This is a genomic window from Methylobacter sp. BBA5.1 (genome assembly GCF_000746145.1).
Taxonomy (GTDB): Bacteria; Pseudomonadota; Gammaproteobacteria; order Methylococcales; family Methylomonadaceae; genus Methylobacter; species Methylobacter marinus.
This window is the reverse complement of record NZ_JQKS01000006.1, coordinates 1-115,068: the sequence shown is the minus strand read 5'-3', so window position 1 is coordinate 115,068 and position 115,068 is coordinate 1. Positions and strand designations below refer to the sequence as shown.

Genomic DNA, 115,068 nt, shown 5'->3' with positions numbered 1-115,068 from the left:
CTAAGAATAAATCCAGTTGATTAGTCCCGGCTTCCGCCTGCTGCTCGATATAAGCATTGTTTTCCAGATGCTCTAATTTGGCTTTGGCCTTGTCGATCACGGAGCGCGGTACGCCGGCCAGCGAGGCCACTTGCAGTCCGTAACTCTGATTGGCCGGCCCTTCCTTGACGGCGTGCAGGAAAATAATCCGGTCTCCATGCTCCATGGCATCCAGATGCACGTTATGAATGGAGGCCTGCTCATCGGCCAGGGTCGTTAGCTCGAAATAATGCGTGGCGAACAAGGTAAACGCCTGGGTCTCCTTGGCCAGATAATCGGCGCAGGCCCAGGCCAGCGACAGGCCGTCGAAGGTGCTCGTGCCCCGGCCGATCTCATCCATTAAAATCAGGCTTTGCGAAGTCGCGTTGTGCAAAATATTAGCGGTTTCGGACATTTCCACCATAAACGTCGACCGTCCGCTGGCCAGGTCGTCGGATGCGCCTATGCGCGTGAAAATCTTGTCCACGGGGCCGCAGGTCAGCGCTTTGGCCGGCACATAACAGCCGATATGCGCGATCAGCACAATCAACGCCGCCTGGCGCATGTACGTGGATTTGCCGCCCATATTCGGGCCGGTGATGATCAGCATGCGGCGCTGGCTGGAAAAGGACAGGTCATTGGGCACGAACGGAATATCGGACACCTGCTCAACCACCAGATGCCGGCCCGCCTCGATGTCGATGCCGGGCTCGTCAACCAGCGCCGGAGCCGACAGATTCAGCGTATCGGCGCGTTCGGCGAAATTGACCAGGACATCGAGCTCAGCCAGCGCGGCGGCGCATTCCTGCAGCGGGATCAGGGACGCGGCGATGATCGTCAGCAGTTCCTCATACAGGGATTTTTCGAACGCCAGCGATTTCTCGCGCGCGCTGAGGACTTTATCCTCAAACGATTTCAGCTCTTCGGTAATATAACGCTCGACGCCTTTCAGAGTCTGTTTGCGGATGTAATGGTCGGGCACTTTCTCGGCCTGCAGGCGCGATATCTCGATATAGTAGCCCTGCACGCGGTTGTAATTGACCTTGAGATTAGTAATGCCGGTCGCGGCTTTTTCCCGGTTTTCCATGTCGATCAGAAACTGGTCGGCATTCTGGCTCAGGTTGCGCAACTCATCGAGCGTCTGACTGTAGCCCGGCGCAATGATACCGCCGTCGCGGATCAGCACGGGCGGATTATCGATGATGGCTTTCTCAAGCAATGCCAGCATCACCGGCTGCTCGCCGATTCTGGTGCTTAACTGCGTCAGCTGCGCATTGTCACTGGCTCCGAGCACCTGCTGCAAGGCCGGCAGAACCGCCAGCGTATTGCGCAGCACCAGCAAGTCCCGAGGCCGCGCCGATTTTAACGCAATACGCGAGCTGATCCGTTCAATGTCGCCGACCTGCCGCAGTTGGGTCTGCACCTCGCGGTACAGCTGGCCGTTCAGTAAGGTATCGACACAGGCATAGCGATCGTTCAGCACGGCACGATCCCGCAACGGCCGGTTGATCCAGCGCCGCAGGCAGCGGCTGCCCATGGCCGTGGCGGTTTTGTCCAGCACGCCGAACAAGGTGTACTGCAGTTGCCCGGACGGATGCGTGTCCAGCTCAAGATTACGGCGGCTGGCCGCATCGAGCACGATGCTGTCGTCGCTGTTTTCAATGCGTATGCCCTGAATGTGCGGCAGTGCGCTTTGCTGCGTATCTTTTACGTATTGCAGCAGGGCGCCGGCGGCAGCGACGGCGGCCGGCATATGTTCACAGCCGAAGCCCTTCAGGTCATGCGTATTGAATTGCTTTAACACCAGTTGCCTGGCGCTTTCGGTCTCGAAATGCCAGGGCGGACGGCGGCACAGGCCGCTGCGTTGCTTGATGGCGGCCGGCATCGCCCAGTCTTCGCTGAACAGCAGTTCGGCGGGGTTGAGGCGGCCGATTTCGCTGAGCAACTGGTCTTCGGATTCGACCTGTTGCAGGATAAAACGGCCGCTGGTCAAGTCTAAGGTTGCGATGCCGTGCTGCTGGTTCAGGACGCAGACAGCGATCAGCAGATTATCCTTCCGGTCTTCAAGCAGGGCCTCGTCCGTGACCGTGCCAGGTGTTACGATGCGCACCACCTTGCGTTCGACAGGGCCTTTTGAAGTCGCCGGATCGCCGATTTGCTCGCAAATCGCGACGGACTCGCCCTGTCTTAACAGTCTGGCAATATAACCTTCGGCCGCATGATAAGGAATGCCGGCCATGGCAATCGGCATGCCGGCCGAGTGGCCGCGGCTGGTCAAGGTAATATCCAGCAGTTGCGCCGCTTTCTTGGCATCGTCAAAGAACAGTTCGTAAAAATCCCCCATGCGGTAAAAGACCAGTGTATCGGGGTGGTTGGACTTGATGCGCAAATATTGCCGCATCATCGGTGTGTGTGGGGTAGTGGAATTTTGTTTTATACTCATACGCCTATTTTATCCGAAGTCGCGGGAGTCACCATCATGGATAATGAAATATTTGAACGAGCCGAACAGTTGGGAGGCTTGCTAAAAGCCAGAGGCAAGAAAATAGCCACAGCCGAATCGTGTACCGGCGGCTGGATCGCGCAAGCCATTACCGAAGTACCGGGCAGCTCGGCATGGTTTGATCGGGGCTTTGTGACTTACAGCAATGCCGCCAAAGTACAAATGCTGGGCGTCAGGCAGGACACGCTGGAACAATACGGCGCCGTCAGCGCCGAGACGGCAATGGAAATGGCGGCTGGAGCCCTGGCAAACAGCGATGCGGATTGCGCCTGCGCCGTAACCGGCATAGCCGGGCCCGATGGCGGCACGCCGGACAAGCCGGTAGGTACGGTTTTTATCGCCTGGCAATGCAAAAACGGCGGCTCCGAAGTGATAAGAAAACAATTTGCCGGAAACCGGCGGCAAATCAGGAAACAAACCGTAAAAATGGCCCTGGAAGGGGTTGTTTTATAGCGGCCGGGTTTTACAGCTTGGGCTGGCGCGGCTAATCCGACAATCAGTCGATAACCCGGCTCACCTGAAAGCGCATAAAGTGCGCCGTTGATTCAATGAATCTATCCAGTCGAAAGGTCCCGCTTATTAACCCCTTATCGATAAAAAACTCGGTTCCTGTCGCATGGTTATCCGGGGTCAGAATCACTTCGGTTGTTCCGGCCGGATACTTAATGATGAATCCTTCTTTTTCATTGCGCTCTATCGGATAAACATCGCCGTCCAGAATCTCCAGCAGTATGTTTTTCATGTTGACTACGGGCTCGATGCGCAGGTGCCGGATAATAGCCAGTAACGGCCTTTTATTCTCGCGTATGAAAACCAGCGGTTCCCCGATGGCGCAATCCTGGCTGATTTTTGCCATGTAAAAGTAAGGGGTATGGGTTTTAAAGGCTCGGGTATTGATGATAAATGCCGGTTTTTCATCCTTCAAAAGCTTGGCTGTAAGCAAACTGAAGGTGTTTTTTTCATGTTCCATGGGCTCTAGTTCCAGTTTTGCAGGCTGTGCTTGCTCTTCCATAGCCCCGCTCAGCTCAAGAATGCGATATTTGTTGATCAGCATTGTCAGGAATTGGGCCGTCTTGGCGATTCCTATCGCTATATTGCATTCGACAGGATTCAAGGGATCAGTCGATTTCCTGATTGTTTCAAAAGCGTTCAGTCGGTTCAATGTCGACAGGAAGGTTTTGTAATTTTGCTGATGCGCTGTATTGGATTTCAAGTAATGAATGAGACCGGATGTATTAATATACAAGGTATCTTCTTCCGATCTATAGGGATCGGTATAGCGCGGGGCTGCCAGCGATTCAGGATGCCAACAGAAAAATGATGATTCCGACGGGTTCGGGTCAAGTTCCAGCAAATGGCAGAGCCTGCCCGTCGCGGAAAAAATATCGCCAATTTCCAATGCGGAATATCGATAGGCGTTACAAATGGAAAACAACAGTGTTTGCTTCAGAACCGCTTCAATAGTCGGATGCCGGGCCAGACCGGGAACAACGTCCTGGATAGCGAGGTTTAGAACATCAAGCGACTGGGCATGCAAATAAAGCTTGCTGATTCTTGCCCAGAGCGTAGAGTCAGGGGCCTGATAAAAAACAGCGCCGCGCCTTGTCAATAAACTGGCCAATTGCATCGCTTTATAAATAATCGAGGCTTGCTGTGATTTAGTCAGCGCCTTGTCATTGCTGATACCGGCATAAGCGAAACAGAGCATTTGGGTAAGCTGGATGGAAAAATAGACCAATTTCCTTGTTTTATCCGCGGAGTGAGAGGGCTTGTTACTGGACATCATCTGCTCAAGGCTGTGGGACGCCTTCAAAATAGCCGGCGCTAATTGATCCAGAACAGAACAGAGCACAGGCGCTTCAATAGCTGAGCTGCCGAGTTTGGTAATAACCGTATAGAGCCGGTTGATTCTGTCATTGGCCGATAGGGGCTCCAAAGTGGCCAGCCAGGCGTATACAGACTCGGCATCCAGCTTAAAGGGGAGAATATCAGTCATAAGTAGGTCAACAGGGATTGTTGTTAAAGAATGACTAAATTATAGTCATTTTTATAAAACCTGAAGATTCGTAATATATATGGATTCCCAAAGCGATGAGCGGCACGAGCGCGGCTTTATCAGCCAAAAATATTTCAAGAGGACAAAAAAACCGCTCAGACTTCCCTGAGCGGTTCTAAACTATTGTTTAAATAATTATTAGGCTTAACGGCAAGCGGCTGGCATCCATTTTTTGTCTACAGTTCCAGTGTTGCAGGTCCAGGTAGCGCCGCCATCAGCAGTAGCCATTATTACTGTTTTTGTGTTTGCTTGGCCGGATGTCATCGTAGCAGTGATGCTGCCGACAGGATATGCACCCGTAACAGTGGCAGTCACAGTTGCGTACTTGCCAGTTATAGTGCCTGGAATTTCCGTGGCTGTCGCAGCTGCAGTTGGTGCAACGATTGCTGATGGCCAAGCGCCTGCATCTGCACTGTATTCAGCTAATGGGGTTTTTAATCCGCCAAGAAGCTCAACTGCTTCTGATACCTGAGCGCGAGTTACATAATCCTGATAAGCAGGGATCGCAATCGCCGCCAAAATACCGATGATCGCAACGACGATCATTAATTCGATCAAGGTAAAACCTTGTTGTGCTTTTCTTATTTGAGTTTTCATGGTGCTTTTCCTTTTTTATTATGGAAAGTTAGAGTTACGTCAGTAATATTGCAAAGGCCGTGCCAAAATGTGCGAAGCGTGATTTTGCAGGGTTTCAGGGATGGGGGGAAGGTCGAAATGCTATTTGGCAATACCGTCAAAAACGTCAGTCTGTGTCAGATAATGACAAAAAAGGTCAGTTTGTGCCGGTCTGCATGAATTCTACGAGCCGAAAATCCGATGCCTGGCCAATTTAACGAGAGCCATCAAGACACAATCAAAAGCCTTTTATAAAGTACTGTATAGGATATTGTCATTGGTAGGAATTATTATTACCATAAGAGAAAGGAGGTGCTAATTATGGCTCATGTTGAAAAATTAAGTATTGCTTTAACTCCTGAAATGGCGGCTGTTGTTCGCCAGTGCGTCGAAAGCGGCGAATATGCCAGTAGCAGTGAGGTCATCCGGGAGGCTTTGCGCGATTGGAAGCTGAAACGTGCTTTGCAACAAAATGAACTCGCGGAGTTACGTAGCCTTTGGCGGACTGGCCTCGAAAGCGGCCCCGGCCGTCTGGCCGATATAAACGCGATCAAAGCGGAAGCGCGGCAGCGGCTTTTGTCTCAAGACGCGGATCAGCACTAACCCGGATATTTCATGAAACCCAGAGAACACGAAGAACACGAAGAAAATCATGGCATTATCATTTCTCACCGATAACTTCATGAGCTCATTATGAAATATTTGCAAGTAATTGAATTGAAAAGCCTTCGTGTACTTCGTGTCCTTCGTGGTGAAATATTCAGGTTAACCCAATCCTTAGCGGAGTAGGTTGGGTCGCCTCCACAATATAAAACACTTGTGAACCTGCCCTAATCCTTCTATTCCGACACCTCAAGCTTGTCCACAGGCTTATGACTGACGGCGGTCGGAAATGTCACCTCGCCGTTCGGCAATTTGGCGCCTACGGGCCATAGATGGAAGATGATGCCGTCGGTTTTGGCGGCCGCATCGGCAATTTCCTTGGCTTTCTCGGGCGGCACATCGTGTACTTGCACGCGGCCGGAGGCGATTTCCACCTTGTGGTCGTGGAAATGCTTATTCCATTGTTCCAGCGTCACGCTGGAGCGAGCGAGTTTCTGGTCGACGAAGTATTCGATCTCAATGAGCTCGGCATTGGGATCGTCCGATAAAAAGATCATGCATTGCAGGATCTCGGGTTTGATCGGCTTGCAGTAATGGTGATAGGGGCCGTGCACGGAGCCATCTTCATGGCGATGCGGCGCGGTGACATGGATATTGTAGCCTTGGGCCGGAGTTTTGGGTTGTTCCTCGGCATTCAGATGGTTGGATGCGAAGAGGGTTGCTATCGATGTCATCATGAGAAAAAACCACGTTTTCATGGGTGATCTCCTTAACTGACTGATTTCAGTAAAATATGATGGAAACAGGGCATAAAAATCCATACTCCGGGATTAATCGCTTGCATTCATTAATAAAAAATAGGACTGACGGGAACTATTTTCGTTCAAGGTTACGGCATCGGGACTGGCGTGCCGCGAAGGGCGGATAATAGACGGCGGGATTGAATAACCCGGCCTTTCAAAGTCCTTATGCCGGATCACGCACAGTCCAATCCGATCTGTCGGAGACACTGCTTTGGATTTTTTTATCCTGATATTTGTCATATTTTAGTGCGGTTCACAGATATAGCATGATCATTCTGGATGTATGACTTTATGGCTGAAGTGGAATAGACGATGAGAAATTACAGCATAGCGTTATTGAATCTTATGATGGGCTTCTGCCTTTTTTTATATGGATATGCAGCCGTTGCCGATACCGACGTGGAAAAAACCAGCGTATCCGTTAGCGCGGAACAGGATCAGGCCGAAAACAAAACACTAGCCGGGCGAAAGAATCTCCCCGTTGCGAAAGACGCGCCCGCACTGGACGCGGACAATGCCGACCAGGCAACTCAACTTCCAAAACCGCTCGATCTCTCCATTCCATTTGAAGTGGGTGAAAACGCCGGGCAGAAGAGCAAGTCAAATGCCGCCTCGCAGGATCTGTTTTCGACTAAAAAGCAACGAACGCTGGAATTAAGCGGTAGCGCGGTCATGACGCAAGAGGTGGAGGGAGAAAAACAGCCGTCGGTCGATGGTGCCGGCATTGTTTTGAATCTGAAAGCGCCATAGAGCCTGTCTTCAGGCAGGGATATAACGCCAGTGCTTGATGACTCTGTAAATCAACAAGAGAATAGGCGCTGTATTATGAAAAATTTGTATAATTTCCTACTGGTTATCGGGGGCGTAGTACTTCTTTACGCTATTTTGGTGCTTATGCCCATGCTCTTTACTTATATGTCTTCAGGGGATCTTAGGCCCTGAGCCAATCATTGACCTTCCGTGGGAGCGATGCCCACATCGCGACTTAAAATTGACCAGTCCGTCGCGATGTATACCCAAAGGGCATAAAGACATCGCGCTCACCGCTGGACCTGCATTGACAACCCGGCCGACATACCCATCGGTCTGTACATAACGTCAGTTAAAAAACAGAGATAAAAATTGTTCAACTTCGGTAATTTTATTCCATAGGTTGGGTTGACGGAAAAACCAACCCAACCATCTCTAATTTTTGATGTTCAATTCGATATAGGGACAGCAGCGGTATTTCGGGTCATAGGACATCAGCAGGAAAGCCCGGTCTATAACCGAGTAATAGCGGAACGGATAGTCCGACAGGATCGGAAACGTGTAATCAAAGTTGAGGATAGGCTCGTCCGTATGGATGATCACCATATAGATATCGTACGGGCCGCCCTTGATGTTCTTGGCGATATCCTTGGCTTTGAGGCGTTGCGTGATCGAGTTTATCAGCTTGTCTTCATCCCATTCGGCCCATTGCGTGAGGGCGCCGTTTTTGTGGGCCATGATGGCCTCGGGGTCGACCAGTTCCGTCACTTCAACGCCCAGTCTCCTGCCATCCAGCAGCAGGGCTTCGCAATCGGGCGGATCATTGCCGCGACCACGGGTGTTGGCCTGGTCAAAAAATGCGACATTGGTAATTTCCAGCGATTCCTTCAGCGAATGAACGATTCTTAATTCCTCGAGTTCCCGATCTTCAGGGTAAGCAAAGAAATCGCTGTATCGGCGTGATTTTTTGATAACTTCCGGCATTAGGCCTGCTATTTCTTTTTCCTTGTTCATACCTGTTTCGACTTGTCAAGGTTTTTCTAAGTTCATGATTCTAACGCCATAAGTTTGTATTAATCAAAATAATCTTGAATTCTTTGATTAAAATCAGTTCTATAAAATGGCTTGAAGAGGCTTTTAAAGGGGAATTTCATGGAAATTTTCGATACATTAAATGTTTATCTACACAGTCATCCGACGCTACTCGCGCAGATGGTATTTCTGTTTCGCATTAAAGCCTGGATTCTTTTCGGGCTTGCGCTTTATTTCGTAGTTCTGATGCATCGGACCGATAAGAAAGAAAAAGCCGAACTCGCCAAAAGAGACGATAATTTTCTTGCCTAGATGTCAAAAGAAGCGGCTATTGCAATACACCAACTGGGCAAAAGCTATGAGGAGTCGGGCAGGCGGCATCGGATTTTCAGCGGTCTGAACCTGCATGTAAACCGTGGCGAGTTTCTCGTGCTGCTCGGCCGCAGCGGTTCCGGCAAATCGACATTGCTGAATCTGATCAGCGGCATCGACCTTCCGGACAGCGGCAGCGTCATCATCAACGGCACCGAGATCACGGCGCTTTCCGAGCATAACCGCACGTTGTTCCGCCGCCATAACCTGGGCTTTATCTTCCAGTCCTACAATCTTATCCCTACCTTGTCCGTGGGCGAAAACCTGCTGTTGCCGCTGGAACTGGTCAAACCCCTGACACGAGCGGATCGCGATGCAGTCGCGGCATTACTGGACAAGCTCGGTCTGGCGGATCGTTACGATACCTATCCCGACCGCCTGTCGGGTGGCGAACAGCAGCGCGTCGCCATCGCCCGGGCTTTGATTCATGAGCCTGACCTGATCCTTGCCGATGAGCCGACCGGCAATCTGGATCTGGAGACCGGCCGGCAGGTGCTGGAAATGCTCGATACGCTGGTCAAGAAAGCCGGCAAGACCTTAATCATGGCGACCCACAGTCGGGAGGTCATAGGCCAGGCCGACCGCATTGTTTCCATCCGCGACAGATCATTGGTTTCGGCTGATGCGTTCGGTTCTTAGCCGCGCCAGCCGCAATTTTCTGTGGCGGCATCCCTGGCAACTGGCCCTGGCGCTGCTGGGTATTGCCCTGGGCGTCGCGGTCGTGATCGCTATCGAGCTGGCCATGGAAAGCGCGCTGACCGCCTTCGACCAGACGCGCAAGGCCTTTTCGGGAACGGCAACGCACAGAATTCTTGCCGGCAACGGCGGGCTCGACGAAAAACTCTACACCCGGCTGCGCGTGGAGCAGGGCATACAGCAGTTATCGCCGATCGTGAGCGGTTATGTAGGCTTGCCCAATGACGACAGGTTCAGGCTGGTCGGCGTCGACCCGTTCGTGGAGAAATCCTTTCGATCGGCCTGGCAACAACAAAACAGCGACACGGATTATTTTGCGCGCCTGATCACCGAGCCCGGTACCGTGCTGATCAGCGAGCAGACAGCCGCGCGACTGAATCTGAAAGTCGATGACGAAATCATGGTCGCGACCGGTAACGGCGAACAGCGGTTAAAAATCATCGCCCTGCTATCGCCGTCACATGCCATTTCGGAGCAGGCGTTATCGGGCTTGATCGTTACTGATATCGCCACGGCTCAGGAGACGCTGGGCCTGTTCGGCAGGCTCAGTTCCATCGACGCGCTAATCGATGACGAGGCGTCCGAAACGCTGGCTCAGATACGCCGGGTATTGCCGTCCGATGCCCTGCTGCTGTCGGCCGGCGAACAGTCGGAGGCCATGCGCGAGATGACGCGCGCGTTTTCGATCAATTTAAAAGCCCTGGGGCTGCTTTCGTTAATGGTTGGCCTGTTTCTGATCTACAACACGATGACGTTTTTGGTCGTGCAGCGCCGGCAACTGATCGGCAGCTTGCGCGCCATGGGCGTCACGCGCCGGCAGGTTTTTCAGTTGATTATCGGCGAGGCTTTCTGGCTGGCCGTGGCCGGCACGACCATCGGTGTCGTGCTCGGCATGGCGCTGGCTCAGGGCCTGCTGCATCTGATCTCGGGCACTATCGACGCGTTTTATTTCCGGATCGATGCGGCCGCATTGAGGGTGACGCCCGTACAACTCGGTAAGGGCATTTTGCTGGGCCTGGGCGCGACGTTGCTGGCCGTGTTGCCGCCGGCCCTGGAGGCGACGCGTCTGCCGCCCATGACGGTGCTGGTCAGATCGCGGCTGGAATCGGGCGTGCGGCGCCTGGTCAGGATAACGGGGCTGACGGGCGGGCTGTTGATACCGGCGGGACTGGCTCTGGCATTGTTATCCGGTAAAAGCGTCATGCCGGGGCTGCTCGGCATTTTCCTGTTGTTGTTCGGCTTCGCCTTGTTGACGCCGGTTTTCACGCTGCTGGCCATGACCCTGATCGAACGCGTGTTCGGGCGCTTTTTAGGGGTCTTGGGGCGTCTGCCGGCGCGGATGGTGTCGGCCGAGATCAGCCGCACCGGTATCGCCATTGCGGCGCTGATGATGGCCGTCGCGGCGACCATCGGCATGGATCTGATGATCGGCAGTTTTCGCCAGACCGTGCAGGAATGGCTGCAAGGTACGTTGCGCGCCGACCTGTATGTGTCATTGCCGGGCGAGAAGAAATCGATTGCCGGAGCGGCCGGGGATCGGCAGTTAAAAGCGAGGCTGGCCGCTCATGCCGGCGTGCAAATGCTGAGCAGTGTGCTGACCACGCACATCATCGCCGATGAGGCGCTTACCAAAGTCTCGGTGTTTGATCTGAATGCGCGGGCCCGGCGCGGTTTTACTTTCAAGCAGGCGGCGCCCGGCGGGGTCTGGGACCGGTTCGAGCGCGAACAGACGGTCATCGTCACGGAGCCTTATGCGTATCATCATGACGTTAAAGTCGGCCAGACGATCATGATGCGCACGGAACAGGGCCAACAGCCTTTTGAAGTGCTGGCGGTTTATGCCGATTACAGCGACCCGGGGCATCTGGCCATGAGCCAGCGGAATTATCAGCGCTACTGGCCCGACCTGGGCTATTCGGGCATCGGTATTTACGCCCAGCCCGGCGTGGACTTAAAGCAGCTGGAAGACCAGCTTGGACAGAGCCTGAAGGCGCCGCAGTCGATACGATCCAGTCAGGCGATTTATCAGGCTTCGATGGACCTGTTCGAGCAGACGTTCACGGTTACGGAAACCTTGCGCTGGCTGTCGGCGATTATCGCGTTTGTCGGCGTTTTCAGCGCCCTGATGGCCTTGCAGTTCGAGCGGACGCGCCAGCTGGGCGTATTGCGGGCCATAGGCATCACGCCGATACAGTTGACGGCGCTGATTACCGGCGAGACCGGACTGATGGGACTGGCGGCAGGCCTGTTTGCCGTGCCGGTCGGCTATATCGTCGCGTATGTGCTGATTTTTGTCATCTACCTGCGTTCGTTCGGCTGGACCATGGCGTTTCATGTTAATGTAGCCATTATTTGTCAGGGGCTGGCGCTGGCGTTTGGCGCGGCTTTATTCGCCGGTGTCCTGCCTGCGTTGAAAATGGCGCGGACCCGACCTGTTGAAGCACTACGGAATGAATAATGGCGAAGTGGATTTTTGTTGCCGCACTCATACTGATGATTGTTTTATTGGCGATTTTCTGGTGGCCGCCGGTCAAGCTTCCGTTCGATGTCAAGCCTGATGCGGAGCGGTCTTTCAGCAAGACCGCGTCGGAAAAAGACACCGCCTTCAGCGAACTGTTATCGAAAGACGACGGAGGGTTTGCTCGGGCCCTGAAACCGCGCAGGTTCTCATTCCCTCAAGATCATGGCCCGCACAATCAATACCGGGCCGAGTGGTGGTATTTCACCGGCAACCTGCGCAATGCCCAGGGCCGCCGGTTCGGTTATGAATTGACGTTTTTCCGTTTCGCATTGAATCCCGACGCGCCGGAATCGAAGTCGGCCTGGCGGACCAATCAGATGTATATGGCTCATTTGACCCTGACCGATGTCGAGAACAAGCGCTTTTATACCGATGAGCGATTCAGTCGGGCCGGCAATGGACTGGCCGGCGCTTCCGGTCTGCGGTATCAGGTCTGGCTGTATGACTGGTCGGCATCAGCCCAGGGCAGTGCCGATTTTCCGCTGCGCCTGTCGGCAAAAAGCGGCGAATTTGCCGTCGATCTCGTGCTGCAAACACAGAAGGGGCCGGTTTTTCAAGGCGAGGACGGCTTGAGCCGGAAAAGCGATGAGCCGGGCAACGCGTCGTACTATTATTCCTATACGCGCTTGATGACCGAGGGCAATGTCCGCATCGGCGGTGCGGCGTTTCCGGTAACGGGCCATAGCTGGATGGATCGGGAATGGAGCACCAGCTCCCTGTCTGAGGAACAGGTCGGTTGGGACTGGTTTGCACTGCAGCTCTCCGATAACAGTGAGCTGATGTTTTATCAGCTCAGGCGCAAGGACGGCAGGATAGACAGCAACAGCTCCGGTTCCATCGTTCAGGCCGACAATGCTAAAGTGCCGCTTAAGGCGCGGGATGCCAAGGTCAGGGTTGTGGACAGCTGGACCAGTCCGCATTCCAGCATCCGTTATCCGTCGTCGTGGCGTTTGAGCGTACCCGATCAGAAGCTTGAGCTTGATATTGTGCCGCTGATCAACGATCAGGAGCTCAATGTCAGTTACCGGTATTGGGAAGGCGCGGTCAGCGTCAAGGGAACAAAAAACGGCAGGCCGATTTCAGGCCAGGGCTATGTCGAGCTGACCGGGTATCAATGAGGAATGAAATGACACACAGGGCGGCATCGAATGCTGGGCGTACCAGTCTAACTGTCCGCTAATGAGTAAAAAACATAAAAACAGCGAGTACGGCTATGGAAAAGATTTTAGTGACGGGGGCAACGGGCCAGATAGGCTCCGAATTGACAATGGCTCTGCGCAACCGGTTCGGCGCGGCCAATGTTGTGGCGGCCGGGCACAGCCGGCCGCCACTCAGTCACTTGCGGCAGTCGGGGCCTTATTGCCGTCTCGATGTGCGGGATGCCGAGGCCGTGCGCCAACTGGTCGAAGATTATCAAATCGATACGATTTTTCATTTGGCGTCGCTGTTGTCCGCCGTCGCGGAAGAAAAGCCACGGCAGGCCTGGGATATCAATATGAACGGCTTGCTCAATGTGCTGGAGGTCGCGCGCGTGCATGACTGTGCCGTGTTTTTTCCCAGCTCCATCGGCGCTTTCGGTCCCGGCACGCCGGCGATGGACACGCCGCAGGACACGATTCAGCGGCCGTCCACGTTGTACGGCATTACCAAGGTCTCAGGGGAGCTGTTGTGTGATTATTATTACCATCATTTCGGCGTCGATACGCGCGGTGTGCGCTATCCGGGGCTGATCTCGAACATCGCGCTGCCGGGCGGCGGAACGACGGATTATGCCGTGGATATTTTCTACGAGGCCGTCAAAAACGGGCATTACGACTGTTTTCTGGACGCCGACACGCAGTTGGACATGATGTATATGCCCGATGCCATCGGGGCCGCGATTCAATTGATGACGGCGGACAGCCAAAAGCTGCGCCATCGCAATGCCTTCAATATCACGGCCATGAGTTTTACCCCCGGGCAATTGGCCAGGGAAATTCAAAAGCATCTGCCCGGTTTCACAATCAGTTATCGCGTCGATCCGGTGCGCCAGGTGATCGCCGATTCCTGGCCCCGGCACATGGACGACAGTGCCGCACGCGCGGAATGGGGCTGGCGGCCGTGTTTCGGTCTGCCGGAGATGGTCAAGGATATGCTGGAGAAGATAGCGGTCAAACTGGACAAAAGCTGAGGAGACGTTTATGTCGCTGACAAAAATAGAGCCGTTATTCAAGGCCCGATTAACCGAGCTGCAACAGCAGGGTATGCGCAAAGGCCATGAGAAAATCGTCACCGGCAGGCTGGCGCCGGCGGACGGTTTCGGCCCGCGCTATTTTCTGGAGGGCCATGGCGATCAGGCGTTCTTGCGCATGAACTCGAATTCTTATCTGGGATTAAGCGGGCATCCTCGGGTGATCAAGGCCGAAGCCGAAGCCGCTGAGCAATTCGGCACGGGGCCGGGAGCGGTGCGCTTTATTAGCGGGACCTACCGGCCGCACGTAGCGCTGGAGCAAAGACTGGCCGCCTTTCACGGGCGCGAAGCGGCGATGACCATGAGCGCGGCTTACGCGACCATGATGGGTGTTCTGCCGCAGTTGATCTCGGACCAGACGCTGGTTGTCAGCGACGCGCTGAACCATAACTGCATCATCAATGCGATCCGCCTGTCGCATCCGGTCAGGAAGGAAGTCTATGCGCATGCCGATATCGATGCGCTGGAGCGCCTTCTTGATGCCAATAAGGGCCAGGCCAGGCGCGTCTGCGTGGTGACGGACGGCATTTTCAGTATGCGCGGCGATCATGCGCCGCTCGATAGGCTCAACGCGTGCTGCCGGCGCCATGAAGCCGGCTATGAAGAGGGCATTATCACGGTGGTCGATGATTCGCACGGGGTCGGCGTCTTCGGCCGGAGCGGACGCGGTACCGAGGAATATACCGGCAGTCAGGCCGACATCCTGATCGGCACGCTCGGCAAGGCTTTCGGCGTCAACGGCGGCTATGTGGCGGCGAGTTCGGCCGTCATTGCTTATTTGCGCGAGACGGCGCCATTATATATTTATTCGAATCCAATCACGCCCGCCGAAGCGGCCGCGGCTATGGCGGCGGTCGATATTGTCGACAGCCGGGAGGGCTTGGAAATGCTGGAGCGATTGCGCGGACTGAGTGCCCGGCTCAGATCCGGGCTGGAGCGGCTGGATTTTGAAATCTTGCCGGGCGAGCATCCTATCGTGCCAGTTCTGATCAGGGACACGGAAAAAACCTCGGCTTTGGTGGCGCATTTATTCGCGCACCGGATTTTGGCCACGGGGCTTAATTATCCGGTCGTGCCGAAAGGCGAGCAGGAAATCAGATTCCAGGTTGCGGCCGATCATACCGAAAAAGATCTGGACTATTTACTGGCCGTGCTGGCCGATTTCAATCAGTAGCTCTTCGGTATGGGGTGCAGGCCGGGTTGGCCAGGCCGGCAATTTTAAAGCCGGCCGTGCCGACTATCCGCAAAGTTCCGGCCCCAGTCTGCGCGTTGTAAAAGTGGTATCCTCTCGCGGTTATTTAATCGGCCGGCGTCAATTCGAAAATGATCAGTTCGGCCGGCCCTTTTCCAACATTTTCCACCGACATCAATTCGCCGGATTCCCAGAATACATCGCCAGCGGAATAAATATGGGTTCTACCTTTCTCGATCACTTTCAATTTGCCCTTGACGATATAGCGAGGCCCGGGGCCTTCATGCGTATGTTCGGGGGTTTTAAAGGCGGGCGGGAAGGTTATACGTATCACTTGGGTATTGATATGTTTACCGGGCGATGCTACTTGGTTTTCCAACAGAACGGTCCTGCCTAACGCCGGTTTTTCTTCCGCCGAGGCGGTGTTTATATGGCCGGCGAGTATCGTTGCAACTATTGCCGGCAGCAATAGCGCGGATTTTATAACTTGGGTTTTAATCATGAGCTTGCCTCGTTTTTATGGCTTAAGGGATCGGTTATGTTGATGCGAATCTGGACGGGTTGGTTTATATGAATTCCACGCCTACGCCGGTCCCCGGTTCAATGTGCTTGACGATAACCGGCTTAGGCAGGGCATCTTCAATATCCAGCGCCAGAACTTCCAATATGTCGCCGATAGCAAGGGGGGTGCTGAAGGTTGCAAATACAAACAATCCGCTGTCGGACAGATTTTTGGTATAGCCAATAACAGATTCGCCAGCGCTGCTTAACTGGATTTTTGCGCGATGTATCAAGCGCGTATGGCGACGGTTATTTTCTGTATTTGACATGCTTTAATATCCTGAGTCAGGAAGATAATATTCAAGAGTATAAGCTTTATTTATGAATTTTTTAAGCACTCGCCGCCATTATGAGTGAGGGATTTTCTTGATATGATCGTCTATACTAATAAGGGGATTTATTTGTTGATGATCAGGTGACTGCAATTGTGTCATTAACACCCTGTTCTTCTGCTTTTTATATTAAAAATGAGCTTGATCAATTTAATATGGCTTAAACAGTTTACTATTTTGAAAAGTAACTGAAAAAAGCCCTTGTTTGCAGGTATGATGATAAAAACATGAATGGCAAATGCCTATGAGAGCAGGCGATATATGGTTTTTGTCAAGCAAGTGGTATTTTTCATCATTTTGTAATAATGCTGCTTTACAGTCATACGATGATTGATTTGTAAGAAACTGGGAATAAATTGAGTAAGAGATATATTATCCGGATCTAGGTAAAGTTACGTATGTATATTGCCTGTTTACTATCCTATAATATTTCATTATTTAAAGTAGGGCATTTTTATTGTTCAAGTGCTTGGTTTGTAACTAATTGAAAAACAAGAAAAAGTATGATTAGTGTTTTGCTTGTTGATGATCATGAGCTTGTCCGGACCGGTATCGAAGCATTGTTGAATGCAGCGGATGATATTAAAGTTGTCGGTGTAGCCAAATCCGGTGAAGAGGCTGTCGATGCGGTCGTTGGTTTGTCTCCGGATGTCGTGTTGATGGACGTGAATATGCCGGGGATAGGTGGCGTGGAAGCCTGTCGTAGAATTTTGCAGCATGATGCTAAAGTCAAAATCATTGCGTTATCGGTTCATAATGACGGGCCCATTCCGCGCCAGTTACTCAAGCTGGGCGTTCTGGGATTTATTTCCAAGGGGTCTTCGGCTGAGGAGATGGTGAGCGCAATTCGCAAAGTCATGGAAGGCAAGCGCTATCTGTGCGCGGAAGTTGCCAATAATCTGGCTTTTCAGGGGTTGTCCGGCAATAGTGAATCGCCATTTTCAAAATTGTCTCAGCGAGAGGCGGAGGTGGTGACTTTAATTCTTCAGGGAAAAACCATCAAGGAGATGGCGGATATGCTGATATTGAGCGACAAGACCGTCAATACTTACCGCTATCGTCTTTACGACAAACTTCACATAAAAAATGACGTTGAATTGACGCGCCTGGCGGTTAAATTCGGCCACATTGATTCCGCGTTGATTTAAACGCAAACAAAACAGTTGGTAGGGAAAAAGGGCTCCACCATGCCAGGCATGGGGAACCCCGGGCTGATTACAAAAGCTCTCTGGCCTTGTTAAACGCATCCCTGAAATCAAGATACAAGGGCTTATCGGTTTCCAGCATCGATTTTAATAATTCATGCTGTAGCTGATATTTAATATCGCCGACAGCCAGTGCCCCGACGCCTACCGCCCCCGGTGCATTGACGGCATGGACCAGCGGTGCTCCCATGTCCTTCAGCTTGATGCCTTCTATGCCTAAAGGCGGAACAGCATTCACATCCCCCGCCACTTTTAATCGTTTCGCTTCATTCAAAACGTCAGCACTTAAGACCTGAATGCCGGCTTTTGCGGTACAAAAGATGATATCGGCATTGGCCACCAACCGGGCCTTGTCGGCTTCTGAACTGGCGCAGGTGCCTCTAAGGTTGCAGCCAAAACGGCGGTTGTATTCCTTTGGTATATCGAGGGCCGTATCGATCGACAGGTGATCGATCAAGGCCGTATCGGCGCCGGCCAAAGATGCGATAACGCCTGTGGCAACGCCAACCGGACCGGTTCCGCCAAAGACGATGGCATTGCAGTCTTTCAATTCCTTGCCATGTTTTGCCTTCAGTTCTTTTTCCACGCAAGCCACCAATGCGGCCGCTGTCGTAAAAGCGCCGCTGGGGTCGGCGAGAACGGACACTTCAAAAGGCGGGACCATGGCCTGTTTGCAGGTGTCCAGCATGTCCATGGCCAGGCCCAAATCGCGGCCACCGATAAAAATGCCCGTGCGTCTAACCCCTGACGGACTGCGCGAGAATATGGCGTCTTGAGTCAGGCCATAAACTCTGTCCAGTTTGACGTTACTATAGGGCACAAGCACATCAAATCCGGCATCCAGTGCCATGTTAACATCGAAGGGACTGTTATTTGGCATGGGGTCCAGCATGTGAATGATGCTGCGTTTCTCCATTAGAGATCCTCTTTCATTAGGGCGGGTCAAGTTAAGGTTTAACCGGCTTATTAGGTTTAAGTTTTAGATTTAATGTACTCTCTGGCAACTTCAAAGGCGTGCTCGAAATGCAGATACACAGGTTTTTCGGTGCTGATCATTTTTTTCAGCAAGCGGTTTTGAGCCTGGTATTTAATATTGCCGATGGCCAGCGCGCCAATGCCGACAGCACCGCTGCTTGATCCCTGGATGGGCGCGCCGTCATGGAACGCATCAACGCCGGCGATGCCTGAGGGCGGCACGGCATTGACATCGGCGGCCACTTTCAGTTGTGGGGCCGAGGCAATCAGTTCCGCGCTTAATAATTCAATGCCGGCGGCACCGGTTGCAAAGACGACGTCCGCGGTTTTGATATATTCGGCTTTATCGGCGTCGGCGCCGGCTTCGACGGTGATTTTACCGTCGCCGAACTCGTTGCTGCACATATCGGCGACCCGTTGCGCTTTGTCCAGCTGGCGGCCGATAATTCTTACATGGGCCCCGGCCTGAGCGGCGATGACGGCGGCTGCCTGGCCGACCGGACCGGTTCCGCCGAGCGCCAGAATGTTTTTATCCGCCAGCGTGGTGTTGAATTTTGTCATGAGTTCGCGCTCGACGGCGGCAACCATGCCGGCCGCGGTCGTGAATGCGCCGCTGGGATCGGCGAAAACGGAGACTTCAAAGGGTGGTACCATGGCATGTTTGGCCGCTCGCAGCATGTCCATGGCTTGTTTGGTATCGCGGCCGCCGATGAAAATAGCGGTTCTTTTCAGGTTTTTCTGGCTGCGTGAGAAAATGGCGTCCTGTACCAGTCCCTGAACTTCGCTGGGTTCGACATTGATATATGGGACTGCCGAAACCCAACCGGCATCCATCGCCATGTTGACGTCAAACGGGCTGAGGTTTTTGGCAGTGGTCAGCATGTGTAAAATGAATGGTTTTTCCATGATATCCCCTTTATGTGTTTAGCTCGCAAGTATAAAAGAAAAAGTATCAGAATAACACCGCCTCAGGCTTTTTGGATTTTAAAAACTCGGCGAATCTGTGTATTATCAGGCCTATTTTATTTGTTCGGAGAAATGAATGCACAACGTGACGTTGATTAAAGGTGATGGAATCGGTCCTTCCATTATGGAGGCCGCGGTCAAGATTATTGATGCGTCCGGCGCCAAGATAAATTGGGAAGAAGCCGATGCCGGCATGGCCGCGTTTGATAAGCACGGCACGCCGATTCCCGATGCAACCTTGGCCTCGATAGAAAAAAACCGCGTGGCTTTCAAGGGGCCTTTGACGACACCGGTCGGCAAAGGTTTCAGGAGCATCAATGTCGCCTTGCGTCAGCAATATGATCTTTATGCCAATGTCCGCCCGGCCAAAACCTGGAAAGGCGCGCAAACCCGTTTTGAAGATGTCGATATCGTCGTTGTCAGGGAGAACACGGAAGGCCTGTATGCGGGGCTGGAGCACTTTCTGACCCGCAAGAAGGATATAGCCGAAAGCCTGGCCGTTGTGACCCGTGAAGGCTCTGAACGTATCGTTGAGTATGCTTTCAAATACGCGCGCGAAAACGGCCGCAAAAAAGTCACGATCTGCCATAAAGCCAATATTCTCAAGTACACCTCGGGTTTGTTTCTGGATGTGGCCAGGGAAGTGGCGGCGCGTTACCCGGATATCGAATGCGACGAGAAAATCGTCGATGCCATCTGTATGCACATGGTCATGGACCCGTCTCAGTTCGACGTGGTCGTGACGACCAACATGTTCGGCGACATTCTCTCTGATCTGACGGCCGGTCTGGTCGGCGGCCTGGGGCTGATTCCGGGTGCCAATATCGGCAGCGACGCGGCCTTGTTTGAGGCCGTGCACGGCAGCGCGCCGGATATCGCCGGCAAAAACATCGCGAACCCGACCGCCGTGATCATGGCGGGCGTCATGATGCTGAATTATCTGGGTGAGCATGAGGCCGCGAATCGCATCAAGGCCGCGACTGAAAAAGTCATCGGCGATGGCGAGTTTGTCACGCCGGATTTGAACCGGAATTCGAAAGCCGGCACGACCGAAATGCGCGATGCCATTATTGCCGCCATGCAATAAATTCTTAACCAATGCGGGGGCGGCCTGAGGTCGCCCCTGTCAGTCAAATACGATGAATGATCTAAAAGCCCAGCAACGCCGCAAAGCTTACGATGCACGCAACGCCCAGGCGGACAAGGAGGCAGTCAGCCGGATCATTTGTGACCAAGTCATGGTGCAGCCGGCTTATCGTCAGGCAGAAACCGTGATGTGGTACATCCACTGCCGATCGGAAGTCAGGACCGAACCGGCCGTCTTGCATGAAATCTCAACCGGTAAACATATCGTCATTCCCTACTGTACTAAGGATGAGCAGGGCCATAATAAACTGGGCCTGTGGCGACTGGAACATTTTACCGAGCTGGTGCCCGGCATGTGGGGGATTCTGGAGCCGCCCAGATCACGATGGGGCGAGGCGGGCAGGGAAGTTGCGCCGGAACAGCTCGATTGCATTATCGTGCCGGGCGTGGCGTTTGACGGTCATGGCGGACGCCTCGGCAACGGCGCGGGTTATTATGACCGCTTATTGCGATCGGTCAGAGCGGATACCGTCTTGGTCGGGGTGTGTTACGAATCCCAGTTATTGGATCGGATCGCCATGGAAGCCCATGATGTGGCCATGGATTTCGTGATTACGGAAAAAGCGATTTATACCGCTCCTGCCCGACCGTCGTCACGCTAATGGATGTTCAGACGCTAAAAAACAGCGTTGCCTCTTCGCCGGCTTTTGTTCTGGATGCCGTCGAGATCATTGATACCTTGAAAGTATTGGATGCATTGCGCCGCCAGTGCGGCTGCAAGGTCTTATATTCGATCAAGGCTCTGCCTTTTTCCGCTATTCTTGAGCTGGCAAAACCGTTTGTAGACGGCTTTTCGGTCAGTTCCCTGTTTGAGGCGCGGCTCGCCGATGAGGTTTTGGCGGGGCGGGGCAGCCTGCATTTGACCACGCCCGGCATCAGGCCGGATGAGGTCGGCGAACTGGCCGGCCTGTGTTCGCATATCAGCTTCAATTCTTTAAATCAGTATCAGCGCTTTGGCGCGGCGGCCAGCGCCCAGGCTTCGGTCGGTCTCAGGCTGAACCCCAAGCTGTCGTTTCTTGAGGACGCGCGTTTCGATCCCTGTCGGCCGTATTCAAAACTGGGCGTCGATATCGAGGCGTTATGCCATTCCGCTTGTCTCGAGCAGATCAGCGGACTGCACTTCCATACCGTTTTTTCGGCGCTGGATTTCGCGCCGTTAATTAAAACGATAGAAAAACTTCAGTCCTGTTTGGGCTCAAGATTCGCCAGACTCGAGTGGTTGAATTTGGGCGGCGGCTATTTGTTCGGCCAGATGGAAGATCATAGCCGGTTTGTTCAGTTGGTCCGCTCGCTGAAAAGCGATTTCGGCATCGAAGTCTATATCGAACCGGGCAAGGCGGTCGTAGGACGCGCGGGATATCTGATCGCCACCGTGATCGATACCTTTGTCAGCGACGGCAAAGCCATCGCCGTGCTCGATACGTCGGTCAATCATAATCCGGAAGTGTTTGAATATCAGCGTCGGCCCGAGTTGCACGAGCATGCGCCGGATGGCGGGCATACGGCGATGCTGGTGGGCTGCACCTGCCTGGCCGGCGATGTATTCGGCGACTACCGCTTTAATGAGCCGTTGACAGTGGGCGACCGCGTGGTTTTTAAACATGTCGGGGCCTACAGCCTGATTAAAGCCAATCGCTTTAACGGTTATAACTTGCCTGATGTCTATGGAGCTTTGCAAGAAAGCGTCACTTTATTAAAACACTATGGTTATCGGGACTACCGTAGCCAATGGCTCAGTGATGAGCTTGTTTCATGATGACAGTTTGCCTTGAACAAGCCAGTCGGTTATAAGCGATGCGAGCAGGCGCGAGAAAACAGACAATAGTTTTTTAGATTTTAATTTTAACCAGCGGGGTTATGACAATGAAAGCAGTGTTAATGACCGAAGTGGGCGGGCCTGAAGTTCTGCATTTACAGGACATGGCAGAGCCTGAAATAACAAATCCGGCACAAGTCAAAATCCGCCTTAAAGCCGCCGGCATCAATCCCATTGATACCAAGGTCAGGGCTAACGGGCTTTTTTACCCGGATGCACTGCCTGCGGTATTAGGTTGCGATGGCGCCGGCACTATCGTTGCTGTCGGCGATGAGGTTACGGGCTTTAAGCCCGGTGATGAAGTCTGGTTCTGCAATGGCGGCCTGGGAAAAGAACAGGGCAATTATGCCGAATATACGGTGATCGACAACCGTTGGCTGGCTTTGAAACCCAAGACCGCTTCTTTTACGGAAGCAGCGGCTTTGCCGTTGGTTTTGATTACGGCATGGGGCGCCCTGTTCGAGCGCGGCGGCTTGCAGTCGGGGCAAACGGTTTTGATTCACGCCGGCGCCGGCGGCGTGGGACATGTGGCGATACAGTTGGCCAAGCAAAAAGGCGCGCGTGTCATCACGACGGTCAGTTCTGAGGAAAAAGCCGATTTTGTGCGTCGCCTGGGCGCCGATGACGTTATTTTTTACCGGCATGAGGATCTGCTGGAGCGCGTCAACAACCTGACCGAGAGCCATGGCGCTGACCTGGTTTTTGATACGATCGGCCCTGAAGCCTTTAAAGCCAGCATCGAAGCTACGGCCCATTTCGGCTCGATTGTGACCTTGCTGGATCCCGGCGCGATCAGTCTGGCCGAGGCGCGCATGCGTAACTTGAAAATCGGTTTTGAATTGATGCTAACACCCATGCTAAGAGGCCTGGACGACGCGCGGAAAAAACACGTGGAAATTTTAAAGCGCTGTGCCGAATGGTTCGACCAGGGTGTTTTGCAGGTCAACGTCAGTCATCTTTTAAGACTTGATCAAGCATCGGAAGCGCACCATTTGATCGGGGCAGGGCATATGACCGGAAAAATTGTACTCGAGATATAACCGATTTGATTAAAGGATCAAAGCCGAACAGATTTATCGATTGTTAATTAAGCGCCAGTTGAATAATGGGTATTGTCAGTTGTAAAGGGTCATAAAAAACCGGCAATGAATATCAGTATAAATGAGCAATATCATGGGAATTCCAGGTTTCTTATTTATACTGAAAAATATTCTTGATATTAATTTTTACAATAGCGGCAGTCAGGCTTTTTGATTATTTCAATCGTCTTAACTTCATCTGTTGTAAATATATTAAATATTAAGAAGAAAAAGTTAACTCTGTGTTAAGGCAGGTAAAAATGTTGAGCAGTTTACAAAAACAACAAAAGATTATTATTGCTGATGCAGACCCTGACTCACGAGCCGAAACCGTGGAATGTTTGCAAGCGAGAGGATTTCATAATCTGACTGTTGTCATTGACGGCAACAGGATTTATGAAATGCTGCGCGCTTATCAATATGAGCCTGAGCAATTGGGATTGATGATTATTGATGAAAAACTGCCCCAGTTTCGGAGCGAGGAATTGCGCAAATACCTGTCGCACGAGAACGAAGCGGTTTTCTTGCCTGTCATTGTGCTCGTCAGCGATCGGTCAAAAAATAGTGATCTTGCGTCAGTAAAAAACCAATGCCAGTTCTACATGCTTGCCCGCCCCTTCCTGCCGACCGAATTGCTTATTCTGGTTGAGTTTCTTTTGGTCTTGAAGAATGAGCGTTTCCTGCGTCATAAGCAGAAAGAAGAACTGATTACCGAACTGACCACGCGCAAACTGCTCGATGCAAGATTGAAATATCTGGTCGTTCATGATGATCTGACCGGTTTGCTAAACCGGCGCAATCTTGAGCAGCATCTTTATCTGGTGCTGCATAAACACGCCAAATTTCAGCAAAATGGCGTGCTGCTGTTTATCGATCTGGACCGGTTCGGATTGATCAATGATCTGGAGGGGTTTGAGGCCGCGGACCGGCTTCTTATTGAAGTGGTTAACATGATCAGAACGGCCACTTGCGAAAAAGGCCTGTTCGCCCGCGTCGGCTCCGACGAACTGTGTCTGTATCTGGAAAATACCACTATTGAAAACGCAAGTATTATCGCGGAACACATTTGTAAAAGACTGGATGAGTTTCGCTTTATCATGGCCAATGCCTGCTATCACATTACAGCCTCTATCGGCATTGCCTCGTTAAAATCCTTTCAAATTGTCAAGCATCCCGGTGAATTGATTTCAAGAGCGCACCAGGCTTGCGCGATAGCCAAGAGCAAGGGCCGTAACAGGGTATGGCAATATTGCGAGGACGATCAGGCTTTCAAGGAAAGGCAGCGCGATATTTATTGGGTCCCCTTGATCAGGGATGCCTTGTTAAACGACAAGTTCTTTCTTGTTTTTCAGCCGATAGTCGGTTTATTGGACGGCGAAATATCCCATTACGAAGTCCTGATCAGAATGAGGGATGGCGGCGAGCGCGTTATCAGTCCGGGCGAGTTTATTCCGGTGGCGGAAAGAATGGGGCTTATCCATGGCATTGATGCCTGGGTGGTCGATAAAGCCATCGATTTCTTATCCTCGCTGCCGCCGGAGTTTTCGCATATCCGCCTGGCGATAAACCTGTCCTGCATGGCCTTTCAAGATGATTCGATAGCGGCTTTTATCCGGCAAAAACTGGATATGTCCTGGGTCAGCGGCGACCGTCTCACGTTTGAAATCACCGAAACGGCGGCAGTGGATAATTTTGAACAGACCCGATCCCTGATTGATCAGATCCGGGCATTAGGTTGTCATATCGCATTAGATGATTTCGGCGCCGGTTTCTGTTCGTTTAACTATTTAAAAATATTCCCTGTTGAGTATGTGAAAATCGACGGCCAATTTATACAAAATCTGGTCAATGATGAAACGGACCAAATGCTGGTGCGCTCGATGCAGCAGATTGCCCGGAAGCTGGGTAAAAAAACCATTGCCGAATATGTTGAATGTCCGCAGACTATCAGAATTTTGAGGGAAATCGGTATCAATTACGGCCAAGGCAGCATTTTTGGCCAACCTCTCGAGCAACTGTCGGCTCAGAGCGCCTTTCAGACGCATGATTTGGCCGAGAACCACTGTTTTAGCTAATCCCATCCAGTATTTGCTCAATAAATTTCCTTGAGCCGGTTATCAGGGCGGGCCATGTTGCCGGTTAACTGGCAGTCAGGCCGCTATATAGGGAAATGCTGTCGCTCACTCTAACCTGACGATAATTTTAGCGGCGTTCATTTAATCGTTTTTTAAAGGCCGGACGGTATTATTCATTTATTGTTCATGTTATACGGATAGATTGAGGCTTGCTGATTCAGGTATTCCTATTTATGTATAATACAGGGTGCTGTCAGGGATGATACTTAATGAAATGATGAATGTAGTATGAGGCTATGGTAGAAAAAACAAGAAAGCGCGGTGTTCGGTATGTCCAGAAAAAAAAGCCAAAGAAACCTGATTCTCACTGGGTTAGAAATACAGTCTGGATTATTGTTGCTGGATTTACATTCGTTTTACTGAGCTATATCGGTTATCTGGATTACAACGTACGCGAGAAGTTTGAAGGCAATCGTTGGGCGATTCCCGCCCGGGTCTACGCCAGTCCGGTTGAGCTTTATGCCGGCTATGGTATTTCTGCCGCCAAGTTTGAAGAGTTACTGCAGAGGCTGCATTATCGTCAGGATGCCCGGCTATTGTCGGAAGGCTCCTATTTCAGACAGGGACAATCGATTAGCTTGAAAACCCGTAATTTTGCCTTCTGGGATCAGCCTCAACCCGCCAGTCTGATCCGTCTGAATTTTTCCGGCTCGACCGTAGCCGGCATCGTTGATCTGGCGGAGTCTAAGGAAGTCGCCATCGTGCGCATGGATCCCGTGCAAATCGGCAGCTTTTATCCGACTATCAAGGAAGATCGGATATTAATCAAATGGCAGGATGCGCCCGACGCGCTGGTCAAAGGCTTGCTGGCGACCGAGGACCGGGATTTTTACGACCATTTCGGTATCTCATTGAAGGCCATTGCCAGGGCCATGTGGGCCAATTTTCGCGCCGGCGGCATCGTCCAGGGCGGCAGCACCATCACTCAGCAGTTGGTTAAAAACTTTTATCTGACCTCTGAGCGCAGCCTGTGGCGTAAGATCAATGAAGTTTTCATGTCGTTGATACTGGAGGCCCGGTTCAGTAAGAACGCCATTCTTGAAGCTTATTTAAATGAGGTTTTTCTCGGCCAGGACGGCGGCAGCGCCGTGCATGGCTTTGCCCTGGCCAGCGAATTTTATTTTGGCAGCAATTTAAAAGACCTGCCGCTGGAACAGATTGCCTCGCTGGTCGCCCTGGTGCGCGGGCCTTCTTACTATGATCCCCGGCGCAACCCCGATCGCGCCCTGCAGCGGCGTAACCTGGTCCTGAGCGAGATGGCCGCCGAGGGCTATATCACGGACCGGCAGGCGGAGGAGGCAAAGGCAAAACCGCTGAATGTCGTTGCGCGCACCCATCGCTCGGCCAACCGCTATCCTGCCTTTCTCGACCTGGTCAAGCGGCAATTAAAACAGGAATACCGCGAGGAAGATTTGACGTCCGAGGGGTTGAGGATTTTCACGACGCTGGATACCCTGGCTCAAGATGCATTGGAGCAATCCATTACCACTAAGCTGAATCAGCTGGAAAAACGGCCTAAGGCCAAAAAGCTGGAAACGGCTGTTGTAGTGACCCGTAGAGATAGCGGTGAAATTGTTGCGCTGGCCGGCGGTCGGCAACACACGGCGGCAGGGTTCAACCGCGCCCTGGATGCGGTCCGGCCGATCGGCTCCCTGATCAAGCCGGTCATTTACCTGACCGCGCTGGAGTATCCGGACAAGTATACGATTACCACCCCGATAAGCGATACCGCCATCCATATCAAGGGCGCCAATGGTAAGGTCTGGGCGCCTAGAAATTACGACCACAGGGAGCACGGCAATGTCGGCCTGCATACAGCCCTGACGCATTCTTATAATCTGGCGACGGTACGCATAGGCATGGATGTCGGTATTGCCAGAACGGCCAAGACCTTGAGAAACATGGGCGTTACCCGGCCTGTTGACCTGTTTCCGTCATTCTTGCTGGGAGCCGCGGAGTTAACGCCCATGGAAGTCACGCAGATGTATCAGACGTTGGCCGGCGACGGTTTTTCAACGCCGATACGCGGCATCAGAGCCGTGGTCGCGGCCAATGGCGAGCATCTGCAAAGTTATCCGTTCATCGTCCGGCAGGCGGTCGATCCTGCCGCCACGTATATCGTTAATACCATCCTGCAGGAAGTCATGCATAAGGGAACAGGGCGTTCAGCCTATTCGGCATTTCCTGGCGATTATGGCCTGGTCGGCAAGACCGGCACGACCAATGATTCCAAAGACAGCTGGTTTGCCGGCTATACCGGTGATTATTTATCGGTGGTCTGGGTGGGGCGCGATGATAATAAACCGGTCGGTTTAACGGGCTCAAGCGGAGCCTTGCAGGTCTGGATATCACTGATGCGGCAGATATCGACGCAACCGGTAAACCTGATTCCTCCGGATAATATCCAAATGGCCTGGGTCGATCCTTATAGCGGCTTATTGGCGAATGAAGCCTGCGAGGGCGCGCGCGAGTATCCTTATATCGCCGGTTCCGCGCCAGTTGAATACGCGGCATGCGTCGATGCGCCTGTCAATGAGTTTAATACATTTTTCAAGAGTATTTTTCCGCAATAATTTAAGGTATCTATGAACAAAGTTAGTTATTTTCACTTGATTTTGCTGGCATTCGCCTTTTTTAGCGCCGCCGGCCATGCGGAAGACAGGCCGGTCCGGGAACTGAAAGCGTTTCTGGATACGACAAAGACTCTGACAGCCGATTTTAAACAGGTGCTGATCAATGAGGCCGGCGATCCGGTGCAAACCAGTTATGGCATTTTTTATCTGCAACGGCCCGGTAAATTTCGTTGGGATTATCAAAGACCTTTTCAACAGCAAATCATAGCCAATTCCGGCAAGGTCTGGTTTTATGACACGGATCTGGAGCAAGTCACCATTAAAAAGCTTGATGAGTCACTGGGCTCCACGCCGGCACTGCTGTTAAGCGGCGAGGTATCCCTGGAGGATAATTTTATTATGGAGCAACAGGGCGAGGATGAGGGGCTACTTTGGGTAAAATTACTGCCTAAAAACGAAGAAAGCGGATTTAAATATGTTTTGATCGGTTTGAACAGCGGGATATTGGGCGGCATGGAATTAAGCGATAACTTCGGCCAGCTGACGCGCATTTATTTTTCCAATGTCAGGATCAATCAGGCAATCAGGCCGGATTTGTTTCAATTTCGCGCACCCAAGGGTGTCGATATTTTTTCCGAATAGTCGATCGCCATTGCGCGAGACATAAACACCAAACAGGATACGAAGCAAATATAACCCTGAATGAGCGTCGCGGTAAAAATCTCAGTTATAGCGATGCAGCAATAATCAGGAAAAACTGTCCGAACGGGTGTATCTTTAGCCTTTTATCTTCTCGACCTTTGTATGTTTGAAGACTTGACCCAACCCTTGGCCGACAGGATGCGGCCTGCAATATTGGATGATTACGTCGGCCAGCAGCATGTTTTGAAGCCCGGCAAGCCCTTGTATGAATCCATCGTTTCAGGCCGACTGCATTCGATGATCTTCTGGGGACCGCCGGGCACTGGCAAAACAACGCTGGCGCGTCTTGTCGCCCATCAATCCGATGCCGAATTCATGCCCATTTCCGCCGTGCTGGCCGGCGTCAAGGAGATCCGTGCGGCTGTCGCCGAGGCCCGGAAGATCCAGCAGCAACAGCACAGGCGCACGATTCTATTCGTCGACGAAGTCCATCGCTTCAATAAATCGCAGCAGGACGCTTTCCTGCCGCATGTGGAAGACGGCACGGTTTATTTTGTCGGCGCGACGACTGAAAATCCGTCTTTTGCGCTTAACAATGCGTTATTGTCGCGGGCTCGCGTTTATGTCCTCAATGCGTTGACGCCCGACGATCTGCTGGGCGTATTGAACAAGGCATTAACGGACCCGGATCGAGGACTGGGCAAGCGGGCTGTCGAAATGGACGACAGCATTAAACAGCAATTTGCCCAGGCGGCCGATGGCGATGCCAGGCGCTTGCTGAATCTGCTCGAAATCGCTGTGGAACTGGCCACCGCCAATGACAGCCGGGTCATTGATGAGAAAATCGCCAGGGAAGTGCTGACCGGCGGCGTGCGGCGGTTCGATAATCAGGGCGAGGAATTTTACAATCAGATCTCAGCCTTGCATAAATCGGTGCGCGGCAGTTCTCCCGATGCCTCGCTTTACTGGCTCTGCCGGATGATCGATGCCGGCTGCGACTTGACTTATCTGTCCAGGCGCATCGTCCGGATGGCTTCGGAAGACATCGGCAATGCCGATCCCCGGGCGCTGCAGATTGCCGTTAACGCTTGGGAAACGCAGGAGCGGCTTGGCAGTCCCGAGGGCGAACTGGCACTGGCCCAGGCCGTCGTTTATCTGGCCTGCGCGCCTAAAAGCAATGCCGTGTACATGGCTTATAACGCGGCCATGCGCGACGCCAGGCAAAGCGGCAGCCTGGGCGTGCCCGTGCATTTGCGCAATGCGCCGACCAAGTTGATGAAGTCGCTCGATTACGGCAAGGCATACCGTTATGCCCATGACGAGCCGGAAGCCTACGCGGCCGGCGAGAACTATTTTCCCGATGAATTGGCGGGGACCCGGTATTACCAGCCTGTGGACCGGGGACTGGAGATTAAAATCAAGGAAAAGCTGAGGCATTTGCAAGAGCTCGACCGGCGCTCAAAGTGACCTTGTTTTTACGCTTCATTCAATCAATTCAAGGATGCATGCAGAAGGCGGATAGAAAAACTGCTCCTGCGTTTTCGACATTCGCCGCATCCTTGTGGCTTAGGATTTGGTTGTCAATAATGTCCCTGTTTAAACATAGGATGTGCCGACGACAGGAGGCGCATCGTTTGCGAGCGATGCGTTTCGCTGTGCCGCCTAGAGCGCCTACTTTGAGTCAACATCCTATGCAAGATTCCAGTTTCAGGAAGTCATTTTCAGCCAAATCCTTAGCGGGTAGGCAGGGTTGGAGCTTTGCGGAAACCCAGCATAAGGGGCTTCGAAATGCTGGGTTTATCAACCCAGCATTTACACACTGTGAGAATGCCAGTTAAAAACCTTGCGCCCTTCATTGAGCACTAATAATTTGCCCAGACTGATTGAAAATGTCGGGCTTCTTTAAACAAACGGGAAATTTTTTAGAATTAAATATGGTTTTTCTATAAAATTCCCTTTTCAGCAAAATTTAACAGCCAAGTCTCCATGGATCTAAAATTCCTCGATTTTGAACAACCCATCGCTGAATTAGAAGCGAAAATTGAAGAGCTCCGCAATGTGGAGTTTGATAATAATATTAATATTTCAGATGCGCTTAAGCAGCTTGAAGACAGAAGCCTTTCCTTAACCGAGTCGATTTTTTCAGATCTTTCCGACTGGCAGATTTCCCAATTATCAAGACATCCCGGTCGCCCGTATACGCTGGATTACATTGAACACATGTTTACCGATTTCCATGAGTTGCATGGCGATCGTGCCTATGCCGATGATCCCGCTATCGTTTGCGGCCTGGCCCGGCTGGAAGGTCAACCGGTGATGGTTATCGGCCATCAAAAGGGGCGCGATACGAAGGAAAAGATCTATCGCAATTTCGGCATGCCGCGTCCCGAGGGGTACCGCAAGGCCCTGCGGGTCATGAAGATGGCCGAGCGCTTTAAAATGCCGGTCATTTGCCTGATCGACACCCCGGGCGCTTACCCGGGCATCGGTGCCGAAGAACGCGGCCAGAGCGAGGCTATTGCCAGAAACCTGTTTGAAATGGCGAAACTGAGAACTCCCATTATCTGCACGATTATCGGCGAAGGCGGCTCCGGCGGCGCGCTGGCAATCGGCGTAGGCGACCGGCTGATCATGCTCGAATACAGCACCTACTCAGTCATCTCGCCAGAAGGCTGTGCATCCATTCTATGGAAAAGCGCCGATAAATCGCAATTGGCGGCGGAAGCGATGGGCATTACTTCCGATCGTATTCGCGAGCAGGGGCTTCTGGATGAAGTGGTCAGGGAGCCACTAGGCGGCGGACACAGGAATTTTCAGACGATTGCCTTGAATTTAAGGGAAGCATTGATTCGCCATATGGATGAATTGAAGGCACAGTCTATTGAAGCCATACTGGAAAATCGATATCAGCGGATTATGAGCTTCGGCGCCTTTATGGAGGAAGGCCGATAAATTTCGGTTAATTAATCGGATCTTCAGGCCGGCATTTGCCGGCCTTTTGTTTTCTTATCCCTGCCTTTCAGGCTATACCGCATGCTGTCATCATCAATCATAGAATCGGCGCTGGATCAGGTTAAACCGAACGCGCATCTTTATATTGCCTACAGCGGCGGTGTCGATTCTCATGTGTTGCTGCATCTGTGTGCATCAATAGCAGGTCTCGGCGATAAAATGACCGCGGTTTACGTCCATCATGGCCTGCAGGCGGAAGCCGGAGTCTGGGCCGAGCATTGCCGCAAAACCGCTGAAGCGCTCGGTATTCAATTCAGGGCCTTGCGGGTCAATGCCGTTGCCGGGCCTGGCGAAAGTCCGGAAGAGGCGGCAAGAAACGCGCGCTATAATGCGTTAAGAGCGTTGATCGGCGCTAATGACGTACTGCTGGTGGCGCAGCACCGGGAAGACCAGCTGGAAACGGTGCTGTTGCAGCTGTTCCGCGGCAGCGGCCTGCGTGGATTGTCCGGCATGCCCGAATGCATGGCTTTCGGCCGGGGCGTCATGCTCAGGCCGTTGCTTAATGTATCCAGGCAGGCGATAAGGCATTATGCCGAATCGCATGCACTAAGCTGGGTGGAAGATCCCAGCAATCTGCATAATGATTACGACCGTAATTACCTGCGCAATACCGTCGTGCCGCTAATTAAACAGCGCTGGCCGGCTTGCGATAAAACAGTCGCCCGTTCGGCAAGGCATTGCGCCGAGGCGCAGACCGTGATGTCGGTCATTGCCGATGATTTATTCCATGCCGTTTTCAATGAAGCCGACAAGACCCTGTCGATCAGCCGGTTGAAGCAATTAAACAAGCACAGGCAGCAACTGGTCATCAGACACTGGTTTCAGACATTGGGCCTGAAAATGCCGCCCCAGGGGTTTGTTGAGCGGATTCTCACCCAGGTCGTCGCGGCAAGCAGGGAGAGCCATCCTGTGCTGTCCGGGCAGGGCCATAATATACGGCGCTACCGCGACAAGCTGTACTGCCTGAAGCACGCGTCAAAAGCGATTTTGCAGGATATTGACTGGCCCGCCGGGCAGGCCTCGGTGAAACTGGCCGATGATCAGTATCTGCTTTGCCAGCCTTCATCGGCCGGAATAGCGCGTGAGCGGTGGCGGCGCGCCAGAGTGGTTGTCAGATTCCGGCGCGGCGGTGAAAAGATTCTGCTACCGGGCCGTGAAGGGCATCATGTCCTTAAAAACCTGTTTCAGGAGGCGGGCATTCCGCCATGGGAAAGACAGGGCATGCCTTTGGTTTATCTGGATGATCAGCTCGCGGCTGTCGGCGATAAATGGATCAGCGCCGAATTTTATAGCGAAGAAACGGACGCTTGCGTCAGGTTGTATCGGAAAAGCCAAGAATAAAACCTGAAAGACAATGACGAATTTGGCATTGTCGATTAAAATGCACCTGTTTTGCGGCTCCATGGACGGGGATAGGGCGATGCAGGGGACGATTGCTTGCAACTGCTGCATAGAGGCGATATTTGCTGCTGCAATTTCGGCAGGCATCACATCCGCGTGGCTTATGCAGGAGCTACACCCTCCGGGGTACAAGGAGCAATGCAGGAAGCAATTGCCGGCATCACTTCATCAGTTACCATCTGAAGTCTAAAAATTCTACATGACAAAATACATTTTCATTACCGGCGGCGTTGTATCATCTCTTGGCAAGGGCATTGCCGCTTCTTCGCTGGCTGCTATTCTTGAGGCCCGCGGCCTCAAAGTCACCATGACCAAACTGGATCCTTATATCAATGTGGATCCGGGCACGATGAGTCCTTTTCAGCACGGCGAGGTGTTCGTTACCGAGGACGGCGCCGAAACAGACCTGGACTTGGGCCATTACGAGCGGTTCCTTAAAACCACAATGACCAAAAAGAACAATTTCACCACCGGCCAGATCTACGAAAGCGTACTGCGCCGGGAGCGTAAAGGCGAATATCTGGGGGCTACGGTTCAGGTCATTCCGCATATCACCGACGAGATAAAACGCCGCGTTTACAAGAGCGCCGAAGGCATGGATGTGGCACTGATCGAGGTCGGCGGCACGGTCGGCGATATCGAGTCGCTGCCCTTTCTGGAAGCCATCCGCCAGTTACGCGTTGAATTGGGCGCCGACAGGTCGCTGTTTATCCATTTAACGCTGGTCCCGTATATCCGTTCCGCCGGCGAACTGAAAACCAAGCCGACCCAGCATTCGGTCAAGGAATTGCGCACTATCGGCATCCAGCCCGATATCCTGATCTGCCGTTCCGAACAGCCGGTGCCGATCAGCGAGCGGCGTAAAATCGCCTTGTTTACCAACGTCGAGGAAAAAGCGGTCATTACCGCCGTCGATGCCGATTCGATCTATCGCATCCCGCTGTTGCTGCATGATCAGGGGCTGGACGATATCGTCGTGCATAAACTGAGGCTTGACGTGCCGCCGGCCGATTTAACCGAATGGCAAAATGTGGTCGAAGCGCTGACTCATCCGATTGATGAGGTCAATATTGCCATCGTCGGCAAGTATGTCGATCATACCGATGCGTACAAATCGTTGAATGAAGCCTTGATTCACGCCGGCATCCGGACGCGCCACAAGGTCAATATCCATTATATCGATTCGGAAATCATCGAAGACGAGGGCGTGGCCGGACTGAAAGGCATCGACGCCATTCTGGTGCCGGGCGGCTTTGGCGAGCGCGGCGTGGAGGGCAAAATCGCCACGGTTAAATACGCGCGTGAAAACAAAGTGCCTTATTTGGGCATTTGCCTGGGCATGCAGGTTGCCGTGATCGAGTATGCGCGTGATGTGGCCGGCCTGGAGGGCGCGCATAGTACGGAGTTTTTGCCTAAATCACCGCATCCGGTTATCGGCTTGATTACCGAATGGATGGATGAAGGCGGTCAGATCGAAACGCGCGATGCCAACTCCGACTTGGGCGGAACCATGCGTCTGGGCGGCCAGCAATGCGTGCTGCAGCCTGATTCGCTGGCTTTCCAGCTTTATCATAAAGATGTGATTACCGAAAGACATCGCCATCGTTACGAATTCAATAATCAGTATTTTGCAAAACTCGAAAAAGCCGGCCTGCGCTTTTCGGGCAAATCGATCGACGGCCGCCTGGTCGAAGTCATTGAAATTCCGGAGCATCCCTGGTTTCTGGCGTGCCAGTTCCATCCCGAATTCACCTCGACGCCCAGAAAAGGGCATCCCCTGTTTTCAGGATTCGTCGTTGCCGCCGCTAAACATAAGAAGGAAACCGTATAATGAAATTATGCCATTTTGAAGCCGGTCTGGATCAGCCGTTTTTTTTGATCGCCGGTACCTGCGTCATCGAAAGCGAGCAAATGGCGCTGGATACGGCGGGCTATCTCAAGGAAGTCACCTCGGTATTGAATATTCCGTTTATCTACAAGTCATCCTTCGACAAGGCCAACCGGTCCTCGCATGAAAGCTACCGCGGGCCCGGCGTGGAACAGGGGCTGAAAATCCTGGAAAAGGTCAAACAGCAAATCCGCGTGCCGGTCTTGACCGATGTGCATGAAGACACGCCGCTGGCCGAAGTGGCTTCGGTTGTCGATGTCATGCAGACGCCGGCCTTTTTGTGCCGGCAGACCAACTTCATCCAGAGCGTCGCCGCTCAGGGCATTCCGGTCAATATCAAGAAAGGCCAGTTCCTGGCGCCCTGGGATATGCTCCATGTCGCCAATAAAGCCAAGGCCACAGGCAACCAGCAGATCATGGTCTGCGAGCGCGGTGTGTCATTCGGCTATAACAATCTGGTGTCCGATATGCGTTCATTGGCCGTCATGAGAGACACCGGCTGCCCCGTCGTTTACGATGCGACGCATTCGGTGCAGTTACCGGGCGGACAGGGCACGTCTTCCGGCGGCCAGCGCGAATTTGTGCCGGTATTGGCCAGGGCGGCCATGGCCGTCGGCATTGCCGGACTTTTCATGGAAACGCATCCGAATCCGGCCGAAGCGTTAAGTGATGGTCCGAATTCCTGGCCATTGCACAGGATGAAGGAATTATTGGAAACATTGGCCACGATCGACCGGGCCGTCAAATCAACTCAGCTAATAGAAACAACCATATAATTTAAATAATAATAGGAGTCATCATGGCTAAAATAGTCGATATTCACGCTAGAGAAATTCTTGATTCGCGGGGTAATCCAACCGTTGAAGCCGATGTTGTTTTAGCTTCCGGCGTGACCGGCAGCGCCATGGTGCCTTCCGGGGCCTCGACCGGTGAGCGCGAAGCGATAGAACTGCGCGACGGCGATAAAAGCCGGTATTTGGGCAAAGGCGTATTGAAGGCCGTGGCCAATGTCAATGACGAGATTCGTGCCGCGATTATCGGCATGGATGCGTCCGACCAGGCCGCGATCGATCAGAAAATGATCGAACTGGACGGTACCGACAACAAGGGGCGCTTAGGCGCCAATGCCATTTTATCGGTCTCCATGGCGGCGGCCCACGCGGCCGCTAGGGAAGCAGGCATGCCGTTATACCGGCATTTGAACAAAAGCGGCGAGTTCATCATGCCGGTGCCGATGATGAATATCATCAACGGCGGCTCGCATGCCGATAACAGCGTTGACCTTCAGGAATTCATGATTTTGCCGGTAGGCGCGCCGTCTTTCCGGGAAGCGATCCGTTATGGCGCCGAGGTATTTCATCATCTGAAAAAGGTGTTAACGGCAAAAGGCCTGGCCACGACCGTCGGTGACGAGGGCGGGTTCGCGCCGAATCTCAGTTCCAACGAAGAAGCGATTTCCGTCATCATCGAAGCCATAGAAAAGGCCGGTTACAAACCGGGAGTCGATATCTGCCTGGGCCTGGACGCGGCCAGTTCCGAGTATTTCAAGAACGGGCGGTATGAATTGTCGGCGGAAGGCAAAAGTTTCGATTCGACGCAGATGACCGATTTCTTTATGGATTGGGTCTCAAAGTATCCCATTATTTCCATTGAAGATGGCCTGGATCAGAATGATTGGGCCGGCTGGAAAGTACTGACCGAAAAACTGGGCGACAAGATCCAACTGGTCGGCGATGATCTGTTTGTCACCAATCCGGCCACCCTGAAAGAGGGCATCGATAAAAACATCGCCAATTCCATTCTGATCAAGCTCAACCAGATCGGCACCTTGTCGGAAACGCTGGACGCGATCAACACCGCGCACGCCGGCGGTTATTCGGCGGTTATGTCGCACCGTTCAGGCGAAACCGAAGACACCACGATTGCCGATCTGGCCGTGGCCACCGGTACCGGGCAAATCAAGACCGGCTCTTTAAGCCGTTCCGATCGCGTTGCCAAATATAACCGGCTGATGAAAATCGAGGATGAACTCGGCGACCTGGCTAAATATGCAGGCCGCAGTGCGTTCAGAATGCTGTAATCGCAGGTGATGATTTTCGGATAATCGCAGGGGCGGCCGGCAGGCCGCCCGCTATCTCGTTCCGAGGGCAGACCAATAAAAAATCTTATAATAATTATCATCTTGCTGATCGTTCATCTTCAATACCGGTTATGGTTCGGCGATGGCAGCATTCGGGAGATTCAAGCGTATCAACAACGTCTCGATGACTTGAAGGAACGCGTGGAAGAAAAAAAGGTGCGCAATGAAGCGCTTTACGCCGAAGTGCTGGACTTGAGAAGAGGACAAGCGGCCATAGAGGAAAGAGCCCGGTATGAGTTGGGGATGATTAAGGAAGATGAGACTTTCTTCCAGGTTTTGGAATAATAATCAGCTTATAGTGATGGGCGCGGTGTTGCCTGTCCAAGATAGCGGGGGCGGACGGCTTGATCGTTTGTCCGTCTTTTTACCGATAAAGCGGTGAGCGGCACAGCGTGCCATCGCACTATTCGATTAGTAATAAATGACCGAGACTACAAAATTCTGGGGTATTGTGCCCGCGGCCGGTGTCGGCAAGCGCATGCAGGCGGACCGGCCCAAGCAATACCTTGAACTGGCCGGCAAGCCCGTGATCGAGCAGACCTTGTCGCGCCTGCTGCAGACCAATGTGTTTGAAGCCATCGCGGTGGCCGTATCCAGGGAAGATCCTTACTGGCCCGATCTGGCCATAGCGCGGCATGAGCGGATTCTGACCGCCCCGGGCGGCAAAGAGCGGGCTGATTCGGTGCTTTCGGCGTTAAAGTCGATAAGGGACAAGGCATCGGATACCGATTGGGTTCTGGTGCATGACGCGGCCCGCCCATGTATCACGGCTGGCGACATTCATCATCTGATCGCCTGTCTGATCCATGACGACGTGGGCGGCATACTGGCCCTGTCTTCGCACGACACCTTGAAAAATGTACAGGATGGCCGTATTGCCGGTACGCTGGACAGGAATCATATCTGGCGGGCGTTGACGCCGCAGATGTTCCGTTACGGCATGTTAAAAAACGCCCTGGAAGAGGCCGAGGGCAATCCGGCCATCACCGACGAGGCCAGTGCGCTGGAATTGAAAGGGCTGCGGCCGAAAATCGTCGAAGGCCGCCCGGACAATATAAAAATCACGCGGCCGGAAGATTTACCGTTAGCACAATTTTATATGGAACAACAATGATCAGAGTTGGACAAGGTTATGACGTGCATCGCTTCAAAGAGGACGGCGACGTCATTCTAGGCGGCGTAAAGATAGATTATGAAAAAGGCCTGGAAGCGCATTCCGACGGCGATGTCGTGCTGCATGCGTTAAGCGATGCCCTGCTGGGCGCGGCGGCATTAGGCGATATCGGCAAGCATTTTCCCGATACCGATCCCGAATTTAAAGGCGCCGACAGCCGCGTTCTGCTGCGCCATGTTTACGGCATCGTGCAGGAAAAAGGCTACAGCCTGGTCAATGCCGATATCACGATCATCGCCCAGGCCCCTAAAATGTCGCCCTACATCAGTGCGATGTGCCGCAATATCGCCGATGACCTGAAAGTCGATGTCGATTGCATCAATGTCAAGGCGACCACGACGGAAAAACTCGGCTTTGAAGGGCGCAAAGAGGGCATCGCCGTTCAGGCCGTCGTCTTGATAGAAAAATAACAGTGACGTGACTAAATAAGGGACATGACATAAATCAGGGAGTGTCGATGCGGATTCACTTGTGCCTTAGAAGGTATGGGACCTTGCGAATGAATTCGCACCTGCATCGGAGATCATCCGCACCCTTGATGACGTTATTTTATGCCTGTCCCTAAGCAAGCCATCATATCGCTACCCAGCCCCTATTAACCAGCCGAGCCGAACTTGACACAATCGATTGAACTACCCGAGTGGCCCTGTGTGTATGGCGGTCCCGCCGGCCGCGGCAAAATCCGCACGCTGCCGGAAGACTTTGTTGTCGACGAACATCTTGCCTTTGAACCGTCGGGCGCCGGCGAGCATGTGTTCCTGCACATCGAAAAAAAGGATGAAAACACCGATTACGTGGCCAGGCAGCTGGCCCGGTTTGCCGATGTCAGGCAGCGGGATGTCAGCTATGCCGGCCTGAAAGACCGTCATGCCGTTACAACGCAGTGGTTCAGTGTCTGGCTGCCGGGCAAGGAAGATCCCGACTGGAAGCAATTTGAATCCGACAACGTCAAGGTGCTTACCGCTGTCCGCCACGCCAGAAAATTAAAACGCGGGGTTTTATCCGGCAACAGCTTCAAGCTTGTCGTGCGGGACTGGCAGGGCGATCAGGAACAGACCATCGCTCGTCTGGAAGCCATGAAAGCAGGCGGCATCGCCAATTATTTCGGCCCCCAGCGTTTCGGCCATGAAGGGCGCAATGTCAGCCATGCATTGGCATTATTTCAGGGTGTGAAAGTCAAACGCGAGCAGCGCGGCATTTATTTATCGGCGGCCCGGTCTTATCTGTTCAACCAGATTTTAGCCAGCCGTGTCGCGCAACAAACCTGGAATCGGGCGGTTGCCGGCGATACCTATATGTTTGATCAGTCGCACAGCTGTTTTAAATCGGATCAGCCCGAGCAGGACATCGTCCAGCGGTTACAGAGTCATGACATACATCCGACCGGCGCATTGTGGGGCAAGGGCGAACCAGGCGTATCGGCCGATGCCCTGGCGATTGAGCAAGCGGTTATCGAGCAATACGAGCCTCTGGCCCGGGGACTGATCAATACCGGTATCGAGATGGACAGGCGCGCGTTAAGGGTGAATGTCCGCAATCTGCTATGGCAGTTTATCAGCGATCAGGTGTTAGTGCTTAGTTTTACCTTACCGGCCGGCAGCTATGCGACGGCGGTATTACGCGAAATCATCGAAGTATAAACAGAGAGACTACAGAATGGATTTAATAATCGCATTAAAAGCCTTTATCCTGGGGGTTGTTGAAGGATTGACCGAATTTTTACCTATTTCCAGTACCGGGCATTTAATTCTGGTCGGCGATTTGCTGGATTTTAATGATGAAACCGGCAAGGTTTTTGAAATAGTGATCCAGACCGGCGCCATTCTGGCGATCTGCTGGGAGTACCGGGTCAAGATCGGGGCCATCATCGCGGGTCTGTTAAAATGGCAGCCTGCCGCCTTAAAGTTCACCATTAACCTGGCGATCGCCTTTATGCCGCTGGCGATTCTGGGTCTGTCATTCGGCAGCCTGATCAAAGCGCACTTATTTAAGCCGATTCCCGTCGCGTCAGCGTTTATTATCGGCGCGTTTATTATTTTCTGGGCGGAAAAAAGAGAACATAAAATCCGCATTCATGAGGTTGAGGATTTGACCGCGCTGGATGCGTTAAAGCTCGGCTTTGCGCAGGCGCTGGCGCTGATACCGGGTACGTCCCGCTCCGGTTCGACCATCATCGGCGGCTTGCTGTTCGGATTGTCGCGCAAGGCGGCAACGGAGTTTTCTTTCTTCCTGGCTATACCGACGTTGATTATCGCCAGTATTTACGATTTGTATAAGCACCGCGAATTGCTGCACAGCACGGATTTGCCGGTATTTGCGATAGGCCTGGTCGCGGCGTTTTTCAGTGCCCTGCTAGCCGTGCGCGCCTTGCTGCGCTATATCAGCCATCACGATTTTACCGTGTTTGCCTGGTATCGCATCATATTCGGCGTACTGGTCATCGGTACCGCCTATAGCGGCCTGGTGCAATGGACCGTGGATTAAAAATCATCGCGTTCGTCCCGGTATTTCTCGGAGACGTGCAGCAGCACAAAAACCGCGCCGGCGCCGCCGTTTTTCTGCGATGCCGAGCAAAAGGCCAGAACCTCCTTGTGTTGTCTGAGCCATAAGTTGAGATTATTTTTCAGGACAGGATGGTTATCGGGTGAGCGATAGCCCTTGCCGTGCACGATATGGACACATTGGCAGCCGTCCTCTATGCACATGTGCAGAAATTTTAGCAGCTGGCGTTTGGCTTCGTGGCTGTTCAGTCCGTGCAGATCGATTTCGGCATCGAGCCCGAAATAGCCGCGGCGCAGCTTTTTTAAGACGTTTTTTTGCACGCCGGGCGCGAGAAAGCTCAGTGTGTCTTCCGGCGTCACGCTTTCAATATCAGTTTCAGCCGTATCGACTAAGTATTCCTCCATGTCGGGCGACGCGCGCCTGGGAATGGGCTTGGGTTTTTTTTCTTTTGTTAACAGTACCTTATCGCTCTTGATGGCGGATACTTTGCCGATGGTTTTGCGGAACAAATGACTGTCTTCTGAGGTGAGATTTTTTTTTGCCACGAAAGCTGATTTTGTCGAGTATTGTTGCTAATATGTTTGATTTTATAGCTTATTTTGCTTCAGGGCGACTGATAATGCACATTTTGTTAAGTAATGATGACGGGTACTTGGCTGAAGGGCTTTCCGCACTTGCGGATGCATTGCGCGGACATGCCGACATATCAGTGGTCGCGCCGGATAGAAACCGTAGCGCTGCAAGCAATTCACTGACACTGGAAAGGCCCTTGCGCATGTCTGTAGGGGAGAACGATTTTGTCAGAGTGGACGGTACACCGACTGATTGCGTGCATCTGGCCATAACGGGGCTGCTGGATACAGAGCCCGATATGGTTTTTGCCGGCATTAACCACGGCTCAAACCTGGGGGACGATGTGCTGTATTCGGGAACCGTTGCCGCTGCGACCGAAGGCCGTTTTCTAGGTCTGCCCGCCATCGCCATTTCCCTGGCATCAAGCAACCCCACCCATTTTGAAACAGCCGCGCATGTGGCTGTAACGTTATTGCAGCAATTGATCAAGTATCCTTTACCGCAAGATACGATTCTGAACGTCAATGTCCCCGACGTCACAATTAATGATTTAAAAGGCTATCAGGCTACGCGACTGGGTCAGCGGCATAAAGCCGAACCGGTAGTCAAGAGCACCGATCCGCGCGGACGCATTATTTACTGGGTGGGGCCGCCCGGGACCGAACAGGATGCAGGTCCCGGAACTGATTTTCACGCCATCAACACGGGTTATGTGTCGGTTACGCCTCTGCAGGTCGATTTAACCTGGTATGAACGCATCAATGGATTAAAGGCCTGGCTGCCTGAGGAGAAAAATTTATGATGCGAAGTCTGCAAGGAATAGGCATGACGTCCCGGCGTACCCGGGAGCGCATGATCAACCGGCTGGCCCAGCAGGGCATTAGCAACAATAAAATTCTTGACGCCATGCGCGATACGCCGCGGCATATTTTCATGGACGAAGCGCTGGCGAGCAGGGCGTATGAAGATGTCGCCCTGCCGATTGGCTACAATCAGACGATTTCCCAGCCTTATATCGTCGCCAAAATGACGGAGCTGCTGCTCGAGTTCGGCCGCCTGGCGAAAGTGCTTGAGATTGGAACCGGTTGCGGTTATCAGACCGCCATTCTGGCGCAGCTGGCAGATCATGTGTATACCATGGAAAGAATCTGGCCTTTACAGAAAAAAGCGAAAAACCATTTATGGGATTTAAAGCTCAAGAACGTCAGTTATCAGCATAACGATGGCATTTTGGGCTGGCCGGAACAGGCACCGTTCGACGGCATTCTGGTATCTGCCGCGCCGTCGGAAATTCCGGAAACGCTGCTGCGGCAGATGGCGCTGGGCGGGATTATGATCATTCCGGTCGGCAAAAGCGGAAATCAGACATTACAACGGGTTGTCCGTACCCAGGGCGGGTTTGAAGTTGAAGAACTGGAACCGGTCAGCTTTGTACCTTTTTTATCAGGGAGAGAACTATGATGTTTCAAAAATTATATGACAAGGCGTTGTCATGGTCTAAACACAGGCATGCGGTGAAATATTTATGCACGCTAAGTTTCGCCGAGTCCTCGTTTTTTCCGGTACCGCCCGACGTCATGCTGGCGCCGATGGCGTTATCGCAGCCCGATAAGGCCTTCCGGCTGGCGACATTTACCACGATCGCCTCGGTTCTGGGCGGCATGCTGGGCTATGCGATCGGCTATTTCATGTTCGATAGTCTCAGGCCCTGGCTGGAGACAACGCATTATTGGGACAGTTATTTGCTGGCGAGGACCTGGTTTGAGCAGTGGGGTTTCTGGGCGATCTTCATCGCGGGGTTTTCACCGATTCCCTACAAGGTTTTCACGATCGCGGCCGGCACGCTCAATATGGTGTTTCTGCCTTTTGTATTGGCTTCATTCATTGGCCGCGGCGCGCGCTTTTTTCTGGTGGCCATGCTGCTGGCGGCCGGCGGAGCAAAGCTGGAGTCGAAATTGCGCGAATACATGGACCGGCTGGGCTGGGCGACTGTCGCTTTAGTGATTGTCGGCGCTGGCATCTATAAGCTGTGGCAGCCGGGATGATGCTTGCGGAGACCAAAACGCTGAGCCTGATCCGACAGTTTCCGGGGGTAGTCTCAACTGCATCAGGCATTGACCTCAAATCGACCTTGAGGCGTCGATCAGGATTTCCGAAGGGCTACTGTCAGCGGCAAAGCAGAAAACCATTTAAAAACAAGGCAACTTGATCGAATGCAAAAACTTTGTTTTCGTTGTATTTTTTTAATTGGGATTGGGATCAAAATCCAGAGGACTTTGTGCCTGTTTAATCGCTTTCTGCACCACTGATTCATGAATGTGGTAACGCCTGCGTTCCTGTTTTTCCGTTATCAGCGTCAGCGATTGGGCCGGAAAAAACCATTGCCAGATAAGTTCTTTCGCGGCGTTCTTATCTTTTCGATCTAGTAGTCAGTCCATTTAATTATGGCGGTTAAGTTGTAGGTGCGAATTTATTCGCACTATTCGCACGCCATGAATGCTCTGCAAATTTTACTCGTCAGAACAAGGCTGACTAAGTACTAGTTGATCCGGTAAAAACGTACCGGTGTATTTCGCCTTCAAGTCCGCTTCATGCAAGTCGATCACCCTCTGTAATTGCTGTTTTAACGCCGGAACAAGCGATTGCGGCAGGGGCACCGTTCGGTCTTTTTTACCTTTGCCATCATGGACCGTCAAAATACCGGCATCAAGATTGAAACACTGTACGCGCAGATTCAGGCATTCAAACAGCCGTAAACCGCAACCGTATAAAAGTTTGGCGACCAGGTTAACGGGGTCTTCGAGGTGATCGAAAATCAAATCGATTTCTTCGCGGGAGAGTACCACGGGGATATCAGGCTTGCGCTTTGCCCTGGCCACGCCTTTGATTTCGCCAAACTCTTTTTTTAGCACCTGTTTGTATAAAAACAACAAGGCATTAAATGCCTGATTTTGACTGGAGGCGGAAACCTTTTTTTCGACGGCAAGATACGTCAAAACATCAACCACATCCTGTTATGTAAGCATCTGATAATCCTTGCTTTGGGTAAATGTCTGTAACTGACGCACCCAGCCACGGTAGGATTTCAAGGTTTTTGGTGAATAATGACGAATTATAATTTCGTTGTTTAAAGTATCATAGACAAATACCCAACTGGTTCCGGTTTTAACACTTCTGTTGCCATCCTTTTTAATCTTCTTACAGACATACGTTTGTGGTGGTTCTTGCTGAATCAGTATTTCGGCAGGAAGTGTTTGAGCGCTATTGTTGATTTCAGGCGCTACACCCTGATGATAAGTCGGCGGCATTGGGGAGATTGTGGATAAACTTCTGGTTGGCTTTATGGTCTTGTTAGAACGGGCTGGAGCTGGCCTGAATGCGGCATGCATCTCATAAAACAACGCAATAGCCTGTCGAGCTTGGTCTCGTTGCTGCTCCGATTGTCGTTTGTCCTCCAGCTTCTTCAAAAACAGCGGCAAACTGGCTGGCTGAAAAGGATTGTGACAGTACTTGTTGCAAAAGTCCCAATAAAAACGCAGCCATTTTTTATAAAAATACTTGATGTTGTCAGGGTACGATTTTTTTAATCAATTCAGCGTCAAATTGCCGGGATAAATCATCAGGAAGTTTCATCATCGGTAATATCCATGTCTATTTATTACGATTAATATGAATGTTATCCCGTTTAGAGACACAAGACTTCCAGAACTATTTTGCCCTATAGACGCTCTGGAATATAAGATATGCCGACCTAGATAATAACTTGATGGCTCGGCTTCGGAGCCATCGGGTCGAATAAGGAGCGCAACAGTTAATAAACTCACTGCTACTATTAACCTATCGCCATCAATCGAATCAAGACAGACGCTAACGCGCTCCTTATTCGACCCGTTAAGCTTCAAAAAGGGAACAGAAATTAAATGACATACGATGTAATAGCTCTTGCATGCGAAAAGCTTAGTTATAGGGATAAACTGCGCCTTGCTCAATTGTTAATACAGGTGGCAAGAAAGGAAGAAGAGAATTCAAACCCACAAAATCGATCAGAATCAGAAGTTACTATAAAAAGTTCCAAAATCACCAAAGCACAAGCCACTGATGAAATTGACACCTTCGGATACGTTGTTGAAAGGCTTTTGAAATTGAGACCGAGCAAGAAAAAGACGTTAGTCAATTCAATAAGGTCAATGTTTCAATTCCAAGGCGGCATTTCAGAGGCGGATATCGACACTATTATCGATGAGCTTGAAAAGCGTAAGCATATAAAAATTGAGCAAAATAGTGTCTGCTATTTATAATCGAATTCAGCTTGATCATTGAGGCAAGTTATCCTTTTCTTTAAGCTCTTCAATCCCCTATATCATTAATGGAGAAAATCCATGGAACTCTCAGCAGTTTTAACGCCATCCCCTGAAGGGGGATATGTCGCCTTCAATCCGGAAACCGGCACAACTACACAAGGTGAAACCGTTGAAGAAGCATTGAGCAATCTACGTGAAGCGACCGAGCTTTATCTTGAAGAATTTCCTATTACCATTGCCGGACGCCCTCTGCTGACCTCATTCCAAGTACCGGAACATGCCTAAATTGCCGGTTGTGTCAGGAGCAGAGGTTGTGCGGGCGTTGCAGCGTTTGGGATTCGTGGTTGTACGGCAATGTGGTAGCCATATCGTGATGCGACGCGGTTCCTCGGGTTGCGTTGTGCCTAATCACGCCGAACTAAAAACTGGTACGTTGAGCGGAGTTCTGAAACAGGCTGGTATTTCCCCCGACGAATTTATTGCGGCGCTTCACGCTTAACCATACGCTCCAGCGGACTCCGCTAACGCTTAGCCGCCGATCTTTGCGTTAGAGTACAACTTAAAATGTCTGGAGCCGGAAAGATATCCAAGGGGCGCGGGGGCAGGTCTAGATTAGTAGTATTGCTTGCTATATACTTTGTTCATGACCAGACCTATTAGAATCGAATTTTCAGGCGCGTTCTATCATGCGACTTCCCGTGGTGACCGTCGCGAAAACATTTATGAAGATGATGAAGACAGGGTTCAATTCCTTGATGTTTTGAAGCGTGTTGTAGAGGATTTTAACTGGGTTTGTCATGCTTATTGTTTGATGACTAACCATTATCATTTGGTCATAGAAACGCCTGATGCCAATCTTTCGAAAGGTATGCGGCAGTTGAACGGTGTTTATACGCAAACATCGAATCGCCGGCACGGCCGCTCCGGGCATTTATTTCAAGGCCGCTACAAAGCGATACTGGTTGATGGCGAAAATTACCTTTTAGAACTGACGCGTTATGTTTTACTCAATCCTGTCCGAGTCGGAATGGTGACATCGCCTGGAGACTGGGTATGGAACAGTTATCGGGCGATGACCGGTGAAGCACCGGTACCGTCATGGTTGGCCACCGATGGCTTGTTGGCTCAGTTTTCAACTCATCGTAACACGGCCATAAAACGTTATAGGGAATTTGTCACACAAGGGATTGACCAGGAGTCCATCTGGCGAGCGCTAAAACGTCAAATATTCCTCGGGGATGACACATTCGTATCGCAGATGCAGGGCAAAATTAAAGGGAAAAACAACGATGTCAATTTTCCAAAAGCACAAAGACGAGCGCCCGCATTGCCATTAGCCGAATATCAAAAACTTTCTGCCAGCCGGAACGAGGCGATCATCTCGGCCTATGCCACAGGGGAATATAGCTATCAACAAATAGCGGATTTTTTTGAACTACATTTTACAACCGTCGGTAAAATTATCAGGGCAGCAAGATCAAAAAGAAAGCTATGAATCTAGACCTGACCCTTTTGCTGACCCTGACCCTTTTGCTGACCCTTTTGCCTTGATGAATCTAGACCTGACCCTTTTGCTGACCCTTTTGCTGACCCTTTTGCCTTGATGAATCTAGACCTGACCCTTTTGCCTTGACCCTTTTGCCTTGCTAAAGGGCATATGTGCGTATCCTATCGGGTTTATGAAAACCTCTGGCGCTCTTCGGCCAGTGAATGGCTTGTTTTCATGGCGTCGCATGCCCCTGAAGGTAATGTTTCCGAGCCGCTCTTTCTAATCGATTTTATCGACCTTAACCAAAATACGCAGCTTGCTCTGGCTGGTTTGCCGAAGCCGGGCCAGCGTTCCGCTGCCGCTGCGTCGACTGTCTTCATCGATACCGCCCAACTCCACCCACTCGCCGAGATTCACCCGGATCGTGGATTGGGCTTGCTGGGTTTCAATCTGACCGCGCGCGTTGAGTTTGTCGGACCACGGCGAAACCTCGAGGATGGCGTGCTCGCCTGCCAGCCTGGGCGTGACGGCAAAGCCCGCCGTCGCATCGATAAAGGTGGTCGTGCTGGACGCTGTCGGGCCATAGCCCGAATCATAAATCTGTAGGGTTTCTGTCGGATACGTGCTGCCGGCCTGAATATAGGCCGTATTGCCTTCCAGGGAGCGGATGGTTTGCGTGCTTTCATTGGCGTACTGGTCCTGGGTTCGATAATAATGGCCGTACGCGCTGGCGCGGGCTCTGGATAAATCATCGATTGGGCCACGGACCCTGACCCTGGCGGCGGCATTGAGTTCGTCGGCGGTCAGATGCCGGCTCTGCATGACTGTAATCACCACATTGTTCAGGCGGGTATCCAGCTTGTTGACGAGCGTTTTGATTTCAGTCAGTCGCTCAGGCGTGGTCTTGATCACCAAGTTGGAGCCGTCGGCAATCGCGTGATCGGCATAATCCAGCAGGGGCTCGAGCAAGGGCTGTATTTCGGAAGCGGGCCGGTTTGCAAGCGGGATGACTTCAATTACGGTTTGCCCTGCAAAGGCTACGTTGCCGAACAAGACCATGAACATCAATGACAGAAGTGTTTTATTCAACGCAAACTCCACGGGCAACGTTTGGGCATGGGCGACTTGTCCAGTCGCCCGTTCAGACCGGGGTTACATGCCCTGATACAGTTCCAGATACTGCTCGGCACTGTGTTGCCATGAAAAATCTTTTTTCATGCCATTAATCTGCACTTTCTTCCAGGTCTCTGGCATGCTGTATAAAATCAGCGCACGCTTGACCGCTTCCATTAAGGAGCCGGAAGTGGCGTCATTGAAGACGATGCCGGTAGCGGTATTATTACTGATGGTTTCAGGCAAGGCGTCAACGACGCTATCGGCCAGGCCGCCGGTTTTGCGAACGATCGGCAGGGTGCCGTAGCGCTGGCTGTACATTTGATTCAGGCCGCAGGGCTCGAACCGCGACGGCATTAAAAAAATATCGGCGCCGGCCTCGATAAGATGGGCCAGCGATTCGTCATAGCCGATAGTGATCGCTATTTTCTCGGGATATAACTGCGCAAAATCCAGCAGTTTTTGTTCGAAGGTCTTGTCGCCGCTGCCGAGCAGTACAAATTGCATGGGCATGGCGGCCATTTCGGACAGGCAGTCTATCAGCAGGTCTATGCCTTTTTGCTCGACCAGTCGGCTGATCAGTCCGATGACTGGTATCTTCTTGTCAGCCGGCAATAATAGCTTCTTCTGCAGGGCCGTCTTGTTAAGTTGCTTGTCCTTAAGCGATTCCGCCTTATAGCATCGCTCGATATAAGGGTCGGTAGCAGGGTTCCACAATTCGGTATCTATGCCGTTTATGATGCCGCTTAGGACGTCCTTGCGGTACGTCAACAGGCCCTCCAGGCCGTAACCCAAAGCCGGCGTTTGAATTTCCCGCGCATAAGTCGGGCTGACCGTGGTGATGCGGTCGGCATAAACCAGCCCCCCTTTAATGAACGACAACATGTTATGGAATTCCAGTCCATAAGGCTGCCATAACTGTCCCGGTATGTTTAATGTGACTGTGCTGGAGGCCGGAAACAGGCCTTGATAGGCCATGTTGTGTATCGTGAATACGGTCGCGGGCCGGTCATGCTCCAGAGATAACAAGGCCGGGACCAGACCGCTTTGCCAGTCATTGCAGTGCACGATATCGGCTTTCCAATTCTGCTGTGCCCGATCCATGGCGATTTCGGCGGCGATGCGGCAGAACAGAGCGAAACGTTCGGCATTGTTGGGCCAGTCGTTGCCGTGCTCGTCATGGTAGGGGTTGCCGGGGAAACTGAAAAATTCGGGATAATCGACCAGCCAGACGATAACGGCGCTATCCGGCATGCGGGTTTCAAGGATATTGACATCGCGGTTGTCGACGCGCACGGAACAGAGAAAACGGACGTCGCCATGGATTTTCAGGGCCTGATAATTCGGCATGATCAGACGTACATCTTGCGATAATTCAGCCAGGGCCTTGGGCAGGCTGCCTGAAACATCAGCGAGGCCTCCGGTTTTGATCAGGGGGTGTGCTTCGCTGGTGACAAAAAGTATTTTTTTCATATATCTCGTTTTGCGATTCTTATAGCTTTAGGATTACGGCTCCTAAGGGGGGCAAGGTAAGACTGATGGAGTGAGGCTGATTCATCCAGGCAACAGGTTCCGATTGAACCCGGTCATTGCCGATGTTGCCGCCGTCATAATAAGCGGAATCGGAGTTGAAGATTTCAGTGTAGTCGCCGGCTTCCGGAACGCCGATCCGGTAGTGTTCCCGGGTGACCGGCGTAAAGTTAAGAATGATGAATAAATCCTCGTGCTTGTTTTTTCGGCGGTAACTGATGATGGACTGCTGCACATCATGGCAGTCGATCCATTCAAATCCGTGATGGTCGAAATCGTGCGAATACAGGGCCGGATGCGTTTTATAAAGGTTGTTCAAGTCTTTGATCAGTTTTTGCACACCGCGATGGTGTGCATAATCCAGGACGTACCAGTCCAGGGCCCGGTTGAAATTCCATTCAGTGCCTTGTCCGAATTCGCAGCCCATAAACAGCAGCTTTTTACCCGGATAGGTGTACATATAGGTGTATAACAGCCGCAAATTGGCAAAGCGTTGCCATTCGTCGCCAGGCATTTTATTGACTAACGAGCCTTTGCCATGCACGACCTCGTCATGTGAGAAGGGCAGGGTAAAGTTTTCGGTAAAGGCATAGAGCATGCCGAAGGTTAGCTGATCATGATGGTACTTGCGATGGATGGGTTCCTGGCTCATATACGCGAGGGTATCGTGCATCCAGCCCATGTTCCATTTCATGGAGAAACCCAGTCCGCCGGTCCAGGTCGGCCGCGTTACCTGCGGCCATGATGTGGATTCCTCGGCCATGATGACGGTGCCGGGATGCCGGTTGTGCGTGACCGTGTTGAGTTCCTTCAGAAAGTCGATGGCTTCCAGGTTCTCGTTGCCGCCATACATGTTCGGAATCCAGTCATTCGGCCCGCGCGAATAGTCCAGATAGAGCATTGAGGCCACGGCATCCACTCTCAGACCGTCAAGATGGAATTCTTCCAGCCAGAAAATGGCGCTGGACAGCAAAAAGTTTTTCACTTCGTTGCGGCCGTAGTTGTAAATCAGCGTGCCCCAGTCGCGGTGCTCGCCTTTGCGCGGATCTTCATGCTCGTAAAGCGCGCTGCCGTCAAAACGGGCCAGGGCAAAATAATCCTTGGGGAAATGCGCCGGTACCCAGTCCAGAATGACGCCTATGTCATTTTGATGGCAGGTATCGATAAAATAACGGAATTCATCCGGAGTTCCGTAGCGGCTGGTCGGGGCGAAGTAACCGGTAGTCTGGTAGCCCCATGAGGCATCCAGCGGATGTTCGGTCACGGGCAGCAACTCGATATGGGTAAAGCCCATTTCTTTCACGTAGTCGATAAGTTGCGTGGCTAGTGCCCGGTAATTGAGAAAATTGCCCTGGGCATCGCGTTTCCATGAGCCTAGATGGGCTTCATAGATAGACATCGGCTCATGCAGCCAATCGTGGCTGGCTCGGCGGCTCATCCAGCGATGGTCCTGCCATTTGTAGCTGTCTTTATCAACCACGATGGAGGATGTTTTCGGGCGAAATTCAAACTGTTGTCCGTAAGGGTCGGTCTTGATCAGGACCTCATTGCTTTCCCGGTTCAGTATTTCAAATTTATATAACGAGCCGGCTTTCAGTCCCGGGATAAATAACTCCCAGATGCCGCCGCTCCCGAGATTTCGCATCGGATGGCAACGCCCGTCCCAGAGATTGAAGTCGCCGATTACGCTAACCCGGCCGGCATTGGGCGCCCAGACCGCGAATAACACGCCTTCAATATCATCAACGCTATGCAGATGAGCGCCCAGTTTTTGGTAGATGTGCCAGTGGCGGCCTTCTCCGAATAAATGCCGGTCGAATTCCGATAACTGCACCGGAAAATCGTACGGATCATAATTCTCATGCGGCTGGCCGTCTTTATCTATCCAGGAGAGCTTATAATGTTTTGGCAATTCTCCATTTTCGGCGGTATATTCAAAAAAGTCCGTACCGGTAATTCTCTGGAATGGTTGATCGGTCTTTTCCAGGAAAACGGATTCAGCGTAAGGCATATAGACTTTGATCTGAGTCAGCTTGTTCTTCTGATGGCGACCCAAAATTGAAAAAGGATCATGGTGCCTGGCTTCTATAATTTTAATAGAATCGGAGTCAAGCGTATTGGTCGACTGCTTTTTCACTTTGAATGCCCTCTGTTTAGTAAGATAATGACTTTGCAAATATTACCAAAATTAAACAACAGTTGTGAGCCTATTCCACATGGAGATCAAAAATGTCAGCATCCAGTAATCAGCATCATGATCGTTTTGTCAGTCATTTAACACGTAACACAATTGCTTTAATACTAGCCGGTGGGCGTGGCTCGCGTCTGGAGAATATGACGGATTGGCGGGCCAAGCCCGCTGTTCCTTTCGGCGGCAAGTTCAGGATTATTGATTTTCCGCTATCCAACTGCATCAATTCCGGCATCCGCAAAATAGGCGTTCTTACCCAATATAAAGCTGACTCGCTGATTCGCCATATTCAGCAGGGATGGGGATTTTTACGCGGCGAATTTGGTGAATATGTTGATTTAATGCCGGCCCAGCAAAGGCACGCCGAAGGATCCTGGTACGAAGGGACGGCTGATGCAGTTTATCAAAATATCGATATTCTGCGCAGCCGCAACCCGGAATTCATTCTGGTGCTGGCCGGTGACCACATCTATAAGATGGATTACGGCCCCATGCTGGCCGACCATGTCGAAAGAAATGCCGATTTAACGGTTGGTTGTATAGAGGTCTCGCTGCAGGATGCAACAGCCTTCGGCGTTATCGATGTCGATGAAAACCGGCGCGTCAAGTCCTTCATTGAAAAGCCGGCAAATCCGCCGATCATGCCGGGCAGAACCAATACGGCATTGGCGTCCATGGGCATTTATATTTTCAATGCGGGGTTCTTGTATGAGCAATTGATTAAAGATGCCGATACGCCGGGCTCGCAGCGCGATTTCGGCAAGGACATTATTCCTTCCATTATTGATAAATATGTGGTGAATGCCTATCCATTTTTGGATTTGCAAAGCGGTGAGCAAAGTTACTGGCGCGATGTAGGTACTATCGATGCTTACTGGTCCGCTAATATGGAATTGATTGGCGTTAAGCCGGATCTGAACCTCTATGATAAAACCTGGCCGATCTGGACGTATCAGGTACAGGCGCCTCCGGCCAAGTTTGTTTTCGATAATGACAAACGGCGGGGGTTGGCTGTCGATTCCATGGTATCGGGAGGCTGCGTGATTTCCGGATCAAAGGTCCGGCATTCCTTATTGTTCTCTAATGTCAGGGTTAATTCTTATACAACTTTGCAGGATACCATCGTTCTGCCTGAAGTTAATATCGCGCGCCACTGCCGCATCACCAAAGCAATTATAGAAAAAGGTTGCGAGATTCCGGAAGGTACGGTTATCGGCGAAAACAGGGAGGAAGATGAAAAGAGATTCTATGTCAGCCCCGGCGGAGTTGTATTGGTCACCCCCGATATGTTGGGGTACAGAAGGCATTATGTCAGATAACAGGCGGGGCGGTTCGGGTTTGGAAAGAAAGGTTTCATGTTAATCCAGATGAGGTGGTTTCATTACGCCGGATGGGTAAGGACAAAGCAGACGACATTATGTTAAAAAAGAAATTGAAGTTAGTATTGTGCTGGCACATGCATCAGCCGGAATATAGAGATTTACAGGTAGGCGAGTATAAACTGCCGTGGACGTATCTGCATGTGATTAAAGACTACGTCGACATGGCGGCGCATCTGGAAGCGGTGCCGAAAGCCAAGGCGGTCGTAAACTTTGCGCCGATTTTGCTGGAGCAGATAGAGGATTATGCCAAGCAGGTCAATAGCTATTTGCATGATGGCATTTCAATTACCGACCCGCTTCTGGCCGCATTGGTTGAACCGAGCATTCCTGCCGATCCCGATGATCGTCTGAAGTTGATTAAGGACTGTATGCGCGCCAACCATGAAAGGCAAATAAATCGTTATCCCGCGTTTAAAAAACTGGTGGAGATGGCCGAATGGCTTGAACATCATCATGAGTCTTTAAATTACGTTAATTCCCAGTTTATCAGCGATATCCTGGTCTGGTATCACCTGGCCTGGATGGGCGAAACCATCAAGATTACAGACAGCAGAATAAAACGCTTAATAGAGAAAGGCTTCGGTTATACCCTGCATGAAAGGCTGGAAATCATAGAGATTATCGGTGAGCAACTGGCCAGCGTGATTCTCAGATATAAGGTGCTGGCCAGAAAAGGTCAAATTGAATTGTCGGTTACGCCCTATGCGCATCCTATCATGCCGCTTTTATTGGATTTGAACTCTACGCATGAGGCCATGCCGGATGCGCCTCTGCCGGAGTTGGACGCTTATCCGGGCGGAGAGGAGCGGGTCAGATGGCATCTTGAAAAAGGCGTGCAGACGTTTAAGCGCTTTTTTGGCTACAAGCCGAAAGGATGCTGGCCTTCGGAAGGCAGCATCAGCGAGCCGACCTTGAGACTGCTGGATGATTTTGGATTTGAATGGGCGGCAAGCGGTGGTTCAGTGCTGCATAACAGTTTAAATCTGATTGAAAATGCGGAAAAGCCAAGCTCGCATCATCCGTTTAGACTTAAAAATACCGATATCGCCTGTTTTTTCCGCGATGACGGATTATCCGACTTGATCGGTTTTGAGTATTCCAAATGGCATGCTGATGATGCAGTCAGTGATTTGATTCATCATCTGGAAAATATCGCCATGCATGAGCCGGGCGATGCGCTGGTTTCCATCATCATGGATGGTGAAAACGCCTGGGAGTATTTTCCAGCTAACGGGTATTACTTCCTTAGCGCTTTATACAAACGACTGGCCAGTCACCCGGATATTGAATTAACGACTTTTTCAGAAGCCTTGAAACATAAAGTGGAAGTTAAATCCTTGCCCAGATTGGTTGCCGGCAGTTGGGTCTATGGCACTTTTTCAACCTGGATAGGCGATGCCGATAAAAACCGCGGATGGGATATGCTCGGTGACGCGAAATGGGCCTTCGACAAAGTCATATCCACAGGGCGCTTGACTGATGAGCAAGTGCATAAAGCAGAGTTACAGTTGGCGGTTTGTGAGGGTTCCGACTGGTTTTGGTGGTTTGGCGATTACAATCCCGGTGAGGCGGTCAGTAACTTTGAAAAACAATTCCGTCTTAATTTAGCTAATTTGTATAGATTATTAGGGGAAGAACCTCCTGCTTATCTAGCCATGTCGTTTACACAGGGTTCGGGTGCTCCAGCGATGGGCGGCGCAATGCGGCCCGGCATCGAACATATATAATCTCTAAGCAGGAATAACATGTTAAACAAGCGCCGTGCCGGTATTTTATTGCATATCTCATCGTTGCCGGGAGCCGGCAGCCACGGGGATTTGGGTCAGGAAGCGTATCATTTTGTAAATTTTCTCGCCGATACCGGTATCACTGTGTGGCAAACACTGCCCTTGGGCATGACTCATGCGGATGCATCGCCTTATCAATGTTTATCCGCTCACGCAGGTAATCCGGCGTTCATTAATATCGGCTGGCTGGTTCAAAAAGGCTGGCTGCATCCGCCCGGAAGCGGCCTGGATTACCGAAATGTTTCGAACTCGGATAAAAGCAGCTTGATAGCCGAGGCTTTCCAGGGGTTTTTAGATCATGCCGAGTCACAGGATAAGGCGCTGTTTGCGCAATTCCGCGAGGAGAAAGGGTTCTGGCTGGACGATTTCGCCGTATTTATTGCGCTCCGGAATGAGTTTAATCAGCTTTGCTGGAATCAATGGCCGGAGCATTTCAAGGAAAGGGATGTAAAAGCGATTAAAGAAGCGCGGCGCCGTTTAAAATCGGAAATCGAGAGAATTGAATTCGAACAGTATGTCTTTTTCAGACAATGGCTGGAATTAAAAGCCTATGCTAAACAGCATGGCGTGCTGCTATTCGGCGATATTCCTATTTTCGTATCATACGACAGCGCTGACGTGTGGGCTAACCGTCAGGTTTTCAAGCTGGACGAGACTGGTCAAATGTCCGTCGTCGCAGGTGTGCCGCCTGATTATTTCTCCGCTACGGGCCAGCGTTGGGGAAACCCTCATTATGACTGGGAATATCTGGAGCATACCGGGTTTCGCTGGTGGGTTGAACGCATGCATACGCAGCTCGAACTGTTCGATATTTTACGCATAGACCATTTTCGAGGGCTTGAGGCGGCGTGGGAGATACCGGCCGATGAAGAGACGGCGGTTAATGGGGAGTGGGTTAAAGCGCCCGGCAAGGCCCTGCTGAATGCCATAAAAGCCGAACACGGATCGATTCCCCTGGTTGCCGAGGACCTGGGGGTCATTACCCCTGAAGTCGTGGAATTGCGAGACGAATTTGATTTGCCGGGCATGAAGATTTTGCAGTTCGCTTTCGGCAGCGGCCCCGATAATCCCTATTTGCCGAACAATTACGTGAAAAATTGCGTGGTTTATACCGGTACTCATGACAATGATACGACTTTAGGCTGGTCTCAAGCATTGAGTGAGGAGGAAAAAAAGTTCGTTTACGAATATCTTGGCAACCCGTCGCTGCCCTTGCACTGCGCTCTGATACAAGCGGCCTTGGCATCGGTTGCGAATCTGGCGGTGATCCCCATGCAGGATATTCTGGAATTGGATAGCCATCATCGAATGAACACGCCCGGCACAATTGAAGGTAATTGGCAGTGGCGCTTCCAATGGGAGCAATTATCACATGAGCGGGCTGTCAGGTTAGGCCATCTGGTGAAAATGTTTAACCGCATTCAATAATTAAAGAGCAGGCTGGGCGGCCTTGGCGAGGCCGCCCGGGGAAGAACGACTTAATCGTCGTCCTCGTGTTTGACCTGTTCCGGTATCGGTAATAAAGGAACGTTATAGCTTTTAATGATTGCTCGTATCTGATCGGCTTTAGCGGCAATTAGTTTGTTGAGCATTTCCTGTCTTGCCTTGTCGCCGTAGCGCACCCCCATCGCTATTGAAAAATCAAATTTCATGCCGTGGGTCGATTGCATCGGAATCATTGTAATACTGTCTTTCGGACTTTCGGAGACGACGTAGCCGGCCATCGGTCCCCAAAGAATAACCATGTCGATTTTTTTCGCCTGCAAATCCTCCAATATCTGCATGGCCACGTTGTGTTTATCATCGCCCGACATGCTCTGGTAAGGAATGCCCTGATCGAGCAGGCCATTTTTTTGCAGCCAGGCTGTTCCGGGGCCGCGGTCAAACATGGCGATTTTCAGTGCCTCCTGGCGTTCCAGCGGCAGTTCGGCCAATTGCGCGAGATCCTTTATATCGTCCCAGCCCCGCCCCTTGGCAATGAGCAGAACATAAGTCGAATGATAATACGGCGATGTCGTCAGTGTGAGGTCATAATCGGCAGGTACGCCCATGATGACGTCACACTTATACTCTTCACTTTCCACATCCGTATCTTTTAATGGCGCCTTCAAGGTGTTGCGAACAAAGCCCAATCGTTGAGGAAACCAGGTGTATTCAAGTGTCTGTCCGAGTTCCTTGGCAAACAGCTCGGCTATTTTATTTTCAAAGCCGTCTTGGTTTTTTGTTGAATAAGGTGGGTTCAAGGGATCTGCGCAGACTTTGAATTTTTCTTCCGCCATGGCTGAAAATGTTACTGCGGTCAGAAATAACCCGGCAAGTATTTTTTGAATCTGATGCGAAGCCCGCATTAAGTTCTCCTTGGTAAATTGAACAAGTTAGAACAACTAGTTTACTGCATAACGAGTTGTTTTTTAAATTAGAAGTTAATTCAAGGCGGGTGGGCGGGGGAATTCGGGCAGCACCATGTCCGGCGCGATTTTAAGTTCCACGAAGATTTTTGTTAATAGCTTTTTTTCTTCATCAATAATTCTATCCCTTAATCCATAGGGATACTGGGTGGTGCAGGCGGCGGCAATATCCAGACAATATTCAAAAACGGTAGAGCGTCTCGGCTCGGATAACGACGTAGAGGCAATGGCCCTTAATTCCTGCAACAATCGGCCGGAAGGCCGGTTATGGGCAAAACGATCAAGGAAGGCATTGGCATCATCAATGCTGACGGCCTGAATGCCGGCTACGCGATCCAGAAAAGCAATATGCTCGATAAGGAAGTGATAAAGAATTCGCAACTCGCCGGGCTGATTTTGGCCATCGGCCCATATGATTTCAATTAAGGGAATTAAATCCAGAAAATAAAAATCGGCCGGACGCAGGTTGAATTCAGCCATTAATCGATCGAATGCATGTTGCGGCGACATGGTGTGGTGTTTCGGATAAGTGAAAAATGTAACTATAGCCTAGGTTGATGTTATGTCCAGTTTCAGGGTATTAAACGCTAAAAAAAAGCCCTGGCCGAGATAAATTCGGTCAGGGCTTTTTAGAACCAATCTAAAAATCAGATCGATTTATTAATTAGGTAATGCGAATACAGTTAATGTACCACCTAATTTAGTGAAAGAGCTCAAGCTTCTGTATGCGCCAACAGCACCTAAACCTTCAGAGTTTGAATCTGCTTCACCGGAGTCAAGACCTGCAGCGATACCGATACCAGCCCAGCCGCCGATACCTGAAAGAACGCCAACGTATTGTTTGCCGTTGTATTCCCAGGTATTAACGTTGCCGATGATGCCGGAAGGTGTCTTGAATCTGTACAACTCCTTACCGGTTTTAGCATCAACTGCTTTCAGGTAGCCTTCTAGAGTGCCGTAGAATACGACGCCGCCGGCTGTGGCAACAGAACCTGACCATACAGAGAATTGTTCTTTGTTGGACCAGACAATTTTGCCGGTTTTAGCGTCAAACGCTGTAAACTGGCCCAGGTTGGTTGTATTGTCAGGCTTGCCGGTCATAACGTCCGCGCCAGCAGGCTGCATGGTCAGGGTGGCGCCTACATAAGGCTGGCCGGCTGTGTATGAAACTTCGAATGGTTCGTAGTTCATGCACAAGTGGTTGCCAGAGATATAGAACAGGCCTGTGTCAGGAGAGTAGGAAACAGGAGCCATGTTTTTAGCACCTAGCGCCGCAGGGCAAACGCCTTCAGTGTTAACGTCTTCACCATTGTGTTCGGTAGAGTATTCAGGAACAACTTGAGGACGGCCAGTTTTCATGTCAACGTGAGTAGCCCAGTTGACAGATTTGTCGAATTTCTCGGCAACCAGTAATTCACCCGTTTCACGGTCCAAGGTATAGCCAAAACCGTTACGGTCGAAATGCACGATAGTTTTGTGCATTTTGCCTTTGACTTCCTGATCAACCAGAACAGTTTCGTTGATACCGTCGAAATCCCATTCATCGTGAGGCGTCATTTGGTAAACCCATTTAACTTCCCCGGTGTCAGCATCACGAGCCCATAATGACATGGACCATTTGTTGTCGCCAGGACGTTGAGTAGGATTCCATGTGGACGGGTTGCCTGATCCGTAATAAACCAGGTTCAGTTTAGGATCATAGCTGTACCAGCCCCAGGTTGTACCGCCGCCGATTTTCCATTGGTCGCCTTCCCAAGTGCTTAAGCTCGAGTTTTCGCCAACTGGAGTAACTTTGCCGTCTTTCCAGGTGGTTGTCTTTTTAGGATCGATCAGCGTGTCGCCGTCTGGGCCCATGCTGTAGCCTTTCCAGGTCAGTTCGCCGGTTCTGATGTCATAAGCGGCCAGGAAGCCGCGAACCCCGAATTCACCGCCGGAAATACCGGTCAGCACTTTGTCTTTAATGACTACTGGCGCTTGAGTGTTGGTCATGCCCAGTTTCGGGTCGCCGTTTTGTACGCTCCATACGCGTTTGCCGGTTTTAGCGTCTAAAGCGGTTAAAACGGTATCGGATTGTTGCAGGAAGATTTTGCCATCGCCGTAAGCCAAGCCGCGGTTGACAGTGTCGCAGCACATAACCGGAATAGTAACGTCAGCGTCTTGTGTTGGTGTGAATTCCCAGATTACGGATTGCGTTTTTTGATCAATCGCGTAAACAGTGTTGGGGAATGGGGTATGGATGTAAAGAACATCGTTAACCACCAGTGGGCCGCCTTCATGACCACGTAACACACCGGTAGAGAAAGACCATGCTGGTTGCAGGTTTTTCACGTTGTTTACGTTGATTTGGTCCAGTTTGCTGTAACGAGTACCGGCGTAGTTACCACCCCAAGTAGCCCAGTTAGCTGGGTTTTGAGTCAGTTTCTCTACTTCGCTGTTAGCAGTTGAAACCGCTGGCGCAGCCAGAATTGCAGCCACACTTGAAGCAAGCAGCCAACTTTTTAAAGGCTTCTTCATATATATTTCTCCTGATATTCTGCTAATTAGACAGAATACTGATTATGTTTTTTTAAGACTAATATTAGTTCTAAAGCTTTTGGGTGACTTTTTCTGTTTCGTTAAAAGGAATTTTTCCTGGTCACTCCAGACGCCTAAATTTAATGATTTTGCCCCAAAAGTCAACTCTTAAGGTAGTTATAAGGTCTTTCTGGGGTCTTGGGTCAATATAAAATACAATCGCGAATCGATACTAATTCCTTAAAGTAGAACACATACTGCACATAGCGTCCTGGGATTTTGCTGATTATTTTTTAATTTTCCGGTGCTGGCCCGGGGGCGGCAAGCGTGGGTCCGGAATATGGCTTCCTTGAGCGTAATGCGACTTATGCCGAAGGAGCTGAACTTATGCGTTTTTAGTCTTTTGATTAAGGAATGGTTCCCGTTTCGTTCGCGATAAATATCTGTCAGGCCGGAATTCGCTCAGCCGGTTAAAGAGTTTCAACACGGTAACCGTTACGATTCCAGCACAGAATTTCGCCCGCATCTTTTTTCCAGGCGGCGAGTACAAGACGCTGGCCGGGCCGGCCGTCTATTTCAAAGTGATGAATGCCCGGGCGGTGGGTATGGCCGTGAATCAGGCGTAGACAGTTATGTTCGCGCATAACCGTTACTACTGTGTATTGATTGACATCCATGATTTCCTGCGTTTTTTTGCGTTTATGAAAGTGGCTGCGAAAGCGGTACCAGCGCGCCATCAGCAGGCGCAGAAGCAGCGGTTTCGATAAGACATAGCGCTTCCATTCCGGAGTATGTGATTTTGCTCTAAAGGCCTGATAGGGCAGATCGTCGGTACAGAGCAAATCGCCGTGCGTGAGCAGGGTAGGTATGCCAAAAAGATCAATGACCACATAATCATCGATCAGGATCACGCCGGTTTCCTGGCTGAACCTGTCACCCAGCAGGAAATCACGGTTACCTTGCTGCAGATAAACTTTTATGCCTGCATCGGTCAGTTGTTTCAGGTGTTTTTTAATTTTACGGTTGGGAGGCGTGGGGTCATCGTCGCCTATCCAGGCATCAAAAAGATCGCCCAGGATATAAACGGCCGCGGCCTCGGGCGCGCGCTTGTCAAGAAAGTCAATAAATCGACGCGTGATTTCAGGTTTGTCCAGGGAAATGTGCAGATCTGAAATAAAAAGAATGTCTTTATTCATGGAGGATATAGGTGCAAAATCCGTGGCGGAACAGTGGGTTTCCGCCACGGATTTCAGGTGCTCGTCTTCGGCTGTTTTATGCCGGGGCGCTTATTCGATAACTTCGGCTTTTTCGATGACGATGTCGGTTTTGGGAACGTCCTGGTGCGGGCCGCGATTGCCTGTCGGTTGCTTGGCCATGGCATCAACTATGTCCATGCCTTCAATCACTTCGCCAAAAACGGCATAACCCCAGCCATTCGGTGTCGGGCTGGTATGGTTCAGGAATGAGTTGTCCTTGTAGTTGATGAAAAACTGCGCGGTTGCGGAATCGGGGTCCGGCGTGCGGGCCATGGCGATAGTGCCGCGATTGTTGGGCAGGCCGTTATTGGCTTCGTTTTTGATGGGGTCATGCACGGCTTTTTGGTTGAAGCTTGTGTCGAAGCCGCCGCCTTGCGCCATGAAGCCGGGAATGACGCGATGGAAAACAGTACCGTTATAAAAACCTTCGTTAACATACGTCAGAAAATTTGCCGATGAAATGGGCGCTTTTTCAGGGTTTAGCTGGACAATGATTTCACCGAGCGTCGTCGTTAATTTAACTTTTGTTTGAGTATCAGACATTTTGTTTTCCGTTGCAAAAGAGAAAGTTGTTGTTAGAAACAGCATCAGGGAAAGAACGAGGATGCGCATGGGTTTCCTTTGTAAGTGATACAAAGGGCAGATTCTATGTGTTTTTATCTTGAAAGAGAAGTATGCGCTTGGTAAATTGTGCGGTTTTGTTTATATACTTACACACCCATTTCATCTGACAGCCTGTTTTGCAAAAGTCGGTTACGGGCGCTGAGCAGCGGATTTTTTTAACTGTAATGACACGGCAATTAATAACTCAATGCTGAAAATATATAACACCCTGACTCGGAAAAAAGAACTGTTTCAACCGCGCGAAGCCGGCAAAGTCGGCATGTATGTCTGCGGTATGACGGTCTATGATTACTGCCATATCGGTCATGCCCGCGTTATGGTCGTGTTTGACACGGTCGCGCGCTATTTTCGTTATCTGGGGTACGAGTTGACATACGTGCGCAATGTCACGGATATCGATGACAAGATCATTCAGCGGGCTAATGAAAACGGCGAAGACTTCGGCAAGCTGACCGAGCGTTTTATCGAGGCCATGCATGAGGATGAGCGCGCGCTGTCGGTGCTGCCGCCCGATATCGAACCCAGGGCCACGCAGTCCATCGCACAGATTATTGCCATGATTGAGTCTTTGATGGCCAAGGGATTGGCTTATGTCGGCGGCAATGGCGATGTATTTTATTCGGTGGACAAGTTTAAAAACTACGGCCAGCTGTCGGGGAAGAACCTGGATGATCTGCAGGCCGGCGAACGCGTTGACGTGGACCTGGCCAAGCAGAACCCGATGGACTTCGTATTATGGAAAATGGCCAAGCCCAATGAACCGGCCTGGGAGTCGCCCTGGGGGGAGGGGCGCCCCGGCTGGCATATCGAATGCTCGGCCATGTCGACCTGTTGCCTGGGCAACCATTTCGATATTCATGGCGGCGGCATGGATCTGCAGTTTCCCCATCATGAAAATGAAATCGCCCAGTCGGAAGGCGCAACCGGCGAAAAATTCGTTAATTTATGGATGCATAATGGCTTTGTGCGCATCAATGAAGAGAAAATGTCCAAATCGCTGGGCAACTTCTTTACGGTTAGGGAAGTGCTGCAGCGTTACCGGCCGGAAATCATCCGGTTCTTTATTCTTTCCAGCCATTACCGCAGCCCGTTAAATTACTCCGATGAACATCTGAATGAGGCCGGAGCGGCTCTGACACGGCTTTATACGGCCTTGCGCGGCGTCGACGTTGTGCGGGCAACCCTGGAAAACGAGTTCAAAACACGCTTTGAGCAGGCCATGGATGATGACTTTAACACGCCTGTGGCCTTGTCCGTCATATTCGATCTGGCCAGGGAGTTGAATAAAGTCAAGGAAAACGATAGGGAAAAAGCCGGGCAACTGGCGGCTACATTAAAATATTTAGGCGGCCTGCTGGGTCTCTTGCAAGATGACCCCGATACTTTTCTTAAAGGTCGAGCCATGGCTGGTTCAGATGCCGGTTCGGGTTTATCCGATGATCAGATTGAGCAGCAAATCCAGGCGCGTCTTGATGCCAAAAAAGCTAAAAACTGGGCCTTGGCCGATCAAATCCGTGATGAACTAAAACAGCAGGGCGTTATTCTGGAAGATGTGCCGGGCGGCACGAATTGGCGCCGGGAATAAATTACAATAAACATTCAAGCTCCCGCACAGGTAAAGCCAATATATGATCTCAGAGCAAGCTGTGTGCGAATTTGTCTGCGAGAATAGAATTAATGATTAAGTGAAGGGTAGTAATGAGCGAAATTAAAGATAAATCAGTCCAGGTGTTCCTTGATGAACTGGCCAGTAAAGCGCCTACGCCTGGCGGTGGCAGCGCCGCGGCCGTCATGGGGGCGCAATCGGCCGCTTTGACCAGCATGGTGTGCAACCTGACCATCGGCAAGCCTAAATACGCCGAGGTCGAAGCTGAAATGCGGGCATTGCTGGAAAAATCGGAAGCCCTGCGGGAAAAACTGATCGGCATGATCAAAGCCGATGTGGATGTCTTTGATCGCCTGATGGCTACTTACGGCCTGCCGAAAGAAACCGAAGAGGAAAAAACGGCGCGCAGTGCGGCGATTCAGGCGGTATTGAAAGAAGCGACCGATGTGCCCTTGGCTTGTGCCCGTGCTTGCGCGGAAGCGATTGAACTAAGCCGCATTGCAGCGGATAAGGGTAATCTGGGCGTGATCAGCGATGCGGGCGTGGCCGCGATGGCCGGTTACAGCGCTTTAAAAAGCGCGGCGTTGAATGTGTATATCAATGTCGGCGGTCTTAAGGACAGAGACTTCGCCGAGGCGAAGCTGGCGGAACTGGAGCAGATCATGCAAGGCGCGGATACTGCCGCGGAAGCGGTTTATCAAGTCGTTAAGGCCAAGTTGTAGGCGGCAGTTTCTGGTGTCGAATGAGGCGCGGGATCTGTTTGGTCGTGGCGCGAAATGGCATGATTTCAATGGCTTATGTTTTGTTTGAAAAATAACTATAAAATTAATAAAAAAAGAGTTGACGACGAGGAGGCGCATCGCTATCATAGTCAGCTCTTCAAGGGTGGTTGAGAAGTTTAACAAGCCATTAGTTAAGAAGATTGTCGGGGTATAGCGCAGTTTGGTAGCGCGCCTGCTTTGGGAGCAGGATGTCGGGGGTTCGAATCCCTCTACCCCGACCAATTTGCGCTTGTAGCTCAACCGGATAGAGCACCGGCCTTCTAAGCCGGGGGTCGCAGGTTCGAGTCCTGCCAAGCGCGCCATTTCTTGAGAAGTCCCTATTATGGTGAGCGTAGCTCAGTTGGTAGAGCCCCGGATTGTGATTCCGGTTGTCGTGGGTTCGAGCCCCATCGTTCACCCCATTCATTTCAATTGCCACTCGTCGCTTTTGAAACCTCATACGCTAAAGTTTAAGCCTTCTTTTCAGCAGTCCTGCTGTTTATCAAGTCCAATCCTGGCATCACCGAATTAGTTCTGTCAATAAGCCGTCTTGCATGGCGTAGATTCCGATCCTGTTTTCATGCTCGAAATAAGCGGGTTTCGCTATTTAAAGATGACTGCTGATCCAGCGCACGATATCCGCGGCACTCATGGCGCCTGACTGACGGGCAATTTCCCGGCCGGCTTTGAAGATGATCATGGTAGGAATGCTGCGAATATTAAATTGAGCGGCGATGCCTTGTTCCTGTTCCGTATTAAGCTTGGCCAGACGCACCTTGGGCTCCAGATGGACCGCGGCCTGGGCGTAAGCCGGCGCCATCATTTTGCAAGGTCCGCACCAGGGAGCCCAGAAATCGACAACAACAGGCATATCATTACGCGAAATATGACGTTGAAACTGGCTGCTGTCTAATTCCAGAGGCTGTCCCGTAAATAAAGCCTGTTTACAGTTGCCGCAATGGGGCCGGTCGTCCAGACGGTCGGATGGAATTCGGTTAATGGTATGGCACGAAGGGCAAACAATATGCAAGGAGCTCATTTGAAAATTTTTTTAAAGTTCAGGTAAGCTTCGATATAAGGTCATCAAGTTTAAAAATCAATATGCCTCATCCTGAATTACGTTTTTTGGTTTAACAGGATGCACGCTTCCGTCTCTCATACCAATGGTATAGGTACGACCGAAACCGACGACGTATCGTCCGCTTTCAGGCTGTAAAGCAAATAAATGAAAATCCGATAAAGACCGAAGCAGGCTGACGACTTTGCCGAATTTCGTCCCCAGCGCGTGCAACTGAACGTTGTAATCTTCATCATCCTGCAAAATTTCCTTGACCTTACAGCTGAATACAACCCGTTCGCGCGCAAACAGGTTAAGTGATTCGGATTCCGGCCGGACAAACATGACCGAAGCCTGCGGATTCTGCAACAAATTAACCGTGTGGCTGGCCAGCTCGCTGACAAAGATATAAAAGCATCCTGATGGGGTCTGTACAAAGGGGGCGTAACTGATATCGGGAATACCGTTTCCTGTAGCGGTCGATAGCAATAATGTCTGTTGCGAGGCTATCAGTTTACGATAATTCAAGGTTATGTCGTCGAGATCTTCGATTTCGTTCATTTTATGCGAACTCCTCGTGCGTAAAGTCGTTATGGGATATTTTTCCCCTTACTCAATTTCAAGGCTTTTTTGATCAGACCAGTTTAGGGGCAAAATTACGCCCGGCATTGGGTTCATTTTCGCCATTTCAGGCGGGTAATATTGATTATCAAACGATGCCGCGTTTAAAATTGACAAAATGGCTTAAATAACAATTAAATCCTGTCTCAAACTCGGGTCTTATTTCATTCCCGTTCCTTAGAAGGTGGCGCGAATGCATGATGGAGAACGGTTCAATGTCATCAGTCATTTGCTGGGCGCGCTAGCCGCGTGCGTCGGACTGATTGTGCTGGTCGTGCTGGCCGTACGGCAGGGCGATATGTGGAAAATTGTCAGCTTTAGCGTCTATGGAACGTCCCTGGTGTTAGCTTATACGTTTTCCACGCTCTATCACGGCTTGCAGGGCAAAGCCAAGAAAGTGTTCGCCGAACTCGACCATCATGCGATCTATCTCTTGATTGCCGGCACTTATACGCCTTTTACGCTGGTAACGCTGCACGGCAGTTGGGGTTGGTCAATATTCGGAATCGTCTGGAGTCTGGCGGTGCTGGGGAGTTTGCTGGAGTTGCTGTCCAGAAAAGAGCAGCGTGTTCTGCCGGTGGTGATTTATCTCCTGATGGGCTGGATTATACTGATCGCGATCAGACCCTTGCTGCGGGTCATGCCGATGGAAGGTTTTTTCTGGCTCTTGTCGGGAGGGCTGTTTTATAGCATAGGCGTGGTGTTTTATGCGCTGGATGACAGAGTCAGGTATTTTCATAATATATGGCATATTTTCGTATTGGCGGGCAGTGCCAGCCATTATATTGCGGTGCTGTTATTTGTCGCTTGATGCCTGCTCTGACCGATGACTTAACCGCTGGTATCGTGATAGCGTAGGAACTTTGATCATCCGGACCGTTTGCAGCGGTTCAGGCGCTTGAGGGTTGTCCGCCGTTTCTCAAGCCGACTATGTGCGCTTGTTATCGGATTCGGATATGATAGCTTAATCATCTATTTATAAGCCGTTTTTGTTGGTAATCCTTAACTGTGGTTTTAACGCATTGAAAAACTCCGCTGGCTTAGACAATCTGCATTTTTTTATCCGGCTTGCCTTGCCGCTAGTGACCGTTTTGTCCGCCGGGTGTTCTCATGAGCCTAAAATCCGTCCGGTCTGGCCTGCACAGTCGCAACTGCCGCCGGTGGTCAATTATGCCCTGAGCCTGCAGGGTGTTCCTTATCGCTACGGCAAGGCCTCGCCGCGGGAAGGCTTCGATTGCAGCGGTTTTATCAAACATGTTTATGAACACCAGGGCATCGCCTTGCCGCGCACCACGCGCGAAATGGCTCAGGTTCTGCCGCCAGTCTCGATACATCAACTTAATTCCGGCGATCTGGTTTTTTTTAATACCAATGGCTATCCTTTTTCCCATGTCGGCCTGTATATCAGCGATAATAACTTCATTCACGCCCCTAGCCAGCGTACCGGCAAGGTCCTGGTGTCCAGCCTTAACAATCAATACTGGCGGCAACATTTAATCGGCGCGCGCCGGCCCGGGCAGTGGCATTAACGGAAATTCGTTCTCCTGAGAAAGCTATTCATGCAAGCGGCACCCCCCCGGACAAAAATCTATCAACAGCTTTATTTTCAAGTACTGACGGCTATCGTCCTGGCTATTTTACTTGGCCATTTCCTTCCTGAAACCGGCGTCGCCATGAAGCCTCTAGGCGACGGCTTTATCAAGCTGATCAAGATGATCATCACACCGATCATTTTCTGCACCGTGGTCACGGGTATCGCCGGCATGCGCGATATGAACAAGGTCGGGCGCGTCGGCATCAGGGCGCTGGTTTATTTCGAAGTCGTCAGTACATTGGCGCTGGCTATCGGGCTGGTTGTCGTGCATGTCATCGAGCCCGGCGCGGGCATGAATATCGACGCCAGTACGCTCGATGCGAGAAGCCTGTCCGCCTATACCACGGCGGCGAAATCGGGGGGCGCGGTGGAATTTCTGCTCAACATCATTCCCACCAGTGTCGTTGATGCCTTCGCCAAGGGCAACATCCTGCAGGTGCTGCTGTTTGCATTATTATTCGGTTTCTCCCTGGCGGCGTTGGGAAAGCTGGGCGAAGACGTCACGGTGTTCATCGACAAGATTTCGCAGGTGCTGTTCGGCATCGTGGCGACGATCATGAAGCTGGCGCCGATCGGCGCTTTCGGCGCCATGGCCTTTACCATCGGCAAATATGGCATCGCCTCGCTGGCGCCGCTGGCGAAATTGATGGGCAGCTTTTATCTGACCTGCCTGCTGTTTGTTTTTATCGTGCTGGGGCTGATCGCGCGATTGACGGGATTCAGCATCCTGAAGTTCATCCGCTATATCAAGGAAGAACTGCTGATCGTGCTGGGCACGTCTTCCTCGGAATCGGTACTGCCGCGCATCATGCTGAAAATGGAGAAACTGGGCTGCTCGAAATCGGTGGTGGGGCTGGTGATTCCGACCGGGTACTCGTTCAACCTGGACGGCACATCCATTTACCTGACCATGGCCGCGATCTTCGTCGCGCAGGCCACCAATACGCCGCTGACGCTGACCCAGGAATTGACCATACTCGGCGTTCTGCTGCTGACCTCGAAAGGCGCATCGGGCGTGACCGGCAGCGGTTTTATCATCCTGGCCGCGACGCTTTCGGCCATCCCGACCATTCCGCTGGCGGGACTGGCACTGATTCTCGGCATAGACCGTTTTATGTCCGAGGCACGCGCGCTGACCAATCTCGTCGGCAACGGCGTCGCGACCGTAGTTGCCGCCAAATGGGAAAACGAACTGGACGAGCGGCAGCTTGATGCAGCGCTTAACGGGGCTGGTGAGGCGGCAGAGTTGCCGGAGGCTTGACCCGACAGCCGATTACATTGCTACAGCTGTATTCTCAAGGCCGAGAAACCCGATAGATGCTGCCGGTAAAATCATCCGAGATATAAATGGCGCCGTCCGGTCCTTCGGCAACATCGACAGGCCGGGCTATGACATCGCCCTGAAACTCAAAGCCGCTGATAAAGTCGCGCTCCGTAATCGTGCCCTTGGGCCCGAAATGCAGCGATACGACCTTATAGCCGGTTTTCTCGGTGCGGTTCCAGGAACCGTGCAGTGCCACCAGGGCCGAATTTTTGAATTCCGGCGGCAAATTTTTATTGCGCAGGAAAGTCATTCCAAGAGGCGCGGTATGGGCGGCGAATTCGTGGACGGGGGGCAGGCTGTTGCGGATTTGTTCCTCATGGCCGGCGCCCAGATCGGGATCAGGGATTTTATTGCCGTTGGCATAAGGCCAGCCGTAAAATTTGCCTTGCTCGATCCGGTTAAGTTCTTCGGGCGGAAAATCATCGCCCAGAAAATCCCGGCCGTTATCGACGCCGAACAGTTCATGGGTATCGGGATGCCAGTCAAAGCCGACCGTATTGCGCAACCCTGTGGCAAACAGTTCGTCCTGACCGCCATCCGGGGTATAGCGCAGCATGGCCGCCCGTTTCGGGTTTTTTTCCTCGCAGACATTGCAGCTCGATCCGACCGAAACATACATCAGGCCATCCGGGCCGAAGCGTAACGTGCGGGTCCAGTGGTTGCTGCCGCCCGGGATGCCGGTGACGACCTGCTCGTACTCGCCTTTTGTCTTGCGCGTTTTGGGATTGAAGGCAATACGGCCGATTGCATCGGTTTCGGCAACATACAATCGGCCCTGATAATAATCCATGCCATGCGGCCGGTTCAGTCCGGTCACCAGATCGCTTCTGCCGTCCGGCGCGCCGTCATTGTCGGCATCCCGCTCAAGCAAGACGATCCGGCCTTCATTTGGCAGGCTCGCCAGCAGATCGCCCGCTTCGGTAAAACGCAACATGCGGACATCGGGTAAATCTTTCGCATAGACCGAAATCGAAAAGCCCGGCGGCAGGTGTATGCGCGCGTTTAACATTTCCTCGGAAGGCGGATTTTTCTTCATCAAAGGCGTGTTAATGCCGAACCAGCGGGACATCAGGAACCCTAAAATGCCGCCTATAATAAAAATACGCGCCAATGCCCAAAGAAAAGTATGCATGGGAGATAACCTGTCGAATATCGAAAGTTTTTTCGTGAATCTGTTAAGTCAGCATTTTTTGACTTTTGAACGGGCACCAATCAGGAAGTTTCTTTTCAAATGAATAAAGCGTTCGTCAATTTTTTATTGGAGGCTCTCATGACTGACATCGGAATCGATAATGACGCAGTGGTTAGCGTGCTCAATAAAGTCCTGGAAATCGAATTGGCCGGCGTGGTGTGTTATACGCACTATGCCTTGATGATCTATGGCTACAACCGCATCCCCATCATTTCGTGGATGCGCGGCCAGGCAACCGAATCCTTGACCCATGCCAACGAAGCAGGCGAATTGATCACGCATCTGGGCGGTCATCCTTCCCTAGGCATCGGCCCGTTGCTGGAAACGCACCGTCATGATATCGGCGATATTCTCAGGGAGTCGCTGGAGCATGAAATGCAGGCTTTGACGGCTTATTATGATCTTCTGCAACTGGTGAAAGACCGCAACGTGATGCTGGAGGACTATGCCCGGCGCCTGATCGCACAGGAGGAAACGCATCTGGGCGAAGTACGCAAGATGCTCAGGAAACCCGGCCAGTAAAGAAAGCTGTGTAAATGCCCGGGCCGCGATAAAATGGCCGGCCAAAAGATTATGAAGTGAATTTCCATGAGCTATTACAAATACCACGTATTCTTCTGTACCCACCAACGCGAAAACGGCAGCGCCTGTTGCGCGAACCATGGCGCCAAGATTGTGCGCGATTACGCCAAGGAGCAGGTTAAAAAATTGCATCTGAACGGCCCTGGAAAGTGCCGCATCAACAACGCCGGTTGCATGGACCGCTGCAGCGAGGGGCCGGTAATGGCGGTTTATCCGGAAGGGGTTTGGTACACCTATCACGATAAAGACGATATCGACGAAATTATCGAGGAGCATCTGCGGCATGGGCGGATTGTCGAGCGTTTGAAAATCTAGGCGCATGACGGCCCCCGTCCCCGGTCCGGCCGTAAAAGCGCAAACCTTGAGGGGCTCGTCTCAGCTTCCATGATGATGAATGTTGATCCTGTCCGTTCTCCGGTCAGCGGGCTGCTTTCGGCGGAATTTCCGCGATATAATGGCCGGCTCAAAACAGCCGCCGACGTTATCGGTTGCGCTGGCGTTAATCATTAATCCAAAACCTTGTCACATGGCGGCAGGGATTATCGTAAGGAGAGTTGTGTGGCAAAGGCCAGTGAGTTAAAGAAAGGCATGGTCGTCGAGATAAACGGCGTTCCGCATGTGGTCAAGCAGGTTGAAGTCAGAAGCCCGTCGTCTCGCGGGGCATCGACGTTGTATAAAGTCCGTTTTAACAATCTCAAGACAGGGCAAAAGCTGGACGAGTCCTTAAAGGGCGACGATTTTTTCAAGGATGCCGACTGCGTGCGCGCCAAAGTGCAGTTTTCCTATGTCGATGGCGACAATTACATCTTCATGGATATGGAAGATTACAGCCAGTACAGCATCAGTGGGGATGATCTGGAGGGGCAGAAGGAATATCTGACCGAAGGGCTCGAAGGCATCGTGGCTTTGCTGATAGACGATGCCTTGCTGGCCATCGAACTGCCGGGCTCCGTCGTGCTCGGGATTGTGGAAACGGCGCCCGGTATCAAAGGCGCGACAGCGACAGGCCGTACCAAGCCGGCGCGCCTGACCACCGGTCTGGAAGTTCAGGTGCCTGAATACCTGGAAACCGATGAGCTGATCAGGATCAATACCGCGACCGGCAAGTTCATGTCGCGCGCTTAACACTTTAAACTATCAACAGGGCGGCCGCTCGGCCGTCCTTATGGCGGGGTCTGGCTTGGACAATCTTTTAACCGTACCTCAGGGCGAGTTTAAACTGGATCGCCTGCCGTTGCGCGCACGTGAGTTGCTGCGCGCCTGGGATGCGGCCGATGAATACCTGCTCGATTATCTGGCCGAAGACGGGAATCTGCCGGCCGGTGCACGGATATTAATCCTGAATGACACATTTGGCGCTCTAGCTGTGGCGCTGAGCGGTTTTAGGCCGCAGGCGATCTCCGACTCCTATCTGTCGCAGCAGGCGACGCGCATGAATCTGGCCGGCAACGGCCTGAACGAGGACAGCGTCAGACTGCTGAACAGCCTGGAGGCACCGGACGGCGCTTCTGACCTGGTTCTGATCAAAGTGCCAAAGACATTGGCTTTACTGGAAGATCAGTTGCTGCGCCTGCAACCGCATTTGCAGGCATCGACGCGGATTATCGTCGGCGGCATGATTAAGGCCATGCCGGCTTCAGTCTGGAAAATACTGGAGCGCCTGGTCGGGCCGACGACCACATCTCTAGCGCGTAAAAAGGCGCGCCTGATTTTCGCTGAGCCTGATCCGAAACGGAAGGTGCCGGCCAATCCTTATCCGGTCCGCTATCGGCTTGAGGGTACCGATTACCTGATCACTAATCACGCCAATGTGTTCTCGCGCGACAGTCTCGATATCGGTACGCGTTTTTTTCTTCAGCATCTGCCCGTCAACCCCGAAGTGCGCGATATTGTCGATCTGGGCTGCGGCAATGGTGTAGTGGGTTTGATGGCGGCGGTACGCAATCCGCGGGCGATCGTTCATTTTGTCGATGAGTCTTTCATGGCCGTGGCTTCCGCCAGGGAGAATTTTAGCCGCGCGCTAGGGGTGGAGCGGCAGGCAATATTCCGCGTCGGCGATGGCCTGACGGAGTTTGAGCCGGATTCGGCCGACTTGATTCTTTGCAATCCGCCTTTTCATCAGCAGCATGCCGTAGGTGATCAGATCGCCACCAGTATGTTTAAACACGCCCACAGGATACTGCGGACAGGCGGGGAGTTATGGGTGATCGGCAATCGCCATCTGGGCTATCATGTGGCGCTTAGGCGTCTTTTCGAGGCCTGTTCGGTCGTCGCTGCCAATTCAAAATTTGTGATCCTGCGAGCACGCGCCAAAAGGCACTAATTCCCCGGGCAAAAAAAACTCCCAGTGCAAAAGGGCATTGGGAGTATGAGGGGCAAACAGGACAATCAATCGTCACTGTTTGGTGTGCAATACCAGGAGATGGTAAAAAATTAGCCGTGCAGTCTGCGATTGAAGAATATATTACTAAAAATAGCCGCTGCTGCAAACAGAACAGTCGAGACGATAAACTCGCCTGAAATAAACACAAAAATGCCAGTGATAAACATCAACCCGATTAAAATATCTCTTTGAAAATCAGTCATTTTGAAGACCCGTTAGTAAATGGAAAATAAGAAAAAAGGAATTGAGGCATACTATACACATGCGCTTATTTGTTTACAACAGTGATAATTATTGATTAATAGTTTCTTATTTTGAAATAATCATGGGGGTCAAGCTGTAGCTTTTCAAGATACATTTGATTCAGTCAACAAAAAAGCAAAGACTGCCCATTTTGGACCAGGAGCCGAAACCGGCGATAACCGCTCTCCGGTAAAAATCACGCAAGACCAGCGTCCGTGAACAGGCGACAGGTGCCATTTTACAAGCAGTCGCTGTTGTAATAGGGCAACGTTAAATCAATTGATTCGTTAGATGGAATGCTGTTGGGCTGCGGTTAATTGAAAAAAAATATAAATCGAAGATCATGAAGTTATCCACATTTTCTGTGGATAACTCTGTTAATAACTTGAAAATAAATCCGCTAACCTGCCACTTTTAAAGTCTTTTTGTTAAATTGCCCAGCTTTTGAACAGTTGTACGGAGTTTGGTTTATTATCTTTATTTATCAAATGGATAACAAACCCAGAAGGGCGATGTGGCGGGTTAAAAACGCTCGATAAAAGACGTGCTTGGAAACGAGCAATGCCCAAGCGCCTGCTGTGGGAAAACTAACTTTGACAACAGTTTGTCAAGTTTTATTTCGTGCGATAAAACGGGTTTTCACCATAATGCAGGCGGTTAGATAATTGAAGTTGTTTTGTTGCAGGAAGTCCATTACTGCCGGGCTGGTGGTTCCCGGCTGCAGCCAGACATTCATCAACCCCAAGTCGAGGCATTGCCTTAGCGATGCGAGGGTGACTGCCGGCGGGACCACAAAGTCGACGATCGTCGGTTTCTGGGGTATTTCCGCCAATGACGGATAGGCTTGGTCTTGCTCTACTATCTTCCTATGCGGGTTGACCGGAAACAAACGGAAGCCTTTACGTTTTAAGTCCTTGTAAATGATATTGCCGAATTTGGCGGTATTATCCGTGGCGCCAACAATGGCGACCGTCGTCTCGGGGTGTTCCAGTAGCGAAATCAGATCCTCAGGCATAAGCTTTCCAAAAAAAGTCAGGGTTACGGGAATATTAGCCAATTTGCTATGTATCTAGACATGTGATCTCATATGCGCCTTTTTGTTCTGACTTCAGGAGATGATTGTTCAGTATGGCGAATTTTAAAGCCCACGTATCCATCGCCGCCGCCGTCAGCAGCGTTGCGGCGCTGGTTGCCGTTGACGCGCGGCTGATTGATGGCGCCGATGCGCCCTGGCTTATCTTTTTAGGGACCATCGGGGGCATGTTGCCGGATATCGACGCCAATAATTCCAAACCGGTCAAGCTGTTGTTTAATGCACTGGCCTTGCTGGGCGTGACCGCCGTATGGGTGATATTTAGGAACAGCTATGCGCAACAGTCGCTATTGCTGGGAGCCACGGCTACTTATGTAGGGATACGCTATGGGCTGTTTAATCTGTTTAACAGTTTTACCGAGCATCGCGGTGTGTTTCACTCATTATTGGCAGCTGTATTTTTCGCCTGTTTAATGACCTGTATCAGTTTTTATTTCCTGCAATGGGATATCTTGCATGCATGGTTGAATGGTTTGTTTGTGGCCATCGGCTTTGTTGTGCATTTGTTGCTGGATGAGTTGTATAGCGTCGATTTATCAAATACCAGGATGAAAAAATCGTTTGGCACGGCATTGAAATTATTCAGCTATAGAAATATTCCGGCTTCTGCGCTAATGACAGTTTGCACGATAGCGCTTTATTGGCTTGCACCGCCACCGACGCCTTTGTTGAAGGTATGGCAGGCGGCGCATTGGGATCAGTATCTGTCGCAAGCGAAGCTCTGCCAGTAAAATATAAATGTCTTTAATTTTTAATTGTAAATATACTGATAAATAATAACTTATTGCCTTATGATGCCTAAAAAATAGCGGTTCGGGTTGAGGCTTGATTTTCAGATAAGAGCCAAATGCACTAGAATGAACCGCTTTTTATAGCAACCCCCGGCAATTTTGGTTTGAAATGCCGTTAGCGGATCAGGGCTACTCAGTCCGGTAATAACCGGTCCGCACAAGAGGAATCAGTAAATAATATGTCAACTATCGATAAAATTCAGAGTCAAATTAACCGGCGAAGATTTTTACAGATGTTAGCCTGTGGGTCATTAGCGGCAGGTTTTCCCGGTCTCACTGAGGCTTCAGTAAAAAGACCTTATCAATCCGCCCGAAAGCTGGCTTTTTTAAACACCCATACCGGCGAAAGCTTAGCATTAACCTATTTCGAAAAAGGCCGGTATCTTTCAGATGCGCTGCAGGAAGTAAATTATCTGCTGCGGGATCACAGAACCGACGATGTATACGACATTGACACGGCGCTACTGGATCAGCTTTATAACCTGCGAGTCATGCTGGGTATAAATAAACCGTTCCAGATCATTTCCGGTTACCGTTCGCCCTATACGAACGCGCTGTTGCATGATCAGAGCGATGGCGTTGCCACTAAAAGCCTGCATATGCAGGGGCGGGCTATCGATATTCGCATTGAAAGGTTTAATACCAAACGCTTGCGCAACGCCGCTATCGCCATGCATGCCGGCGGCGTAGGCTATTACCGGAACTCAAATTTCGTACATCTCGATACAGGCCGGTTCAGAACCTGGTAACGTCTGGGTTTGGCGCCTGTTTCATTCTGCCTGGCTGGTGACGGTATCGGGGGCTTTCTTCTGCAGCGGTCTCGACAGGGCCTGAAGCAAGGGATTATCGAGATTGTATATATCATCGAAAAATAGCACCTGGTCAGCAGTGGCCATTGCCGTGGTGTAGAACATAATCACCGGGATCGGTTTTTCCAGCGAGACATGCTTGGGGTTCTCCCGGCGCATTGCGTTGCGGATTTTTTGCCGGTCCCAGCCTTGTTTCGATTTCAGCACGAATTCAGCTAACGCTTCAGGGTCTTCGACCCGAACGCATCCATGGCTGAAGTCCCGTCTTGTGCGTTTAAACAGGTTGGGGGTAGGCGTGTCGTGCAGATAGACATTGTAAGCGTTTGGGAACATGAACTTCACGCTGCCTAGCGCGTTCAGGCGACCCGGAAGCTGACGGATTTTCGCGCGGCCACGGCTCAAAAGAGTCATCGTCTCATCGTTAACCGGCAGCACGGTTGCATTCGGGCCGAAGCGGTTGACCAGTTCCATGTTCTGGCCGGCTAGATAAGACGGGTTCCGGCGCAGTTTGGGCAGCAGTTCTTCCCTGACGATGCTTTGCGGCACGTTCCAGTAGGGCCTGAACTGAAGAAAGTACATGTTGGCCATGAACACGGGCGTCTGCTTGTTTATTGATTTGCCGACGATCACCTTCATGTTCAACGGCGGCTCGGTTTCTTCAGCGATCGAATCATACGCCCATAACTGAAAAGCGGGAATATTGACGATAATCAGCGATCCCTCTTTTAGCCTGGGCAACCAGCGAAAGCGTTCCATGGACAATTCGATTTGCCAGATTCGGTCGGCGAGAGGAACATTGAGCGCGGCCACTGTTTTTTTGCCTATCACACCGTCACTTCCCAGGCCGTGCCTTGACTGAAAATTTTTTACGCCTTCGACCAGGGCGGCGTCATAAAGAGTGGCTTCGCTTTGGGTCTCGGCATCGGTTTCCTCTGGCTGAGGCATATCGCCTAAAGTCGTCAGAAACCGGCGTAACGGTTCCATTTGCGGGTCATGGTCGCCCGGACGCAAGGTTCTTGAGAAGGCGAACCGAGGAGTATCGTGCATTTGGGCCAGTTGGCGGTACCTGGATAAAGCTTGTTTTAAATGCCGGTAGACAGGCATGACAGGCTCAACCCGGGCAACGAGTTCAGACGGTTTTTTTTCCGCGGCGGCTTCTACAATCAGGCGGACAAGATTGATCGGTTCCAGGATTATGTCGTCGGCCAGTTTGACATTTTGAGTCTTGATCTGACCGTAATGCAGATCGGAAAGATAACGCAGCAGGGCAATATTCAATGCCGTATCGTATAGCGCTCGCGCCTGCGGCGATTCTTCCTGACCGGTCTTGATTTGCAGCCATTTCCGGGCGAGATGGTCGCTGTCGTAGTTTTGCGCGTTCAGGCCGTTTTTTTCCGCGCTTGCCAGCAGCGCTAGCACATCCTCCACCTGGCGGTTGGAATCATCTTCGTTTAACCAGACAAATTGGTAACGGTTCAACTGGTACAGTGCCTGAATGTCCTCGTGCTGGTCATAAATGTCGTCATGCGGCAGGTAAGGGTGCCGATTTGAAGTCATCAGGGAGTTGATGACTTCGACCAGAGTGACATCGGCCGGGTATTCAGCCGAATGCGACAAAGGGGCTGCCATCAGCCCCCCGATAAGCCAAATAATGGCTATCCATTTTCTATAAACGCTCAAATTGGCTTTATGAATCATGCATAATGACATTTATATGACAAACTCCATTAAGATTGGGCACAAGGTTCAGTCGGTTCGGTTATCGCTATTGAGTTGCATATAAATATGGAATGCCGACTGCCGACTTAATCGTTGCGTTTAAAGAAATGGACCCAGACCTGGCTGTCATTGTTCCAGGTCATGCCGGCGTGCATTCTCAGGATCAATTCCTTATAGGCATCGAGATTCGGGTAGCCTTCCGCTTTCGCATCGGCATCAGTCATATCGCCCAGGCTTTGTTGTTCCAGAGCGGTAACGGTAAATGTCGTGCCTTCCAGTTCAAAGGTCTCTCCCGGGTAACCGTAGACTCCGTTCCGGCGTTGCTGCGTTTTTTGTCCGCTCAAGGCGGCGGCAACCAATTTGGGATGGCAAACGAGGCGGTCAATTTGGCAAGTTTTTTCAGGATAATTATTCATCAGGTAATCCTTTGCGTAAAAAGAGTCATACGATAACTCAACCTGACGATAATGAGAAATAGTTAGAAGCAGGTTTTAGGCATGGAAGTCAATGGCTGTGATATCGCCCGGCGGCGTATAGGCCGCCTTCGATAACGTTATTGATCGCTTTTTGATCCCGGTTGCACCATTTTTTGACGTTCCTTTTTCCCTTGCTGGCGATGCTCCATCTTTTGACTATGATGCGCTTTTAGCATATCCAGTTGTTGTTTTTTCAGTTCTTCTTTTTTTGCGGGATCTTTCTCTGCCAGAATCTGATTGGAAAGATCATGGATACGCAACATATGCTCCTGCATGGCACGCATATGCTGTTCTTTTTGCTCTTCGGTCATGCCTCCCATACCACCGCCCATGCCTCCCATACCGCTCATACCGCCCATACCGCCACCCATTCTGTTCATGCCTTTGGATTCGGGTGAGGACGTGGACTCGCCGGCGAAACCGGCCATGCTGAAAGAAAGCAACAGGGAAAAAGCAATCGTGAGTTGATTAAGATGTTTCATTGATAGTCACCTTGGTATTATTAGCGGATTGGTTTAAACATCAAACTTACAAAAAATTAGAAGATGTGCGGAAATCAAAAGTTCCTGTCGGAAAGATGGCCGAAATTATATCTCAGGCTTCTCCTTTCATGAGCAGGGCGGTGTATTCTTCCGGGGTAATCGTGCCGCCCAGTTGTTCCGCGATATTTTTATCCCGTTCCGGCAGGGCTTCCTGTAACGCATCGATGCGCTTCCATTGCGGCGGCGGAGTTGGCTGGCCGTCCTGAGGAGCGTATCGGGAGGTCTGCACGCGCTGATACTTGTGGATATAGCGCGGGCAATTGACAAAAATCTCGGTAATCGTGACCCGTACGATCATTTCCGCGCCTTGAATCTCGCCGAGTAATGGGTCGTTGCGATCGATAGATGCCGTCCCGTGAGCGCGTACGCGATGCGGCATTTCAAAGTCGATGAATAGCAAGCCGACTTTGTTGTTGGCGGTAATATTGCCCGTGGACAGAAACATGCCATTGCCGTCGTAGCTGGGGAAAGCCAGGGTCTTGTTGTCGACGACTTTTACAAATCCCGGTGCGCCCCCCTTGTAGGAGCAGGTAGGGTAGCCACGGTGATCGATCGTGGTCAGGAAGAACATGTCACGGGTTTCGATAAAGTGCTTATGGTCATCGGCAATTTCTGACTGGACAATGATCTGGCCGACACTGTCAGCCAGGCTGCGAGTGTCGAAAGCATCCTGCATGGCCAGGTGCTGGTCTCCGTATATGCTGCTCATTATGCCTCCGGGAAATGAAGTAATTGCGGCATAGAGTAAGGCGCTAGCCCATGAATTGCAATAAATTAGGCATCGAACAGAGCGCCTGAAGCGCTCTAGCGTACAGGAATGGCGGCTTTTTAGCGTGTAAAGCCGGTTGTATCCACGTGGCTCCCGGGCTGCAAACAAACAGATCCGCTCGAGCATTTGCAAGATGTCTGACTGGCTATCGCTTCTACGCCTGCTGCCATGGTTTGAAAACTTGTGCTGACTGCAATCCGGCGTTCCAAGGAAGTTCGGAGTCGCTCCAGGCAGCGCGCTAATGAGCGGTTATAGCGGACGAATACCAGGTCAGCTTATTCGGCCGGCTTGTTCGTTCCGGTCTGTTCCCTGAATTTATGCGTATAGTTCAGAATCTCGTCGACAATCTGCCCGGCGGTTGCCTCGATATCCTTTTGCGTCGCATTTTTTTCCATAACGAATTTGGCGGCGGCGACATAGGGGGTTACGGTTGCGACAGCGCCCGGCGTTTTTTGGGGATCCTTGATGGTGCCGAAGACGATAAAAGGCGTTTGTGGCTCTGCGCTGGTCAGATCGCTGACGCCGACCTGGACGTTCATGCGCGTTGCGCCGCGGCCAAAGCCGATCACGGCACGTTTTATACGGTTGCCTTCATCAACTTCGGTAAAAATGCCCTGCAGCAGCCAGCCGTCGCGCGGCATAGTCGCCTGTGGGCCGGACAGCCGCCGGGCAGCGAAGCCTTTATCCCTAAGGCGCTTGACCAGGCTCCGGCTCATGGTATCAACAATTTCCCTGGTCCGTGCTTCAGGATCGGCCGGCGACAGCGGGTTCGGCAATCGCTGTTCGATCGGCCCTAAACGCCTTTCGGGCAAAATGCCGTGATCGCCTTCGATGCGTTGCGCCTCAAGGGTAAAATCGCTGACATAAACCGTGCCGGGCAGGTCGGCTGGCCTGGTGTCCTTGATCTGCTCATCACGGATTTCAACAGCGCCCAGCAGACTACGGGAGTCGGTGCCGCGGCTCTGACAGCCCGTATTCAATGCCATACAAACCATCAGGCCGATAAGGTACACACTGGAATCGCGGATTACCATAGCATTATCCCGTTAATTAAATATTTAAGTGTAAGGCTATAAGCAGTCTTTAAGCATAGTATAGATCCGTTCAAAAATCCATGAACTAGAGGGCGGCCGGGTGTCATGCACGGTGACCAATGGATCGCTTCTGGCCGGGTGTAGCGCCAGCTTTCAGCAACTGTTCATGGACTGCGATTGACGCGCGATTTTGTACAAAAGAAGGGTGGCGCTCACGCTGGCATCAATGCGAAATCCAGTCAGGCCAATTAACCGTAATGCCATCGCAATCGGCAGCGATGGTCTTTTGAATCAATGCCAAAACGTCCTCGCGTTTTCCGTTGATGCCCCAGGCTCTGACTTCCGGCACGATTGAATGGGCAAGGCGGACGGCTTGTTGTGTGAGCCGGTCTGCCCGAGGACAAAGCTGAAATAATTCAAGCGCTTTGGCTTTGACAAGCACCTTCTTATCGATGTCCCGCACCAGCCAGCCTAAACGCAAATAAGGTGCAATGGCCCTGACTTGCATCAGGATTTCATATGAAAAACAGGTGATGACGATGTGGTCGCGTAAATTATAAGCCTCGATAACGCGGCAGACTTGATGTGGGAGTTGTGGAGCAGTACCTTTTAGCTCTATATGATAGGTGAGTTCGGCGTCATATTCCTTGAACAGGTCCTGTAGCCTTAACAACTTTTCGCCCTGAAACAGGTAGGGCGAGAACCAGGACCCCATATCCAGTTGCGATAGTTCCGGCCAGCTCATGGCTTCGACATAGCCGGTAATCCCATAGCGGGTCAACGATAAATCATGGCATATCACCGCCTCGCCGTCCGATGACAGCTGAACGTCGAGTTCGATGTCTGTGACGCCCATGTCCGTGGCCAGCTTAAAAGCGGCCATTGTGTTTTCGGGTGCATAGGCGGACGCGCCGCGATGGGCGATGATCCGGAATGGACGTTTAACGGTGACAGGTAAAGCTATGGGTTTGTTTGCTTTTGCCATATGACGAGGGCGGGGCATGGGCCTGGAAAGCGAGTGGTCAAAATATTCAAGGCGTGATTTTGACCACTCGCGAACAGGCCGGAAACAGGAATTGGCTTCCTTTAACGTTTAGGCATTGGGCTGGAATTTGCGCAGCAGGCTTTTGAGCCGGGTTGGAATTTTTTTGCCTGTTCCGGCAATGCTATCAAGCTCGTGGTCAGCCAACGGTTGCACCGATTCCTGCATGGACAGAATGGCCGGCTCATCCTGTTCCGCCGGCGCGGTTTGTATAGCGGCCCGAGGCGACTTGCGGGTGCCGAGCAGGTTGCGGATTTTTCCGGTTACGCTATCGGATTGTTTGCTGACGGCAGCGGATGGCTGCTGCTCCGTGCCTGATGGTTCAGGCTGAATGCCGCTGTTATCTGCTTCTATTGCGGCAGATCGGGACCTTTCGGCCGTTTTATCGGCAGTGGTTGTCTCGCCGGCCATTTTTTCATCAAATTTCGCTATCTGTTGCCGGGCACTGTCAAACATCTGTTTGATTTTGCCGGCCAGCTTGGGGGCTTTATTCTCAAGCGGCTGCGGCTGCGGCTGCGGTTCCGGGCTGGCGGGTTGGGCCTGAATCGCTTCCATACTGTTTTCGGCCGGGGCAGGGCGGATCTCTTCGGCAGGGTTGTCGGTGACAGGCGCTGCATTGGCCGTTTTTTCATTCTGTTCCGTTGCCTGCTGCCTGGCGCCAAAGATGTGTTTGATTTTATCGCTGACATCGTTGATACGATGCTCGGCGGGCACCTGTGGGGGCTGTTCCATTGCAACGGATGCAGCAAGCTCTTCGGCCACAACCTTTTCAGGTTCAGTCGGAGTCTGTGGCTGCTGCTCGATAACAGCTGCCTGAATTTGCCCGGCTTGTTGCAATTGCTCGATACGGATATTCTGCGCATGGATGGTTTCTTCCATTTGCAATTGCTGCGTTTTCGTTTGCGCCCATTCAGTCGCCAGTTGCTCGAGTTCCGCAAGGCGCGCCAGATCGGCCTGCTGTTTTTGCGCGCTGTCCGCGATTTGCTGTTGCAGCAGGGTGTTGTGCTCTTCCTGTTGGACAAGTTGCTGGCTTTGGGCGTTCAGGCGGGCCTGCAGCGCTTCAAGCAGCGTTTCCTTTTCGGCCAGCTTGGCCGCTTCCGCCTGACAGGCCTGCTGCAAGTCGGTTTTGGTTTGCAGCTCGGTGCGCAAGCGTTCGGTTAATTGCGCAAGGGCGGCGCTGTATTGCCGCCACAAGCCTTCCCCGTCAAGATCATCGCCAGCCGCTAAGGCTTGCCTGTCCAGGTTGAAGCTGACCGTTAAAGCCTGAAGGCTGTCGGTCAACTGCATGTTGCGCTCGGTGATGCGTCTTTCCAGATCCAGCGCGCGTTGAGTCGCCTTGTTGGCGGCGATCTCCGATTCTTCCATGCGCGCGGTATTGGCGGTTAATTCTTCTTGCAGCTTTTGTGTCTGCTGCTGCGCGGCATCGATGTTATCCTGGGCTTCTTTCGCCCTGGCGCGATTTTTTCTGTTTATTAAGCCAATCCGTATTCTGTAGAACAAGGCCGTCAGTAACCAGACAGATACCGCCAAAGCCGCGGCGTATACTGCATTATCAAGGGTAAGTTGATACCATTGGGTAAGCAGATCTTGAATAATCGGTAAATAGGCTTGCATGGGAATGATCCTTGATCAAGATAATTGAAATGAACAAATGATAACCGTAAACGATAACCTGTACGGAGAGCAAACGCCAGTCTGACATTAATGGATCATCGGCCGGGCTGACGCAGTTTGCCTTCAGCCGCCGCGCCGGCGGGAAGCAGGTTATAGACCGAGATAGTGGGAGCGATGCCTTTATGCCCTTTGGGTATACATCGCGACTTGCAGGGCGATTGTCTGCGTAACATCAGTTATAGAGACTTGACGGTGAGTAAATATGATTTAAAAAAAGCTGTTTTAGAACCTGTGAGGGTGATGTCAGCCACTCCACACGTTGATCGATGGTGAGCATCCGCCAGCCTGTTATTGCACTGGGAAATCCGGTACTCATTCCCATGCTGCCCGCCGTGGAGAAGGGCTGCTATTGCGGTCCGGGCACGAAACCGCCGTCGCTGATTCTTACAGAACGCCCTGCGCCAGCATGGCATCGGCTACTTTGACAAAGCCGGCGACGTTGGCGCCGTCCACATAACTGAAACTGCCGTCTTCGCGTTCACCGTACTGCACGCAGGCCTGATGAATGCCACACATGATTTCCCGCAGGCGTTGCTCGACTTCTTCGCGAGTCCACGACAGGCGCATGGCATTCTGGCTCATTTCCAGGCCGGAAGTGGCCACGCCGCCGGCATTGCTCGCTTTGCCCGGCGCATAGAGCACCTTATTGGCCTCAAACAGTCTGGCGGCTTCGGTGGTGGTCGGCATATTGGCGCCTTCGGCCACGCAGAGTACGCCGTTTTTGATCAGTGTCGATGCATCCACGATATCCAGCTCGTTTTGCGTGGCGCAGGGCAATGCCACGTCAACAGGGACATTCCAGGGGCGAGTGCCTTCATGGAATTCGCTGCCCGTGCGTTGGGCATAGTCGCTGACGCGGCCATAGAGATGATTTTTAATGTCCCTCAACTCCGCCAGTTTTTCAGGAGTGAAACCGTCATTGTCAACGATAGTTCCGCTGGAATCGGAGACAGTGACAACTTTGGCGCCCAGTTCCATGGCTTTTTCCACGGCGTGCTGGGCCACGTTGCCGGAGCCCGACACGCTGACGCGCAGGCCATCGAACGAAAGGCCTTTTCGTTTGAGCATCTCCTGGACAAAATACACGGTGCCGTAGCCCGTCGCTTCAGGCCGGATCAGGGAGCCGCCAAAGCTCAGGCCCTTGCCGGTAAACACGCAGTCGGCCCGGTTGGTCAGCTTCTTCATCATGCCGGACAGGAAGCCGATTTCACGCCCGCCCACGCCAATATCGCCGGCAGGCACGTCAGTTTCGGCGCCAACGTGGCGGAACAGTTCGGTCATGAATGCCTGGCAGAAACGCATGACTTCATTGGGGCTTTTGCCTTTGGGGTCGAAGTCGGAGCCGCCTTTGCCGCCGCCCATGGGCAATGTGGTCAGCGCATTTTTGAAAGTCTGTTCAAAGGCTAAAAATTTCAGGATGGACAAATTGACCGAGGGGTGGAAACGCAGTCCGCCCTTGTAGGGGCCGATGGCCAGGCTGTGCTGAACGCGATAGCCGCGGTTGACTTGCACGGAACCATGGTCATCAATCCAGGCGACGCGGAACATGATGACGCGCTCAGGTTCGACCAGCCGGTCCAGCAAGCCATGCTCGGCGTATTTGGGAAAACGCGCAATGTAAGGCCACAGGCTTTCCATCACATCTGTTACTGCCTGCAGGTATTCATGCTGGCCGGGATTCAGTTGGGCCACATGGGCCAGAAATTCATTGCAGCTTTTATATTTCATTAATTGCATGCCTCAAATTGGTACGCGTGTAAAAAGGATGACAATCATTTCGCATAAGCGTCTCAATTTTTCCATTATTGATGGCCGCAAATTGACGCTGGAATCGAAAGCGCATGGCGCAGCTTGCTTGGCAGGCCGGCGCTGGAATTTCTTGCCGAAGGCGCTGCACAAACCGCCCGGATATTGGTCGAAAAACCATGATGATAATGCCAAGCTTTCGATCATGATGCCCATTCAAGACCTGCTCAATCGCATACGCTGGGACGAGGAATTCGGCCGCGCGCGATTTCAGATCGGCTATTATGATCGCATCGCGCATGCGCTGGTGCTGAAGGCGCTTGCCGACATCACGTTTCCCAAAGACAGCCGCGGCATTTTCGAATGGAATGACGCTGAGGGCGTGACCCATACTGTGCCGCTGCATCGCATTAAGCAGGTATTTCGCAACGGTAAACTGATCTGGCAGCGGAGTCATTGACTTCCGACATAAAGGAGCGTTTCGATTTGACAACTCCGGCCACGAAGCCAGCGCATAAAGATCACGGCTTTCACGCCGCCTATCTGAACCTGCTTGAAAGCGGCGAACTGGCGCGGCGTGCCGGCATCGCCCGCCAGCATCTGCAAGCTTGCGATCTTTGCGCGCGCTATTGTCGGGTCGATCGCCTGCGGACTCTGCAGGGCGCGGTATGCCGGATCGGAGAGCATGCCGTCGTATACAGTTACGGCGCCCATCACGGCGAAGAAGACGTACTGCGCGGCCGGAACGGCTCGGGAACGATTTTCTTCAGCGGCTGCAATCTGCGCTGCGAGTTTTGCCAGAACTGGCAGATCAGCCAGAAAAGGGCGGGACACCAGGCGATAACGGAGGAACTGGCGGCCATGATGCTGGATTTGCAAGCCCAAGGCTGTCATAACATTAATTTTGTCAGCCCCAGCCATGTGGTGGCGCAGATTCTTGAAGCGACGCTGATCGCGGCCCGCCAGGGGCTCAGGCTGCCTCTGGTGTACAATACCGGCGGCTACGACAGTCCCGAGGCCCTCGCCTTGCTGGATGGCGTCATCGATATCTACATGCCGGACATGAAATACGGCGACTCCGTGACAGCCCACCGCTATTCCCATGTGCGCGATTATTGGGAAGTCAACCGGGCAGCGGTCAGGGAAATGCACCGCCAGGTCGGTGATCTGCAGTTGGGCGAGAATGGCCTGGCTTACCGCGGCCTATTGGTTCGGCACCTGGTCCTGCCGAACGGGTTGGCCGGGACTGAAAAGGTTCTGGCGTTCATTGCCCGGGAGATTTCCACGAATACCTATCTCAATCTGATGGCTCAGTATTTTCCTTGCTATCGAGCCGGCGAAATTCCGGAATTGTCCCGCCCGGTCAGCGCGGCGGAATATCGGGAGGCTCTGGACATCGCCCGGCGGCTCGGCCTGGCCCGGCTGTCCGGTTGATGGCCGCCGTGGCGATGGAGGCGGGTGCCGAAAGTGGGTGTTTCAGGCGCAGCCGCCTCCGAATTAAAGAGAAGACGCGGGTTAATGCCTCTGGCTTTCCAATAACGTATGCACACGCTCCATATTGGCTACAACGCCATGGTGTTGCATTTCGACCATTTCGCGAATATCAGGAGGCAGGTCTTCCTGCAAGGCTTTTTCATAAGCCTCCACGGCATACTGTTCGCCGCGCTCGCATTCTTCCAGTATTGAGCTTTTGTCGACGCCGGCTATTGCCGCCTTCAAATTTGCCCAAACGCGATGAGCGGCGCCTGCAAAACTGCCTTCGGTTTCCGGTTCGCCGCCCAGGCGGCGTACTTCTTCTTGCAGCATCGCGGCGCCTTCGGCGCACCGTTGAGACGTTTTAGTGAAAAAATTCAAGAGTTCCGGATCGGTGACTTCCTCCGCGCAATCGTGGAATTCCCGCTCGCCGTCTTTGGATACTTCGATCAGATCGTTAAGGACGGAAATTGTTTCTTCGTTAGTCATGGGAATACTCCTCGGAAATATTTCTCTACAGGGAGTGTTACCGGATATGTCAGTTTGAGTGATGTTTTCGATAACAACCAATTCGACTTGGCAGCCTCGGGGAAAGTTCAGGCAAACCGTTAATGCGCAAGGGTGCCGGCGCGTGGCCGGGCTTTTTCAGCCGGCGAAGCTACCGGCTTTGAATTGCTACTGTTACAATCGGTTTAACGATAAAGCCAGCCAGAGGATTTGATATGAAACAAAGATTGATATACGGAGCCTTGTTTTTCAGTATTTGCATGCCCGCGGCACACGCCGAGGACATCGGTTGCGTGACCACCGCCTGGAAACTGATCGGCGCCAACCACAAGGTGTGCGTGCAGGCTTTCGATGATCCCAAAGTGCAGGGCGTCACTTGCCATATCAGCCAGGCCAAGACCGGCGGTATTGCCGGCACGTTCGGCGTTGCCGAAGACCCGTCCCAGTTTTCGATCGCCTGCCGACAGGTCGGCCCGATCATTATCAATGGCAAATTGCCGAAAGAGGAGACCGCTTTCACCGAAGGTACCTCGCTGTTTTTCAAGGAAACACGCGTTTCCCGTCTGTTTGATGTCAAACGTAACACGCTGATTTATCTCGCCATCAGCCGCAAGCTGATCGAAGGCGCGCCTGCCAGCAGTATCTCCACCGTACCCATCATGCCGTGGGGCGGCCAGTAATGTCGCCGGCTACAGCAGATTTTCACCAATGGGTTTGTTGGCATATAGAGCATACCAACCGAAAGCGATGCGATAAACCAGCCATAATACGGCCAACAGCAGCACGTAACCGCCGCCCATGAATAATGTCAGCCCGCTGAGCGCGAATAACGCTAAAGCGACCCAGACGGTTTTGATTTGCCAGTCGAAATGGGATTCCAGCCATGTGCCCACGACTTCTTTCCGTTTCACCAGATTGATGACGACGCCTATCAGCAATGGCAGGCCCGCCAGCGCAAATGCCAATACTTGACACAGATAGACAACCGCGGTAATGGTTTTTAATTTGTTCAGTTTTTCATTATTTTCAGGTTCCGTCTGAGTAGTATTGTCAGTCATGATCAACCTCCAAAATGGTTGCATTAATCTATTCTTAACTTTGGACAGCTATTTTTTAAGACTATCCCAACAAAAAGAGCGGCCTTGTTAATATAAGGAAAACATTTGCTTATGTTTGCTAGCGCACTGAATAGTTTGAAAAAATAAGATATTAATTAACATTTGATATAACCTCGGCGAGCTTTGTCTCGCTCATGGAGGAGATGTGTATGTTGGTAAAGTTCATGACTAGATCGCATGCTGATATCATTCTGTTTGGCGACATCGCGCAACGGTTACTGAAAATGATGGGACACAGCGGAGCCGTGCCCGGCGCCATTTCGATCGATGAAGTTCCCGCGGCGCTTGATCGTTTGAAAAACGCGGTTCAGGCGGAAGCGGCGTCTGCCGAAATGCCTGAAAATGCCCGGGGCGACGACAATGAACCGGTTGTCAGCCTTAAACATCGGGCTTTGCCGTTAATTGAATTGTTTACCGCCGCAGCGCGGGACAACAGTTATGTGATGTGGCAAAAAATGTAGCGACCGGAGACGAGCCTGCCTTGGCGATACACTACGCCGCTCATAAGCCGCATAGCAGTTTAAGCGGAAAATTAAATTAAATGGAGAATGCCATGCGCAAACATGTATTTTTAATAGGACTCATGCTGATGGGTTTTTCTCTATCGGGGTGTGGCTATAATGAGCTTCAGACCACGGACGAGCAGATCGCCGCCAGTTGGAGCGAGGTGCTGAACCAGTATCAGCGGCGCGCCGATCTGGTGCCGAACCTGGTCAATGTGGTAAAAGGCTATGCCAGTCATGAAAGCGAAGTATTGACCCGGGTCACGGAAGCCAGGGCCAGAGTCGGCTCAATCCAGGCGACGCCCGATTTGATCAATGATAATGAGGCTTTTACCCGATTTCAGGACGCACAGGGCGAACTGTCCGCCGCATTGACGCGCCTGGTGGCGGTGGCCGAAAATTATCCGCAGTTGAAAGCCGACGGCCTGTTCCGGGATTTGCAGGCGCAGCTGGAAGGCACGGAAAACCGCATTGCCGTCGCGCGTAATCGTTATATTAACGCCGTACGGGAATACAATGTGACCGTGCGTTCTTTCCCGACCAATCTAACTGCGATGATGTTCGGATATAAGACCAAGCCTTCGTTGATAGTGGAAAATGCTCAGCAGATCACTACGCCGCCGAAAGTCGATTTTAACGCCAGACCACCGGGTATGCCGGATCCTGCTGCCGGCGGAAACTAAGGTCGTGGCGCCACGCTTGATGATTATTGCCGTGCTTTTGCTGGCGGCAGGTTTTGCCGTGGCCGAGGTGCCGGTTCCTGCCCTGCAGGCGCGGGTCACCGATTTGACCGGTACGCTTTCTCCGGCGCAACAAAGCAAGCTTGAGCAGGTATTAACGAATTTCGAGGCGCGCAAGGGCAGCCAGATCGCCGTATTGATCATTCCGACAACACAGCCGGAGGCCATTGAACAATATGCCATGCGCGTGGTGGAAGCATGGCAGCTCGGCAGGGAAGGTGTGGACGACGGCGTGTTGCTGCTGGTCGCGAAGGAGGACCGGGCGCTGCGTATCGAAGTCGGGTACGGACTGGAAGGCGTCATTCCCGATGCCGTGGCCAAGCGCGTGATCAGCGAGATCATCATCCCCTACTTTAAGCGCAACGATTATTTCGGCGGTATCGAAGCCGGTGTCAATCGCCTGATCCGCCTGATCGACGGCGAACCTTTGCCGCCGCCGAGACAGAAGGATGTGTCCTGGTCCGGTTTCGAGGACTTTCTGCCGGTCGGATTTCTCGTGGTTTTGATCGGAGCCGGCGTGCTGCGCATGATTTTCGGCCGCTTGCTGGGAGCATCTATCGTGGGCGGTCTGGTGGGCATTTTGTTCTGGATTATCGTAGGCTCCTTGCTAGGCGCCGTGATCGCGGGTCTGTTCGGCTTCCTGTTTTCTCTGGGTGGCATGCGTACCGGCGGCTATTGGCCCGGCGGTGGCGGTTTTGGCGGTGGCCGTGGCGGCGGATTCGGTGGCGGCGGTGGCGGCTTTGGCGGCGGCGGCGCGTCAGGTCACTGGCGGATCGCTTTGGCCGGAGACTGCGGCAGGGTTTTTTATTATGGAAAGCGGCTCGGGAAAGCAGGTGCTTTAGGCGAAGTCGTCCGGGTTGACAGAGACAGAATCCATGAACCTTAAGCGCATTATCAGGCATCTGTGCACTGACCGCTGGATGGTCAGGCGGGCTTTGCCGGCCCATGCCATGCAGGCCATTGAGGCCGCGATTGGTCAGGCCGAAGCCGGCCATCAAGGGCAAATTCGTTTCGCTGTTGAAACGTCGCTGGACTGGGAAGCGCTATTAAAAGACCAGACAGCGCGCGAGCGGGCCATTGATGTCTTTTCTCAATTGCGTGTCTGGGATACCGCCCAGAATAACGGCGTGCTGATTTATTTGTTATTCGCGGACCATGATGTCGAAATCGTTGCGGACCGGGGCATAGATCGCTGCGTGGGATCGCAGGGATGGGAAACGATCTGTCAGGACATGGAATCGGCATTCAGGAACAAGCAGTTTGAAGCGGGCGTTATCCGCGGTATCAAGGCTGTAAGCGGGCATCTGGCCCGGCATTATCCGGGGCAGGGCGATCAGGATAATGAACTGCCTGATCGGCCGGTTCATTTGTAGAAAACAGAAAAATTCGGCCTGTGTGCGGCAGGAATGCCGCAAGTATGTTGTTTTATTTCTTGCGGCTGAGTTTTTATGTAGGATAATTGACTCGTCCACAGCAGGTTACCGCCGGTATGCTGGGTTAAGCGCCAGTCAAAACGGTATAGAGTTCATTCTGACAACTAGAAAAGAAATGTACATTCTATATTTCAGGCCCGTAATCGGAGGGCCGAATCAAATCCTTGGACCATGCAGTGCCTGATTCAATCTATTTAAAGCACGAGCGATTTTTTGCGGGCCGGGCGGCTTGGCTGCCGATTCCCGTTCTGTTTGCCGCGATTATCATGTTATGGGCGCTGGACTTGCAAGTATCGGTTGAACTGCCTTACCTGCAGATTGGGTTGTATTTCTGCCTGTCGACGCTGGTGTCGTTGCTTATCGCTTACCTGATCGGCTGTAGCTTTATGAACTGCGGCTTGCCGGGATTATTGTTACTGGTCTGCGGCGCCCTGTTCTGGGGGGCGGCCGGATTTCTGACCGGCATCGCCATGTTGACAAGCGATGGCTTCGAGCCTGTTGATTTGAATACCCAAGTGACGATTAATAATATCTGTGTCTGGATATCGTCCCTGTGTCATTTGGCGGGGGCGGCCTTTTCACTGCGGTGGAAACTCACCTTGCGCCCATCGTACCTCTGGCTCGTGGCTGGCTATATGGCAGTTTTTGGCGTTGTAGGGCTAGTCGTTTGGGCCGCGTTCTCGGGTTGGACGCCGGTTTTCTTCGTGCAGGGCCAGGGCGGGACGCCGGTGCGGCAATTCGTGCTGGGTTCCGGCATTGCCATGTTCGTGTTCACGGTTTTCCTGCTGCGCTCGATGAGCCAGTTAAGTTCGTCCTTTTCCATGTACGGATATTCCCTCGCATTGCTGCTGCTTGCGGACGGGCTATTCGGCATTATGATCAAATCTGTCTACGCCAGTCCGCTGTGCTGGGCGGCGCTTGCGGCGCAATTGCTAGGCAGTGTCTATATGCTGGTCGCGGCTTTCGTATTGATACGTGAATCCGGCATGCTTGCAATCCGGCTGGAGCGGCCGACAAACTGCAGCCAATATTATTACGGTGTGACTATTGCGATAGTCACGGTCGCCGCTATCGTGCGCCTGGTGTTCTTTCAGGAACTGGGGATGCGCGTCGCCTTTATAACATTTTTTCCGGCCGTGATGATCGCCGCGCTCTACGGCGGCCTGCGCGCGGGCTTTTTGGCTATTGTGCTCTCGAGCTTGTTGGCGGATTACTTCTGGATTGGGCAGGCGTGGCGATTTTCAATTGAAGAACCGGGTGATTGGCTGGGTATCGCGGTTTTCATCGTCAGTGGCATCATGATTTCCTGGATCACGGAAGCCATGCATCGCGCTCAGGCGCGGGTCGCCGTGGCCGAGACCGAAGCCCGGTTTGTGGCTGAACGCAAGAGCAAGGAAGCCGAGCTTCAGAAGCTGAACCGGACGCTCAGCATCATCATGCGCAGCAGCCAGATCATGATGCGCGCTACTGATGAAATGGCGTATCTGAATGAGCTATGCCGGATCATTGCTGAAGACTGCGAGCACACGATGGTATGGATAGGCTATGCGGATCATGATGAAAACAAGACTGTCCGGCCGGTTGCCCACGCCGGTTTCGAGAAAAGTTATCTCGAACGTTTGAACATCTCCTGGGCGGATAACGAGCGAGGACGCGGCCCTACGGGGGCCTGCATCCGTACCGGCAAGCCCAATATCTGTCGCAATACATTGGCCAATCCCCATTTCAAGTCCTGGCGCGAAGAGGCGTTAAAGAAGGGATATCCCTCGTCTCTGGTCTTCCCCCTGTTTGCCGATGCCGGCTACCAGCTCGATTTTTTCCTTACGAAAGGCTACGCCTCGGCGCTGGCCTTTCCCTTGTTTGCCGATAATGCCGTCTTCGGTGCCATCACTATCTATTCCACGGAACCGGAACTCTTCTCAGAAGATGAAATTAAACTGCTCGCCGAGTTGGCGGACGATCTCAGCTTTGGCATTACGGCGCTCAGGCTGCGCGAGGAGAATAAACAGGCCGAGGCAGCGCTGCAGCGCAGTGAAGAACGGTACCGCACACTCTTCGAGACGATGACCGAGGGGCTCTCGTTCGATGAAATCATCTGTGATGAGGCTGGCAAGCCTTGCGATTTGCGCGTCCTGGAAGTCAATCCGGCGTTTGAGCATCAGACGGGCTTGAAGGCTGGCGATATCGTTGGCCGGACCATTCTCGATGTGTTCCCGGAAACCCGGTCCTCATGGTTCGAGATTTATGGCAAAGTGGCTCTGACCGGTGAGCCTGCGCATTTTGAAATGTGGGCCGGCGCCCTGGGGCGATGTTTTGAAATCAGCGCGTTCCAGACCGAGCCGGGCCGGCTGGGGGTTATATTTTTCGATGTGACCGACCGCAAGCGTGCCGCGGAAGCATTGCAGGAAGCCCATCGCCGCAAGGATCAGTTTCTTGCCATGCTCGCTCACGAGCTGCGCAACCCGCTGGGGCCCATCTGTAATGCCGTGCGGGTGCTGAGAAAAATTGATCATCCCCATCCTACGGCCGAGTGGGGATACGATGTTATCGACCGGCAAGTGCAGCATATGGCCCGACTGCTGGATGATCTGCTCGATACCGCCCGTATCATGCAGGGCAAGATTATATTGCAGAATCAGCGTATCAATCTGGACGATGTGATCGCCTGCGCCGTTGAAAGCTGCCGCCCGTTCCTCGAGTCCAAAAATCACCGTCTCGCGCTGTCTTTGCCGACGGAACCGCGATGGCTGGAAGGCGATGCGATGCGTCTGGAACAAGTTATGATGAACCTGCTGAACAATGCGATCAAGTACACGCCGGAGGGCGGCGACATCAAACTGAACGTTATGGAGAAAAACGGTTGGGCGGTGATCCGGGTTCAGGATACCGGTATTGGTATCGAGCCGAAATTGCTGCCGCATGTGTTCGATATTTTTATCCAGGCGGATTGCTCGCTTGCCCACTCTCAAGGCGGCTTGGGACTGGGCCTGAACCTGGTGCAGCGTCTGGTCGAGCTACATGGCGGCTCGGTCACGGCCGCCAGCGCGGGCCTTGACCAGGGCAGTGAATTCACCGTCAGACTGCCGCTTCTGCCGGTTGAGCATGTGACTATCGCATCGACATCCGAGCCGGTCTTGGCCAACGCTTGTGACGCAGCCCCGAAATTCCGGATTTTGGTGGTCGATGACAATATTGATGGCGCTGAAAGCCTTGCCGTTCTGCTGCGTATGTCTGGGCATGAGGTGATAACCGTGGCTTGCGGCGCTGATGCGCTGACATGTTCGACTGATTTTCGACCTCAAATCGTTATACTCGATATCGGGCTGCCTGACATGGACGGCTACGAGGTTGCCCAGCGGTTACGTCAGTCGCCGGAAAGCCGGTACGCGAAGCTGATCGCCGTAACCGGGTACGGACAGGATGAGGATAGACAGTTTTCGCGGCAGGCCGGTTTCGATTACCATTTTCTTAAGCCGGTCGATTTTCATGCGATCAACGAGATTTTGATGACGGTTTCCAGCGGCACTGTGCCGTCGTTGCCGTCTTAATGAAACGGGAATAACCAGGCTAACCCTCAAGATGAGTCGCCTATATTAGAACAATATCAATTGTGCATAAATGCAAACGGCAACACAATTGCTTGTGTTGCCGTTTGTCAAAATGCGTTTTAGATGATGACGCTTACATCATCAGCCTGCGGGCCTTTTTGGCCTTGCGAGATGCTGAATTGTACTTTTTGTCCTTCATCCAGTGAACGGTAACCGCCTGAACTCAGGATACTTTTGAAATGTACGAAAACATCAGGGCCTGATTTTTGTTCGATAAAGCCGAAACCTTTTTCAGAGTTAAACCATTTAACGATGCCGGTAGTCATTGTAGACATAATAAGTCCTATAGATATATTTAATTAAAGCCTGTATAGGCTGGTAGAGCTGGTAAATTTGGAAATTACAAATGAAGTACAGGACGAGAAACTAAATGAAGAGACGTCGAAATGGAAAACAAAGGGTAAATCATATTTTCTAGCTGACGCCCATTGTAGGCGTTATTCCGGTGATGTCAAACTTTATTTTTGCAAGCGCCGGATTTTATCCGGGGTGAAGCGCTGTTGATCGGCATCTGTTTTCAGGATCGTTGTTTTTGAAAATACCGGTAGTCATCTCACCGCCAGCGGATGTACTATCTGGCTAAAAGATAGCTTGAATCAGCTCAGGAGCACACCATGAACGATAAAGAATGGGTCGCCCGGCATGCGGTCCAGCAGGTTGAGGATGGCATGATCGTCGGTCTCGGCACCGGTTCGACCGCCAATTATTTTATTGATGAACTTGCACGGCGCCATGCCGATGAAGGCCTGCAGGTGACCGCGGCGGCCAGTTCCGTGGTCAGCACGATCCGGGCCCGGGAGCGCGGGCTGCCGCTGGTGGCGCTGGAGCATCTGAGCCGGCTCGATCTTTATGTCGACGGCGCCGATGAAGTGACGCCGGACATGACCCTGCTGAAAGGCCGCGGCTACGATCTGGTGAGGGAAAAGCTGCTGGCCAGGGCCAGCGATATGTTCCTCGTGCTGGTCGACCGGAGCAAGCAGGTAGGGCGTATCGGCGAGCATTTCCCTGTGCCGGTCGAGGTTATGCCGTTCGCCTGGCAGCTGGTCAAAAAGCGGCTCGAAGCGCTGGGCGGGCGCGGCGATTTGCGCCGGAATGCCGCTAATGACGGGCTGGCCGTGACCTCGCACGGCAGTCTGGTGCTCGATATGGTTTTCGATCCGGCGTTCGAGATTGAAGCGCTGGACGCCGCCCTGAACGATACGCCGGGCGTCGTCGAGCACGGCATTTTTCGCGGGCTGGCCAGCGCCGTGTTTATCGCGGCCGAAGGGCAGATACAGGAATACTGGGCTACGCAGTGTTAGCGGTGCGTGCTTGGTGGCATGATTTTTCACTGTAGGTTTATTTAAGGAGTCATTATGATAGAGAAAGACCAAGAAGCACCTTTTTTCCGGGCGATGGACCAGAACAACAAACTGGTATACTTATCGGAGTTCTTTGGCAAGAATGTCGTGCTGTATTTCTATCCGAAAGACGATACGCCCGGCTGCACGATAGAAGCCAACGACTTTACCTCGCTGGCCCAGGATTTCGCCGATCTCGATACCGTCGTGATCGGCGTCAGCAAAGATACCTGCGAATGCCACAGGGCTTTTATCGACAAATACAACCTGAACATACCGTTGCTGGCCGACACCTCGGGTGACTTGTGCAACAAGTACGGCGTCTGGCAGGAAGTTGAAAAGGAAGGCGAAAAGAAGATGAAAATCGTGCGTTCGACGTTCATCATCAACAAGGACGGCAAGGTGGAAGAGGCCATGTACAACGTCAATCCCGAAGGACACGCGCAGGAAGTATTGGAGAAGGTCAGGCAGTTAGCACCCAAAACCGAAAGTGAAGAAGCTGCCGGCTGATTGCTGAAACAGTAACCACAGAGGGCACGGAGCGTCCGAAATAATTTTATCTGCGCTTTCTGTGGCAATTATGATCCATCTTCAAATGGTCAGGACTTACACAAACCTGTGGGGCGACTTCGCCTAAAGCGCCTACTGTTGGCAGTCGCCTCTTGGGTCTGAAATGGGCGACTGAAGTCGCCCCCACAGGTTTTAGAACCGCTTGTTTCGACGGTTGAACAGGCAAACTGCGTAAGTCCTGACCCTATCAGTTACCAATCACTATCCCAACCCGACAATGACCAAACCCAGGCACGATTTTTTTTCCACAGGACTCAACGAATCCGATCCCGAAATAGGACAAGCCATTGCCAGCGAATTAAATCGTCAGTACGACCAGATCGAACTGATTGCGTCGGAGAATTTTGTCAGCCGCGCGGTATTGCAGGCGCAGGGCTCCATCCTGACCAACAAGACCGTCGAAGGCTATCCGGGGGCGCGCTATTACGGCGGCGCCGAATTCGCCGATCGCGTCGAACAGCTGGCGATTGACCGGGCCTGCCGTCTGTTCAACTGCCGCTACGCCAACGTACAGCCGCATTCGGGCAGCAATGCCAACCAGGCGGCTTTCCTGGCCCTGCTCGGCTACGGCGATACCATCCTGTCCATGGATGTGGCGGCAGGCGGTCATATCAGCCACGGCCATCCGGCAACCCAGACCGGGCGGCGCTACCGCATCGCCAGCTATGGCGTGAGCCGTGAGGACGAATGCATCGATTATGCCGACGTGCGCCGGCTCGCGCAGGCACACAGACCCAAGCTGATCATTGCCGGCGGCTCGGCCTACAGCCGGATCATTGATTTTCCTTATTTAAAAAAGATCGCCGATGAAGTCGGGGCTTACCTGCTGGTCGATATGGCGCATTTCGCCGGCCTGGTCGCGACCGGTTATTATCCCGATCCGTTTCCGCACGCCCACGTCGTGACCACGACCACCTACAAGAGCTTGCGCGGCGCGCGCGGCGGCCTGATTCTGACCAATGACGAGACTATCGCCCGGAAAATCGCGGCGGCGGTTTTTCCCGGCGTGCAGGGCTCGTTGCTGCTGCATGCGATCGCCGGCAAGGCCGTGTGTCTGGGCGAAGCGCTGCAGCCCGAATTCAAGTCTTATAATGCCCAGGTGCTGGCCAACGCCAGAATCCTGGCCGAGGGGCTGGCGAAGGCGGGGTACCGCATCGTGTCCGGGCAAACCGATACCGGGCTTATGCTGGTCGATTTGACGGCCAAGGGACTTGACGGCGCCCGGGTCGTGGCCGCGCTGGAAAAGGCGGGGCTGACCTGCAACAAGAACCTGATTCCGTTCGATCCGCTGCCGGCCGAGACCGCCTCGGGAATCCGGCTGTCGGCCAATGCCGGCACGACGCGCGGCTTCGGCACGTCCGAGTTTGCGCAAATCGCCGGTTGGATCGCCGAAGTACTGGACGGGCTGGCTGGAAATGCCGGTCATGCGGCTGTGCAAGCCCGTTTCCGCGAGCAGGTTTCAGCCTTGTGCCGGGCTTTTCCGATTTATCCTGAAAGCTGATGTGATGCCTGCGGCGTGCTAACCACGAAGGTCATGAGCATTCTTTGAGGACTGTGAACCTTCGTGTTCTTCGTGGCAAAAATTCCCGGGTTTGCCTAATATTTGCTGAAATTTAACCATTGCATTCCTAAAAGGCTAAGCGCATGAAAACGATACTGTGTTATGGCGATTCCAACACCTGGGGCTATATCCCGGGCCAGGGCCGGCGCTATGCGCCTGACATACGCTGGCCCGGCATTCTGAGCCGCGAACTCGGCGATGATTATCGTATTGTCGAGGAGGGCCTCAGCGGGCGCTATACGGTCTGGGACGAGCCGTTCCGGCCCGGCCGCAACGGCGCGGCACTGCTGCTGCCGCTGCTGCAATCGCACGCGCCGCTGGACCTGGTGATCCTGATGCTGGGCACGAACGACGTGCTGCATTTCAGGGATAATACGGCGTTCGACGCGGCGCGCGGCGCGGAAATATTGGTCGATATCGTGCAAAGAAGCAGTTGCGGCGTGGATGATTTGCCGCCTGATGTGCTATTGGTCAGTCCGCCCAAAATCACCCGGCTCTCCGCCGAACTGAGCCTGAAGTGCCATGGCGAGCCTGATAAGTCGGCCGAGTTCGTGCAATATTACGCCGCTGTCGCCAGCGCCGCTGGATGTTATTTCATCGATGCCGCCGAGTATTGCAATCCGACCCCCGTCGATGGCGTGCATCTGGATGAAGCCGGGCATTTGGCGTTGGGTTTGGCGATGGCCGCAAAAGTGCAGGCCTGTGTATAAGCAGACCGAATAAGAGAAGCGTTTTCGTCAGAGCAATTGTTACCGGTTTCCCTGGCGCGGGTGTTCATGCGGGTTGCCGCGGTCGGGACGCTGTCTTCGGTCTTGTCTTGGCGCCGCCATTTTTCTGCCATTTTCCCGATTCCCGTTATGTTGGCGATTATTATTCCAGGATCTTTGTTGCCCGGTACGGTTCGGCATGCGGCGTTGTTCCCGGCGCGGGTTAGGATTTTCGTTTTTTCTGCCGTTGAATTGCCCGCGATCAGGGCGGCCGGTTACAGGTGCTGTATAATTGCGCCGCGGTTTTCCTCCCTGCCAATTGTCCTCCCGGAAGCGCTGCTGCTGATCATGATTCGGTTTTCCGTGATTTTCCTTGCGGGACCGGTCGATTCTGTGTTCCCAGCGCGGATTGCCCCACTGAGGTGTGTTATTTAGCTTGCGATCGGAATGGTAATGGTTGCCAAGCTCAGGAGACGGTGGCCTGCGGTGATCGGCCTGCCAACGCGGACGGTAGTGATCATGAAGATGATTGATGCCGGGAGTATAGTAACTGTAACCCGGCCCGCCTTGATAATAAGACCGTTGGACAACCGTGTAACCGCCGCCATAAGATGCGTCGCCAGGATAATACGGTTGAGAATAATGGGCACAGCCATTCAGCAGCAACAAACTGATAAAAAATACCTTTTTAATTAATGCATTCATTTGTTATATCCTTCGATATACGGGGCTGGGCTAGACAATAAAAGAAGGAGGCTGAATGAGAGATGAACTGACCACACGGATCGTTTTGCCGATAAACAAAATGTAAAACGGCAGGCATTTACACATAATACCGATATTGATAAGGAATAAGATGAAACATAAAGTAGTCGATGCACTCATTTCCCCCGAAGGCCGTCTCGACGTGCTGTCCAAGGTTGAAGTCAGCAAACTGCTGGATACCAGCCAGGGCGGACTCTACCAGGTATTCCGCAACTGTTCGCTGGCGGTGCTGAACTGCGGCAGCGCCATGGATGACGGCAAGGAACTGCTGGAACGGTACGCGTCTTTTGATATTCACGTGGTTCAGGAAGAGCGCGGCATCAAACTGGAATTGACCGGCGCGCCCGCGCACGCCTTTGTTGACGGCAAGATGATTAAAGGCATCAATGAACACCTGTTCGCCGTGCTGCGCGACATTGTTTATATCAGCGACGAGATTAACGACAATCCGAAAATCAACCTGGAAACTACGGACGGCATCACCAACGCCGTTTTTCATATTCTGCGCAACGCCAACATCCTGCGTCCGATGACCAACCCGAACCTGGTCGTGTGCTGGGGCGGACACTCGATCGACCGCATAGAATACGATTACTCCAAACAGGTCGGGCATGAAATGGGCCTGCGCGGCCTGGACATCTGCACCGGCTGCGGGCCGGGAGCGATGAAAGGGCCGATGAAGGGTGCCGCCGTCGGCCACTCCAAGCAGCGCATCAAGAACGGCCAGTATCTGGGCATCTCAGAGCCGGGCATTATTGCGGCCGAATCGCCGAATCCGATCGTGAACGATCTGGTGATCATGCCGGATATCGAAAAGCGTCTGGAAGCCTTCGTGCGCACCGGGCATGGTATCATCGTATTCCCTGGCGGCGCCGGCACGGCCGAGGAAATCCTTTATATCCTGGGTGTCCTGCTGCATCCCGATAATGAAGACATGCCGTTTCCGCTGATCTTTACCGGCCCCGACAGCGCCATAGACTATTTCGATGAAATCGACCGTTTTATCGCCGGCACGCTGGGCCCTAAAGCGCGGCAGCGTTATCAGATTATTGTCGACAATCCTGTGCAGGTCGCGCGCGAAATGCATGAGGGCATCAAACAGGTGCGCAGTTTCCGTAAGGAAAAAGGCGATGCCTATTATTTCAACTGGTCATTGAAAGTTGATCCGGCCTTCCAGCAGCCGTTTATTCCCACGCATGAAAACATGCGCAACCTGGCGCTGCACAGGAACCAGGAACCGCATGTGCTGGCCGCCAACCTGCGCCGGGCTTTCTCGGGCATCGTCGCCGGCAACGTCAAGGCCGACGGTATTCGTACGGTCGAGCAATACGGTCATTTCGAAATTCGCGGCGACGCCGGCATCATGGCGTTGATGGATTCCCTGCTGGCGTCGTTCGTCGCGCAACAGCGCATGAAATTGCCCGGCAAGGCCTATACGCCCTGTTATCGCGTCATTAAATAAGGGCATTTGGTACAATGGGCAGGACTCAGTCTTGCCCCCTTTGTTTTATGAAAGTCATCTTAACGGAAAAGCCGTCCGTCGCCCGCGACATAGCCCGCTGCCTGAATATCCGCGACAAGCGCGACGGCTATTTCGAGGGCAACGGCTACCGGATCACCTGGGCGTTCGGGCATCTGGTCGAACTGAAAGAACCGGACGACTATCACAAGGAATGGAAGCGCTGGTCTTTGGAATCGCTGCCCATCATCCCGGAAAAATTCGGCCTGAAGGCGCGCGGCGACGCCTCGGCCAAAAAACAGCTCAATACCATCAAGCAATTGTTCAAGGCGGCCGATGAAATCATCTGCGCGACCGACGCGGGAAGGGAAGGCGAGCTGATCTTCCGCTACATCCTGTCCTGGAGCCAGTGCCTGAGCAAGCCATTCAAACGCCTGTGGATCAGCTCTTTGACGGATGATGCCATACGCAAAGGCTTCGCCCAGTTGCAGGACGGCAGGCTTTACGACAATCTCTACCGTGCCGCCAAATGCCGCAGCGAATCCGACTGGATCGTCGGCCTGAACGCCACGCGGCTTTATACGCTGAAATTCGGCCAGAAGGGCACGCTGTGGACCATCGGCCGCGTGCAGACCCCGGTGCTGGCGCTGATCGTGCAGCGCGATGCCGAGATCGCCAATTTCATCCCCAAGGATTTCTGGGAATTGCAGACGCTGTACCGCGAGGCGGTTTTCCAGTACGTCGGCGGACGTTTCGACCGGCAGGCCGATGCCGAAGCGCTGCTGAGCCGGATCGACGGGCACGAATTCCGGATTACCGACGTCAAGGGCAAAAAGGAGACGGTCAACCCGCCCTTGCTGTACGATCTGACCGATCTGCAAAAAGACATGAGCATCCGTCATGGTTTCACGGCTGACCGTACCCTGACCTGCGCGCAGCAGTTGTACGAGAAAAAGCACATCACCTATCCGCGCACGGACAGTCGTTATTTAACTAATGACATGAAAGCCGGCATGAAGCCGCTGCTGGAGAAACTGCGCGGGCCGTTCGGGCCGCAGATAGCGCCGCTCGACCTGGACAAATTGGCGCTGAGCGCGCGTTATTTCAATAATGCCAAGGTCACCGATCACCACGCCATCATCCCGACCACGACGCTGCCCGGCACGCTGTCCCACGATGAGGAAAAACTCTACCAGGCCATCGCCATACGCTTCATCGCCGCCTTTTACCCGCCCTGCCTCAAGCAGGTCACGACGGTGCAGGGCGAGACCAACCAGGTGAAATTCAAGGCCATCGGCACGGTGATCGTGTCGCCGGGCTGGCAGGCGCTGTACAAAAACGACGGCAAAAAGGACAAGGAGCAAAAGATTCTGCCCGAATTCACGCAGGGCGAGACGGGGCCGCATCAGCCCTCGGTCAGCCAGGGCAAGACCACGCCGCCCAAGCCGTACACCGAAGCGACCTTGTTGAGCATCATGGAATCAGCCGGCAAGACCTGCGACGATGAAACGCTCAAGGAAGCGCTGAAGGAAAAAGGCCTCGGAACACCGGCGACCCGAGCTGCCATCATTGAAACGCTGATCAGGCGCCGCTACATCGAACGGCAGAAGAAAAACCTGCTCAGCACCGAGTCGGGCCGCCATCTGATCGGTCTCATCGCCGATGACCGGCTGAAATCGGCGGCCATGACCGGCGAATGGGAATCCAAACTCAAGCAGATAGAACAGAGCGCTTATGATCCCGACCGGTTCATGGCCGAGATCATCCAGTTCACGCAAAAAATCAAGGACGAATCGACCCGGCCGCTTTACGATGCGGGCAGGCTGGGCGATTGCCCGCTGTGCCATAAGCCGGTCATTGAAGGCCGGAAAGGCTACGGTTGCAGCGGCTGGAAGGACGGTTGCCAATTCGTGCTATGGAAACAGACATATGGCGTGCCGATCACGCATGATCTGGCCAGTCAGTTGCTACAGCTTGGCCGGACCCTGCAGGCTGTCGCCGTTCATATCGACGATAACGTCTTCAATGCCCAACTGACCCTGAACGGGCAGGGCGAGACCGGCTATATCAAAGCCAAAGTCCAGATGCAGCCGGCCGAAAGGGAAGCCATTGCCGCCTGCCCGTTATGCAGCGGCCGCATCATCGAAACGGCCAAGGCTTACAGTTGCAGCGAATGGCGCAACGGCTGCAAGGCCGTGATCTGGAAAACCATCGCGCATAAAAAAATCACGGTCGCGATGGCGAAAAAAATGCTCAATACCGGTCAGACAGGCGTGTTGAAAGGCTTTAAATCGGCCAAGGGCACGGCTTTCGATGCCAACCTGAAATTCGTCGACGGCAAGGTTCAGATGGATTTTGCCAGCCGGCCAAGCAAACCGGTTTGAGGTTTCGGTATAATAGTCACTTAAATCAATCACGAGAGAAACAATGAGCAACGTATTCAGTTTTACAGGCACTGTCGGCCGGGACGCGGAAGTCCGGTATCTACCATCGGGCCAAGCCGTGTTGAATGTCACGGTAGCCAACAATATCGGTTTCGGCGACAAGCAGCAGACGCTGTGGGTGCGAGTGGCATTATGGGGCAAGCGTGCCGAAGGCCAACTGCAGAATTATCTGAAAAAAGGCCAGCATGTGTTCGTCTCCGGCGAACTGACTCAGAGGGAATATCAGGCCAATGACGGCTCAACCAGGACCAGCCTGGAAGTGAACGCCAATATTCTGGATCTGGTCGGCGGCCGTAATGCCGAAAGCAGGCAAAGCGAGCCGCAGTACCAGCAAGGGGGCAGACAAAATTCGTCATCGAGCGTGCGCGAACCCGCATCGCCTCAACAGGGCGGCGGTTATGACAATTTCGACGCGCCGTATGATGACGATATTCCTTTTTAGAGGATACCTGAGACTGGTTTTGTAAATAATACAAATAAGCCCCTGATTAAAGGGGCTTTTTTTGTGCTAAAGAAAATTAATGTTCAGTTTCTCTATGGCCTTATTCAGAACGTTTACCTGTTATGTAGACGCATGGGCAGAATTTTTAAAGACATTCCGGCATTCATCGGCATCAATTCCACAGCCATATACTAAGATTGGATCGTCAATCATGTCCCTGTTTAAACATAGGATGTGCCGACGCGAGCGATGCATTTCACCGCGTCGCCTGGAACGCCTGTTTTTGGCTGATGCATCCTATGCAGGATTCTAATTTCAGGCAGTCATTTTTAGCCGAATCCTAAGCGTACTTTAATCTCGCCAATATATCCTGATTAAGTTCGCATCCTCTGAAGCAGCATGTCTTGGCATTGCGTCATCATGGCTGGAAAGGCGACCGCGCCAATCTGTCCCGCTAACTGAAACTACAGCAGTACGGTTTTACCCTTTTCAAAATCCCTGACAAGAAGTTATTTGTCCCTTTATGAAAAATCCTCATTCGAAAGTTAAATTGCTGCCCAGCAAGCCGCTGGCCTTTCTCTGGCATTATATCGGTGCACGCCCCTGGCATTTTGGTGGTCTGATGATCATTATCTTTGGTGCCGCAAGCTGCGCGATCGCAGTTCAGTACGGCATGAAGCTGCTGGTTGACGCCATGGCCGGCGGCGATCGCGTCCATACTGCCGTCTGGTACGCCTTGGGGCTATTGATCGGCCTGATCGTCATCGAGAACACCCTTCTGCGTCTAAGCGGCTGGCTCGGCTGCCGCACAATCCTGGCCAGTTGCGTGGACATGCGCATTGACTTGTTCAAATACCTGACCGGCCACTCGATGCGCTACTTCCATGAGCATCCGAGCGGGTCATTGGGTAATCGCATCTCCTCGATCGCCGGTGCGGTCGAGGCGGTCTACGGAGGGCTGATCTGGAGGATCATGCCGCCCATCGTCGATTTCCTCGGCGCCATGGTTGTGCTGTTCAGTGTCGACCAGCGCATGGCGTTGACGCTGTTCGGCTTCGCGATCACGGTCTCCGCGCTGATCACCGGCCTCGGCATCCGCGGCCGTGCAAAACACCAACACTATGCGACTCAGGCCTCAAGGGTCGGCGGCGAACTGGTGGATGCCGTGTCCAACGCCTGGACCATCAAGGCCTTTTCGGCGCGCAGCCGCGAAAGCGAACGCCTCGCTCAGTTGTTTGGCGAAGAAGCGCACGCCCATCGGCGCAGCTGGATGCATGTGGAGCTGGCCCGGGTATTACATGATATCTGCCTGTCGCTGATGGCCGGCGGCATGCTGGTATGGGCCATCAATTTGTGGCTGGCCGGCGCCGTCACCACCGGTGATGTGGTCATGGTCAGCGCGCTGAGCTTCCGCATCCTGCACGGCTCGCGGGATTTGGCCCTGGCGCTGGTGGACAGTACGCAGAAGATCGGCGCTATTGCCGATACCCTGCGCATCATCAACCAGCCGCACGACCTGGAAGATCCCGTGCCTCGGCTGGCCCTGAACCAAGGCCGCATCGACTTTGAGAATATCCGCTTCATCTATCGGGGCCGCCGCGAGGTATTCAAGGATTTCAGTCTGCACATTCCAGCCGGACAGAAGGTCGGTATTGTCGGCTCATCCGGTGCCGGCAAGTCCACTTTGATCAGCCTGATCCAGCGCCTTGATGATGTACAGGACGGGCATATCCTGATCGACGGGCAGGATATCCGCAGCGTCAGTCAGGACAGCCTGCGCGAGAAAATCGCCGTGGTGCCGCAGGAGACCGCGCTGTTCAACCGTAGCATCCTCGAGAACATCCGCTACGGCCGTCCCGATGCGAGCGATGAAGAAGTCTATGAAGCGGCGCGGCACGCCTTCTGCGACGGATTCATCCGCGAACTGCCGAACGGGTATCGGACCGTGGTCGGCGAACGCGGCGTGATGCTGTCCGGCGGCCAGCGCCAGCGTCTGGGGATTGCCCGCGCTTTCCTGAAGGATGCGCCGATCCTGATCCTGGATGAAGCCACTTCGGCGCTGGATACCCAGGCCGAGGCGGAAATCCAGGCGGCGCTGAGCGAACTGATGCAAGGCCGCACGGTGCTGGCGGTGGCGCACCGTCTATCGACGCTGTCCGGCTTCGACCATATCGTCGTGCTTCATCAGGGGCGCATCATCGAAAGCGGGTCGCCTCATGAGCTACGCCAGAGTGGCGGCGCATTTGACACGCTCTGGCGCCTGCAGGCGGAAGGCTTCAACAGGGAGCCGGATATTCACCTGAAACCGAAAAAGAAAGGATCCGACAATATACGGTCGTTGAGTTACGACACCGAGTAGATGCCAGGACGGCATTTACAACGCTCTAAGTGGGAGCGATGCCTTTATGCCCTTTAGGGTACACATCGCGACTTGTCAGAGTGAACCATGTTCTGCCAAGCGCGGCTGTTATATGCGCAGGTGAGAATAGTGCGAATACCCTGAAGGGCACAAGTACCCATAGGGCATAAACGCATTCGCACTTACAATTTACCTAACCATAATTAAATTGACTGGCTGCTAGCTTACAGCCGAAGGTTCGCCATATCGGATGAACTCTCGCTTCCCGGGGATTCCTTCGGTAACCACCTTCCACACATCGCCATCAAGTGCCTGGTATTCCCGGAAACTGCACGGCACGCCTTGCGCCTCTATGATATTCGCCCTGTCCATGAGGTGGAAATGAAGATGGGGCGCCGTCGAGTTGCCGGAGTGACCGACATCAGCAAGATGTTGGCCAGCCGTCACCTGATCGCCTTCGTGAACCTGCACGGAACCGCACCGCGCATGGGCAAAGAAAGCGTAAATTTCCTCGTCCCTCATTTTCAGGGTTACATGGTTCCCCAGGACAGACCTGAGATCTTTCGTCTTCTCCGGATCGAAGAACAGCGTATTCTTCAGGACCACTGCAAAATCCGTCAGCAGGTGTAGCCGCTTTCTTTCCGCCCACCCGTCTTTCGCCGTCACGATCGTGCCGTCAAAGGGAGCATGAATCGGTTCTCCCCAACCATAGCAGTCTTCAAGGCGGATACCGAACAGCACATAGGCGGTGAGCGAAGGACGGAAGAACTTCCAGTCTTCCCTCTCTCTTTCGATCCGCACAAAGTCATACGCGAATCGCTGGCCGAGCCGATTGCTGCCGTGGCTCGGTATCCGCTCTGCCGGCGTACTCCCGGCTACCCATTCCCCACGCAATGGGAAATCTACAATTACGCGCTCAGGTTCTGCAGTCAAGATTGTCAAGGATTACACTCCAGCGTTAGGTTTTCTATACGGCATAACCAACATTTCATGCATGATAAACGGGCCGGGATTATTCCAAAAGACTTATTTCTAATGGCTGGAATACGGCTCTCGTCCGACATTTAAGATGATTCAAAGGCTGATTTGGGCTGGGAACGGCCAATCCTGTCAATATTCAAGTATAAGGGCCTCGCGCTGCCGTGGCGTATGCCGGCGCAGTCAGACGATGCAGCGCCAATCTTCCGCCCGCACTTTGGTTTGGTAATCAAAGTCAGGCGGATGGTTCCATTGTTTGTGTCACCCGACAAAAAATTACATTTCACCGGCCGCCGCGCTCGGGGATGCTGAGATCGGGTGGCGGCAGAACAAGGAATCCCTCCGGCACCAGAGCGGTCGCCAACATCACTTCATTGATGTCGCGATGCTCGGACCAGGTCTGGGTCCGTCTCTGCTCAGGGGCGCGCCAGAAAGATTCGATCCTTTCGCCAACGGGCACATACTGCGTCAGCTCACGCAGCCGCAGGCGCACGAGTTCATACAGCCGCCGGTTCAGATCATCGTTCATGTGGAATTTAATCGGATCGCGGTTGGCCGCTTCCGCCATCAATCGCACCGCTTGCAGCCCGATGGCCAGGCCGAGTTCGCGAAAGGCGAGCCGATATTCCGCCGGAAGTTGCAGTTCGCTACCCGCTGTGTAGGAGCGCAGCCCCGCGAGCGATGCCTCGAGCATGACTTCAAGAAGATGCAGGTCCGCCATGCTCCCTTGCCGCAGCAACTGCTCCAGGCGGTAGGCGTCCATCAGCAGGCCGCCGATCCCGAGCGGATCGGCTGTTGTTAAATCATCCATGGCAATCATGGCTTTAGCCTGCCGGATCTCATCGCTGAGCCAGGGGCCGGCATTCTCTCGCGGAAACTCGTCAGCGGCAGCATGCAGTTGAACGTAGGTGACGTAACTGTCCAGCGGATCGTGCTGGCCCATGGAGACGACGAGCGGCCGCTTCAGGTCGATACTCATTTTCCAATGCATCCGTCGCGGGCCGCCCGCCGGGGGAAGGTAGGTGAACGCATGGTGCGCGGTTTCGGCGAGTTCCCGCGCCCAGGCATTGAACCGAGGCTGCCCCGTCGAACGCGACAACCGGTCGAGCGCGTGCATCCATTTGGTCAGGTAGTGAAAGTACTGGCCGTCGCGGTCCCATTCCAGCCGCTCGTCAAAGGCTTGGCCGGGCTTGCGCTCGGGTAAACTTTTGCCGATCCGAAGCCCGCCACGGGTCGGGTGCTGCTCTCCCTCTTGCTCGCTCAGTCCGCTGATCCATCCCGTGCGCGAATCGTCGCCACGATGTCGCCCCAGCGTGTGATGCACGCGGTCAACCAGGCGCAGAGCCAGTTCCGTGTAACGCCGCTTTCCGGTCGCGCGCGACAGGCCGAGAAAGTTGCAGACCGCGAAGGCATCCGTCCACAGGTAGCGCTGCTGGGGACGCTTGGAACTCAGTCCGGTGCGTTCCGCAAAGCCGGTCATCAGCTCGACAGCTTCTCGTACACGGGAATCCGGCATGGTTCTAATCTCCTCTTGCGGGCCCGCAACCGCCGTCGCGAGTGAAAGAAATAAAATTATCAGATAGGCAAAACTGCGCATCGGCGAGGCATTCCTATGAGATAGGCTTGATAACGTTTCTTAACGGCACATAAAAAAAGCTCCCGATTAACGGGAGCGAGGTGGTTGCTATGGTACTGCTATGATCAAGTTTCTTACCCTACTGACATCATGGAACTGTTTGCGTTTCGTCAAGCTGTAGCTGATGCGGTTAAAAAAGTGCGGATACCCTGAAGGGCGCAAGTACCCATAGGCATAAATAAATCCGCACCTACACCGGAAATTCATCCGCGCACTTGAGGACGTTATTTTATGCGCGTTCCTAAGTACTTGGTCATGGCAGAGGAGTGATCGCCCGTGTTTGAAAACAGTCAGGCTACACGGGTCATTGCGAAAAAAGCGGGCCCCGATTGATGGCGGCTCGATGAAGCGGGCGGCGATCAGGCGCCGGTTCGATCATAATCCGCTTTCGAGCGTTTTTAATTTCTCAAGGTAATACGGTTTTAATTTATAAATCTTGGCGGGCCGGGAGGCGCCTTGCCTTGATAATGCCCCCGCTATTTCTTCAATCACATCCATTTCCGCTATCTTCCGCCGGAAAGACACTTTATTCAGTGTGTCGCCAAGACAGATTTCATAGATTTTTTGCAACGTCGGCAAGGTAAAAGTCTCGCCTGCCAAAAAGCAGGGCAGGGAAGAATATTGCGCCTTGTTCCTGATACGGTTGACCGTCGTCTTTATAATGTTCAGGTGGTCGAAAGGCAGGTCTTTCAAGTCATCAATGTCGACCAGCGACAGCTGGGGATTGTTCGCCGCTTCGATCACGTCCAATGACACCAGGGCAAAATACACCACGGACACCGACCAGCCTCTCGGATCCCGGAATTTGCCCGAAAAAGTCTCCAACTGCTCCAGATAAGGCGGGCGTATGCCCGTTTTAGTCTTTAACACCCGCAGAGCGCTGTCCAGGCAGTCGTTATCTTCCTGTTCATGCACATAGCCGCCAGGCAACGCATCATAACCTTGAAAGGGCGGGGTTTCGCGTTTCACCAGCGCCACATGCAGCTTGTCGTTCCTGATAGTCAACAGGACCACATCAATGGTTTGGATAATGGGTGAGGTCATAATAAAAGCCTAGTTAGTTACATTTTTATACTAAAGAAAAGGCAATGATTGTCAAGACAAGAAAAAGCGCTGATTTTTTATTGAATATATAGTTGCAAATTGAAACTAAGTAAACTATGCTTAATCCCAACTTCTAAAGGAATCAGGGAGACTCAATGAAAAAGCACATTCAACTGGTTATTATCGACGCGCAAAATGATTTTTGCGATTTGCCGGCCGCCTATTGCCCAACGGTCCAGGGCGTCGGCTACAAGCCTGCATTGCCGGTATCCGGCGCGCATCAGGACTGCCTGAGAATAGCCAGGCTGATCAATGAGGGCGGCGCCGGAATTACCACGATCGAGGCCTTCATGGATACGCACCAGTACCTGGACATAGGGCACGTGTCTTTCTGGATGGACGCCGATGGGCAGGTGTTGACCGAGGCGTCCAGGATCACCTTGAATGAGATCATGGAAAAAAAATGCCGTCCGCGCATGGCCGGGGTGACGGAACAGCTCATAGCCTATTTCGGACAGCTTGAACAGGCAGGGCTCGATGCCATTTATGCATGGCCGGTCCATTGCCAGATTGGGTCATTCGGCCACAACATGCATGCCGATATTCTGGCCGCGTGCACGGGCTGGGAAAGGCAGCAATTAAAGCATGTCGAGTATATCCAAAAGGGCGAGGATCCCTGGTCGGAACACTATTCGGCACTGCAGGCGGAAGTGGCTGACCCGGACAAGCCTTCCACTTTACTGAGACAGGCTTCCATCGATAAGTACCAGTCGGCGGATCTGGTGCTTTTTACCGGGGAGGCGAGCAGTCATTGCGTCAGCAAGACCCTTTTGGATGCGGTGAATAACCTTGGCATTGAGTGCCGGGAAAAGCTGGTGGTGTTGACCGATTGCATGAGCGCAATCCCCGGTTACGAAGCAAAAACCCGGGAAATTTTTAACGAAATGGCGGCGATGGGGCTTCGGATGACGACTTCGGAAGCGATTCTGCCGGAATTAATGGCAAACACACAATAAGGACATAGGGAGACAGACCGATGATCGTGAAAAGTTTACTGGAAAACGACATGTACAAGTTCACCATGTGGCAGGCGATGCTGCATAACAATCCCGGCGCCATGGCCGGATACAGGTTCTTGTGCCGGAGCACGCCGGAGTATCCGTTATCGCAACTGGCCGGCGATCTCAATAACGAACTGGACCATTTGTGCACGCTGTCTTTTCAACAGGATGAACTGGACTACCTGAAATCCTTGCAACTGTTCAGCGCTGACTTTATCGCCTTTCTTACCATTTTCAGATTTCAAAGGGATTTCATCAGGGTGGCGGTTGAAAAAGACACCTTGATGATCGAAGCCGAAGGTCCGCAAATCCATATCATGGGCTTTGAAATATTTTGTTTATACCTGGTGTCCGAGCTGTATTTCCGGCGCTTTGACCAGGCGGCACTGCTCCGGGAAAGCCGCAGCCGGCTGCGGCAGAAAATCGGGCTGATCAAGCAGTATCAATTCAACAGGAAACATCCCTTCGAGTTTTTCGATTTCGGCTTGAGAAGACGCTGGTCAGGCGCGTGGCAGGATGAGACGGTCCAGACCTTGAAAGCTGAACTGCCGGCCTGTTTTAAAGGCACCTCCAACGTTTATCTGGCAAAAAAATACAATCTCACGCCGACGGGCACGATGGCGCATGAATACCTGCAATCCTATCAGGCGAGTGGGTACAACCTGCGTGATTTCCAGAAAAAGGCCCTGACGGATTGGCTGAAGGAGTTTAACGGCAGCCTGGCGATCGCCTTGACCGATACGATCAGCATGGATGCTTTCCTGAATGATTTTGACCGGCCGCTTGCCAGTTTGTACGAAGGCATGCGCCATGATTCCTCCTGTCCTTTTACCTGGGGCGAAAAAGCGCTGGCGCATTATGCGAAATTGAATATCGATGCCGACACCAAGCGCCTGGTTTTTTCCGATGGCCTGGATTTTCCGCTGGCTTTGAAGTTATACGAGCACTTTGCCGACCGCATTAAAGTCGGCCACGGCATCGGCACTCATCTCACCAATGATGCAGGGATCAGACCGTTAAATATCGTCATGAAACTGATGAACCTAAACGGCCGGCCCGTCGCCAAGCTCTCCGATGCGCCCGGAAAAACGCTCTGCGAGGATGACGTTTATGTGGCTTATCTGAAACAGATTTTTAACTACGCCGCATAAACAGGGATAAATGGCATGATCAAAATTGCAATCAACCAAATGAATTCAACCGTTGCTGATTTTCAAGGCAATGCGGCAACCATGAAGGATGCCATGAAACAGGCGGCTCAAAACAGTTCGGATTTACTGGTGTTTCCGGAACTGTCGCTTTGCGGCTATTACCCTTATGACCTGATCGACGAACCTTTCTTCCTGAAACAGGCCGATCATGCCTTGATGGATCTGCTGGCGTTTTCAAAACAGGTCCCGTCGTTGACGGCCATTATCGGCACGGTCCGTCACAACCCGGGCCAGGGCAAGCCTTTTCATAACGCCCTGGTGGCGATCAGCAACGGGGCCATTGTGACCGAGTATTACAAGCAATTGTTGCCCACCTATAACGTCTTTGATGAAAGACGGCATTTCGAGCCCGGCCCCGTGGCTCCCTGTGTCATCACGATTGGCGCCGCCAAAATAGGACTGATCATCTGTGAAGACGGCTGGAACGACAGCGAAACCGAATACAGGGAAAACCCCTTCAGGCAGTTGATGGCGCAAATGCCCGATCTGGTGGTCAGCATCAACGCCAGCCCGTCCAACATCGGCAAACGCGAGCAACGCCACGACATCATGTCCAGTGTCGCCGCGCGTTACCAGCGGCCCTTGCTGTATGTGAACTCGGTGGGCGGACAGGATAGCCTGGTGTTCGACGGGGCGTCATTCGCCATGGATAGGAACGGGGCGCTGATTTTCGAAGCGGTGCGTTTTGGCGCCAGCCAGGAATACCTGGCGTTTGATGCCAGGGAAACGGGCTTCCTGTCGCGCGCCGGCAGTATTGGCGCCATGTCCGACAATGAACTGGCTTTCAGCCAGATTGTATTGGGGCTAAGGGATTACGCGCGCCGCTGCGGGTTCAGGAAAGCGGTGGTCGGATCATCGGGCGGCATCGACTCGGCCTTGACGCTGGCCCTGGCGACGGAAGCATTAGGCGCGGAGAATGTGACAGCGATCACCATGCCCTCGGTTTTTTCCAGCGAGGGCTCGATAACGGATTCCGAAGCGCTGTGCAACAACCTGGGGATTGAACTGATCCGCCATCCTATCAAGGCCCTGGTGGAGCAATATGCCAGGGATTTCGGTTCGGCTTTTGACAGAACCTTGAAAGGACTGACCTTGGAGAACCTGCAAGCCCGTATTCGCGGCACGATTTTGATGGAGTATTCCAATGAGTTCGGAGCATTGTTATTATCGACAGGCAATAAGTCCGAGATATCCGTCGGTTATTGCACGTTGTATGGCGATACCAACGGCGGTTTGAATCTGATTGGGGATCTTTATAAAACCGAGGTTTATCGTTTGTCCCGATATATCAATGACCGGGCCGGGCGGGAACTGATTCCTTCGGACATCATCAGCAAGGAACCTTCCGCGGAGCTGGCGCCCGATCAGAAAGACACGGACAGCCTGCCTCCCTATGAAGTACTGGATGAAATCCTGAAATATGTCATCGAAGGCAAGCAATTATCCCAGGCTGAATACCAGCGGGTGAAAGCTTATGTGGGGCGGGTCAATGAAACCAGCCACGGACTGGTCGACAGAATCATAAAAATGATTGCCCGCAATGAATACAAACGCTGCCAGGCGCCGCCGATCATCAGGATTCGGGCAAGAGCGTTCGGTAATGGCAGGCAAATGCCGATCACGGCAAAATATTAAGGTAGAAGAAAAACGCGCATGAACAAGAAATTCAACGTAGCCGTCGTCATCGGCCGCCACCAGATTTCCCATGTCGGGCATGAACTGTTAAAGCGCAAGGCGCTGGATATCGCCGAGCGGGTGGTCATTATTATCGGCTCATCCTTTCAATCGCGGAATCCGAGAAATCCGTTCAAATGGACCGAGCGCCGGGACATGATTCTTTCGACGCTGTCGGAGGAAGAGCGGGCGCGTACTGCCTGCGTCCCGATCCGCGATTACTACAATGACGATCGCTGGAACGCGGAAGTCAAAAGGATTGTCGGCGAGTACGCCAGCCAGGATATTGCGCTCGTGGGGCATAAAAAAGAACGGGACATCGACACCTACTATCTGGATGACTTTAAGGAATGGAGCTACATACCGGTTGAATCGAATACCAAAATAGACGCCTCGGAGCTGAGATCCGTCTATTTTGAAGCGGAGGATGTGGACGTCTCGCTTTCGGCAATAGCCGACTGGATACTGCCGCCCGTCAAACAGTATTTGAAAGCCTGGTCATTGCGCGCCGAATACCGCGAGCTGGTAAGAGAATATAGAAAAGTGAAGCAGGAACAGGATATGTGGAAAGGAAGCCCTTATCCGGTCATTTTCAGTACGGCCGATGCGCTGGTGAAAATAAACAGTTCCGTGCTGCTGGGCAAAAGAAAGAATTATCCGGGCAAGGGATTGTGGGCGCTGCCCGGCGGCTTTGTCGAAACCGGTGAGCGTGTTTTTACCGCGGCCCTGAGAGAGCTGAAGGAAGAGACCCAGATAGGCCTGATGCCGGTATCGCTGATCAACGACTTCAAAGCCGTTAAAGTGTTTGACCATCCCAAACGCTCCTGTCGCGGCCGCGTGATTACCCATGTCCATTTTTTTGAGTTGAGAGGCGTCAAGTTTCCGGCCATTCAAGCCGCCGATGACCTGGAAGAAGTGGCATGGATAGCGATTGACCGGCTCAACGACATGGAAGAGCTGTTTTTTGAGGATCACTTTCATATCCTTAATGAGTTTTTGGGCTTGCGTTGAAAAACAAGTGTGCTGACCCGGATATTTCATAAAGTGTAAAAGCCTGAATTTGATCCGACAACTTACAAAATCAGTCTTAACTGCACATGATATTGAATGGTTTAAATCGGCCCATTGCACTTTTTCACTCGAATTTTTTGAATGGCGATAATTAGTGCCTGAAAGAAAACTCGCTTTTTTTCATGATTCTGCCAACTCACTGAGCCTAACTCCAGCCATTTTTCGGCGCAGGTCAGTCAATTTCCTCTTTTGGTGGTGCT

Annotated in this window: 109 protein-coding genes and 3 tRNA genes (1 of these 112 only partly in view); 72 read left to right on the top strand and 40 right to left on the bottom strand. The window is 52.4% G+C overall.

All coding sequences use genetic code 11. From position 1 onward, the window contains the following. Positions 1-2,461, bottom strand: partial view of a DNA mismatch repair protein MutS gene (gene mutS / locus EK22_RS05610; RefSeq protein WP_036248849.1) — the 5' portion only. Its footprint begins 107 nt before the window's first position; 2,461 of the gene's 2,568 nt are visible here — the first part of the coding sequence; it begins with the start codon at positions 2,459-2,461; its stop codon lies beyond the left edge, outside the window. Between the two features lie 36 nt (positions 2,462-2,497). Here mutS and EK22_RS05605 point away from each other — a divergent pair, with 36 nt between their 5' ends. Continuing rightward, positions 2,498-2,974 (top strand): CinA family protein, encoded by a 477-nt coding sequence (locus tag EK22_RS05605; protein ID WP_036248963.1) that lies wholly within the window; start codon positions 2,498-2,500, stop codon positions 2,972-2,974. A gap of 43 nt (positions 2,975-3,017) precedes the next feature. Here the strand turns inward: EK22_RS05605 and EK22_RS05600 are convergent, their stop codons facing one another. After that, the gene (locus tag EK22_RS05600) at positions 3,018-4,517 is read right to left on the bottom strand and encodes a hypothetical protein (RefSeq protein ID WP_036248846.1); all 1,500 of its coding nucleotides are present in this window, start codon (positions 4,515-4,517) and stop codon (positions 3,018-3,020) included. A 204-nt stretch (positions 4,518-4,721) separates the two neighbouring features. Continuing rightward, positions 4,722-5,174, bottom strand: a complete 453-nt coding sequence (locus tag EK22_RS25195; RefSeq protein WP_036248844.1) for a pilin — start codon at positions 5,172-5,174, stop codon at positions 4,722-4,724. A gap of 339 nt (positions 5,175-5,513) precedes the next feature. Here EK22_RS25195 and EK22_RS05590 point away from each other — a divergent pair, with 339 nt between their 5' ends. Beyond that, positions 5,514-5,795, top strand: a complete 282-nt coding sequence (locus EK22_RS05590; protein WP_036248841.1) for a type II toxin-antitoxin system ParD family antitoxin — start codon at positions 5,514-5,516, stop codon at positions 5,793-5,795. A 236-nt stretch (positions 5,796-6,031) separates the two neighbouring features. On the opposite strand, the gene EK22_RS05585 is transcribed toward EK22_RS05590, so the two are convergent. Beyond that, entirely contained in the window at positions 6,032-6,553 is a 522-nt protein-coding gene (locus EK22_RS05585) for a DUF1264 domain-containing protein (protein ID WP_036248838.1), read from the bottom strand. A 357-nt stretch (positions 6,554-6,910) separates the two neighbouring features. On the opposite strand from EK22_RS05585, the gene EK22_RS05580 reads away from it, so the two are divergent. After that, positions 6,911-7,348, top strand: coding sequence for a hypothetical protein (locus EK22_RS05580; protein ID WP_152565008.1), 438 nt, complete (start codon positions 6,911-6,913; stop codon positions 7,346-7,348). Between the two features lie 435 nt (positions 7,349-7,783). On the opposite strand, the gene EK22_RS05575 is transcribed toward EK22_RS05580, so the two are convergent. Beyond that, on the bottom strand, positions 7,784-8,332 hold the full coding sequence (locus tag EK22_RS05575; protein WP_152565007.1) for a hypothetical protein: 549 nt from the start codon (positions 8,330-8,332) through the stop codon (positions 7,784-7,786). Between the two features lie 168 nt (positions 8,333-8,500). Here EK22_RS05575 and EK22_RS05570 point away from each other — a divergent pair, with 168 nt between their 5' ends. From EK22_RS05570 to EK22_RS05545, 6 genes are all read left to right on the top strand, one after another. Next, a complete protein-coding gene (locus tag EK22_RS05570; RefSeq protein ID WP_020157859.1) occupies positions 8,501-8,692 on the top strand; it encodes a hypothetical protein in 192 nt (63 codons plus the stop codon). Then, positions 8,693-9,391, top strand: a complete 699-nt coding sequence (locus tag EK22_RS05565) for an ABC transporter ATP-binding protein (protein ID WP_036248832.1) — start codon at positions 8,693-8,695, stop codon at positions 9,389-9,391. Then, positions 9,375-11,906, top strand: coding sequence for an FtsX-like permease family protein (locus EK22_RS05560; RefSeq protein WP_036248829.1), 2,532 nt, complete (start codon positions 9,375-9,377; stop codon positions 11,904-11,906). Before EK22_RS05565 ends, EK22_RS05560 begins: the two co-directional genes overlap by 17 nt. After that, positions 11,906-13,087, top strand: a complete 1,182-nt coding sequence (locus tag EK22_RS05555; protein ID WP_051961700.1) for a lipocalin-like domain-containing protein — start codon at positions 11,906-11,908, stop codon at positions 13,085-13,087. Before EK22_RS05560 ends, EK22_RS05555 begins: the two co-directional genes overlap by 1 nt. Before the next feature lie 95 nt (positions 13,088-13,182). Continuing rightward, positions 13,183-14,139, top strand: coding sequence for an NAD-dependent epimerase/dehydratase family protein (locus EK22_RS05550; protein WP_036248826.1), 957 nt, complete (start codon positions 13,183-13,185; stop codon positions 14,137-14,139). Positions 14,140-14,149: 10 nt separating this feature from the next. Next, a complete protein-coding gene (locus EK22_RS05545; RefSeq protein ID WP_036248823.1) occupies positions 14,150-15,373 on the top strand; it encodes an aminotransferase class I/II-fold pyridoxal phosphate-dependent enzyme in 1,224 nt (407 codons plus the stop codon). A 124-nt stretch (positions 15,374-15,497) separates the two neighbouring features. On the opposite strand, the gene EK22_RS05540 is transcribed toward EK22_RS05545, so the two are convergent. Together EK22_RS05540 and EK22_RS05535 are read right to left on the bottom strand one after the other, a co-directional pair. Then, positions 15,498-15,893: a cupin domain-containing protein gene (locus EK22_RS05540; protein WP_020157853.1), complete on the bottom strand. Its 396-nt coding sequence runs from the start codon at positions 15,891-15,893 to the stop codon at positions 15,498-15,500. A gap of 64 nt (positions 15,894-15,957) precedes the next feature. Next, the gene (locus EK22_RS05535; RefSeq protein WP_036248821.1) at positions 15,958-16,221 is read right to left on the bottom strand and encodes a PilZ domain-containing protein; all 264 of its coding nucleotides are present in this window, start codon (positions 16,219-16,221) and stop codon (positions 15,958-15,960) included. Between the two features lie 566 nt (positions 16,222-16,787). Between EK22_RS05535 and EK22_RS05530 the strand changes: the two genes are divergently transcribed. Continuing rightward, positions 16,788-17,432 (top strand): response regulator, encoded by a 645-nt coding sequence (locus EK22_RS05530; RefSeq protein WP_020157851.1) that lies wholly within the window; start codon positions 16,788-16,790, stop codon positions 17,430-17,432. A gap of 67 nt (positions 17,433-17,499) precedes the next feature. Here EK22_RS05530 and EK22_RS05525 read toward each other — a convergent pair whose 3' ends face one another. Further along, positions 17,500-18,405, bottom strand: a complete 906-nt coding sequence (locus EK22_RS05525; RefSeq protein WP_036248819.1) for an NAD(P)-dependent methylenetetrahydromethanopterin dehydrogenase — start codon at positions 18,403-18,405, stop codon at positions 17,500-17,502. 56 nt (positions 18,406-18,461) lie between these two features. Continuing rightward, the gene (locus EK22_RS05520) at positions 18,462-19,370 is read right to left on the bottom strand and encodes an NAD(P)-dependent methylenetetrahydromethanopterin dehydrogenase (protein WP_020157849.1); all 909 of its coding nucleotides are present in this window, start codon (positions 19,368-19,370) and stop codon (positions 18,462-18,464) included. A 136-nt stretch (positions 19,371-19,506) separates the two neighbouring features. Between EK22_RS05520 and EK22_RS05515 the strand changes: the two genes are divergently transcribed. From EK22_RS05515 to EK22_RS05425, 18 genes are all read left to right on the top strand, one after another. Then, entirely contained in the window at positions 19,507-20,517 is a 1,011-nt protein-coding gene (locus EK22_RS05515) for an isocitrate/isopropylmalate dehydrogenase family protein (RefSeq protein ID WP_020157848.1), read from the top strand. A 52-nt stretch (positions 20,518-20,569) separates the two neighbouring features. Next, the gene (locus tag EK22_RS05510; RefSeq protein WP_036248816.1) at positions 20,570-21,178 is read left to right on the top strand and encodes a 5-formyltetrahydrofolate cyclo-ligase; all 609 of its coding nucleotides are present in this window, start codon (positions 20,570-20,572) and stop codon (positions 21,176-21,178) included. Next, positions 21,178-22,332 (top strand): type III PLP-dependent enzyme domain-containing protein, encoded by a 1,155-nt coding sequence (locus EK22_RS05505; protein WP_036248813.1) that lies wholly within the window; start codon positions 21,178-21,180, stop codon positions 22,330-22,332. The genes EK22_RS05510 and EK22_RS05505 overlap by 1 nt, the downstream gene beginning before the upstream one ends. A 107-nt stretch (positions 22,333-22,439) precedes the next feature. Continuing rightward, positions 22,440-23,432: a zinc-dependent alcohol dehydrogenase family protein gene (locus EK22_RS05500; protein WP_036248810.1), complete on the top strand. Its 993-nt coding sequence runs from the start codon at positions 22,440-22,442 to the stop codon at positions 23,430-23,432. 299 nt (positions 23,433-23,731) lie between these two features. Beyond that, a complete protein-coding gene (locus tag EK22_RS05495) occupies positions 23,732-25,546 on the top strand; it encodes an EAL domain-containing protein (protein ID WP_036248807.1) in 1,815 nt (604 codons plus the stop codon). 296 nt (positions 25,547-25,842) lie between these two features. Further along, positions 25,843-28,179 carry a penicillin-binding protein 1B gene (gene mrcB, locus EK22_RS05490; RefSeq protein WP_036248805.1) on the top strand — a complete coding sequence of 779 codons (2,337 nt, stop codon included), beginning with the start codon at positions 25,843-25,845 and terminating at the stop codon, positions 28,177-28,179. A gap of 12 nt (positions 28,180-28,191) precedes the next feature. Next, positions 28,192-28,821 carry an outer membrane lipoprotein periplasmic chaperone LolA gene (gene lolA, locus EK22_RS05485; RefSeq protein ID WP_036248803.1) on the top strand — a complete coding sequence of 210 codons (630 nt, stop codon included), beginning with the start codon at positions 28,192-28,194 and terminating at the stop codon, positions 28,819-28,821. A 162-nt stretch (positions 28,822-28,983) separates the two neighbouring features. Next, positions 28,984-30,288 (top strand): replication-associated recombination protein A, encoded by a 1,305-nt coding sequence (locus tag EK22_RS05480; protein WP_036248800.1) that lies wholly within the window; start codon positions 28,984-28,986, stop codon positions 30,286-30,288. Between the two features lie 519 nt (positions 30,289-30,807). After that, the gene (accA, locus tag EK22_RS05475; protein ID WP_036248797.1) at positions 30,808-31,773 is read left to right on the top strand and encodes an acetyl-CoA carboxylase carboxyl transferase subunit alpha; all 966 of its coding nucleotides are present in this window, start codon (positions 30,808-30,810) and stop codon (positions 31,771-31,773) included. A gap of 81 nt (positions 31,774-31,854) precedes the next feature. Next, positions 31,855-33,174, top strand: coding sequence for a tRNA lysidine(34) synthetase TilS (gene tilS, locus EK22_RS05470; RefSeq protein WP_036248795.1), 1,320 nt, complete (start codon positions 31,855-31,857; stop codon positions 33,172-33,174). A 259-nt stretch (positions 33,175-33,433) separates the two neighbouring features. Continuing rightward, the gene (locus tag EK22_RS05460; protein WP_020157836.1) at positions 33,434-35,065 is read left to right on the top strand and encodes a CTP synthase; all 1,632 of its coding nucleotides are present in this window, start codon (positions 33,434-33,436) and stop codon (positions 35,063-35,065) included. After that, the gene (gene kdsA, locus EK22_RS05455) at positions 35,065-35,898 is read left to right on the top strand and encodes a 3-deoxy-8-phosphooctulonate synthase (RefSeq protein WP_036248791.1); all 834 of its coding nucleotides are present in this window, start codon (positions 35,065-35,067) and stop codon (positions 35,896-35,898) included. Before EK22_RS05460 ends, kdsA begins: the two co-directional genes overlap by 1 nt. A gap of 23 nt (positions 35,899-35,921) precedes the next feature. Continuing rightward, a complete protein-coding gene (eno, locus tag EK22_RS05450) occupies positions 35,922-37,202 on the top strand; it encodes a phosphopyruvate hydratase (RefSeq protein ID WP_036248787.1) in 1,281 nt (426 codons plus the stop codon). A 75-nt stretch (positions 37,203-37,277) separates the two neighbouring features. Continuing rightward, a complete protein-coding gene (gene ftsB / locus EK22_RS05445; protein WP_027147024.1) occupies positions 37,278-37,547 on the top strand; it encodes a cell division protein FtsB in 270 nt (89 codons plus the stop codon). A 136-nt stretch (positions 37,548-37,683) separates the two neighbouring features. After that, positions 37,684-38,376, top strand: a complete 693-nt coding sequence (gene ispD / locus EK22_RS05440) for a 2-C-methyl-D-erythritol 4-phosphate cytidylyltransferase (RefSeq protein WP_036248784.1) — start codon at positions 37,684-37,686, stop codon at positions 38,374-38,376. Beyond that, positions 38,373-38,846, top strand: coding sequence for a 2-C-methyl-D-erythritol 2,4-cyclodiphosphate synthase (ispF, locus tag EK22_RS05435; protein WP_036248782.1), 474 nt, complete (start codon positions 38,373-38,375; stop codon positions 38,844-38,846). Before ispD ends, ispF begins: the two co-directional genes overlap by 4 nt. A 204-nt stretch (positions 38,847-39,050) precedes the next feature. After that, positions 39,051-40,076, top strand: coding sequence for a tRNA pseudouridine(13) synthase TruD (gene truD, locus EK22_RS05430; protein WP_152565006.1), 1,026 nt, complete (start codon positions 39,051-39,053; stop codon positions 40,074-40,076). A gap of 16 nt (positions 40,077-40,092) precedes the next feature. Then, positions 40,093-40,920: an undecaprenyl-diphosphate phosphatase gene (locus EK22_RS05425; RefSeq protein ID WP_020157829.1), complete on the top strand. Its 828-nt coding sequence runs from the start codon at positions 40,093-40,095 to the stop codon at positions 40,918-40,920. Here EK22_RS05425 and EK22_RS05420 read toward each other — a convergent pair. Next, positions 40,917-41,483 carry a Smr/MutS family protein gene (locus EK22_RS05420; protein WP_036248780.1) on the bottom strand — a complete coding sequence of 189 codons (567 nt, stop codon included), beginning with the start codon at positions 41,481-41,483 and terminating at the stop codon, positions 40,917-40,919. The two genes, EK22_RS05425 and EK22_RS05420, sit on opposite strands and share 4 nt — an antisense overlap. Positions 41,484-41,557: 74 nt before the next feature. Between EK22_RS05420 and surE the strand changes: the two genes are divergently transcribed. From surE to EK22_RS05405, 3 genes are read left to right on the top strand one after another with little or no spacing between them, the layout of a single operon-like run. Beyond that, a complete protein-coding gene (surE, locus tag EK22_RS05415) occupies positions 41,558-42,313 on the top strand; it encodes a 5'/3'-nucleotidase SurE (RefSeq protein WP_027147023.1) in 756 nt (251 codons plus the stop codon). Further along, a complete protein-coding gene (locus EK22_RS05410) occupies positions 42,310-42,972 on the top strand; it encodes a protein-L-isoaspartate(D-aspartate) O-methyltransferase (protein WP_036248777.1) in 663 nt (220 codons plus the stop codon). Before surE ends, EK22_RS05410 begins: the two co-directional genes overlap by 4 nt. Further along, positions 42,969-43,556: a YqaA family protein gene (locus tag EK22_RS05405; protein ID WP_020157825.1), complete on the top strand. Its 588-nt coding sequence runs from the start codon at positions 42,969-42,971 to the stop codon at positions 43,554-43,556. The genes EK22_RS05410 and EK22_RS05405 overlap by 4 nt, the downstream gene beginning before the upstream one ends. Before the next feature lie 465 nt (positions 43,557-44,021). Here the strand turns inward: EK22_RS05405 and EK22_RS23045 are convergent, their stop codons facing one another. Then, the gene (locus EK22_RS23045; protein WP_051961698.1) at positions 44,022-44,519 is read right to left on the bottom strand and encodes a tyrosine-type recombinase/integrase; all 498 of its coding nucleotides are present in this window, start codon (positions 44,517-44,519) and stop codon (positions 44,022-44,024) included. Between the two features lie 6 nt (positions 44,520-44,525). Next, the gene (locus tag EK22_RS23040) at positions 44,526-44,978 is read right to left on the bottom strand and encodes a hypothetical protein (protein ID WP_152565005.1); all 453 of its coding nucleotides are present in this window, start codon (positions 44,976-44,978) and stop codon (positions 44,526-44,528) included. Between the two features lie 453 nt (positions 44,979-45,431). Here EK22_RS23040 and EK22_RS05395 point away from each other — a divergent pair, with 453 nt between their 5' ends. The 4 genes from EK22_RS05395 to EK22_RS05385 all read left to right on the top strand — a co-directional run bounded on the left by EK22_RS05395 (position 45,432) and on the right by EK22_RS05385 (position 47,307). Continuing rightward, positions 45,432-45,809 carry a hypothetical protein gene (locus EK22_RS05395; protein WP_036248774.1) on the top strand — a complete coding sequence of 126 codons (378 nt, stop codon included), beginning with the start codon at positions 45,432-45,434 and terminating at the stop codon, positions 45,807-45,809. 81 nt (positions 45,810-45,890) lie between these two features. Beyond that, entirely contained in the window at positions 45,891-46,097 is a 207-nt protein-coding gene (locus EK22_RS05390; protein ID WP_036248771.1) for a hypothetical protein, read from the top strand. Further along, positions 46,090-46,311, top strand: coding sequence for a type II toxin-antitoxin system HicA family toxin (locus tag EK22_RS23515; protein WP_081917773.1), 222 nt, complete (start codon positions 46,090-46,092; stop codon positions 46,309-46,311). Before EK22_RS05390 ends, EK22_RS23515 begins: the two co-directional genes overlap by 8 nt. A gap of 144 nt (positions 46,312-46,455) precedes the next feature. Further along, positions 46,456-47,307, top strand: a complete 852-nt coding sequence (locus EK22_RS05385; RefSeq protein WP_036248954.1) for a transposase — start codon at positions 46,456-46,458, stop codon at positions 47,305-47,307. Positions 47,308-47,580: 273 nt separating this feature from the next. On the opposite strand, the gene EK22_RS05380 is transcribed toward EK22_RS05385, so the two are convergent. From EK22_RS05380 to glgB, 3 genes are all read right to left on the bottom strand, one after another. Then, complete coding sequence (locus EK22_RS05380; RefSeq protein WP_235209225.1) at positions 47,581-48,390, bottom strand: hypothetical protein; 810 nt, start codon at positions 48,388-48,390, stop codon at positions 47,581-47,583. Positions 48,391-48,453: 63 nt separating this feature from the next. Beyond that, entirely contained in the window at positions 48,454-49,887 is a 1,434-nt protein-coding gene (gene glgA, locus EK22_RS05375; RefSeq protein WP_036248770.1) for a glycogen synthase GlgA, read from the bottom strand. A 19-nt stretch (positions 49,888-49,906) separates the two neighbouring features. Further along, entirely contained in the window at positions 49,907-52,081 is a 2,175-nt protein-coding gene (gene glgB, locus EK22_RS05370; RefSeq protein ID WP_036248768.1) for a 1,4-alpha-glucan branching protein GlgB, read from the bottom strand. A gap of 92 nt (positions 52,082-52,173) precedes the next feature. On the opposite strand from glgB, the gene glgC reads away from it, so the two are divergent. The 3 genes from glgC (at position 52,174) to malQ (ending at position 56,732) form a co-directional block, all read left to right on the top strand. Beyond that, complete coding sequence (gene glgC, locus EK22_RS05365; RefSeq protein WP_027147022.1) at positions 52,174-53,454, top strand: glucose-1-phosphate adenylyltransferase; 1,281 nt, start codon at positions 52,174-52,176, stop codon at positions 53,452-53,454. Between the two features lie 98 nt (positions 53,455-53,552). Further along, entirely contained in the window at positions 53,553-55,244 is a 1,692-nt protein-coding gene (locus tag EK22_RS05360) for a glycoside hydrolase family 57 protein (RefSeq protein ID WP_036248948.1), read from the top strand. Between the two features lie 18 nt (positions 55,245-55,262). Continuing rightward, positions 55,263-56,732 (top strand): 4-alpha-glucanotransferase, encoded by a 1,470-nt coding sequence (gene malQ / locus EK22_RS05355; protein ID WP_020157814.1) that lies wholly within the window; start codon positions 55,263-55,265, stop codon positions 56,730-56,732. A 50-nt stretch (positions 56,733-56,782) separates the two neighbouring features. Here malQ and EK22_RS05350 read toward each other — a convergent pair whose 3' ends face one another. The 5 genes from EK22_RS05350 to EK22_RS05330 form a co-directional block, all read right to left on the bottom strand. After that, entirely contained in the window at positions 56,783-57,652 is an 870-nt protein-coding gene (locus tag EK22_RS05350) for a quinoprotein dehydrogenase-associated putative ABC transporter substrate-binding protein (RefSeq protein WP_020157813.1), read from the bottom strand. A 75-nt stretch (positions 57,653-57,727) separates the two neighbouring features. Continuing rightward, complete coding sequence (locus EK22_RS05345; protein WP_198014458.1) at positions 57,728-58,192, bottom strand: tellurite resistance TerB family protein; 465 nt, start codon at positions 58,190-58,192, stop codon at positions 57,728-57,730. 180 nt (positions 58,193-58,372) lie between these two features. Next, positions 58,373-60,226 (bottom strand): methanol/ethanol family PQQ-dependent dehydrogenase, encoded by a 1,854-nt coding sequence (locus EK22_RS05340; protein ID WP_036248765.1) that lies wholly within the window; start codon positions 60,224-60,226, stop codon positions 58,373-58,375. 470 nt (positions 60,227-60,696) lie between these two features. Further along, entirely contained in the window at positions 60,697-61,422 is a 726-nt protein-coding gene (gene lpxH, locus EK22_RS05335) for a UDP-2,3-diacylglucosamine diphosphatase (protein WP_036248762.1), read from the bottom strand. A 90-nt stretch (positions 61,423-61,512) separates the two neighbouring features. Next, positions 61,513-62,094 carry a peptidylprolyl isomerase gene (locus EK22_RS05330; protein WP_036248761.1) on the bottom strand — a complete coding sequence of 194 codons (582 nt, stop codon included), beginning with the start codon at positions 62,092-62,094 and terminating at the stop codon, positions 61,513-61,515. A 199-nt stretch (positions 62,095-62,293) separates the two neighbouring features. On the opposite strand from EK22_RS05330, the gene cysS reads away from it, so the two are divergent. The 5 genes from cysS (at position 62,294) to EK22_RS05305 (ending at position 64,895) form a co-directional block, all read left to right on the top strand. Then, positions 62,294-63,691 carry a cysteine--tRNA ligase gene (gene cysS / locus EK22_RS05325; protein WP_036248760.1) on the top strand — a complete coding sequence of 466 codons (1,398 nt, stop codon included), beginning with the start codon at positions 62,294-62,296 and terminating at the stop codon, positions 63,689-63,691. 113 nt (positions 63,692-63,804) lie between these two features. Continuing rightward, a complete protein-coding gene (gene fchA, locus EK22_RS05320; RefSeq protein WP_036248758.1) occupies positions 63,805-64,434 on the top strand; it encodes a methenyltetrahydrofolate cyclohydrolase in 630 nt (209 codons plus the stop codon). Between the two features lie 204 nt (positions 64,435-64,638). Beyond that, positions 64,639-64,715: transfer RNA gene (locus EK22_RS05315), tRNA-Pro, on the top strand. Between the two features lie 4 nt (positions 64,716-64,719). After that, positions 64,720-64,796: transfer RNA gene (locus EK22_RS05310), tRNA-Arg, on the top strand. 23 nt (positions 64,797-64,819) lie between these two features. Next, positions 64,820-64,895: transfer RNA gene (locus EK22_RS05305), tRNA-His, on the top strand. A 185-nt stretch (positions 64,896-65,080) separates the two neighbouring features. Here the strand turns inward: EK22_RS05305 and trxC are convergent. Together trxC and EK22_RS05295 are read right to left on the bottom strand one after the other, a co-directional pair. Continuing rightward, complete coding sequence (trxC, locus tag EK22_RS05300) at positions 65,081-65,512, bottom strand: thioredoxin TrxC (protein WP_036248755.1); 432 nt, start codon at positions 65,510-65,512, stop codon at positions 65,081-65,083. Between the two features lie 57 nt (positions 65,513-65,569). Beyond that, positions 65,570-66,091 carry a HugZ family pyridoxamine 5'-phosphate oxidase gene (locus tag EK22_RS05295; protein WP_020157805.1) on the bottom strand — a complete coding sequence of 174 codons (522 nt, stop codon included), beginning with the start codon at positions 66,089-66,091 and terminating at the stop codon, positions 65,570-65,572. A 253-nt stretch (positions 66,092-66,344) separates the two neighbouring features. Here EK22_RS05295 and EK22_RS05290 point away from each other — a divergent pair, with 253 nt between their 5' ends. From EK22_RS05290 to EK22_RS05280, 3 genes are all read left to right on the top strand, one after another. Beyond that, positions 66,345-66,962, top strand: a complete 618-nt coding sequence (locus tag EK22_RS05290) for a PAQR family membrane homeostasis protein TrhA (RefSeq protein WP_036248752.1) — start codon at positions 66,345-66,347, stop codon at positions 66,960-66,962. 211 nt (positions 66,963-67,173) lie between these two features. Beyond that, entirely contained in the window at positions 67,174-67,680 is a 507-nt protein-coding gene (locus EK22_RS05285) for a C40 family peptidase (RefSeq protein WP_020157803.1), read from the top strand. A gap of 30 nt (positions 67,681-67,710) precedes the next feature. Then, the gene (locus EK22_RS05280) at positions 67,711-69,006 is read left to right on the top strand and encodes a dicarboxylate/amino acid:cation symporter (protein ID WP_036248749.1); all 1,296 of its coding nucleotides are present in this window, start codon (positions 67,711-67,713) and stop codon (positions 69,004-69,006) included. 34 nt (positions 69,007-69,040) lie between these two features. Here EK22_RS05280 and EK22_RS05275 read toward each other — a convergent pair whose 3' ends face one another. Beyond that, positions 69,041-70,201, bottom strand: coding sequence for a PQQ-dependent sugar dehydrogenase (locus EK22_RS05275; RefSeq protein WP_036248746.1), 1,161 nt, complete (start codon positions 70,199-70,201; stop codon positions 69,041-69,043). A gap of 138 nt (positions 70,202-70,339) precedes the next feature. On the opposite strand from EK22_RS05275, the gene EK22_RS05270 reads away from it, so the two are divergent. From EK22_RS05270 to EK22_RS05255, 4 genes are all read left to right on the top strand, one after another. Further along, positions 70,340-70,783, top strand: a complete 444-nt coding sequence (locus EK22_RS05270; RefSeq protein WP_036248942.1) for a ferritin-like domain-containing protein — start codon at positions 70,340-70,342, stop codon at positions 70,781-70,783. A gap of 66 nt (positions 70,784-70,849) precedes the next feature. After that, positions 70,850-71,158, top strand: a complete 309-nt coding sequence (locus EK22_RS05265; protein WP_020157798.1) for a (2Fe-2S) ferredoxin domain-containing protein — start codon at positions 70,850-70,852, stop codon at positions 71,156-71,158. Between the two features lie 243 nt (positions 71,159-71,401). Next, the gene (gene yeiP / locus EK22_RS05260; protein ID WP_020157796.1) at positions 71,402-71,968 is read left to right on the top strand and encodes an elongation factor P-like protein EfpL; all 567 of its coding nucleotides are present in this window, start codon (positions 71,402-71,404) and stop codon (positions 71,966-71,968) included. A 40-nt stretch (positions 71,969-72,008) separates the two neighbouring features. Beyond that, positions 72,009-73,166 (top strand): methyltransferase, encoded by a 1,158-nt coding sequence (locus EK22_RS05255; RefSeq protein WP_036248741.1) that lies wholly within the window; start codon positions 72,009-72,011, stop codon positions 73,164-73,166. Between the two features lie 110 nt (positions 73,167-73,276). Here the strand turns inward: EK22_RS05255 and EK22_RS24885 are convergent, their stop codons facing one another. Continuing rightward, a complete protein-coding gene (locus tag EK22_RS24885; RefSeq protein ID WP_020157794.1) occupies positions 73,277-73,429 on the bottom strand; it encodes a hypothetical protein in 153 nt (50 codons plus the stop codon). Between the two features lie 647 nt (positions 73,430-74,076). Continuing rightward, positions 74,077-74,484 (bottom strand): CoA-binding protein, encoded by a 408-nt coding sequence (locus EK22_RS05250; protein ID WP_081917772.1) that lies wholly within the window; start codon positions 74,482-74,484, stop codon positions 74,077-74,079. A 113-nt stretch (positions 74,485-74,597) separates the two neighbouring features. Here EK22_RS05250 and EK22_RS05245 point away from each other — a divergent pair, with 113 nt between their 5' ends. Together EK22_RS05245 and EK22_RS05240 are read left to right on the top strand one after the other, a co-directional pair. Next, on the top strand, positions 74,598-75,293 hold the full coding sequence (locus EK22_RS05245; RefSeq protein WP_036248739.1) for a metal-dependent hydrolase: 696 nt from the start codon (positions 74,598-74,600) through the stop codon (positions 75,291-75,293). Between the two features lie 293 nt (positions 75,294-75,586). Continuing rightward, positions 75,587-76,102 carry a peptidoglycan L,D-endopeptidase MepK gene (locus EK22_RS05240; protein WP_020157791.1) on the top strand — a complete coding sequence of 172 codons (516 nt, stop codon included), beginning with the start codon at positions 75,587-75,589 and terminating at the stop codon, positions 76,100-76,102. A gap of 21 nt (positions 76,103-76,123) precedes the next feature. Here EK22_RS05240 and EK22_RS05235 read toward each other — a convergent pair whose 3' ends face one another. The 8 genes from EK22_RS05235 to gdhA form a co-directional block, all read right to left on the bottom strand. Beyond that, complete coding sequence (locus EK22_RS05235) at positions 76,124-77,791, bottom strand: L,D-transpeptidase family protein (protein ID WP_161786377.1); 1,668 nt, start codon at positions 77,789-77,791, stop codon at positions 76,124-76,126. 176 nt (positions 77,792-77,967) lie between these two features. Further along, complete coding sequence (locus EK22_RS05230) at positions 77,968-78,297, bottom strand: ASCH domain-containing protein (protein WP_036248735.1); 330 nt, start codon at positions 78,295-78,297, stop codon at positions 77,968-77,970. Between the two features lie 137 nt (positions 78,298-78,434). Continuing rightward, a complete protein-coding gene (locus EK22_RS05225) occupies positions 78,435-78,839 on the bottom strand; it encodes a hypothetical protein (protein WP_036248733.1) in 405 nt (134 codons plus the stop codon). A gap of 112 nt (positions 78,840-78,951) precedes the next feature. Continuing rightward, positions 78,952-79,608 carry a pyridoxamine 5'-phosphate oxidase family protein gene (locus EK22_RS05220; protein WP_036248731.1) on the bottom strand — a complete coding sequence of 219 codons (657 nt, stop codon included), beginning with the start codon at positions 79,606-79,608 and terminating at the stop codon, positions 78,952-78,954. A 335-nt stretch (positions 79,609-79,943) separates the two neighbouring features. Next, positions 79,944-80,702 (bottom strand): DUF4410 domain-containing protein, encoded by a 759-nt coding sequence (locus EK22_RS05215; protein WP_036248728.1) that lies wholly within the window; start codon positions 80,700-80,702, stop codon positions 79,944-79,946. A 223-nt stretch (positions 80,703-80,925) separates the two neighbouring features. Beyond that, a complete protein-coding gene (locus EK22_RS05210; protein WP_036248725.1) occupies positions 80,926-81,687 on the bottom strand; it encodes a glycerophosphodiester phosphodiesterase in 762 nt (253 codons plus the stop codon). Positions 81,688-81,795: 108 nt separating this feature from the next. Further along, the gene (locus tag EK22_RS05205; RefSeq protein ID WP_036248721.1) at positions 81,796-83,358 is read right to left on the bottom strand and encodes a coiled-coil domain-containing protein; all 1,563 of its coding nucleotides are present in this window, start codon (positions 83,356-83,358) and stop codon (positions 81,796-81,798) included. A 444-nt stretch (positions 83,359-83,802) separates the two neighbouring features. After that, the gene (gene gdhA / locus EK22_RS05200; RefSeq protein ID WP_036248720.1) at positions 83,803-85,146 is read right to left on the bottom strand and encodes an NADP-specific glutamate dehydrogenase; all 1,344 of its coding nucleotides are present in this window, start codon (positions 85,144-85,146) and stop codon (positions 83,803-83,805) included. 37 nt (positions 85,147-85,183) lie between these two features. Here gdhA and EK22_RS25185 point away from each other — a divergent pair, with 37 nt between their 5' ends. Next, the gene (locus EK22_RS25185; RefSeq protein WP_235209224.1) at positions 85,184-85,624 is read left to right on the top strand and encodes a DUF504 domain-containing protein; all 441 of its coding nucleotides are present in this window, start codon (positions 85,184-85,186) and stop codon (positions 85,622-85,624) included. A 26-nt stretch (positions 85,625-85,650) separates the two neighbouring features. After that, complete coding sequence (locus tag EK22_RS05190; RefSeq protein ID WP_235209223.1) at positions 85,651-86,598, top strand: radical SAM protein; 948 nt, start codon at positions 85,651-85,653, stop codon at positions 86,596-86,598. A gap of 81 nt (positions 86,599-86,679) precedes the next feature. Here the strand turns inward: EK22_RS05190 and EK22_RS05185 are convergent, their stop codons facing one another. After that, a complete protein-coding gene (locus tag EK22_RS05185) occupies positions 86,680-87,126 on the bottom strand; it encodes a PA2169 family four-helix-bundle protein (protein ID WP_020157780.1) in 447 nt (148 codons plus the stop codon). A gap of 233 nt (positions 87,127-87,359) precedes the next feature. Between EK22_RS05185 and EK22_RS05180 the strand changes: the two genes are divergently transcribed. Further along, the gene (locus EK22_RS05180; RefSeq protein WP_020157779.1) at positions 87,360-87,824 is read left to right on the top strand and encodes a CreA family protein; all 465 of its coding nucleotides are present in this window, start codon (positions 87,360-87,362) and stop codon (positions 87,822-87,824) included. A gap of 9 nt (positions 87,825-87,833) precedes the next feature. On the opposite strand, the gene EK22_RS05175 is transcribed toward EK22_RS05180, so the two are convergent. Further along, positions 87,834-88,202, bottom strand: coding sequence for a DUF4870 family protein (locus EK22_RS05175; RefSeq protein ID WP_036248718.1), 369 nt, complete (start codon positions 88,200-88,202; stop codon positions 87,834-87,836). Between the two features lie 194 nt (positions 88,203-88,396). On the opposite strand from EK22_RS05175, the gene EK22_RS05170 reads away from it, so the two are divergent. The 5 genes from EK22_RS05170 (at position 88,397) to EK22_RS23035 (ending at position 94,486) form a co-directional block, all read left to right on the top strand. Next, positions 88,397-88,723, top strand: coding sequence for a DUF1840 domain-containing protein (locus EK22_RS05170; RefSeq protein WP_332248850.1), 327 nt, complete (start codon positions 88,397-88,399; stop codon positions 88,721-88,723). Between the two features lie 92 nt (positions 88,724-88,815). After that, entirely contained in the window at positions 88,816-89,448 is a 633-nt protein-coding gene (locus EK22_RS05165) for a LemA family protein (RefSeq protein WP_027147015.1), read from the top strand. Between the two features lie 19 nt (positions 89,449-89,467). Further along, positions 89,468-90,391: a TPM domain-containing protein gene (locus tag EK22_RS25500; protein WP_036248715.1), complete on the top strand. Its 924-nt coding sequence runs from the start codon at positions 89,468-89,470 to the stop codon at positions 90,389-90,391. After that, positions 90,381-90,878 carry a TPM domain-containing protein gene (locus EK22_RS05155; RefSeq protein ID WP_036248712.1) on the top strand — a complete coding sequence of 166 codons (498 nt, stop codon included), beginning with the start codon at positions 90,381-90,383 and terminating at the stop codon, positions 90,876-90,878. Before EK22_RS25500 ends, EK22_RS05155 begins: the two co-directional genes overlap by 11 nt. A 236-nt stretch (positions 90,879-91,114) precedes the next feature. Further along, a complete protein-coding gene (locus tag EK22_RS23035) occupies positions 91,115-94,486 on the top strand; it encodes a hybrid sensor histidine kinase/response regulator (protein ID WP_152565004.1) in 3,372 nt (1,123 codons plus the stop codon). Positions 94,487-94,605: 119 nt separating this feature from the next. Here the strand turns inward: EK22_RS23035 and EK22_RS05145 are convergent, their stop codons facing one another. Then, positions 94,606-94,812 carry a cold-shock protein gene (locus EK22_RS05145; protein WP_020157772.1) on the bottom strand — a complete coding sequence of 69 codons (207 nt, stop codon included), beginning with the start codon at positions 94,810-94,812 and terminating at the stop codon, positions 94,606-94,608. Positions 94,813-95,160: 348 nt separating this feature from the next. Here EK22_RS05145 and rpiA point away from each other — a divergent pair, with 348 nt between their 5' ends. From rpiA to EK22_RS05125, 4 genes are all read left to right on the top strand, one after another. Then, the gene (gene rpiA, locus EK22_RS05140; RefSeq protein WP_036248709.1) at positions 95,161-95,847 is read left to right on the top strand and encodes a ribose-5-phosphate isomerase RpiA; all 687 of its coding nucleotides are present in this window, start codon (positions 95,161-95,163) and stop codon (positions 95,845-95,847) included. A gap of 54 nt (positions 95,848-95,901) precedes the next feature. Then, positions 95,902-96,396 (top strand): peroxiredoxin, encoded by a 495-nt coding sequence (locus EK22_RS05135; protein ID WP_036248708.1) that lies wholly within the window; start codon positions 95,902-95,904, stop codon positions 96,394-96,396. Positions 96,397-96,673: 277 nt separating this feature from the next. Then, positions 96,674-97,957 (top strand): serine hydroxymethyltransferase, encoded by a 1,284-nt coding sequence (gene glyA / locus EK22_RS05130; protein ID WP_036248706.1) that lies wholly within the window; start codon positions 96,674-96,676, stop codon positions 97,955-97,957. Between the two features lie 143 nt (positions 97,958-98,100). Then, positions 98,101-98,727 carry an SGNH/GDSL hydrolase family protein gene (locus tag EK22_RS05125; protein ID WP_036248703.1) on the top strand — a complete coding sequence of 209 codons (627 nt, stop codon included), beginning with the start codon at positions 98,101-98,103 and terminating at the stop codon, positions 98,725-98,727. A 39-nt stretch (positions 98,728-98,766) separates the two neighbouring features. On the opposite strand, the gene EK22_RS05120 is transcribed toward EK22_RS05125, so the two are convergent. Beyond that, positions 98,767-99,429 carry a hypothetical protein gene (locus EK22_RS05120; RefSeq protein ID WP_036248699.1) on the bottom strand — a complete coding sequence of 221 codons (663 nt, stop codon included), beginning with the start codon at positions 99,427-99,429 and terminating at the stop codon, positions 98,767-98,769. A 151-nt stretch (positions 99,430-99,580) separates the two neighbouring features. Between EK22_RS05120 and ppnN the strand changes: the two genes are divergently transcribed. From ppnN to EK22_RS05100, 4 genes are all read left to right on the top strand, one after another. Continuing rightward, positions 99,581-100,951 carry a nucleotide 5'-monophosphate nucleosidase PpnN gene (gene ppnN / locus EK22_RS05115; protein ID WP_036248696.1) on the top strand — a complete coding sequence of 457 codons (1,371 nt, stop codon included), beginning with the start codon at positions 99,581-99,583 and terminating at the stop codon, positions 100,949-100,951. Between the two features lie 47 nt (positions 100,952-100,998). Next, the gene (locus tag EK22_RS05110; RefSeq protein ID WP_036248694.1) at positions 100,999-103,332 is read left to right on the top strand and encodes a type IA DNA topoisomerase; all 2,334 of its coding nucleotides are present in this window, start codon (positions 100,999-101,001) and stop codon (positions 103,330-103,332) included. A 43-nt stretch (positions 103,333-103,375) separates the two neighbouring features. Next, positions 103,376-103,834: a single-stranded DNA-binding protein gene (locus EK22_RS05105; protein ID WP_020157764.1), complete on the top strand. Its 459-nt coding sequence runs from the start codon at positions 103,376-103,378 to the stop codon at positions 103,832-103,834. A gap of 523 nt (positions 103,835-104,357) precedes the next feature. Continuing rightward, on the top strand, positions 104,358-106,193 hold the full coding sequence (locus EK22_RS05100) for an ABC transporter ATP-binding protein (protein ID WP_036248692.1): 1,836 nt from the start codon (positions 104,358-104,360) through the stop codon (positions 106,191-106,193). 219 nt (positions 106,194-106,412) lie between these two features. Here EK22_RS05100 and EK22_RS05095 read toward each other — a convergent pair whose 3' ends face one another. From EK22_RS05095 to EK22_RS05085, 3 genes are all read right to left on the bottom strand, one after another. Next, positions 106,413-107,135 carry a M23 family metallopeptidase gene (locus tag EK22_RS05095; protein ID WP_036248689.1) on the bottom strand — a complete coding sequence of 241 codons (723 nt, stop codon included), beginning with the start codon at positions 107,133-107,135 and terminating at the stop codon, positions 106,413-106,415. Between the two features lie 319 nt (positions 107,136-107,454). Continuing rightward, complete coding sequence (locus EK22_RS05090) at positions 107,455-108,768, bottom strand: hypothetical protein (RefSeq protein WP_036248687.1); 1,314 nt, start codon at positions 108,766-108,768, stop codon at positions 107,455-107,457. Positions 108,769-109,182: 414 nt separating this feature from the next. Beyond that, positions 109,183-109,851: an NUDIX hydrolase gene (locus EK22_RS05085; RefSeq protein WP_036248684.1), complete on the bottom strand. Its 669-nt coding sequence runs from the start codon at positions 109,849-109,851 to the stop codon at positions 109,183-109,185. 155 nt (positions 109,852-110,006) lie between these two features. Between EK22_RS05085 and EK22_RS05080 the strand changes: the two genes are divergently transcribed. Genes EK22_RS05080 through EK22_RS05065 form a run of 4 tightly spaced genes read left to right on the top strand, consistent with a single transcriptional unit; the run spans position 110,007 to position 114,808 of the window. Continuing rightward, complete coding sequence (locus tag EK22_RS05080; protein WP_036248681.1) at positions 110,007-110,867, top strand: cysteine hydrolase family protein; 861 nt, start codon at positions 110,007-110,009, stop codon at positions 110,865-110,867. Positions 110,868-110,887: 20 nt separating this feature from the next. Next, positions 110,888-112,063 carry a nicotinate phosphoribosyltransferase gene (gene pncB / locus EK22_RS05075; protein ID WP_036248679.1) on the top strand — a complete coding sequence of 392 codons (1,176 nt, stop codon included), beginning with the start codon at positions 110,888-110,890 and terminating at the stop codon, positions 112,061-112,063. Between the two features lie 15 nt (positions 112,064-112,078). Continuing rightward, positions 112,079-113,758 carry an NAD+ synthase gene (locus EK22_RS05070; protein WP_036248677.1) on the top strand — a complete coding sequence of 560 codons (1,680 nt, stop codon included), beginning with the start codon at positions 112,079-112,081 and terminating at the stop codon, positions 113,756-113,758. A gap of 18 nt (positions 113,759-113,776) precedes the next feature. Continuing rightward, the gene (locus EK22_RS05065; RefSeq protein WP_036248674.1) at positions 113,777-114,808 is read left to right on the top strand and encodes an NUDIX domain-containing protein; all 1,032 of its coding nucleotides are present in this window, start codon (positions 113,777-113,779) and stop codon (positions 114,806-114,808) included. Positions 114,809-115,068: the final 260 nt, after the last annotated feature.

Excerpts from the sequence above, each read along its gene's own strand:
- EK22_RS05605 (WP_036248963.1), top strand. The coding sequence starts at position 2,498 with ATGGATAATGAAATATTTGAACGAGCCGAACAGTTGGGAGGCTTGCTA.
- EK22_RS05600 (WP_036248846.1), bottom strand. The coding sequence starts at position 4,517 with ATGACTGATATTCTCCCCTTTAAGCTGGATGCCGAGTCTGTATACGCC.
- EK22_RS25195 (WP_036248844.1), bottom strand. The coding sequence starts at position 5,174 with ATGAAAACTCAAATAAGAAAAGCACAACAAGGTTTTACCTTGATCGAA.
- EK22_RS05590 (WP_036248841.1), top strand. The coding sequence starts at position 5,514 with ATGGCTCATGTTGAAAAATTAAGTATTGCTTTAACTCCTGAAATGGCG.
- EK22_RS05585 (WP_036248838.1), bottom strand. The coding sequence starts at position 6,553 with ATGAAAACGTGGTTTTTTCTCATGATGACATCGATAGCAACCCTCTTC.
- EK22_RS05580 (WP_152565008.1), top strand. The coding sequence starts at position 6,911 with ATGAGAAATTACAGCATAGCGTTATTGAATCTTATGATGGGCTTCTGC.
- EK22_RS05575 (WP_152565007.1), bottom strand. The coding sequence starts at position 8,332 with ATGCCGGAAGTTATCAAAAAATCACGCCGATACAGCGATTTCTTTGCT.
- EK22_RS05570 (WP_020157859.1), top strand. The coding sequence starts at position 8,501 with ATGGAAATTTTCGATACATTAAATGTTTATCTACACAGTCATCCGACG.
- EK22_RS05565 (WP_036248832.1), top strand. The coding sequence starts at position 8,693 with ATGTCAAAAGAAGCGGCTATTGCAATACACCAACTGGGCAAAAGCTAT.
- EK22_RS05560 (WP_036248829.1), top strand. The coding sequence starts at position 9,375 with ATGCGTTCGGTTCTTAGCCGCGCCAGCCGCAATTTTCTGTGGCGGCAT.
- EK22_RS05555 (WP_051961700.1), top strand. The coding sequence starts at position 11,906 with ATGGCGAAGTGGATTTTTGTTGCCGCACTCATACTGATGATTGTTTTA.
- EK22_RS05550 (WP_036248826.1), top strand. The coding sequence starts at position 13,183 with ATGGAAAAGATTTTAGTGACGGGGGCAACGGGCCAGATAGGCTCCGAA.
- EK22_RS05545 (WP_036248823.1), top strand. The coding sequence starts at position 14,150 with ATGTCGCTGACAAAAATAGAGCCGTTATTCAAGGCCCGATTAACCGAG.
- EK22_RS05540 (WP_020157853.1), bottom strand. The coding sequence starts at position 15,893 with ATGATTAAAACCCAAGTTATAAAATCCGCGCTATTGCTGCCGGCAATA.
- EK22_RS05535 (WP_036248821.1), bottom strand. The coding sequence starts at position 16,221 with ATGTCAAATACAGAAAATAACCGTCGCCATACGCGCTTGATACATCGC.
- EK22_RS05530 (WP_020157851.1), top strand. The coding sequence starts at position 16,788 with ATGATTAGTGTTTTGCTTGTTGATGATCATGAGCTTGTCCGGACCGGT.
- EK22_RS05525 (WP_036248819.1), bottom strand. The coding sequence starts at position 18,405 with ATGGAGAAACGCAGCATCATTCACATGCTGGACCCCATGCCAAATAAC.
- EK22_RS05520 (WP_020157849.1), bottom strand. The coding sequence starts at position 19,370 with ATGGAAAAACCATTCATTTTACACATGCTGACCACTGCCAAAAACCTC.
- EK22_RS05515 (WP_020157848.1), top strand. The coding sequence starts at position 19,507 with ATGCACAACGTGACGTTGATTAAAGGTGATGGAATCGGTCCTTCCATT.
- EK22_RS05510 (WP_036248816.1), top strand. The coding sequence starts at position 20,570 with ATGAATGATCTAAAAGCCCAGCAACGCCGCAAAGCTTACGATGCACGC.
- EK22_RS05505 (WP_036248813.1), top strand. The coding sequence starts at position 21,178 with ATGGATGTTCAGACGCTAAAAAACAGCGTTGCCTCTTCGCCGGCTTTT.
- EK22_RS05500 (WP_036248810.1), top strand. The coding sequence starts at position 22,440 with ATGAAAGCAGTGTTAATGACCGAAGTGGGCGGGCCTGAAGTTCTGCAT.
- EK22_RS05495 (WP_036248807.1), top strand. The coding sequence starts at position 23,732 with ATGTTGAGCAGTTTACAAAAACAACAAAAGATTATTATTGCTGATGCA.
- mrcB (WP_036248805.1), top strand. The coding sequence starts at position 25,843 with ATGGTAGAAAAAACAAGAAAGCGCGGTGTTCGGTATGTCCAGAAAAAA.
- lolA (WP_036248803.1), top strand. The coding sequence starts at position 28,192 with ATGAACAAAGTTAGTTATTTTCACTTGATTTTGCTGGCATTCGCCTTT.
- EK22_RS05480 (WP_036248800.1), top strand. The coding sequence starts at position 28,984 with ATGTTTGAAGACTTGACCCAACCCTTGGCCGACAGGATGCGGCCTGCA.
- accA (WP_036248797.1), top strand. The coding sequence starts at position 30,808 with ATGGATCTAAAATTCCTCGATTTTGAACAACCCATCGCTGAATTAGAA.
- tilS (WP_036248795.1), top strand. The coding sequence starts at position 31,855 with ATGCTGTCATCATCAATCATAGAATCGGCGCTGGATCAGGTTAAACCG.
- EK22_RS05460 (WP_020157836.1), top strand. The coding sequence starts at position 33,434 with ATGACAAAATACATTTTCATTACCGGCGGCGTTGTATCATCTCTTGGC.
- kdsA (WP_036248791.1), top strand. The coding sequence starts at position 35,065 with ATGAAATTATGCCATTTTGAAGCCGGTCTGGATCAGCCGTTTTTTTTG.
- eno (WP_036248787.1), top strand. The coding sequence starts at position 35,922 with ATGGCTAAAATAGTCGATATTCACGCTAGAGAAATTCTTGATTCGCGG.
- ispD (WP_036248784.1), top strand. The coding sequence starts at position 37,684 with ATGACCGAGACTACAAAATTCTGGGGTATTGTGCCCGCGGCCGGTGTC.
- ispF (WP_036248782.1), top strand. The coding sequence starts at position 38,373 with ATGATCAGAGTTGGACAAGGTTATGACGTGCATCGCTTCAAAGAGGAC.
- EK22_RS05425 (WP_020157829.1), top strand. The coding sequence starts at position 40,093 with ATGGATTTAATAATCGCATTAAAAGCCTTTATCCTGGGGGTTGTTGAA.
- surE (WP_027147023.1), top strand. The coding sequence starts at position 41,558 with ATGCACATTTTGTTAAGTAATGATGACGGGTACTTGGCTGAAGGGCTT.
- EK22_RS05410 (WP_036248777.1), top strand. The coding sequence starts at position 42,310 with ATGATGCGAAGTCTGCAAGGAATAGGCATGACGTCCCGGCGTACCCGG.
- EK22_RS05405 (WP_020157825.1), top strand. The coding sequence starts at position 42,969 with ATGATGTTTCAAAAATTATATGACAAGGCGTTGTCATGGTCTAAACAC.
- EK22_RS05395 (WP_036248774.1), top strand. The coding sequence starts at position 45,432 with ATGACATACGATGTAATAGCTCTTGCATGCGAAAAGCTTAGTTATAGG.
- EK22_RS05390 (WP_036248771.1), top strand. The coding sequence starts at position 45,891 with ATGGAACTCTCAGCAGTTTTAACGCCATCCCCTGAAGGGGGATATGTC.
- EK22_RS23515 (WP_081917773.1), top strand. The coding sequence starts at position 46,090 with ATGCCTAAATTGCCGGTTGTGTCAGGAGCAGAGGTTGTGCGGGCGTTG.
- EK22_RS05385 (WP_036248954.1), top strand. The coding sequence starts at position 46,456 with ATGACCAGACCTATTAGAATCGAATTTTCAGGCGCGTTCTATCATGCG.
- glgA (WP_036248770.1), bottom strand. The coding sequence starts at position 49,887 with ATGAAAAAAATACTTTTTGTCACCAGCGAAGCACACCCCCTGATCAAA.
- glgC (WP_027147022.1), top strand. The coding sequence starts at position 52,174 with ATGTCAGCATCCAGTAATCAGCATCATGATCGTTTTGTCAGTCATTTA.
- EK22_RS05360 (WP_036248948.1), top strand. The coding sequence starts at position 53,553 with ATGTTAAAAAAGAAATTGAAGTTAGTATTGTGCTGGCACATGCATCAG.
- malQ (WP_020157814.1), top strand. The coding sequence starts at position 55,263 with ATGTTAAACAAGCGCCGTGCCGGTATTTTATTGCATATCTCATCGTTG.
- EK22_RS05350 (WP_020157813.1), bottom strand. The coding sequence starts at position 57,652 with ATGCGGGCTTCGCATCAGATTCAAAAAATACTTGCCGGGTTATTTCTG.
- EK22_RS05345 (WP_198014458.1), bottom strand. The coding sequence starts at position 58,192 with ATGGCTGAATTCAACCTGCGTCCGGCCGATTTTTATTTTCTGGATTTA.
- EK22_RS05340 (WP_036248765.1), bottom strand. The coding sequence starts at position 60,226 with ATGAAGAAGCCTTTAAAAAGTTGGCTGCTTGCTTCAAGTGTGGCTGCA.
- lpxH (WP_036248762.1), bottom strand. The coding sequence starts at position 61,422 with ATGAATAAAGACATTCTTTTTATTTCAGATCTGCACATTTCCCTGGAC.
- EK22_RS05330 (WP_036248761.1), bottom strand. The coding sequence starts at position 62,094 with ATGCGCATCCTCGTTCTTTCCCTGATGCTGTTTCTAACAACAACTTTC.
- cysS (WP_036248760.1), top strand. The coding sequence starts at position 62,294 with ATGCTGAAAATATATAACACCCTGACTCGGAAAAAAGAACTGTTTCAA.
- fchA (WP_036248758.1), top strand. The coding sequence starts at position 63,805 with ATGAGCGAAATTAAAGATAAATCAGTCCAGGTGTTCCTTGATGAACTG.
- trxC (WP_036248755.1), bottom strand. The coding sequence starts at position 65,512 with ATGAGCTCCTTGCATATTGTTTGCCCTTCGTGCCATACCATTAACCGA.
- EK22_RS05295 (WP_020157805.1), bottom strand. The coding sequence starts at position 66,091 with ATGAACGAAATCGAAGATCTCGACGACATAACCTTGAATTATCGTAAA.
- EK22_RS05290 (WP_036248752.1), top strand. The coding sequence starts at position 66,345 with ATGCATGATGGAGAACGGTTCAATGTCATCAGTCATTTGCTGGGCGCG.
- EK22_RS05280 (WP_036248749.1), top strand. The coding sequence starts at position 67,711 with ATGCAAGCGGCACCCCCCCGGACAAAAATCTATCAACAGCTTTATTTT.
- EK22_RS05275 (WP_036248746.1), bottom strand. The coding sequence starts at position 70,201 with ATGCATACTTTTCTTTGGGCATTGGCGCGTATTTTTATTATAGGCGGC.
- EK22_RS05270 (WP_036248942.1), top strand. The coding sequence starts at position 70,340 with ATGACTGACATCGGAATCGATAATGACGCAGTGGTTAGCGTGCTCAAT.
- EK22_RS05265 (WP_020157798.1), top strand. The coding sequence starts at position 70,850 with ATGAGCTATTACAAATACCACGTATTCTTCTGTACCCACCAACGCGAA.
- EK22_RS05255 (WP_036248741.1), top strand. The coding sequence starts at position 72,009 with ATGGCGGGGTCTGGCTTGGACAATCTTTTAACCGTACCTCAGGGCGAG.
- EK22_RS24885 (WP_020157794.1), bottom strand. The coding sequence starts at position 73,429 with ATGACTGATTTTCAAAGAGATATTTTAATCGGGTTGATGTTTATCACT.
- EK22_RS05250 (WP_081917772.1), bottom strand. The coding sequence starts at position 74,484 with ATGCCTGAGGATCTGATTTCGCTACTGGAACACCCCGAGACGACGGTC.
- EK22_RS05245 (WP_036248739.1), top strand. The coding sequence starts at position 74,598 with ATGGCGAATTTTAAAGCCCACGTATCCATCGCCGCCGCCGTCAGCAGC.
- EK22_RS05240 (WP_020157791.1), top strand. The coding sequence starts at position 75,587 with ATGTTAGCCTGTGGGTCATTAGCGGCAGGTTTTCCCGGTCTCACTGAG.
- EK22_RS05235 (WP_161786377.1), bottom strand. The coding sequence starts at position 77,791 with ATGGCAGCCCCTTTGTCGCATTCGGCTGAATACCCGGCCGATGTCACT.
- EK22_RS05230 (WP_036248735.1), bottom strand. The coding sequence starts at position 78,297 with ATGAATAATTATCCTGAAAAAACTTGCCAAATTGACCGCCTCGTTTGC.
- EK22_RS05225 (WP_036248733.1), bottom strand. The coding sequence starts at position 78,839 with ATGAAACATCTTAATCAACTCACGATTGCTTTTTCCCTGTTGCTTTCT.
- EK22_RS05220 (WP_036248731.1), bottom strand. The coding sequence starts at position 79,608 with ATGAGCAGCATATACGGAGACCAGCACCTGGCCATGCAGGATGCTTTC.
- EK22_RS05215 (WP_036248728.1), bottom strand. The coding sequence starts at position 80,702 with ATGGTAATCCGCGATTCCAGTGTGTACCTTATCGGCCTGATGGTTTGT.
- EK22_RS05210 (WP_036248725.1), bottom strand. The coding sequence starts at position 81,687 with ATGGCAAAAGCAAACAAACCCATAGCTTTACCTGTCACCGTTAAACGT.
- EK22_RS05205 (WP_036248721.1), bottom strand. The coding sequence starts at position 83,358 with ATGCAAGCCTATTTACCGATTATTCAAGATCTGCTTACCCAATGGTAT.
- gdhA (WP_036248720.1), bottom strand. The coding sequence starts at position 85,146 with ATGAAATATAAAAGCTGCAATGAATTTCTGGCCCATGTGGCCCAACTG.
- EK22_RS25185 (WP_235209224.1), top strand. The coding sequence starts at position 85,184 with ATGACAATCATTTCGCATAAGCGTCTCAATTTTTCCATTATTGATGGC.
- EK22_RS05185 (WP_020157780.1), bottom strand. The coding sequence starts at position 87,126 with ATGACTAACGAAGAAACAATTTCCGTCCTTAACGATCTGATCGAAGTA.
- EK22_RS05180 (WP_020157779.1), top strand. The coding sequence starts at position 87,360 with ATGAAACAAAGATTGATATACGGAGCCTTGTTTTTCAGTATTTGCATG.
- EK22_RS05175 (WP_036248718.1), bottom strand. The coding sequence starts at position 88,202 with ATGACTGACAATACTACTCAGACGGAACCTGAAAATAATGAAAAACTG.
- EK22_RS05170 (WP_332248850.1), top strand. The coding sequence starts at position 88,397 with ATGGAGGAGATGTGTATGTTGGTAAAGTTCATGACTAGATCGCATGCT.
- EK22_RS05165 (WP_027147015.1), top strand. The coding sequence starts at position 88,816 with ATGCGCAAACATGTATTTTTAATAGGACTCATGCTGATGGGTTTTTCT.
- EK22_RS25500 (WP_036248715.1), top strand. The coding sequence starts at position 89,468 with ATGATTATTGCCGTGCTTTTGCTGGCGGCAGGTTTTGCCGTGGCCGAG.
- EK22_RS05155 (WP_036248712.1), top strand. The coding sequence starts at position 90,381 with ATGAACCTTAAGCGCATTATCAGGCATCTGTGCACTGACCGCTGGATG.
- EK22_RS05145 (WP_020157772.1), bottom strand. The coding sequence starts at position 94,812 with ATGACTACCGGCATCGTTAAATGGTTTAACTCTGAAAAAGGTTTCGGC.
- rpiA (WP_036248709.1), top strand. The coding sequence starts at position 95,161 with ATGAACGATAAAGAATGGGTCGCCCGGCATGCGGTCCAGCAGGTTGAG.
- EK22_RS05135 (WP_036248708.1), top strand. The coding sequence starts at position 95,902 with ATGATAGAGAAAGACCAAGAAGCACCTTTTTTCCGGGCGATGGACCAG.
- glyA (WP_036248706.1), top strand. The coding sequence starts at position 96,674 with ATGACCAAACCCAGGCACGATTTTTTTTCCACAGGACTCAACGAATCC.
- EK22_RS05125 (WP_036248703.1), top strand. The coding sequence starts at position 98,101 with ATGAAAACGATACTGTGTTATGGCGATTCCAACACCTGGGGCTATATC.
- EK22_RS05120 (WP_036248699.1), bottom strand. The coding sequence starts at position 99,429 with ATGAATGCATTAATTAAAAAGGTATTTTTTATCAGTTTGTTGCTGCTG.
- ppnN (WP_036248696.1), top strand. The coding sequence starts at position 99,581 with ATGAAACATAAAGTAGTCGATGCACTCATTTCCCCCGAAGGCCGTCTC.
- EK22_RS05110 (WP_036248694.1), top strand. The coding sequence starts at position 100,999 with ATGAAAGTCATCTTAACGGAAAAGCCGTCCGTCGCCCGCGACATAGCC.
- EK22_RS05105 (WP_020157764.1), top strand. The coding sequence starts at position 103,376 with ATGAGCAACGTATTCAGTTTTACAGGCACTGTCGGCCGGGACGCGGAA.
- EK22_RS05100 (WP_036248692.1), top strand. The coding sequence starts at position 104,358 with ATGAAAAATCCTCATTCGAAAGTTAAATTGCTGCCCAGCAAGCCGCTG.
- EK22_RS05090 (WP_036248687.1), bottom strand. The coding sequence starts at position 108,768 with ATGCGCAGTTTTGCCTATCTGATAATTTTATTTCTTTCACTCGCGACG.
- EK22_RS05085 (WP_036248684.1), bottom strand. The coding sequence starts at position 109,851 with ATGACCTCACCCATTATCCAAACCATTGATGTGGTCCTGTTGACTATC.
- EK22_RS05080 (WP_036248681.1), top strand. The coding sequence starts at position 110,007 with ATGAAAAAGCACATTCAACTGGTTATTATCGACGCGCAAAATGATTTT.
- pncB (WP_036248679.1), top strand. The coding sequence starts at position 110,888 with ATGATCGTGAAAAGTTTACTGGAAAACGACATGTACAAGTTCACCATG.
- EK22_RS05070 (WP_036248677.1), top strand. The coding sequence starts at position 112,079 with ATGATCAAAATTGCAATCAACCAAATGAATTCAACCGTTGCTGATTTT.
- EK22_RS05065 (WP_036248674.1), top strand. The coding sequence starts at position 113,777 with ATGAACAAGAAATTCAACGTAGCCGTCGTCATCGGCCGCCACCAGATT.